Source organism: Streptomyces sp. NPDC055140 (genome assembly GCF_053607285.1).
Window position 1 is genome coordinate 109075 of the sequence record NZ_JBSGTG010000020.1, and the last position, 93489, is coordinate 202563.

Annotated in this window: 84 protein-coding genes, 1 tRNA gene and 5 pseudogenes (1 of these 90 only partly in view); 48 read left to right on the plus strand and 42 right to left on the minus strand. The window is 69.9% G+C overall.

The genetic code is table 11. The annotated features are described in order from the left end of the window. The 7 genes from ACWFR4_RS32225 to ACWFR4_RS32255 all read left to right on the plus strand — a co-directional run. A protein-coding gene (locus ACWFR4_RS32225; protein ID WP_453655675.1) for an ABC transporter substrate-binding protein crosses the window boundary here: on the plus strand, positions 1-254 show its 3' end. 1402 nt of this gene lie to the left of the window's left edge; only the last 254 of its 1656 coding nucleotides appear in the window; its start codon lies off the left edge, out of view; the stop codon is at positions 252-254. Then, a complete protein-coding gene (locus tag ACWFR4_RS32230) occupies positions 251-1210 on the plus strand; it encodes an ABC transporter permease (protein WP_453655676.1) in 960 nt (319 codons plus the stop codon). Before ACWFR4_RS32225 ends, ACWFR4_RS32230 begins: the two co-directional genes overlap by 4 nt. Further along, positions 1207-2061, plus strand: coding sequence for an ABC transporter permease (locus tag ACWFR4_RS32235; RefSeq protein WP_453655677.1), 855 nt, complete (start codon positions 1207-1209; stop codon positions 2059-2061). Before ACWFR4_RS32230 ends, ACWFR4_RS32235 begins: the two co-directional genes overlap by 4 nt. Beyond that, a complete protein-coding gene (locus ACWFR4_RS32240) occupies positions 2058-3056 on the plus strand; it encodes an ABC transporter ATP-binding protein (RefSeq protein ID WP_453655678.1) in 999 nt (332 codons plus the stop codon). Before ACWFR4_RS32235 ends, ACWFR4_RS32240 begins: the two co-directional genes overlap by 4 nt. After that, positions 3049-3846 carry an ABC transporter ATP-binding protein gene (locus ACWFR4_RS32245; RefSeq protein ID WP_453655679.1) on the plus strand — a complete coding sequence of 266 codons (798 nt, stop codon included), beginning with the start codon at positions 3049-3051 and terminating at the stop codon, positions 3844-3846. Before ACWFR4_RS32240 ends, ACWFR4_RS32245 begins: the two co-directional genes overlap by 8 nt. A gap of 58 nt (positions 3847-3904) precedes the next feature. Next, positions 3905-5062 carry an agmatine deiminase family protein gene (locus ACWFR4_RS32250; RefSeq protein ID WP_453655680.1) on the plus strand — a complete coding sequence of 386 codons (1158 nt, stop codon included), beginning with the start codon at positions 3905-3907 and terminating at the stop codon, positions 5060-5062. 174 nt (positions 5063-5236) lie between these two features. Then, positions 5237-6331 carry a hypothetical protein gene (locus tag ACWFR4_RS32255; protein ID WP_453655681.1) on the plus strand — a complete coding sequence of 365 codons (1095 nt, stop codon included), beginning with the start codon at positions 5237-5239 and terminating at the stop codon, positions 6329-6331. 34 nt (positions 6332-6365) lie between these two features. On the opposite strand, the gene ACWFR4_RS32260 is transcribed toward ACWFR4_RS32255, so the two are convergent. After that, on the minus strand, positions 6366-7004 hold the full coding sequence (locus ACWFR4_RS32260) for a hypothetical protein (protein ID WP_453655682.1): 639 nt from the start codon (positions 7002-7004) through the stop codon (positions 6366-6368). A gap of 140 nt (positions 7005-7144) precedes the next feature. Continuing rightward, a pseudogene (locus ACWFR4_RS32265) lies at positions 7145-8333 on the minus strand (RNA-guided endonuclease InsQ/TnpB family protein); the annotation flags it as partial. A 179-nt stretch (positions 8334-8512) separates the two neighbouring features. Between ACWFR4_RS32265 and ACWFR4_RS32270 the strand changes: the two are divergent. Beyond that, entirely contained in the window at positions 8513-9466 is a 954-nt protein-coding gene (locus tag ACWFR4_RS32270; RefSeq protein ID WP_453655683.1) for an endonuclease/exonuclease/phosphatase family protein, read from the plus strand. 40 nt (positions 9467-9506) lie between these two features. On the opposite strand, the gene ACWFR4_RS32275 is transcribed toward ACWFR4_RS32270, so the two are convergent. Then, positions 9507-9803, minus strand: coding sequence for a YciI family protein (locus ACWFR4_RS32275; protein ID WP_453655684.1), 297 nt, complete (start codon positions 9801-9803; stop codon positions 9507-9509). Positions 9804-10020: 217 nt separating this feature from the next. Here ACWFR4_RS32275 and ACWFR4_RS32280 point away from each other — a divergent pair, with 217 nt between their 5' ends. Continuing rightward, positions 10021-10359, plus strand: a complete 339-nt coding sequence (locus tag ACWFR4_RS32280) for a hypothetical protein (protein WP_453655685.1) — start codon at positions 10021-10023, stop codon at positions 10357-10359. A gap of 275 nt (positions 10360-10634) precedes the next feature. Here the strand turns inward: ACWFR4_RS32280 and ACWFR4_RS32285 are convergent, their stop codons facing one another. Together ACWFR4_RS32285 and ACWFR4_RS32290 are read right to left on the minus strand one after the other, a co-directional pair. Beyond that, positions 10635-11840, minus strand: a complete 1206-nt coding sequence (locus ACWFR4_RS32285; protein ID WP_453655686.1) for a cytochrome P450 family protein — start codon at positions 11838-11840, stop codon at positions 10635-10637. A 5-nt stretch (positions 11841-11845) separates the two neighbouring features. Beyond that, on the minus strand, positions 11846-12724 hold the full coding sequence (locus ACWFR4_RS32290; RefSeq protein ID WP_453655687.1) for a patatin-like phospholipase family protein: 879 nt from the start codon (positions 12722-12724) through the stop codon (positions 11846-11848). Between the two features lie 99 nt (positions 12725-12823). Between ACWFR4_RS32290 and ACWFR4_RS32295 the strand changes: the two genes are divergently transcribed. Both ACWFR4_RS32295 and ACWFR4_RS32300 read left to right on the plus strand, forming a co-directional pair. Next, a complete protein-coding gene (locus ACWFR4_RS32295) occupies positions 12824-13576 on the plus strand; it encodes a TetR/AcrR family transcriptional regulator (RefSeq protein ID WP_453655688.1) in 753 nt (250 codons plus the stop codon). A 274-nt stretch (positions 13577-13850) separates the two neighbouring features. Then, positions 13851-14666 (plus strand): SAM-dependent methyltransferase, encoded by an 816-nt coding sequence (locus ACWFR4_RS32300; protein ID WP_453655689.1) that lies wholly within the window; start codon positions 13851-13853, stop codon positions 14664-14666. Positions 14667-14753: 87 nt separating this feature from the next. Here the strand turns inward: ACWFR4_RS32300 and ACWFR4_RS32305 are convergent, their stop codons facing one another. Beyond that, positions 14754-14975: a hypothetical protein gene (locus ACWFR4_RS32305; protein WP_453655690.1), complete on the minus strand. Its 222-nt coding sequence runs from the start codon at positions 14973-14975 to the stop codon at positions 14754-14756. A gap of 30 nt (positions 14976-15005) precedes the next feature. Here ACWFR4_RS32305 and ACWFR4_RS32310 point away from each other — a divergent pair, with 30 nt between their 5' ends. From ACWFR4_RS32310 to ACWFR4_RS32325, 4 genes are all read left to right on the plus strand, one after another. Continuing rightward, positions 15006-15962, plus strand: a complete 957-nt coding sequence (locus ACWFR4_RS32310; RefSeq protein ID WP_453655741.1) for an RNA-guided endonuclease InsQ/TnpB family protein — start codon at positions 15006-15008, stop codon at positions 15960-15962. A 293-nt stretch (positions 15963-16255) separates the two neighbouring features. After that, a complete protein-coding gene (locus tag ACWFR4_RS32315) occupies positions 16256-17413 on the plus strand; it encodes a D-alanyl-D-alanine carboxypeptidase family protein (RefSeq protein WP_453468642.1) in 1158 nt (385 codons plus the stop codon). A gap of 142 nt (positions 17414-17555) precedes the next feature. Continuing rightward, positions 17556-19637 carry a SpoIIE family protein phosphatase gene (locus tag ACWFR4_RS32320; RefSeq protein WP_453655691.1) on the plus strand — a complete coding sequence of 694 codons (2082 nt, stop codon included), beginning with the start codon at positions 17556-17558 and terminating at the stop codon, positions 19635-19637. Between the two features lie 109 nt (positions 19638-19746). Next, positions 19747-19905: a hypothetical protein gene (locus tag ACWFR4_RS32325; protein ID WP_453655692.1), complete on the plus strand. Its 159-nt coding sequence runs from the start codon at positions 19747-19749 to the stop codon at positions 19903-19905. Between the two features lie 21 nt (positions 19906-19926). Here the strand turns inward: ACWFR4_RS32325 and ACWFR4_RS32330 are convergent, their stop codons facing one another. Further along, a complete protein-coding gene (locus tag ACWFR4_RS32330; protein ID WP_453655693.1) occupies positions 19927-20829 on the minus strand; it encodes a TetR family transcriptional regulator C-terminal domain-containing protein in 903 nt (300 codons plus the stop codon). 14 nt (positions 20830-20843) lie between these two features. Further along, positions 20844-22238 (minus strand): flavin monoamine oxidase family protein, encoded by a 1395-nt coding sequence (locus ACWFR4_RS32335; RefSeq protein WP_453468949.1) that lies wholly within the window; start codon positions 22236-22238, stop codon positions 20844-20846. Positions 22239-22386: 148 nt separating this feature from the next. Here ACWFR4_RS32335 and ACWFR4_RS32340 point away from each other — a divergent pair, with 148 nt between their 5' ends. From ACWFR4_RS32340 to ACWFR4_RS32370, 7 genes and pseudogenes are all read left to right on the plus strand, one after another. Further along, positions 22387-23970: an APC family permease gene (locus ACWFR4_RS32340; protein ID WP_453655694.1), complete on the plus strand. Its 1584-nt coding sequence runs from the start codon at positions 22387-22389 to the stop codon at positions 23968-23970. A 42-nt stretch (positions 23971-24012) separates the two neighbouring features. Further along, positions 24013-25179 (plus strand): acyl-CoA dehydrogenase family protein, encoded by a 1167-nt coding sequence (locus tag ACWFR4_RS32345; protein WP_453655695.1) that lies wholly within the window; start codon positions 24013-24015, stop codon positions 25177-25179. Beyond that, positions 25176-27230 (plus strand): acetate--CoA ligase family protein, encoded by a 2055-nt coding sequence (locus ACWFR4_RS32350; RefSeq protein ID WP_453655696.1) that lies wholly within the window; start codon positions 25176-25178, stop codon positions 27228-27230. The genes ACWFR4_RS32345 and ACWFR4_RS32350 overlap by 4 nt, the downstream gene beginning before the upstream one ends. Before the next feature lie 138 nt (positions 27231-27368). Continuing rightward, positions 27369-29381 (plus strand): phosphocholine-specific phospholipase C, encoded by a 2013-nt coding sequence (locus ACWFR4_RS32355; protein WP_453655697.1) that lies wholly within the window; start codon positions 27369-27371, stop codon positions 29379-29381. Between the two features lie 116 nt (positions 29382-29497). Continuing rightward, positions 29498-29794, plus strand: a pseudogene (locus tag ACWFR4_RS32360) (regulator); the annotation flags it as partial. A gap of 128 nt (positions 29795-29922) precedes the next feature. Beyond that, positions 29923-31959: an APC family permease gene (locus ACWFR4_RS32365; protein ID WP_453469426.1), complete on the plus strand. Its 2037-nt coding sequence runs from the start codon at positions 29923-29925 to the stop codon at positions 31957-31959. A gap of 126 nt (positions 31960-32085) precedes the next feature. Next, positions 32086-32547, plus strand: coding sequence for a F0F1 ATP synthase subunit B family protein (locus tag ACWFR4_RS32370; RefSeq protein WP_453655698.1), 462 nt, complete (start codon positions 32086-32088; stop codon positions 32545-32547). Positions 32548-32628: 81 nt separating this feature from the next. Here ACWFR4_RS32370 and ACWFR4_RS32375 read toward each other — a convergent pair. The 4 genes from ACWFR4_RS32375 to ACWFR4_RS32390 all read right to left on the minus strand — a co-directional run bounded on the left by ACWFR4_RS32375 (position 32629) and on the right by ACWFR4_RS32390 (position 35604). After that, positions 32629-32702, minus strand: a tRNA-Met gene (locus ACWFR4_RS32375). Between the two features lie 83 nt (positions 32703-32785). Beyond that, positions 32786-34150 (minus strand): FAD-dependent oxidoreductase, encoded by a 1365-nt coding sequence (locus ACWFR4_RS32380; protein ID WP_453655699.1) that lies wholly within the window; start codon positions 34148-34150, stop codon positions 32786-32788. A gap of 484 nt (positions 34151-34634) precedes the next feature. Then, positions 34635-35024: a hypothetical protein gene (locus tag ACWFR4_RS32385; protein ID WP_453655700.1), complete on the minus strand. Its 390-nt coding sequence runs from the start codon at positions 35022-35024 to the stop codon at positions 34635-34637. Between the two features lie 124 nt (positions 35025-35148). Further along, entirely contained in the window at positions 35149-35604 is a 456-nt protein-coding gene (locus tag ACWFR4_RS32390; protein WP_389482920.1) for a MarR family winged helix-turn-helix transcriptional regulator, read from the minus strand. Positions 35605-35860: 256 nt separating this feature from the next. On the opposite strand from ACWFR4_RS32390, the gene ACWFR4_RS32395 reads away from it, so the two are divergent. The 7 genes from ACWFR4_RS32395 to ACWFR4_RS32425 all read left to right on the plus strand — a co-directional run bounded on the left by ACWFR4_RS32395 (position 35861) and on the right by ACWFR4_RS32425 (position 41667). Continuing rightward, a complete protein-coding gene (locus ACWFR4_RS32395; RefSeq protein WP_453655701.1) occupies positions 35861-37309 on the plus strand; it encodes an MFS transporter in 1449 nt (482 codons plus the stop codon). 146 nt (positions 37310-37455) lie between these two features. Then, positions 37456-38226, plus strand: a complete 771-nt coding sequence (locus tag ACWFR4_RS32400; protein WP_453469019.1) for an SDR family NAD(P)-dependent oxidoreductase — start codon at positions 37456-37458, stop codon at positions 38224-38226. 132 nt (positions 38227-38358) lie between these two features. Then, on the plus strand, positions 38359-38985 hold the full coding sequence (locus tag ACWFR4_RS32405) for a pyridoxamine 5'-phosphate oxidase family protein (protein WP_453469021.1): 627 nt from the start codon (positions 38359-38361) through the stop codon (positions 38983-38985). A gap of 101 nt (positions 38986-39086) precedes the next feature. Then, positions 39087-39980, plus strand: coding sequence for an RNA polymerase sigma factor SigF (locus ACWFR4_RS32410; RefSeq protein ID WP_453655702.1), 894 nt, complete (start codon positions 39087-39089; stop codon positions 39978-39980). Between the two features lie 17 nt (positions 39981-39997). Next, complete coding sequence (locus tag ACWFR4_RS32415) at positions 39998-40354, plus strand: PRC-barrel domain-containing protein (RefSeq protein ID WP_453655703.1); 357 nt, start codon at positions 39998-40000, stop codon at positions 40352-40354. A gap of 105 nt (positions 40355-40459) precedes the next feature. Next, complete coding sequence (locus ACWFR4_RS32420) at positions 40460-41152, plus strand: alpha/beta hydrolase (protein ID WP_453655704.1); 693 nt, start codon at positions 40460-40462, stop codon at positions 41150-41152. A gap of 155 nt (positions 41153-41307) precedes the next feature. After that, entirely contained in the window at positions 41308-41667 is a 360-nt protein-coding gene (locus ACWFR4_RS32425) for a hypothetical protein (RefSeq protein WP_453469025.1), read from the plus strand. Positions 41668-41717: 50 nt separating this feature from the next. Here the strand turns inward: ACWFR4_RS32425 and ACWFR4_RS32430 are convergent. Next, positions 41718-41864, minus strand: a pseudogene (locus ACWFR4_RS32430) (substrate-binding domain-containing protein); the annotation flags it as partial. 411 nt (positions 41865-42275) lie between these two features. On the opposite strand from ACWFR4_RS32430, the gene ACWFR4_RS32435 reads away from it, so the two are divergent. Beyond that, entirely contained in the window at positions 42276-44090 is a 1815-nt protein-coding gene (locus ACWFR4_RS32435) for a coagulation factor 5/8 type domain-containing protein (protein ID WP_453655705.1), read from the plus strand. 49 nt (positions 44091-44139) lie between these two features. Here ACWFR4_RS32435 and ACWFR4_RS32440 read toward each other — a convergent pair whose 3' ends face one another. The 5 genes from ACWFR4_RS32440 to ACWFR4_RS32460 all read right to left on the minus strand — a co-directional run bounded on the left by ACWFR4_RS32440 (position 44140) and on the right by ACWFR4_RS32460 (position 50491). Further along, positions 44140-45804 carry a molybdopterin-dependent oxidoreductase gene (locus tag ACWFR4_RS32440; protein WP_453655706.1) on the minus strand — a complete coding sequence of 555 codons (1665 nt, stop codon included), beginning with the start codon at positions 45802-45804 and terminating at the stop codon, positions 44140-44142. Positions 45805-45875: 71 nt separating this feature from the next. After that, a complete protein-coding gene (locus ACWFR4_RS32445; protein ID WP_453655707.1) occupies positions 45876-47249 on the minus strand; it encodes a GH1 family beta-glucosidase in 1374 nt (457 codons plus the stop codon). A 47-nt stretch (positions 47250-47296) separates the two neighbouring features. Beyond that, a complete protein-coding gene (locus ACWFR4_RS32450) occupies positions 47297-48136 on the minus strand; it encodes a carbohydrate ABC transporter permease (protein WP_266569547.1) in 840 nt (279 codons plus the stop codon). A 34-nt stretch (positions 48137-48170) separates the two neighbouring features. Then, a complete protein-coding gene (locus ACWFR4_RS32455) occupies positions 48171-49166 on the minus strand; it encodes a carbohydrate ABC transporter permease (protein WP_453467948.1) in 996 nt (331 codons plus the stop codon). 11 nt (positions 49167-49177) lie between these two features. After that, a complete protein-coding gene (locus ACWFR4_RS32460) occupies positions 49178-50491 on the minus strand; it encodes an ABC transporter substrate-binding protein (protein ID WP_453655708.1) in 1314 nt (437 codons plus the stop codon). A 189-nt stretch (positions 50492-50680) separates the two neighbouring features. Here ACWFR4_RS32460 and ACWFR4_RS32465 point away from each other — a divergent pair, with 189 nt between their 5' ends. After that, complete coding sequence (locus ACWFR4_RS32465; RefSeq protein WP_453655709.1) at positions 50681-51964, plus strand: ROK family transcriptional regulator; 1284 nt, start codon at positions 50681-50683, stop codon at positions 51962-51964. Between the two features lie 16 nt (positions 51965-51980). Here ACWFR4_RS32465 and ACWFR4_RS32470 read toward each other — a convergent pair whose 3' ends face one another. Beyond that, entirely contained in the window at positions 51981-52385 is a 405-nt protein-coding gene (locus ACWFR4_RS32470) for an ACT domain-containing protein (RefSeq protein ID WP_453655710.1), read from the minus strand. A gap of 267 nt (positions 52386-52652) precedes the next feature. Between ACWFR4_RS32470 and ACWFR4_RS32475 the strand changes: the two genes are divergently transcribed. Further along, positions 52653-54929, plus strand: a complete 2277-nt coding sequence (locus tag ACWFR4_RS32475; protein WP_453655711.1) for a discoidin domain-containing protein — start codon at positions 52653-52655, stop codon at positions 54927-54929. A 37-nt stretch (positions 54930-54966) separates the two neighbouring features. Here ACWFR4_RS32475 and ACWFR4_RS32480 read toward each other — a convergent pair whose 3' ends face one another. Next, positions 54967-55854 carry an oxygenase MpaB family protein gene (locus tag ACWFR4_RS32480; protein WP_453467938.1) on the minus strand — a complete coding sequence of 296 codons (888 nt, stop codon included), beginning with the start codon at positions 55852-55854 and terminating at the stop codon, positions 54967-54969. A gap of 183 nt (positions 55855-56037) precedes the next feature. Between ACWFR4_RS32480 and ACWFR4_RS32485 the strand changes: the two genes are divergently transcribed. The 3 genes from ACWFR4_RS32485 (at position 56038) to ACWFR4_RS32495 (ending at position 58868) form a co-directional block, all read left to right on the plus strand. Beyond that, entirely contained in the window at positions 56038-56613 is a 576-nt protein-coding gene (locus ACWFR4_RS32485; protein WP_453655712.1) for an IS607 family transposase, read from the plus strand. Next, positions 56610-58064, plus strand: coding sequence for an IS607 family element RNA-guided endonuclease TnpB (tnpB, locus tag ACWFR4_RS32490; RefSeq protein WP_453655713.1), 1455 nt, complete (start codon positions 56610-56612; stop codon positions 58062-58064). Before ACWFR4_RS32485 ends, tnpB begins: the two co-directional genes overlap by 4 nt. Positions 58065-58166: 102 nt before the next feature. After that, positions 58167-58868 (plus strand): alpha/beta hydrolase, encoded by a 702-nt coding sequence (locus ACWFR4_RS32495; RefSeq protein ID WP_453655714.1) that lies wholly within the window; start codon positions 58167-58169, stop codon positions 58866-58868. A gap of 54 nt (positions 58869-58922) precedes the next feature. Here the strand turns inward: ACWFR4_RS32495 and lysA are convergent, their stop codons facing one another. After that, positions 58923-60197, minus strand: coding sequence for a diaminopimelate decarboxylase (lysA, locus tag ACWFR4_RS32500; RefSeq protein ID WP_453655715.1), 1275 nt, complete (start codon positions 60195-60197; stop codon positions 58923-58925). Positions 60198-60290: 93 nt separating this feature from the next. Here lysA and ACWFR4_RS32505 point away from each other — a divergent pair, with 93 nt between their 5' ends. Further along, positions 60291-61874 (plus strand): PucR family transcriptional regulator, encoded by a 1584-nt coding sequence (locus ACWFR4_RS32505; RefSeq protein ID WP_453469067.1) that lies wholly within the window; start codon positions 60291-60293, stop codon positions 61872-61874. On the opposite strand, the gene ACWFR4_RS32510 is transcribed toward ACWFR4_RS32505, so the two are convergent. Then, complete coding sequence (locus ACWFR4_RS32510) at positions 61855-63336, minus strand: APC family permease (protein WP_453655716.1); 1482 nt, start codon at positions 63334-63336, stop codon at positions 61855-61857. The two genes, ACWFR4_RS32505 and ACWFR4_RS32510, sit on opposite strands and share 20 nt — an antisense overlap. Before the next feature lie 356 nt (positions 63337-63692). Here ACWFR4_RS32510 and ACWFR4_RS32515 point away from each other — a divergent pair, with 356 nt between their 5' ends. Then, positions 63693-63983: a hypothetical protein gene (locus ACWFR4_RS32515; RefSeq protein WP_453655717.1), complete on the plus strand. Its 291-nt coding sequence runs from the start codon at positions 63693-63695 to the stop codon at positions 63981-63983. Between the two features lie 37 nt (positions 63984-64020). On the opposite strand, the gene ACWFR4_RS32520 is transcribed toward ACWFR4_RS32515, so the two are convergent. Continuing rightward, positions 64021-64164, minus strand: coding sequence for a hypothetical protein (locus ACWFR4_RS32520; protein ID WP_453655718.1), 144 nt, complete (start codon positions 64162-64164; stop codon positions 64021-64023). Between the two features lie 99 nt (positions 64165-64263). Here ACWFR4_RS32520 and ACWFR4_RS32525 point away from each other — a divergent pair, with 99 nt between their 5' ends. Beyond that, on the plus strand, positions 64264-64611 hold the full coding sequence (locus tag ACWFR4_RS32525; protein WP_453655719.1) for a hypothetical protein: 348 nt from the start codon (positions 64264-64266) through the stop codon (positions 64609-64611). Positions 64612-64686: 75 nt separating this feature from the next. On the opposite strand, the gene ACWFR4_RS32530 is transcribed toward ACWFR4_RS32525, so the two are convergent. After that, positions 64687-64869 (minus strand): hypothetical protein, encoded by a 183-nt coding sequence (locus ACWFR4_RS32530; protein WP_453468263.1) that lies wholly within the window; start codon positions 64867-64869, stop codon positions 64687-64689. A 130-nt stretch (positions 64870-64999) separates the two neighbouring features. Next, entirely contained in the window at positions 65000-65962 is a 963-nt protein-coding gene (locus ACWFR4_RS32535) for a class I SAM-dependent methyltransferase (protein WP_453655720.1), read from the minus strand. A 77-nt stretch (positions 65963-66039) separates the two neighbouring features. Between ACWFR4_RS32535 and ACWFR4_RS32540 the strand changes: the two genes are divergently transcribed. Beyond that, positions 66040-66651: a helix-turn-helix domain-containing protein gene (locus tag ACWFR4_RS32540; RefSeq protein ID WP_453655721.1), complete on the plus strand. Its 612-nt coding sequence runs from the start codon at positions 66040-66042 to the stop codon at positions 66649-66651. 49 nt (positions 66652-66700) lie between these two features. Further along, positions 66701-67099, plus strand: a complete 399-nt coding sequence (locus ACWFR4_RS32545; protein ID WP_355890729.1) for a TOBE domain-containing protein — start codon at positions 66701-66703, stop codon at positions 67097-67099. Here the strand turns inward: ACWFR4_RS32545 and ACWFR4_RS32550 are convergent. After that, positions 67053-68684, minus strand: a complete 1632-nt coding sequence (locus ACWFR4_RS32550) for a helix-turn-helix domain-containing protein (protein ID WP_453655722.1) — start codon at positions 68682-68684, stop codon at positions 67053-67055. The two genes, ACWFR4_RS32545 and ACWFR4_RS32550, sit on opposite strands and share 47 nt — an antisense overlap. 792 nt (positions 68685-69476) lie before the next feature. Between ACWFR4_RS32550 and ACWFR4_RS32555 the strand changes: the two genes are divergently transcribed. After that, positions 69477-70676 carry an acyl-CoA dehydrogenase family protein gene (locus tag ACWFR4_RS32555; protein ID WP_453468268.1) on the plus strand — a complete coding sequence of 400 codons (1200 nt, stop codon included), beginning with the start codon at positions 69477-69479 and terminating at the stop codon, positions 70674-70676. Positions 70677-70681: 5 nt separating this feature from the next. On the opposite strand, the gene ACWFR4_RS32560 is transcribed toward ACWFR4_RS32555, so the two are convergent. The 7 genes from ACWFR4_RS32560 to ACWFR4_RS32590 all read right to left on the minus strand — a co-directional run bounded on the left by ACWFR4_RS32560 (position 70682) and on the right by ACWFR4_RS32590 (position 76721). Then, positions 70682-71257 (minus strand): GAF domain-containing protein, encoded by a 576-nt coding sequence (locus ACWFR4_RS32560; protein ID WP_453468269.1) that lies wholly within the window; start codon positions 71255-71257, stop codon positions 70682-70684. Further along, a complete protein-coding gene (locus ACWFR4_RS32565; protein ID WP_453655723.1) occupies positions 71247-71933 on the minus strand; it encodes a GTP-binding protein in 687 nt (228 codons plus the stop codon). The genes ACWFR4_RS32560 and ACWFR4_RS32565 overlap by 11 nt, the downstream gene beginning before the upstream one ends. Then, positions 71911-72288, minus strand: coding sequence for a DUF742 domain-containing protein (locus tag ACWFR4_RS32570; protein ID WP_116500782.1), 378 nt, complete (start codon positions 72286-72288; stop codon positions 71911-71913). Before ACWFR4_RS32570 ends, ACWFR4_RS32565 begins: the two co-directional genes overlap by 23 nt. 2 nt (positions 72289-72290) lie before the next feature. Beyond that, positions 72291-72716, minus strand: a complete 426-nt coding sequence (locus tag ACWFR4_RS32575) for a roadblock/LC7 domain-containing protein (protein WP_266568696.1) — start codon at positions 72714-72716, stop codon at positions 72291-72293. Beyond that, positions 72713-74380, minus strand: a complete 1668-nt coding sequence (locus ACWFR4_RS32580) for a sensor histidine kinase (protein WP_453655724.1) — start codon at positions 74378-74380, stop codon at positions 72713-72715. The genes ACWFR4_RS32575 and ACWFR4_RS32580 overlap by 4 nt, the downstream gene beginning before the upstream one ends. 406 nt (positions 74381-74786) lie before the next feature. Beyond that, on the minus strand, positions 74787-76265 hold the full coding sequence (locus ACWFR4_RS32585; protein ID WP_453655725.1) for a hypothetical protein: 1479 nt from the start codon (positions 76263-76265) through the stop codon (positions 74787-74789). Positions 76266-76520: 255 nt separating this feature from the next. Beyond that, positions 76521-76721: a hypothetical protein gene (locus ACWFR4_RS32590; RefSeq protein ID WP_453470033.1), complete on the minus strand. Its 201-nt coding sequence runs from the start codon at positions 76719-76721 to the stop codon at positions 76521-76523. Positions 76722-76865: 144 nt separating this feature from the next. On the opposite strand from ACWFR4_RS32590, the gene ACWFR4_RS32595 reads away from it, so the two are divergent. Beyond that, positions 76866-77084 carry a hypothetical protein gene (locus ACWFR4_RS32595; protein ID WP_453655726.1) on the plus strand — a complete coding sequence of 73 codons (219 nt, stop codon included), beginning with the start codon at positions 76866-76868 and terminating at the stop codon, positions 77082-77084. Between the two features lie 29 nt (positions 77085-77113). On the opposite strand, the gene ACWFR4_RS32600 is transcribed toward ACWFR4_RS32595, so the two are convergent. Both ACWFR4_RS32600 and ACWFR4_RS32605 read right to left on the minus strand, forming a co-directional pair. Beyond that, entirely contained in the window at positions 77114-78307 is a 1194-nt protein-coding gene (locus ACWFR4_RS32600) for a GDSL-type esterase/lipase family protein (RefSeq protein WP_453655727.1), read from the minus strand. 85 nt (positions 78308-78392) lie between these two features. Continuing rightward, entirely contained in the window at positions 78393-78962 is a 570-nt protein-coding gene (locus tag ACWFR4_RS32605; protein ID WP_453469529.1) for a TetR/AcrR family transcriptional regulator, read from the minus strand. A 489-nt stretch (positions 78963-79451) separates the two neighbouring features. Here ACWFR4_RS32605 and ACWFR4_RS32610 point away from each other — a divergent pair, with 489 nt between their 5' ends. Then, complete coding sequence (locus tag ACWFR4_RS32610; protein WP_453655728.1) at positions 79452-79727, plus strand: hypothetical protein; 276 nt, start codon at positions 79452-79454, stop codon at positions 79725-79727. A gap of 5 nt (positions 79728-79732) precedes the next feature. Here ACWFR4_RS32610 and ACWFR4_RS32615 read toward each other — a convergent pair whose 3' ends face one another. Together ACWFR4_RS32615 and ACWFR4_RS32620 are read right to left on the minus strand one after the other, a co-directional pair. Next, complete coding sequence (locus tag ACWFR4_RS32615; protein ID WP_453467429.1) at positions 79733-80164, minus strand: VOC family protein; 432 nt, start codon at positions 80162-80164, stop codon at positions 79733-79735. 99 nt (positions 80165-80263) lie between these two features. After that, complete coding sequence (locus tag ACWFR4_RS32620; RefSeq protein ID WP_453655729.1) at positions 80264-81493, minus strand: MFS transporter; 1230 nt, start codon at positions 81491-81493, stop codon at positions 80264-80266. Positions 81494-81606: 113 nt separating this feature from the next. Here ACWFR4_RS32620 and ACWFR4_RS32625 point away from each other — a divergent pair, with 113 nt between their 5' ends. Beyond that, positions 81607-81939, plus strand: coding sequence for a DUF6233 domain-containing protein (locus ACWFR4_RS32625; RefSeq protein WP_453655730.1), 333 nt, complete (start codon positions 81607-81609; stop codon positions 81937-81939). A gap of 29 nt (positions 81940-81968) precedes the next feature. On the opposite strand, the pseudogene ACWFR4_RS32630 reads toward ACWFR4_RS32625, so the two are convergent. Both ACWFR4_RS32630 and ACWFR4_RS32635 read right to left on the minus strand, forming a co-directional pair. After that, a pseudogene (locus ACWFR4_RS32630) lies at positions 81969-82474 on the minus strand (helix-turn-helix domain-containing protein); the annotation flags it as partial. A gap of 26 nt (positions 82475-82500) precedes the next feature. After that, the gene (locus tag ACWFR4_RS32635) at positions 82501-83745 is read right to left on the minus strand and encodes an MFS transporter (protein ID WP_453655731.1); all 1245 of its coding nucleotides are present in this window, start codon (positions 83743-83745) and stop codon (positions 82501-82503) included. A 239-nt stretch (positions 83746-83984) separates the two neighbouring features. Between ACWFR4_RS32635 and ACWFR4_RS32640 the strand changes: the two genes are divergently transcribed. Beyond that, positions 83985-84197: a hypothetical protein gene (locus tag ACWFR4_RS32640; protein WP_453655732.1), complete on the plus strand. Its 213-nt coding sequence runs from the start codon at positions 83985-83987 to the stop codon at positions 84195-84197. A gap of 27 nt (positions 84198-84224) precedes the next feature. Here the strand turns inward: ACWFR4_RS32640 and ACWFR4_RS32645 are convergent, their stop codons facing one another. The 3 genes and pseudogenes from ACWFR4_RS32645 to ACWFR4_RS32655 form a co-directional block, all read right to left on the minus strand. Then, positions 84225-85268 (minus strand): hypothetical protein, encoded by a 1044-nt coding sequence (locus tag ACWFR4_RS32645; RefSeq protein ID WP_453655733.1) that lies wholly within the window; start codon positions 85266-85268, stop codon positions 84225-84227. A gap of 473 nt (positions 85269-85741) precedes the next feature. Next, positions 85742-86029: pseudogene (locus ACWFR4_RS32650) on the minus strand (hypothetical protein); the annotation flags it as partial. Between the two features lie 12 nt (positions 86030-86041). After that, positions 86042-86236 (minus strand): twin-arginine translocation signal domain-containing protein, encoded by a 195-nt coding sequence (locus ACWFR4_RS32655; RefSeq protein ID WP_453655734.1) that lies wholly within the window; start codon positions 86234-86236, stop codon positions 86042-86044. A 414-nt stretch (positions 86237-86650) separates the two neighbouring features. Between ACWFR4_RS32655 and ACWFR4_RS32660 the strand changes: the two genes are divergently transcribed. The 3 genes from ACWFR4_RS32660 to ACWFR4_RS32670 all read left to right on the plus strand — a co-directional run bounded on the left by ACWFR4_RS32660 (position 86651) and on the right by ACWFR4_RS32670 (position 93419). Beyond that, entirely contained in the window at positions 86651-88126 is a 1476-nt protein-coding gene (locus ACWFR4_RS32660) for a glycoside hydrolase family 47 protein (protein ID WP_453655735.1), read from the plus strand. 153 nt (positions 88127-88279) lie between these two features. After that, the gene (locus ACWFR4_RS32665) at positions 88280-90883 is read left to right on the plus strand and encodes a PA14 domain-containing protein (RefSeq protein ID WP_453655736.1); all 2604 of its coding nucleotides are present in this window, start codon (positions 88280-88282) and stop codon (positions 90881-90883) included. Between the two features lie 136 nt (positions 90884-91019). Further along, a complete protein-coding gene (locus ACWFR4_RS32670) occupies positions 91020-93419 on the plus strand; it encodes a beta-L-arabinofuranosidase domain-containing protein (protein WP_453655737.1) in 2400 nt (799 codons plus the stop codon). Positions 93420-93489 lie beyond the last annotated feature (70 nt).

The window sequence follows — 93489 nt, forward strand, 5'->3', positions numbered from 1 at the left end:
CCTACCAGAACTTCGCCGGCTACAGCGACCGCTCCTACGACCGCCTGGTCGACCGGGCCCGCGCCACCGACGACCCGGTCGAGCGGCTGACGAAGGAGGCCGAGCTCCAGCGCAAGGCCGCCGATCAGGTGCTGTGGATCCCGGTCGCCGAATGGCCCACCGCCCTGTTCCTCAACAAGCGGATCACCGGCGCCCCCACCACCATCTCCTACCTCTACTCCCCGTGGGCCGCCGGCATCGGGGCCGCACAATGAACTTCCTCAAATTCACGGTGCGCAGGCTGGCCGAGATGGCCGCCACCCTGCTCGGCGCCTCGTTCGTGATCTTCGGTGCGATGTATCTGGCGCCCGGCAGCCCGGCGAGCTTCCTCCTGTCGGGGCGGTCCGCCTCGCCGGACGCGCTGCGGGCGGTCAACGAGCAGTACCACCTCGACGACCCGTTCGCCGTGCGGTACTTCCGCTGGCTCGGCCAGCTGCTGCACGGCGACTTCGGCCGCTCGATCACGTACCGCACCGACGTGTCCCGGCTCCTGGCCGACCGGCTGCCGAGCACCCTGCTCCTGGTCACGATGGCCCTGGTCCTCGTCGTGGTCATCGGCCTGGCCCTCGGCCGGATCGGCGCGGTCCGCGGCGGCGCCACCGACGCCACGATCCTGGTCACCACCACCCTCGCCGTCGGCACTCCGTCCTTCGTCGCCGCGGTCGCGCTCCAAGGTGTGTTCGCGGTGCGGCTGCACTGGTTTCCCGCCGGAGGAACCGGCGAAGGGTTCGGGCAGCTGCTCTGGCATCTGACCCTCCCGGCCGTGGCCCTCTCCCTGTATCTGATCGGCATGCTGGCCCGCGTCACCCGCAGCGCCATGCTCGACGTCCTCGGCCAGGAGCACGTCACCGTGGCCCTCAGCCGGGGTATCCCGAAGCGACATGTGATCAGCAGGCATGTGTTCCGCAACGCGCTCGGCACCGTGCTCACCACCGGCGGGCTGATCGTCTCCACCCTGCTGGTGTGCACCGTCCTCGTGGAGTCCGCGTTCGGTGTCGGCGGCATCGGCCAGCTCCTCGAACTGTCCATCACCACCAAGGACTTCCCCACCGTGCAGGCCATCTCGCTGACCATGGTCGGGCTGTTCATGGCGGTCAACCTCGTCGTCGACCTCGTCCACCCCCTGGTCGACCCGCGCATTTCCCTCGGCCCGGGGAGGTCTGCCGCATGACTGTCGCCGTTCTGCGCCGCCCCTGCCTCGCCCGGCTCCGCACCAACCGTCCACTCCTCTACGTGCTCTGCCTCGGTTTCGTCTGTCTGGTCGTCCTGACGGCCGTGCTCGCCCCTTGGCTGGCCCCTGCCGACCCCAACGCGGCCGACCTCGGGAACGCGCTCGCGGGCACGTCCGCCGCCCACCCCTTCGGCGTCGACGCCTCGGGCCGCGACACGCTGTCCCGCCTGATAACAGGCGCCCGGACCTCCCTGCTCGGCCCGCTCGGCGTGGTCGCCTTCTCGACCGTCGCCGGAGTCGCCATCGGGATCGCGGCCGCCTGGCGGGGCGGCTGGCTCGACTCCGTGCTGTCCCGCAGCACCGAACTGGTCTTCGCGTTCCCCGGCATGCTCCTGGCGATCCTGGTCGTCTCCGTGTACGGCGAGGGCCTCTTCGCCCCGGTCATCGCGCTCGCCGTCGCCTACCTCCCGTACGTCAGCCGGCTCACCCGCTCCCTGGCGCTGACCGAGCGCGAACGCCCCTACGTCAGCGCCTATTCGGTACAGGGGCACTCCGGGCTCCAGGTCTGCCTGCGGCATGTCCTGCCCAATATCGCGCCCGTCGTCCTCGCCCAGTCCGCCATCAACTTCGGCTACGCCCTGATCGATCTCGCAGGCCTCTCCTTCCTCGGGCTCGGTGTGCCCGCGCTGACGCCCGACTGGGGCCGCATGGTCTTCGACGGCCAGACCGCCATCCAGCGCGGCTACCCCCTGTCGGCGTTCCTGCCGTGCGCCGCGATCGTGCTGACGGTCGTCGCGTTCAACGTGGTCGGCGAACGCTGGGCCGACCAGGTCGCCAGGAGGGACAAATGAACAACATCCCGCCCGCCCTCGACATCAAGGGGCTTCGGCTCCAACTCCCGGACACCGCACGGCCGGTACTCGACGGCGTCGACCTCACCATCGCCGCCGGGGAGACGGTCGCCCTGGTCGGCGAGTCCGGCTCCGGAAAGTCCCTCACCTCCCGCAGCATCCTGGGCCTGCTGCCGCCGGGGGCCACGACCGAGGGGACCGTACGGGTCTCCGGCGACGACGTCCTCACCATGACGCCCCCACGGCTGCGCGAGCTGCGCACCGGCACGGCCGCCATGATCTTCCAGGACCCCCGGGCCGCCATCAACCCGCTGCGCCGGATCGGCGACTTCCTCACCGAGAGCCTGCGCCTCAACACCGGGATGCGCACCGAGGAGGCCGGCCGGCGCGCCGCGGAGATGCTCGCCGCGGTCGGCCTCTCCCCCGACGTCCTGCGCCGCCATCCGGGCCAGCTGTCCGGCGGCATGCTCCAACGCGTCATGATCGCGGCCGCGTTGATGGGCGACCCGGCACTGCTCCTCGCCGACGAGGCCACCACGGCTCTCGACGTCACCACCCAGGCCGAGGTCGTCGCCCTCCTCGGTGACCTGCGCGAACAGTTCGACACCGGCCTGCTCTTCGTCACCCATGACCTGGGTCTCGCCGCGACCATCAGCGACCGGGTCTACGTGATGTACGCGGGCCGGATCGCCGAGACCGGGCCCGCCGACGCCCTGTTCGACCGGCCGAGGCACCCGTACACGGCCGCCCTTCTCGGGGCCACGCCGCGCCTCGACGCACCGCAGGGACGGCTGGCCGCGATCGACGGCCAACCGCCGGATCTGCGGCAGGAGTTGACGGGTTGCCCGTTCGCGCCCCGGTGTGCGTACGCCACCGACATCTGCCGGGACGAGGCGCCCGTCGACCGGCCGGTCGGCGACGAGGACGGGCAGCTGCGGCATCGCGTCTCGTGCCACCACAGTGAACGGCTCGAAGGGAAGTCCGGCCATGAGTGAGACCGTCCTCGAAGTGACCGGAGTGAGCCGCTCCTACCGCAGCGTCCAGGCGGCGGACGATGTCTCGTTCACGCTCGGCGTGGGCGGATCACTCGGCATCGTCGGCGAGTCCGGCTCCGGCAAGACGACCACCGCCCGCATCGTCGTGGGCCTGGAGCGCGCGGACGCGGGCGAGGTCCTGGTGCGCGGCGTTTCGCGGACGGTACGGGCGCGTGGCCGGGCGGCCCGGCTTGCGCGGGCCCGCGACGTCCAGATGGTGTTCCAGGACCCGTTCCTCTCCCTCGATCCGAGAATCACCGTCGACGCGGCGCTGCGCGAAACGCTGCGGCTCCACTTTCCCGACGGGGACCACTCGCGCCGTCTCGACAAACTCCTCGACCAGGTCGGGCTCGGCAGCCGGGCGGCCGGCGCCCTGCCCCGGCAGCTCTCCGGCGGACAGCGTCAGAGGGTGGCCATCGCGCGGGCACTGGCGGTCGAACCGGCCGTACTCGTACTCGACGAGGCCGTCGCCGCGCTGGACGTGTCGGTGCAGGCGCAGATCCTCAACCTGCTCGCCGACATCCGCGAGCAGACCGGCATCGCCTACCTCTTCATCACGCACGACCTCGGCGTGGTGCGCTGCGTCACGGACGACGTGATCGTCATGCGCCAGGGCCGGATCGTCGAGTCAGGACCCACCTCCCGAGTCCTCGACGGCCCCCAGCACCCGTACACACGCCTGCTGTTGGAGTCGATCCCCCGCCCCGGATGGAACCCGCAGGCCATCGCCCTGGCCCGCCGCGCGCTGTAGCCCCGGGCCCCCGAGACCACCGTCCAGAGATCCGTACACAACAGATCGGAGATCACAGATGAACGACCACCGCGCACCTCAGATCCCGTCCCACCGTCTTCTCAACAGAAGGAACTTCCTCGCCGCGACGGGGCTGGCGGCAGCCGGCGCCGCCTGGGCCGCGACCGGCGGCGGCAAGGCACTCGCCACCCCGGTTCCGGCCGCCGGCACTGGCTTCGCCGTGCCGCTCGACACCGTCCCGCACACCCGGACGTGGATGGCATGGCCCGACAGCACCGCCATCTGGGGCCGCAAGCTGGCCGGCGTCCAGGCGAACATCGCCCTCATCGCCAAGACGATCGCCAAGTACGAACCCGTCACCATGTGCGCCAACTCCGCCGGCGTCTCGCAGGCCCGGAGCGCCTGCGGATCGGCCGTCACCGTGATCGGTTCCATCCCGGTCGACGACTGCTGGATGCGTGACAGCGGGCCGGTCTTCCGCACCGACGGGGCCGGCGGCCTCGACGCCGTGGACCTGAACTTCAACGGCTGGGGCAACAAGCAGACCCACGCGAAGGACTCCCTGGTCGCCGAGCGGATCGCGGCCGAGGTCGGGGTGCGGCTCACCACCGCCGACTTCGTCGGCGAGGGCGGCGCGGTGGAGACGGACGGCAACGGCACGCTCATGGCCACCAAGAGCAGCCTCGTCAACAAGAACCGCAACCCGGGCATGACAACCACGCAGATCGAGGCCGCGATGTGCGACGCCTTCGGGGCATCGAAGGTGATCTGGTTCAACGGCGTGACCGGGCGGGACATCACCGACGACCACGTCGACGCCACCTCCCGCTTCCTCGCCGCCGGTGACGGCCTCGTCCAGATGCCCCTGGCCACCGACACCGACGCCTGGTCGAAGGACGCCCGCCAGCAGTACCAGATCCTTTCCACGTCCACCGACGCCGACGGCACCCCGATGGCGGTCACCAAGATCCAAGGCCCGGACTACTCCCGCATCCGGTCGAGTGACGTCAACTTCGTCGCCGCGTACGCCAATTACTACGTGTGCAACGGTGCGGTGATCTCGGCCCAGTTCGGTGACACCCGCGCGGACGCCGGGGCCAAGGCGGCACTCCAGCGGCTGTTCCCGGGCCGCACCGTCGAGCAGCTCAACATCGACAGCCTCGGAGCGGGCGGGGGCGGCATCCACTGCGTCACCCAGCAGCAGCCCCGCCCGTAGCGACCGGGTACCGGTGCCGGGCTACGGCTCGGCACCGGTACGTCGAGGCACCCCGCCCACGTGCACACGGTTTAAGATCAGCGACGCCGAGGCGGCAACCATGCCCTCGGCCGACTCGACGCAGTGAAGGTGGAGCACCGCGTCAAGTGCCGTGGAAGGGGCGGGGAGCAGATCGTGAGCAAGGGTGAGGCGTCCATATCGGACGAGGAGTGGGAGCGATTCCAGAGGGAGGCCGAGGCCGGAACTCAGGGTGCGCCCGAGGAACCGTCGGCCCGGGCCCGGATGGTGACGCGACGGCTACGGGAGGAGACCCGCCGGCCCGAGGGGTGGCGGACTCACCAGCCGGCCCGGCAGCGGCGCGGCAAGGGCTGGTACGTGGTCGCTCTGCTCCTCGCCGCGGGCATGCTGTTCGTGGCGCTGGATCCCGGGCGCGCGACCGATTGGTTCGGCGGTGGAGGCGGCGACAACCCGCTCGCCGCGGAGTCGGAACGTCCCGACCAGCCGCCCGCGACGGAGTCGGCGGCCCAACAACCCACCCTTCAGCAGCCGTTCAGGGGATCACCGGCGGCGCAATGGGGTGACGGAACGGCGGGGATCACCGTCCCCGAGGCCCGGGCGACCGGCTGGATGAGCGAGGCGCAGGTCTCGCAGGCGCTCGACAGCTCCCGGGACTTTCTCGCCGCGTCCAATCTGGATTCCGGTGTGCTGCTCGGACAGCAGCCCGAGAAGGCGATCGCGTTGATCAATCCGAAGCAGAAGGACGTCCAGGACTACCTGGCGACCGCGTTCCGCGCACCGAGCAAGGACTCCGATCCTCTGATGCTGTTCAGCCGCTTCGCGACGGAGAAGGTCCGTCTCGTCGGGGACGTGGTCAAAACGCGCGGGCGGATCACGTACCGGGAGGGCAAGCGCGGTGCGGTCGAGGTGACCACCGACGTCACGTACGTCTACCCGGTCGCGCACGCCACGGAGGAAAGGGACGAGGTCGCGCGCACGATCGTGCGCCGCGAGGTGGTGATGAGCTGGGACGACCCGGCGAAGGTGATCACCGAGCCGGGGACGTTCTCCCTCGTCTCGTACACGTCGGACACCGCCAACGGCGGCTGTGACAACGACACCGGTTTCTACGTCCCGGAGTTCCGCTCCGCGCGCACGACAACCGGCCCGGGAGCCGACCGCGAGGTCGACCCGTACGACCGGAGCACCTCGATGGACGCGCGCATGCAGGGCGCCGACGACACGGAGTGCGGAACCGCGACACGGTCGTGAGCGGCGCGGGGACGCGAGCGAGTCGGCGCGAGGACTACTCGCTCCGCGTCCCGTACCAGCGCCACTCGGTGAGCCGTGGGCGATCGGGCGGTGCGGTGCGCCCGGTTGCCCACAACAGGTTGTCCCAGGCGTCGCCGCAGATGGTGACGTGAGGAAAGAGCTTCCGCAGGACGCGCTCGCACACCTCCCTCGGCGGCGACCACTGTCGGTTCAGTCCCTGAGTGATGTCGTGGGTGTGCACGAGAGTCTCGACCACGGCCATCGCCGCAAAGCCTTCCGGGTCCGAGGGCCCGAAGACGTGGTAGGAAACGGTGGTCGACGGGGCCGTGCGCAGGACGGACGCCATCAGGCCACCGCACGCCTCCAGGACGATGAGGAGGCCGTCGGGGCCCGCGGCCCGGTCGACGAAGATGACGTTCGCCGGCCCACCACTTCGGTCACTGCTCGTCCGGAACGGCAGCAGCGTGTCCGTCGGCGGCTTCGCGAGCCCGAACCTCGCCGCGTAGGTGAACAGGTCGTCGGCCAGGTGCTCCAGCGTCTCCCAGCAGGTCCACTCGAGCGTTCCCGCCTTGGCCTCCCATGCCTGTGGATCGGCACCTTTCAGGACGTCGACGGCGAGAGTGACGACCCGGCGCACGTCCTCGCCGTCGACGGTGGTGTCTGCGCTGTCCATGCACAAGATCGTAACAACGAGCGGATGGGGAACCTGATCCGTCCGACGGCTCGTCCTGAGAGGCGATGCCGAGCAGATGGGAAGCCGTGTTGAAACCTCCCCCAGCTAAGGGGGATTCCTAGCTCACGTGGCCTGATCCCCGGCGGGGATACAGGTCTTACACGATCAGCACTAGCCGGGACAGAGACCAGCCCGGACGAGCATCACACGGGCTGAGTTTTTGTCCCGAGGTCGGGACACCCCGCACGTGGTGCACGTATACGTTCGTTCTGAGAGAGGCAGCGCGTGCTTGGTTCTCGCTCCGCAGTCTGCGCAGTCCATCGTGGTGTGCGCCGGGTGCACCAGGTGCACGGACCGGCCGTGCTTACGGCCCATCTCCACCAGGGCTGTCTTGGTCGCGCCGATCGCCGCGTCAGCGGCCTTCTTCGCCATGGTGGACTTCGCGAGGAACTTCGGCCGGAAGTCCTCCACGGCCAGGGCGTCATGGTCGCGGACGACCTTCTTGGCCCACTTGCGGGCGGTGTCCTGACGCTGCCGGGCCACCTTCTTGTGCAGCTTCGCCGTCTGCCGCTTCGCCTCGCGGTAGCCCTTCGATCCGGCGCATCCACGCTTCGGCTTGCGCCGGGACATCATCCGCTGATAGTGCGCCAAGCGCTGGGCGGCGTTCTTCCCGTGCTGCGGGTGAGCAAGGTCGTGGTCGTCGCTGGTGGTGGTCGCAATCTCCTTCACACCCCAGTCGATCCCGATCACCCGGCCGGTTCCCGGCAGTGTCTCGGTCATGCCCGGGACGACGAAAGACGCGTACCAAGTTTCGGTGCTGTCGCGGTAGACGCGGACGCTGGAGGGTGGCCTGGAAAGGGCACGCGACCACACGACCGTCACGGCAATACCGCCTGCCAGGTGCAGGCGGCCGTCCTTGAGCCGAAAACCCCTCTGGGTGTAGTTCAGCGACAAGTCGTCCTGGTGCTTCTTCTTGTACTTGGGCATCCCGGCCCGCTGCCGCATCGGCAAGGCGGCCTTGATGTCCTTCAGCGCCTTCGCCCGCGACTTCGCGAAATCGCGTATCACCTGCTGCTGAGGAACACTGGAGCCTTCGCGCAGCCAGCCCATACAGGCACGCGCCTCGGTCAGCATCTTGTCCAGCCGGGCCGGACCGCACTTCTCGTTCGCGGCGTGCGCCCTCTTCGAGCGGGCGCAGCACTCATTCCACAGCCACCGGCACCGCGCCCATTCCGCTTCGAGGGCGGCAGCTGCGGTGGGCGACACGCGAAGACGGAAGGTGTAACGGGCATGCCCGGCACCTGCCGTCTCCTGCGCCGCGATCGTCATGAACAACAACCTATCCGGGAGGACTGACAGTTGAGAGCACTGATCCAACGGGGGCTGCCTCACCACCACGACGGGAACACGCCGATCCACCCTGCCGGCGAATCAGCTTCCCCTGCCCCGCTCCGCAGGAGTCCGACTCCTCCCCGGCCCGAAGGCCGGAGCGTCCTCGGAGGAATCCGGTGAAGTGGGATCGGTCGCCCTGGGCACGGGGGCGCGTGCTCGCCGGGCTCGCCGCCGTGACGGCAGGACTGGAGGCCTTCCACCGGGCCGTGCCCAACTCCGTGGGGCACCTGGGCAGTTTGCTGGAGCAGTTCCTGCCGTGGCTCGGCCTGGTGGTCGTGGTGCTGCTCGTCCTGGCGCTGCTGCGCCGTTCGGCCATCGCACTGGTGACCCTGCTCCTGCCCGTGGCGGCATGGACGTACCTCTGCGGCGGGCTGCTGTTGCCGGGGGCGACACCCGGCGCACACGACCTGGTCGTGGTGCAGCACAACGTCAGTGACGAGAACGCCGACCCGGCGGGTACCGCGCGCTCCCTCGCAGACGCCGGGCCCGATCTCATCGCGCTGGAGGAACTGGTCCCGGCGGCGCTGCCGGTCTACGAGAAGACGCTCGCCCCGCAGTACCCGTACCACGCGGTCCGGGGCACGGTCGGACTCTGGTCGAAGCATCCGCTGACCGACTCCCGGAGGGTGGACATCAAACCCCGGGGGATTACGGAGAGTTGGGAACGTGGGCTGCGAGCGGTGGCCCATACTCCGCACGGCGAGATCGCGGTGTACGTCGCGCACCTGCCCTCGGTCCGCGTCGGAGCGAGCGGTCTCGGATCCGCGTGGCGCGACGAGAGCGCGGGCATGTTGGGCCGGGTTGTCGCCGCCGAGAAGCTGAGGCCGGTGATCCTCATGGGTGACCTCAACAGCACGGCCGACGACCGCGGGTTGGCCCCGCTGACCTCACGCATGAACACGGCGCAACGAGGCTTCGCGTTCAGTTTCCCCGCCACGTTCCCGGTGGTCCGGATCGACCAGGTGATGGCCCGCTCGGCGACCGTGACCCATATCCGTACGCTGCCCGAGACCGGCAGCGACCACTTGCCCGTCGTTGCCCGGATCGCGCTGGGCCGGCCGGTGGAGTGATGCGGCCGTCACCGCAGGTCGGTGGCGGCCGCACACGGCGTCAGGACAGCTGGTCGGCGAGCGGTCCGAGCACCGGGATCCACTCCCGGACCGAGACGTCACTGACGAGCCCGTTCAGGCGGAACGGATCCTTCTCCGTGGCAGCCAGCGCCGACTCCTTGTCGGCGGCGCGGAACAAGAGCAGCGCGCCGGGCGCCTCCGCCTCGGCGAAGGGACCCGAGACGAGGTTGATCCCCTGCTCGATGAGCACACCGAGGAACTCCCGGTGAGCGGAGCGAACGGCATCGCGGGCCGCGGAGTCATCCGTGTAGGTGTAGGTCACGGCGTAGATAGGCATCGTGGTGTCTTCTCCTGTCAGTCCGAATCCGCGGTAGGCCCGAGGTATGTCTGAGTCTGCGGCAGGTCGGGGCGATCGCTGTGCGATTATGCTGCCCGGCTTGTCGAAAAGATCAGTACCGCCGTCTGTGCAGTCTGCCTTCAGGGCATGCCACGCCGGTGGGACGGCTTGGGGGATTGCGGTGCGGGGACGGCAGGGCGGATCTCATTTTGGACGGATGGCGGCAGTAGCCGGGGCGGTGGCGTTCTGCTTGGGCCTGACCACCGGGTGCTCGTTCGGCGACAGCTCCGACCCCAAGAGGGCTGCGGCCCAACAGGAGCGGTTCTGCGCCCAGTTCGGCCAGTGGCAGCAGGATGTCGACACCCCTGACGCCGACTCCGTCGCAGGTCAGATGGTGATCGACGCGGCGAAGGTACTGGACCGGGAGCACCTGGACACGGGCGGCAGTCACATCCTGCGTGACACCGAGGCGGCCGTTGTGTACCGCATGCACGACAGCGGAGCCAGGGTGGCCGCCTACTGCGACCGGGCTGGTTTCGAAACGCTGGTCGGCTGACTCGAGAGCACTGACACACTGACCACCCCGGAGGGGCGCCTCCTCCGACCGGGTCACACGAGACCCTCCCGGAAGCCCTGCCGCCACGACGGATAGCGCGGCTCCCAGCCGAGCTCCCGCTTGGCCTTGGCATTGGGCGGTGCAGCCGGCCTGCGAGCGCGCGGCGTTCGCGCGAGGTGAATGCAGCAGCACCCGCTCTGGACGGACAGGGCGGATTGATCGTGACTCGATACGCGCCCCGGTGACGTGCGGGCAACGTTGGTGTCCTTGGTGGTTCAGCCCACCTGCAGGGGAAGTGCGGTCAGGCCTCTGAGCAGGGTGCTGGTGCGCCACGTAAGGGTGGTGGGGTCCGTGGCGAACTCGAGGGTGGGGCGGTCGTGGAGGAGCAGGCGGAGGGCGATGGCGGCTTCGGCGCGGGCCAGGGGCGCGCCCAGGCAGTGGTGGAGGCCGTGACCGAAGCCGAGGTGACTGTTGGGCGCGCGGCGTATGTCGAACCGGTCCGGGTCGGGGAAGTGCAGTGGGTCCCGGGAGGCGGCGGCGAGGGAGATGAGTACGGCGTCGCCCTCAGGGACGTGCGTTCCGGCGATGTCGAGCGGTTCGGCGGCGAAGCGGAACGCGCTTGCGTGTACGGGGGAGTTGTAGCGCAGCGATTCCTCGACGGCCGCGCCGGCCAGCTCAGGCTCGGCCCTGAGGAGGTCGAGTTGGTCGGGGTGGGTGAGCAGGGCGTGGAGTGTGCCGGAGATGAGGTTGACGGTGGTTTCGTGGCCCGCGACGAGGAGGAGGAAGGCCATGCCGAGGAGTTCGTCGCGGGTCAGAGGAGCGTCGTCGGTCGCGGTGTCGGCGGTGGCGAGAATGCCGAGCAGGGCGGGGTCCGGTGTGCGGCGTTTGTGTTCGATCAACTCGGCGAGATAGGTGGTCAGTTCGGTGGCCGCCGAGGTCGCGCGCTCTGGGTTCTCCGGCATGACCAGCGCGTTGGACCAGGTGTGGAAAGCAGCTCGGTCGGATGCGGGGATGCCCAGGAGTTCACAGATCACGGTGACCGGCAGGGGCAGCGCGTAGGCACTGACCAGGTCGACGGTCCCATGCTGCGGGAGTTCGGCGAGCAGGTCGGTGGCGAGGGCTTCGATCCGCGGACGGAGGGCGGTGATGCGCCCCGGGGTGAAGTGGCCTGCGACCAGGCGGCGGAGGCGGGTGTGCTGGGGCGGGTCGGTCTGGAGCATGTTGCGTCCGATGGCGTGTCCGCCGTCGTCACGCCAGGAGGAGGACTGCCGGATGTCATTGCGCAGGCGCGGATCGGTCAACGCGGCGCGCGCCGCGTCACGTGTGACGACCAGCCACGCTTCCCCGCTCTCGGGGACGAGGACGCGGTGCACGGGACCCTTGGCCCGTAGGGCCGTGTACACGGGGTAGGGGTCCGCGGCCACGTCGTGCCCGTCAGGGGCCAGGTCGGTGAGGGTGGGTGGCTGAGGGCGCTTTCCCATCTCCGTCACACCTTCCAGAGACGGGACACCGCGTCTGCGAGCGCCGTGGCCTGGGCATGGCCGGCGCGTGCGGCGCCGGGCCTGGGCGTGTCCGCGGCCATGTTGCGTCCCATGGCGCGGCGGGCGGTACGGTCCGGGGACACCAGCAGGATGTCGGCCCCCGCGGCCGCGAGTTCGGCCACCTGCCGCTGGGCGCTCGGGTGCGGGCCCGGCGCGGAGGTCAACGGAGCAATGGCCAGAACGCGGCGGTAGCCACGGGCGAGATGAATGTTGGCGGTGGCGCGGCTGCCGCCGTCGATCCAGCGACGCCCGGCCGCCGACGCCGGAGGCCAGACAATGGGGACGGCACAACTGGCCGCGACCGCCTCCGCGAGGGTGACCTGTCCGGCGGCATCGAACGCCTCCAGGGATCCGGTGTGCGCGTCGATCGCCGTGATCCGCAGATCGGTGTTCCCGGGCCAGGCGGTGGCGTCCCGCAGCAGAGTGGCGATGGTGTGACGGACGTCGGACTCGGCTGCTGTGCGAGCGGCAAGGGCGGCTCGTCCCAGCCGTTGCACGGACCGCTGCGAGTCAGGGGAGCCGAGTGCCGCCCAGAGAAAACGCAGAGTCTGGGTGGCGGTGACCGGCAGGTCGATGCGATCCGCTCGGGCAAGCTGCCGCTCGTACAACTCGCGAGCGGATTCGCCGCAGGCCAAACGGGCACCGAAGATCGCGCCTGCCGACGTGCCGATGACCACGTCGGCACTCAGGGGATCGATCCCCGCGTCGGCGAGACCGGCCAGCACTCCCGCCATCCAGGCCCCGCCCACGGGCCCGCCACCGCCCAACACCAGCGCCGTGCCGCCCCTGTCACCCTTGTCGCCGATCTCGCTCTTGTCGCTCATGTCGCAACCCCTCGAAACCATAAACGGGGAGCACTCCCCACTTCTCATGTCGACGTTAGCATCAGTACTGGGGAGCACTCCCCGGTATCGTGAAGGGCGATGAAGATGGCAGACAGCACGGACCGCCCGGACGGAACCGCGGACACCGGCAGCGGCAGCGGCAGCGGCAGCGGCAGCGGTAAAACTGGCGGCGGCAAGGACGGTTCGGGCGCCGGCACACCCGCCCGCCGCCGAGACGCACGGCGCAACAGGGACCTGCTGATCGAAGCCGCCCACGAGGTGTTCACCGAACTGGGCCTCAACGCGCCGCTGGACGTGATCGCCCGCCGCGCCGGCGTGGGAAACGCCACCCTGTACCGGCACTTCCCCCACCGCGCCGCACTCGTCGACGCGGTCTTCCGCGACCAGCTGACCGGCACGATGGACGCCGGCGACCGCGCCCGGGACATCGACGACGCCTGGACCGGGCTGACCGGCTACCTCCAGGCCGTCTTCACCGTCCTGGCCACCGACCGCGGGACGAACGACCTCATGACCACCCACCTCGAGGGCGTCGAGTCACTGGAGGCCGTACACGCCCACAACCACCGCACCGTGGAACTCCTCCTCGAACGCGGTCGCCACCAGGGCACCATCCGCCCCGACGTCACCACCGAGGACGTGCTCTTCGCCCTGGCCGCACTCGGCCGCGCGGTCCCCGCGCTCACCACGGCGACCACCCCCGACGCCTGGCGCCGACCCCTCGCACTCCTCTGCGACAGCCTCCGCGCCGCACCGACGTCGCCCCCGCTCCCCTCCCCCGCACTCACGCCCGAGCAACTCAACGACACGTTGCACCACTTCAACCGCTGACGGCCGAAGGCGTCCGCCACGACCGCCCGCGAAGGCGCTCCGCGTCCGCCGCCATAAGTCCCCCAGAAGCCCCAAAGGTGGCCGCGTGTCCGACGACTGCGAAAGCCATCAACTCCGCGAAGGGCACGCCGCGCCCACGCCCGACTGCGACGCCACGACGGTTCGAGCACCAGTTCCGTCCGATCACGTGAACTGGTGTGCGTACCGGGTTTGTTGGGACGTAGGTTATGCGGTGGAAACAGTTCACGCCTCGGTTGGAAGACGGACGGTAACCATGACGGACCACGCGACGACGCCCGGAGCTACGGCTCACCAGAAGATCGACACGTCGGTTCCGCACTCGGCCCGGATCTGGAACTACTGGCTGGGCGGTAAGGACAACTACCCCGTCGACGAGGAGGCGGGTGACGCGTACAGCGCACTGTTCCCCGGCATCTCCACCATCGCCCGCAGCAGCCGCGCCTTCCTCCGCCGCAACATCTCGTACCTGGTCACCCAGGCCGGCATCCGCCAGTTCCTCGACGTCGGCACCGGTTTGCCGACCGGGGACAACACCCACGAGGTCGCCCAGCGGATCGCCCCCGAGACCAAGATCGTGTACGTCGACCACGACCCGATGGTCCTCGCGCACGCCCGCGCGCTGCTCACCTCGACCCCCGAGGGTGCGACCGCCTACGTCGACGCGAACCTGGCCGACCCCGACCGCATCCTCGCGGCGGCCGCCGAGACGCTGGACTTCACCCGCCCCACGGCCCTGATCCTCAGCAACATCCTGGGCCACATGGGCGACTACGAGCAGGCGCGGACCATCGTCAAGCGGCTGATGGACGCACTGCCGTCGGGCAGCTACCTCTCCATCAACGACGGGTCGCGCGGCATCGACGCCGGCTTCGAACAGGCCCAGGACGGCTACAACAGCTCGGGCGCCGTCCCCTACTTCCTGCGCCCGGTCGACGAGATCACGGCGTTCTTCGACGGCCTCGAACTCCTGGAACCCGGCGTGGTCTCGGTGCCGTTCTGGCGCCCGGAATCCGACTCCCCGGCACCGCAGCTCATCGCCGAGCACGGCGGCCTGGCCCGCAAGCCGTGATGAGTAACTCCCCTTCCATGAAAGAGAGTTACTGACCAAGCACTTCCGGAAGCCGAGGCCGGCCGCCGTCGCCGGGGGCGGATCGGGCTACGCGTCCGGATCGTCGTTCCGCCACCACGGGCCGATTCCTAGTCTGCGCCGGCCGGAGTCCGTCAGCTCCGCATCGTCGGCGGAGGACGGCTCGGGGCCGACAGGCTGCGGGGCAGCACCTGCTCGCTCCGCGGCCGTGCGGCCTCGTGCGGCGCGCGCGGGCTCAGTGGCCTCGTCGAGGCTCGGTCCGGTGCCCAAGGGGCGGCGGGATTGGCTCACGCGGCAAAGTCTCGCAGGTCACCACGGCAGATTGCACCACGCACAGCGCCTCGTCACCTCCTTCTTCAGGCGAAGGCGCACAAGGACATCCGAGAACAGCTGCCCATGCACCGCCGGGCCGGGATGCCGGGGTGGAGGAAGAAGCGCGAGGCCGCGGCGAGCCTGAACTACACGAAGCGCGGGTTCCGGCTGAAGAACGGCCGTCTGCATCTGGCCGGGGACCTCGTCGTGACGCCTGTGTGGTCGAGGGACCTGCCCGCCGAACCCTCCTCGGTGCGCGTGTATCAGGACACGGTGGGGCACTGGTACTGCTCGTTCGTGGTCCCTGCCGATGTGCGGCCGCTGCCGGCGACCGGCCGGGTGATCGGTGTCGACTGGGGCGTGAAGGAGACCGCGACCACCACGTCCGACTCCCATGATCTCCCGCATGCCCAGCACGGGAAGAAGGCTCAGGGCAGACTGTCGCGGTATGACCGGATGATGGCCCGCCGCAAGCCGAAGAAGAGGAAGGCCGGATCGAAGGGCTACCGGCAGGCGAAGAAGTGGCGGGCGAAGACCTACGCGAAGATCGCCCGGCAGAGACAGGACACCGCCCGCAAATGGGCCAAGCGCATGGTCCGCGACCACGACGCCATCGCGGTGGAAGACTTCCGGCCCAAGTTCCTCGCGAAGTCGACAATGGCCCGCAAGGCCGCCGACGCGGCGATCGGCGCCACCAAACGGGCCCTGACCGAGATGGCCCGCAAGCACGGCCCAATCGTGCACCTGGTCCACCCGGCCCACACCACCATGGACTGCGCGCACTGCGGAGCGAGAGCCAAACACGCACTGCCACTGTCGGAACGAACATATACCTGCACCGCATGCAAAACCGTCTCCCCCAGAGACAAAAACTCCGCCCGCGTGATGCTCGTCCGGGCTGGTCTCAACCCGGCTGATGCCGACGGCGTAAGACCCCCAGGAGCGCTGCTCCCAGAGGCCGCCTGAGTCAGGAATCCCCCTCATCCATGAGGGGAGGATTCAAAACGCCCTCACGACAGCGCTGTCAAGGCGCATCAGATCCCGTACCGCGTACTCGAAGTGACGATGGTGCAGGGAGTGCAGCCGAGGCAGCGCATACCGGTGACCCTGACTGTGTACGCGCCTGACGGACCGCCCTTGCACCCACCGCAACCACCAGGTGAGGCGAGAATCTCGCAATGTGACGTGGAGTCATCCGGCCCCCGCCGAATGGCGTAGGTGCGATGGCAGGGGGATGGCAACGATTCTAAGTTGCCGTCATGGCGCGATTCGTAGGCTTTTACCCCTGTATTACCAAGTCAGTTGTCGCCTCCTTCGCCGGTGCGGCGATCGCGGTCGGCCCGGTCGGCGGCGTCGCGGCCGCGGTGCCCCGCTCCGACGATGTGAGCAGTCAGATCCAGACCGCGCCGGGGACGCCGGACGCACCGGAGGTGTCCGCCCTGTCCTGGACGGTCACCGACGTCGGCACCGGCAATCTGCTGGCCGCCAAGGCGCCGCACCTTCGCCTGGCGCCGGCCAGCACCCTCAAGACGCTGTTCGCGGTGGCTCTGTTGCCGCAGTTGCCCGCCGCCACAGAACACACGGCCGTCACCGCCGACATCAACGACGTAGCTCCCGGCAGCAGTCTCGTCGGCGTGCACGAAGGCACCAACTACACCGTCGGCGACCTGTGGCGCGGTGTCTTCCTCAGCTCCGGCAACGACGCGGTGCACACGCTCGCCAGACTGAACGGCGGAATGGATCTCACGCTCGCGCGGATGCAGGCCACCGCGAACCGGCTCGGCGCGCACGACACCTCGGTGCGCTCCGCCGACGGATACGACACTCCAGGGCAGTACTCATCCGCGTACGACCTGTCGCTGTTCGCGAAGGCCGGGTTGCAAAACCCGGACTTCCGTCGCTACTGCGGAACGAAGTCGGCCCAGTTCCCGGCCGCGGGCGGCCCCGACTCCTTCGGCATCCAGAACACCAACCGCCTCCTGGTCGGATCCCACGGCGTGGAGCCCTATCCGGGGCTGATCGGCGTGAAGAACGGATACACGTCCGAGGCCGGCAACACCCTCGTCGCCGCCGCGACCCGGCAAAACCGCACGATCCTGATCACCATCATGAATCCGCAGGACAAATCGGCAGCCAACGCCGTCTACGAAGAGAGCCGCGAACTCCTGGACTGGGGCTTCGACGCCGCTCCACAGGCCGTGGCGGCAGGGCAGCAGCGAGGGTCGGCATCGCACGCCGCGCCACGTCGCCCCGAGGCGGCCCACCACGGTGCTGTCGCCGCGCAGGCTTCCACGTCCGGGCACGCGTGGTCCGGCCTCACCCGCCATCTGGAAGCGGCCATTGCCCTTCTCGGTCTTGTCTGTGTGCCCTTCGTCCTCAAGGCTGTCCGGCGCAGGCGCAGCCGCCCCACCAAGTGACGGTCCGCGCGCGCACCGGGGCCCGGCGCCTGACAGGCGACCCTCCGCGATTCCGCGCAGAATGAGGAGGTGGGGCCACGCCCGGTGCAGCCGGGAACCGGCGCGCCCACGGTTACCGAGGGCGTACGGGCCAGGAGGTTTCATGGATCGCCCCTTCGAACCGAGCGGCGTGCCCGATACACAGAGTGATCCGGAGGCCGCCGCCCATGTCGCCCTGGCGGTCAACGGCATGGGCACCTTCTCGTGGGACGTGGACGCGGGACTGATGCACTACGACGACGGGGGCCTGGCCGTCATGGGGTTCCGGCCCGGTGAGTTCGACGGCCGCATGGCCACCCTCCGTGAGCGAATAGTGCCCAGTGAGGTGCCGGCCATCGACGATCTGGTGGACAGGGCGCTGCGGGAGCGCTCCGGATTCAGCCTCTACTTCCGTGTGCGGCACCCCGACGGGCGACTGCAATGGACACACACGCAAGGTCACATCGTCCGGGACGAGCACAACCGTCCGGTGCGGGTCATCGGGATCATCCGGGACGCGAGCCAGGAACTGCGGGCGGTGGACCAGACCGAGCTGCTGCGGCAGGCCCGGGAGGAGCGCCACCGTCCGTCCGACGTCGTCGTCCACGTCAGCGACGCCCTCGTGCCGACCGTGACCGTGGAGGACGTCGCGGAGGCCCTCACCGACTCGCGGCTGATGGAGCGGATCGGCGCCTCCAGTGTCCTCCTCGGCCTGATCGACAACGGCCGCATGGAGCTGGTGGGCTCCAACGGCGTCCACGAGGGCCTCATCCAGGACTTTCACCTGGCACGTCTGAGTGAGCCGCTGCCGCTGACGGAGGCGGCTCGCACCCGCGAGGCGGTGTTCGTGACGAACAGGCTGGACTTCATCGCCCGCTTTCCGGCGCTGACGCCGTACCTGTCACAGTTCCCGGACGCCGCGGCAGCGGTGTATCTGCCGCTGATCGCGCAGGACACCCCGATCGGTGCCGTCGGGCTCACGTACGAGGGGCGGGCCAGCTTCCCGCCGGACGAGCGGACCGTGCTGACGGCGCTCGGCAAGGTCATCGCGCAGTCGCTCCAGCGGGCGCTGCTCTACGACCAGGAGCACGAGCTCGCCGCGGGGCTTCAGACGGCGATGCTTCCCGGGATCCTGCCGCACCTGCCCGGTGTGCACCTCGCGACCCGTTACCGGCCCACGCGGGCCCGGGGCGGCATCGGTGGCGACTGGTACGACGCGCTGACGCTGCCCGACGGCCGGATCGCCGTCGTCGTCGGCGACGTGCAGGGTCACGATGTGACGGCCGCCGCCGTGATGGGGCAGTTGCGCATCGCTCTGCGCGCGTACGCCGCCGAGGGGCATCCGCCGTCCACGGCCATGGCGCGCGCGTCCGCCTTCCTCGCCGAACTCGACACCGACCGGTTCGCCACCTGTCTCATGGCCCTGGTCGATCCGCTCACGGGGATGACCTCGGTGGTGCGCGCGGGCCATCCGGAGCCCGTGCTGCGCAGCCCGGACGGAAACTGTGCCTGGCTCGACACCCCCGGTGGCCTCCCCCTCGGTCTCAACACGCCGGGTGGCCAGCCCGCGTACCCGGTATTCGAGACCATGGTGGAACCCGGCTCGACTCTGGTGCTGTGCACGGACGGGCTCATCGAGTCGCGCGCCGAGGACATCGACCAGGGGCGTGAGCGGCTCCTCGACGCGATGCGCGCCGGGCCGGGACCGCCCGACGCCCTCGCCGACCATCTGCTGGACACCATGGCCACCTACACCGGCGAGGAGGACGACGTGGCTCTCCTAGTGCTGCAACGGTCCCGGGGGAAGGCGACCCCGGCACCGCGCATGGAGGCCGTCATCTCCCCCAGCGATCCCGACGCCCTGCGCAACGCGCGGATCGCGTTGCGCAGGGCGCTGCACAGCTGGTCGCTGGAGGCCCTCAGCGACACGGCGGAACTCCTCGCCTGCGAACTCGCCACCAACGCCCTGGTGCACACCGACGGCAGCGCCACGCTGACGGCCAGACCGGTACGGCACAGTGGCCGGGGCCTGCGTCTGGCCGTCAGCGACACGTCGACGGCGTCGCCCCGGCGCCGGGCCGCCCCGGAAAGGGCCACCTCCGGCCGCGGCATGATGCTCGTCGAGGAGCTCGCCACCGCCTGGGGCATCGAACCCCGCGGCAACGGCAAGACAGTGTGGTGCGAGCTGTCCCTCGACCTGGTCTAGCCACGGACCTTACGAGCTTTCTCCCATGCTCAACTCCGGTGTGGGGCGGCTGAATCCACGGGTGAGCCAGAGCAGGTGGGCACCTCCCACGGCGAGCCGGCACAGTCCGTTGGCGTGGACGCGGGTCTACGCGCATCTGCCCGCCGATGAGTACCCGGCCACCCGGGCCCACATCGACCAGCTCAGGTCCGTCAGTCAGAAGGCCCTCTACGACACTGCGGTGGAAGCGGTCGTCGCCGCGATCGAGCGGGCCGCCGACGGCAGTTGACGCAACGCCCAAGGCCCTGCGTCAAGTACCGCTGGCGCGCAGCGTGATGTACGGCTCGAAGGCATCCAGCAGCAGCTCGCGCATCCGTGCCGCGTCCATGTCGCCCGTCCCCGCGAGGACCTGGATGGCCATGCCGTCGACCATGCTGGTGAAGCGGCTGGCCATGGCTTCCGCGTCCGCGCCCTGCGCCATCCCCTCCCGCTGGCAGGTCCGCAGCAGGTCGAGGACGATCTCGCGCCAGCGGACGTGGACGCCCTTCTGGCCTTCCCTGAGGGTCGGGTCAAGGATGGCCTCGTTCCACGACTGCACCCACACCGACCACTCGTCGGCGTCCTCGTCGGTCGTCGTCAGCTGCACCTCGATCAGCCGGCGCAGCTTCTCGACGGTGGTGTCGGCCGTCCTGAACTCCTCTTCGAGGCGCGTGTGGAAGCGGTCGGCGTAGAAGACCAGGGCGGCCCGCAGCGCGTCGTCCTTCGTGGGGAAGTGGTAGTGGACGGTGCCGGTGCTGGTCCCGCACGCGCGGGCGATGTCGGCGACCCGTACCTTGTGGAACCCGCGGCGGGCGATGAGGCGGGCGGTGGCTTCCAGAATCTGGGCGCGCCGGAGGTCGGCGTCCACGGCGTCGGCGCGGCGGCGGGCCGGCTGCCCGCCACCCGCTCCCCCGGGCGCAACGGGTGGCCTTCCCGCGCCGGTCCGCAGATACCGCTGCGACACCTTGCCGACCTGCGCGATCGCTGCGACCTCGTGGTCCTGGAGACGGCGGTTGCCGCGCAGGGCCTTGGACAGCGCGGTGGGATCCATGCCCACGCGGTCGGCGAACTCCCGCTGGCTGATGGGCGCCGAAAGCACCACGAGCCGCGCCCGGTCCGCCAGGGTCGCGGTGTCGCCCGCGATGTCCTCCGGCCCGCCTTGGATCGACGTCATTGCGCTGGGTCCGTTCAGCCTTCCGCTTGCGATGAGAGTGCCGACACGACCTCGTCGGCCGCTCGCAGGCCCGACGAAATGGCACCGTCGATGTAGCCGTTCCACACACTAGCCGTCTCGGTTCCGGCCCAGTGCACGGTCCCGGTGGGTTCCCGCCAGCCGCGACGGCCGTATCCCGTCCAGCCGCCAGGAGTTACGTACGCCTCGTAGCCGCCCCGCGCGAAGGTGTCCCGCGACCAGATCTTCTCCGTGTAGTCGAGCGGACGTGCCGCGCGCTCCCCGACGACGGTGGTGAAGCTCTTGAGTACGGCCGCGCGGCGGCGGGCGTCGTCGAGGTCGCTCCACTCGGTGACGCGGTCGCCGTACACGAAGCCGACGAGCACGCCCCGGGAGGCGTCGTCCGGCGAATTGTCGAACACGACGCCGACCGGCCCGTCGTCGTAGAGCGTGGCGACGCCCGAGAGTCCGGCGGCCCGCCAGAACGGGGCGTCGTACACCGCGTGGACCTTGGCGACGCGTCCCATCGGGCTGTGGGACAGCCAGCCGTCCCTGCTGGCGGGGAGCTCCGGGGTGAAGCGGATGGTGCGGACCGCCTGGGGCGGCAGCGCGACGATCGTCCTGCGGGCCTCGAACACGGTTGACGCGGTCCGGACCCGCACGCCGTCCTCGTCGTACTCGATCGACTGCACCTGCTCGCCGAGTCGGACGCGCCCGCCGAGCAGGTCGGCGACGGCGCGGGCCGGACCCGCCGCACCGGTGACGAAGCGGCTGTCCTGGGCGCAGTCCCGCGTCTCCATGAGCTGCTCGTACCCGCCGGCGGCTGCGATGTAGAACAGTACGTGGAACAGGGAGATCTCGTACGGCTCCGCGCACCACAGACCCTGCACGGCAAGTGCCAGGCGGCGCCGGGCGTCCGGGTCGGCGGTCTGCGCACGGAAGAACGACTCGGCCGTCTGGGCGTCCCACTCCGCGAATCGGGGTGTGCGCCAGGGCTGTTGGGTGTCCACGGTCCGGGCGAGCTCGTCGAGGACTTCGCTGACGCGGGTGTACTCCGCGATGCCGGGACCGTCGGCCGGTGCAGCGCCGAGGTAGGGGACGGTGCCGCCGTCGTGCCACACCTCGACGTGCTTGCCCGTCTCCCAGGTCGGGAAGGTGGCGCAGCCGAAGCGGTCCGCGAGGGCCAGCAGATGTGTCTGGGTCGGGCCGACCCACTGGCCGCCGTGATCGAGCGTCACGCCATCGGCCCGGATCTCGGTGAGCACGCGGCCGCCCACCCGGTCGGCGGCCTCGACGAGCGTGAAGTCGACGCCCGCGTCGTGGAGTCGAAGAGCTGCGGCCAGTCCCGCGTAGCCGCCACCCACGACGACCACCTCGGATTCGACCAGGTCCATTTCGGTCTGTTCCCACATGGCCGCAGAGCATGTCGCAAGACTGATCTGTCAGTCAATCGTTGCGATGAATCCATCCGGAAACCTTGACACGCCCTCCCCCGCCAGCATCATTGACCCACGCATCAATCTTGCGATTCGCCGCCCACCCCGGACAGGGGGTTCGCCCATGGCAACGTCACCTGACACCACTTCGGAAGCCGCACCCGACAGCTCGCAGGAAAAGGGCCTGCGCACCGGTGCCCTCGGCATGACCACGAGTTTGATCCTCTCGGTGGCGTCCGCCGCCCCCGCCTACAGCCTCGCCGCGACTCTCGCGTTCATCGTCGCCTTCGTCGGATTCCAGGCGCCGTCGATCGTCGTGCTCGCGTTCGTCCCGATCCTGTTCGTCTCCTTCGGCTACGCCGCCCTCAACCGCCAGGAGCCCGACTGCGGAACCATCTTCACCTGGGCCACGCGTGTCCTCGGCCCGCGCGTCGGCTTCATGGGCGGCTGGGCCATCATCACCTCGTTCACCCTGGTGATGGCCAGTCTGGCCCAGGTCGCCGGCCAGTACGTGTTCATCCTCTTCGGTGCGAAAGGCATCGGGTCCGACCCGTCCAGCCCCTGGGTCCTCCTGGTGGGACTCGGCTGGATCGCCCTGATGACGGCCGTCTGCTACCGCGGCATCGAGGTGGCCGCCGCCGTCCAACGCGCCCTGCTCTTCCTCGAGTTCGCCATGCTCGCTGTCTTCTCGGTGGTCGCCCTCGTACGTGTCTACACCGGGAACGCCGGTGCCGGCGCACGGCATCCGCACTGGTCATGGCTCAACCCGTTCGAGATCTCCTCACCCAGCGCATTCGTCAGCGGCCTCGTCCTGATGCTGTTCATCTACTGGGGCTGGGAGACCGCGCTCACCGTCAACGAAGAGACCACCGACCGGCACCGGACACCCGGCGTCGCCGCCGTCTCCTCCACGGTCATGCTGCTCGTGCTCTACCTCGTCGCGACCGTGGCGACCCTGGCCTTCGCCGGCATCGGCACGACCGGCGCGGGGCTCGGCAACCCCGACAACTTCGGTGACGTCTTCTCCGCCATCGGCAAGGCCGTCTTCGGCGACAGCGGCCTCGGCTCCTTCCTGTGGCATCTGCTCGTCCTGATGGTGCTGTCCTCCGCCGCCGCGTCCACCGAGACGACCGTGCTCTCCCTGGGGCGCACGCTCCTGGCCATGGGCGGCCGCGGAGCCGCGCCGCGCATGTTCGCGAAGGTCCACCCGCGCTACTCGATCCCGCAGTTCAGCACCATCGCCACCGGAGTCGCGGGAGCGGTCTGCTACGTCGTCATGAACTTCCTGAGCCACGGCCAGGTCATCGGCGACGCCGTCTCCTCCTGCGGGCTCATGATCGCGTTCTACTACGGCCTCACGGGCCTCACCTCGGCCTGGGCGCACCGCACCGAGTGGCGACGCAGTGCCGCCGACTTCTGGCTGCGCCTCACCCTGCCCGCGATCGGCGGCCTGACCCTCGTCGCGGCCGGGCTGTGGAGCCTGAAGAACGACTGGGACCCGGTGAACAGCTACACGTCCTGGACCCTCCCCTTCGCACCCCACTGGAGGATCGGCGGAGTCTTCGTCATCGGGGTCGGAACGCTCTTCCTCGGCTACCTGCTGATGCTGGCGTACGGGCGCATCGCACCACGGTTCTTCACCGGCACGCCCCAGGAGACCGCGGCCGTCGCCGAGCACCGGCTCCCGCACGAGCGCATCCCCCGATGAATGTCACAGCCCCTCAGTAACCCTCCCACCACGGAGTTCGCCATGCCCTACCCCGTACGTGACGCGCTCGGACTCTCCGCCGAGCAGCACGACTTCATCCGGCTCGCCCGCGATTTCGCCGCCGCCGAGATCCGTCCCCGCGCCCGCGCCGTCGACGACGCCCAGACCGAGTCGCCGCTGGACCTGTGGGACAAGGCCGCCAGGACGGGCCTGGCCGCTTTCATGATCCCCGCGGAGTTCGGCGGCGGCGGAGTGACCGACATGGTCACGCAAGTGCTCGTGCAGCAGGAGCTGTGCCACGGCGACATCGGCATCGGGAACCTGCTGACCTCCAGCGGCTTCTTCGCCGATCCCGTCCTCGAACTCGGCACGCAGGCGCAGAAGGAGCGGTGGCTGCGGCCGCTCACCACCGACACACCCCCGTTGACCGCGCTCGCCGTCACCGAACCCGACCACGGCTCGGACGCCGCCGGCATCCGCACCCGCGCCGTGCGCGACGGAGATCACTACGTGCTCAGCGGCCAGAAGGCGTGGATCTCCAACGCCCCTTACGCACAGCGGTTCGTCGTGTTCGCCACGGTCGACCCGTCGCTCCGCTCGCGCGGCGTGACTGCGTTCGTCATCGACCGGGACACGCCCGGACTGACCGTGGGCAAGCCGATGCGCAAGATGGGGCAGCGCGCCATCGTCAACGCCGAGGTGTTCCTCGACAACGTGCGCGTCCCCGCCGCAGACCGGCTCGGCGCCGAGGGCCAGGGCTTCTCCGGGCTGATGCGCACCTTCGACGCCTCCCGGATCCTGATCGGCGCGTCCTGCGCGGGCCTGTGCCGGGCCGCTCTCGACCTGGCCGTGGAGTACGCCCAGGAGCGCGTGCAGTTCGGCGTGCCCATCATCGAGCACCAGGCGGTCGCGTTCCGGCTCGCCGACATGGCAACCCGCGCCGACACCGCCCATCTGGTGACGATGCGCGCGGCACGCCTCTTCGACCAGGGCGAGAAGGTCACCGCCGAGTCGGCGATGGCGAAGCTGACCGGCTCGGAGAACGCCATGTTCAACACGTGGGCCGCCGTGCAGACGCTGGGCGGCTGGGGCTACTCGCAGGAGTTCCTCGCCGAGAAGTGGATGCGTGACGCGAAACTGGAGGAGATCGAGGAAGGCACCTCCGACATCCAGCGGCTGGTCATCTCCAGGGCGCTCGCGAAGTCATGACGACCCTCGACGTCTTCCGCGTGCCGGAGTCGGTCGCCGTCGTCGGCGCCACCGACAACCCGGCCAAGTGGGGCCACTGGCTCGCCCGCGGCGCCGTCGCGGGCGCGCACCGGCGCCGCGTGCACCTGGTCAACACGCGTGGCGGCCAGGTCCTCGGCCGCCCCACCCTCCCGGGCCTCGACGCGCTGCCCGAGGTTCCCGATCTGGTCGCCTTCGCCGTCCCTGCCTCCGCTCTCGCCGACGGTGTCTCCCGAGCTGTCGCGCTCGGCGTGCCCGGCCTGCTCGCGATCACCGCGGGCATCGAGGACGAGGCCGCGATCGGTGACGTGATCGCGGCGAGCGGGACCCGGCTGCTCGGTCCGAACTGCCTCGGCCTCTACGACGCGTCGAGCGAACTGGAGCTGGCCTGGGGCCGGTTCACGCCCGGCAGCCTCGCGATCGTGTCGCAGAGCGGACAGCTGGGCCTGGAGATCGCGGGGATGGCCGCGAGCGCCGGCATCGGTGTGTCCAGGTTCGTGTCCGTCGGCAGCCAGCTCGACGTGTGCGCCGCCGAACTGCTCGCCGACCTGGCCCACCACGAAGCCACCCGCATCGTCGCCGTCTATCTGGAGAACTTCGGCGACGGCGAGCGGCTACTGGACGCCCTGGACCGCCTGCGTGAGGCGGGCAAGCCGGTGCTCCTGCTGACGGTCGGCGCCAGCAGGGCCGCACAGCAGGCGGCCCGCTCGCACACCGGATCCATGACTTCGGGCATCGACGTCGTGGACGCCGCCTGCCGCACGGTCGGCGCCGTGCGCGTCGACACACCGGCCCAACTCGTCGACACGGCGCAGCTGTTGAGCCGATGCGCGCCGGTGCGGGGGCGTCGGGTCGCGATCGTGGCCGACAGTGGCGGACAGGGGGCCGTCGCCGCGGATACCGCGTCACGGCTCGGCCTGACCGTCGCCGAGTTTCCCCCGGCCCTCCAGGAGCGCCTCACGGACCGGCTGCCGCCCCACGCCGCGGTCGCGAACCCTGTCGACCTCGCCGGCGCGGGTGAGGAGGACATCTCCACGTACGCGTCGACACCGGCGGTCCTCGCCGACAGCTCGGTCACCGACGTCGTCGTGCTCAGTGGGTACTTCGGCAGCTACGGTCGCGACATCCCCGAACATCAGGCGGCAGAGTCGCAGGTCGCGCGGGCCATCGGCTCCCTGGCCGCCGAGCGGGCGATTCCGGTCGTGGTCCACTCGATGGCCGAACACACCGAAACGGTAAGGGAGTTGCACGCGGCAGGGGTGCCGACCTTCGCCGACGTCGAGGCGGCGCTGCGGGCGGTGGCTACGGCGCACCGCGTCACTCAGGCACCCCGTCCGCGCGTAGGCCGTGGGCTCGCGCATGAGTGTCAAGTGCCTCCAGGCAGTGGGTACCTGGCCGCCCGACGGCTGCTGGCCGATGCGGGAGTCCCGTTCCCGCCCGCGGTCGGTATTGCGCCGGGAGCGCCGGATCCCGGCGGCGCGATGCGGTCCCTCTCGGCACCGGTCGTACTCAAAGCCGACTGGCTGGAGCACAAGACGGAGCACGGCGGCGTCGCGACCGGGCTGGGCGATACCGCCGCGCTCGACGCCGCGTACGACGACATGGTGGCGCGGCTCGGGTCCCACGGGTACGTGGTCGAGGAGATGGACCGGCGCACCGACGTGGTCGAAGTGATCGTCGCCGCGCGGCGCGACCCGTCGTTCGGTCCGGTCGTCGTGGTCGGCGCCGGCGGCGTCCAGGCCGAGCTCACCCAGGACCTCGCCCTTGAACTCGCCCCCTGCTCCCACGACACCGCGCGCGAGATGATCCGCCGGCTCCGGTCCTGGCCACTGCTGGCCGGCTGGCGCGGCAGACGGCCGGTCGATGTCGACGCGCTGGCGGCGGTCGTCGTCGCCGTCTCCGAGCTGATCGCCGACCGTGGCGACATCGGCGAGATCGAGCTCAACCCGGTCCGCGTCTCACCGGAAGGAGCCCTCGCGGTCGACGCCCTCGTCGTAGCGGCACCGACGCCCGACAACCCTTCCACTGCCTGACCGCGTCCGGCCGGCAACCACCGGCCGGAACCCGGTGTTCACAAACTCGACCATGTAGAGGTCTAGCCACAGACCATTAAATGTCGGCACTCTTGCGCCCGTTGTGTCAGGACGTACGCGTGAGACAAGGGTGAACCGATGACACCGATCAGCCGCAGAGGTTTTGTCGCGCTGGGCGCCGGGATCGCGGCCGGCGCCGCGCTGCCCGCCACCAGAGCGGGCGCAGCCACCACGGGCACCGTCAAGGACGTCAAGCACGTGGTGATCCTCATGCAGGAGAACCGCAGTTTCGACCACTACTTCGGCCGCCTCAAGGGCGTCCGCGGGTTCGGCGACCGCAGCGGCATCACGCTCTCCGGCGGGCAGCCCGTCTTCAACCAGCCGAACGGGCTGGGCCGCCAGTACCCGTGGAAACTCAGCTCCACCCCGGCCGCGGGCGGCGTGGACGGCGAGACACTCGCCCAGTGCAACGGCGACCTGCCGCACAGCTGGTCCTCCCAGCACTCCGCGTGGAACAAGGGCCGGCTCGACCACTGGGTCGCCGGTGTCGGCAACGTGCGCAGCCTCGGCTACCTGGACCGCAGCGACATACCGTTCCACTACGCGCTGGCCGACAACTACACCGTCTGCGACGCCTACTTCAGCTCCACCCTCAGCGCCACCGGGCCCAACCGCACCTACCTGTGGAGCGGCAAGGTCGACGGCTCCAGCTACGACGGCGGTGACGAGTCGGGGCTGACCTGGGAGACGTACGCCGAGGCGCTCCAGCGGGCTGGTGTCAGCTGGAAGGTCTACCAGAATGCCAATGACAACTACGGCGACAACGGTCTCGCCTACTTCTCGAAGATCGCCGGCGCCGAGCCCGGTGACCCACTGCACGACCGCGGCATGGCCTCCGTCCCCGCGGTGACCGGTTCCACGCCCGACGACATCGCCGCCGCGATCAAGGCGGACGCGCTGGCCGGCAAGCTCCCCCAGGTCTCCTGGGTCGTCGCCAACCAGGCGTTCTCCGAGCACCCCTACGCCCCGCCCGGCGACGGAGCCCACTTCGTGGACCTCGTCCACCGCGCCCTGGCGGCATCCCCCGAGGTGTTCGACTCGACCGTCCTCTTCCTCAACTACGACGAGAACGACGGCTTCTTCGACCACGTACCCCCGCCGTCACCTCCCGCCGGTACGGCCGGCGAGTTCCTCGACGGAACCGCGTTCGGCCTCGGCTTCCGTGTCCCGATGGTCGTCATGTCCCCCTGGACCAGGGGTGGTTGGGTCTCCTCGGAGGTCTTCGACCACACGTCCGTCCTGCGGTTCATGGAGACCTGGACGACCGCCCTCGGCACCCCGGCGACCTGCCCCAACATCAGCGCGTGGCGCCGCAAGGTCACCGGCGACCTCACCGGCGTGTTCGACTTCGCCCGGCCCGTGTACGGAATGCCGTCCGGCCTGCCCGCCACCAAGGTCATCGGGTACGACACCTGCGGCCCGCTGCCCAACCCCGCGCCGCAGACGAACGCCCTGCCCGGCCAGGAGCCCGGCACCCGTCCCGCGCGCGCCCTGCCGTACCAGCCGAACGGCAACCTCGACCACTTCGAGATCGGCGCCGCCGGCAAGATCCTCGCCTGGTTCTCCATGGCGAACCAGGGCTCCCCGGCACGCAGCGCCGCCCACCTCTCCATCCACCCGAACGCCTACCGCGACACGACGCCGTGGCAGTACACGGTCGACGCGGGCGGCACGGCCACGGACTTCTTCAACATCGGCGCGGGCTCCGGGGCGGGCGCGTACGACATCACGATGGCAGGGCCGAACCGCTTCCTGCGCCGCTTCACGGGCGACGCCACGAAGGCGGGCAAGGCGATCGAGGTAGCCGCCCGGTACGCCGTGGAGTCCGGCACCGGCAAGCCGGCCATCTGGTTCAAGATGACCAACTCGGGCTCTGCGTCAGCCCAGTTCACCATCACGTCGAACAACTACCGTTCGGACGGCCCGTGGAACTACACGGTCCCCGCCGGCGGCTCGACGGAGGACTTCTTCAACGCCGTGGCGAACCAGAACGGCTGGTACGACTTCACGATCACGTCCAGCACGGACACGACGTGGTCCCGCCGCTACACAGGCCACATAGAGACCGGCGCGGCGTCCGTCAGCGGCTGAATCCCCCGGCCGCGCCCGTGGCGAGCGACCCGGCCGGTCAGCGGTCGGTCGGCCTGGAGCACCCAGCCCGGCCGACCCGGCACCGGCCCCTTCGCCGGCCGACCGGTCGCCGACTGAAAGTCAACGACAACCTGGGCATCGCCCTCGGCCTCGACCTGCTCACCGGCGCCAACGCGGCCCAGGGCAACGGCGTCGAAGCCGCCCGCACCTCCGGCACCGGCCACACCTACTGACGCATGCTCGGCCACCCGAACCGCGGCACCCCGGAACTCTCCGAGATCCGCGACCAGTGGGAGCAGCAGGCCCGCAAGGCGGCCGGTGACAACGCGTACGACGCGGCGTACCACCGCGCCCTGACGGACGACGCCGAACACGGCCTCGCGCACGCGCTCCAGGGGCACGCCGGTCCCTGACCCCGCCTCACGAGACACGGCTCGTCTCTCCCCTCGGACCGTAGGACCATTTGTGTACCCCGGCCCGCCGACACGTCCACAGGCTCGAACGGTGGCACGCTCCGCCATACGCTCACGCAGTGTTCAACATGCCCGCTCTGATCAAACGCCTGGTGATCGGCCGCGCCATGCGCAGCGAGGAGCTGGGCGAGACACTGCTGCCCAAGCGCCTCGCCCTGCCGATCTTCGCCTCCGACCCGCTCTCGTCGGTGGCCTACGCGACCCAGGAGATCCTGCTCGTCCTCACCCTGGGCGGACTCGCCTACCTGCACTTCACGCCGTGGATCGCCGCGGCCGTGGTGGCGCTGATGGCGGTGGTCGTTCTCTCGTACCGGCAGGTCGTGTACGCGTATCCGAGCGGCGGCGGCTCCTACGAGGTCGCGTCCACCAACCTGGGGTCCTCGGCCGGTCTTGTCGTCGCCGCCTCGCTGCTGGTCGACTACGTGATGACGGTGGCGGTTTCCGTCGCCTCCGGCGTCGACAACATCATCTCGGCGCTCCCGGCGCTGAACGACTACCGCGTCCTACTGGCCGTCGGTTTCGTCGCCCTCCTCACCGCGATCAATCTGCGGGGCGTACGCGAGTCGGGCAAAACCTTCGCCGCACCTACATACCTCTTCATCGGCGGCGTACTGATCATGGTGATCACCGGCCTGATCCGGTACGCCCTGGGGGACGCGCCGGTCTCCGAGACCGCCGCGTACGGCATCACGCCCCAGAAGTCCGACACACATCTCGCGGGCCTGGCCCTGGTGATGCTCGTGCTGCGCGCCTTCTCCTCGGGATGTACGGCGCTGACCGGCGTGGAGGCGATCTCCAACGGCGTACCGGCCTTCCGCAAGCCCAAGCCCAAGAACGCCGCAGCGACTTTGGTGGCCATGGGCGTCATCGCCGTCGTCATGTTCGTCGGTGTGACCACGCTCGCGCTGATCACCAAGGTGCACATCACGGACGACGCGTGCCGGCTGACGGGACTCGACGGGAACTGCGCAAGCTATACGCAGCGCACGGTCATCGCACAGGTGGCGGCCGCCGTGTTCGGCGGTGAGCACAGCGTCGGGTTCTTCTTCATCCAGGCCGCCACGGCACTGGTCCTGATCCTGGCCGCGAACACCGCTTTCAACGGATTCCCGATGCTGGCCTCGATCCTCGCCAAGGACCGTTTCCTGCCGCACCAGTTGCACAACCGGGGCGACCGGCTGGCGTTCTCCAACGGCATCCTCGCGCTGGCCGTCGTCGCCGCCGCGCTGCTCTGGGGCTTCAAGGCCAACGTCACCAGCCTCATCCACCTCTACATCCTGGGTGTGTTCACCTCGTTCACCCTGTCCCAGCTGGGCATGGTGCGGCACTGGAACCAGGAGCTGGCGACCGAGCACGATCCCGTGGTCCGCCGGCGCCACCACTCCGCCCGCGCCATCAACACCCTCGGCGCGTGCGTCACCGGCCTCGTCCTGCTGATCGTGCTCGTCACCAAGTTCACCGAGGGCGCCTGGCTGGCCGTTCTCGCGGCTACGGTGCTGTGGCTGATGATGCGCGGCATCCGCCGCCACTACGACACGACGTCCGCCGAGCTGGCCGTCGAGGACCCGCACGCCGAACTCGTTTCCCCCTCAAGGGTCTTGGCGATCGTCCTGGTCTCCAGGCTTCACAAGCCCACGATGCGCGCCCTGGCCTACGCGCGAGCCTCCCACCCCGACCGACTGGAAGCGCTGACCGTGTCGGTCGACCGCGACGAGGTCGCCACCCTGCGCGAGAGCTGGGACGAATACGGTATCGACGTGCCGCTGAAGGTCATCGACTCCCCGTACCGCGAGGTGACGCGACCCGTCGTCGAGTACGTGCGCGCCATCCGCCGGGACAGCCCCCGCGACATCGTCGCCGTCTTCATCCCGGAGTACGTGGTCGGTCGCTGGTGGGAGAACCTGCTCCACAACCAGTCGGCGCTCTGGCTCAAAAGCCGTCTTCTGTTCACGCCCGGAGTGATGGTGACAAGCGTTCCCTGGCAGCTCACCTCGTCCGCGCACGCCAACCACCCAGCCCGTCGGGCGCCCGGTTCCGTGCGCCGGGGCGAACCTCAGCGCCCGCCGGCCGGTGCGGGCCGGTCGCGCGGCACCAGGCACGACTGACGAACCGGGTACGACATCGATTCGGGTGCCGCACGGCCCAGGGACGGCATCCCGCCAAATCTGGCGCAAATGAGCGCTGGGTCGGCACGAATGAGCAGGTATGCAGGAGTCATGTACCTTCTGCCGATGAAATTTGGACCACTCAACGCAAACATCGAAGTCCTGGCAGTGGCCCTCATCCTCTTCGCCGTCGTCTTCCTCTGGTTCAAGCGCCTCCTGCCCCGCATCAACCAGGTGCTGGCCGAGCGCGCCGACCGCACCGAAGGCGCCCTGGAGCGCGCCGAGGCGATCCGGGCGAAGGCCTCCGCCGAACACGCCGGCGCCCAGGCGCTGCTCGCCGAGGCCCGTCGCGACGCCGCCAGGGTCACGCAGGCGGCGCGCGAGGAAGGCGCTGCGCTGATAGCCGCCGCCCGCGAGGACGGACTGCGCGAACGCGAGGCGCTCCTCACCGACGGCCAGGCCCTGATCGAGGCCGAACGGGCCGCGGCGGAGGCCGAACTGCGCCTCACCGTCCCCGAACTGGCCGCCGAACTGGCGAGCCGCATCATCGGGGAGCCCGTCCCGGCGGCAGCGCCCACGAATCCCTGAAACGCGCTCGTCGCATCGGCGCCGCACGGAGCCACAACGCACCAGGGCCCGGATCCATTGGATCCGGGCCCTGGTCGGCAGTAGCGGGGACAGGATTTGAACCTGCGACCTCTGGGTTATGAGCCCAGCGAGCTACCGAGCTGCTCCACCCCGCGTCGGTAGACACCACCGTACGCCATCGGAGCAGCTACTCCTGACCACCTCCTGCCAGGACGGCAGGCAATGCTGTCGCCAGGGGCTACGCGCCGCTCGCCTTGAGCATGTCCTCACGCTCTACGATCTTCACGCGCTCGCGGCCCTCCGGCTCGCCCAGCGCCTTCTCCGCGGCGTCCAGCCGGTACCAGCCGTCCCACGTCGTGTAGCGCACGTTCCGCTCGTCGAGGAACGCGTCCACGGCCTCCGGGTCGGGCGAGGAGGGCGTGCTCAGACGGCCGTTCTCGCGGTCGTCCAGGAGGCTGGCGACCGTCTCGTTGGCGTCGCCCTTGGTGTGACCGATCAGACCCACGGGACCGCGCCGGATCCAGCCGGTGACGTAGGTCGACTGCAGGTGCTCGCCGGACTCCTCCATCACCCGGCCGCCCTTGTCCGGAACGGTGCCCGACGCCAAGTCCCAAGGCAGCTTGGGGAGTTCGTCGGACAGGTAACCCACGGCGCGGTAGACGCCCTTGACATCCCAGTCCTTGAACTCGCCGGTTCCCTTGACGTTGCCGGTGCCGTCGAGGGCGGTCCGCTCGGTGCGCAGGCCGGTCACTTCGCCGTTCTCGCCGAGGATCTCGGTCGGGGACTCGAAGAAGTGCAGGAACAGCTTGTGCGGCCGGGTGCCGACGTCGCGGATGGCCCAGTTCTCGAGCGTCTTGGCGACCATGTCGGCCTGCTTGTTGCCGCGCCGGGTCGCGATCGAACCGTCGTCGTAGTCGATGTCCTCGGGGTCGACGATGACCTCGATGTTCGGGGAGTGGTCGAGCTCCCGCAGCTCCATCGGGCTGAACTTCGCCTGCGCCGGACCGCGGCGCCCGAAGACGTGGACCTCCAGAGCCTTGTTCGCCCTGAGGCCGTCGTAGACGTTCGACGGGATCTCGGTCGGCAGCAGCTCGTCCGCGGTCTTGGCCAGGATGCGGGCCACGTCGAGCGCGACATTGCCCACGCCCAGGACCGCGACCTTCTCCGCTTCGAGCGGCCAGGTCCGCGGCACATCGGGGTGACCGTCGTACCAGGAGACGAAGTCGGCAGCGCCGTACGAGCCGGCGAGGTCGATGCCCGGTATGTCGAGCGCGCGGTCGGCCGTCGCGCCCGTGGAGAAGATCACGGCGTCGTAGAACGAGCGCAGGTCGTCCAGGCTGATGTCGCCCGGGTAGTCGACATTGCCGAAGAGACGGATCTGCGGCTTGTCGAGGACCTGGTGCAGGGCCGTGATGATGCCCTTGATCCGCGGATGGTCCGGCGCGACGCCGTACCGGATCAGGCCGAACGGCGCCGGCATCCGCTCGAAGAGGTCGATGGACACACCAGGGTCTTCGGCCACCGCGGATTTCAGCAGCGCGTCAGCGGCGTAGATTCCGGCAGGGCCGGCTCCCACAACGGCTACCCGCAGAGGGCGAGGCATGATCAGGTTCCCTTCGTGGCATGGGCACTCAACGGGAATCCTAAACTAAGGCAAACCTTAGTTAGTAGTCGGGCTGGGTCTATGACCCCATAAGGTCGCCTTATGGGGTCCTGCGGGTGGCCCTTATGGGTCGCCCACCGGCCAAGGCGCCGACGGGACACGCGGCGAACCCGGCAGCGACTCCTTGTACGCCACGAAGGAAGAGGCCGCGGCTCACGCGGGCGACGCTGTATCAGGCTGGGCGCTCTCCTCCCGCACCGTGGAGCGGTTCACCTGACATAGGTGGCTCCGGGAGTGCCCACAGGCATCCCGAAAGGCCATGAGCCTATGCGACAGTTCCCCCTCGACACTTCCCGTGGCTCGACGACGCGGACTGGTTCGTGACGGCCACGGCAGGCTTCTTGGGGTAGATGGAGAGGCGCGTGCGGGGCGTCCGTGGTCCTGCGGCCTACGGGCGAGCGACGCGAACGCACCCCTCCGTAGGTCAGTGGTCGGAGTAGCTGAAGTCGCCCACGGTCCAGGCGCTCACGTCCTGGATCGCGACGCGGTACATGCCGCCCGTCTCGGGGATGCCGACGGCACCCTGAAGGATCCGGGCCACATGGAAGTGCAGATGGGTGGGTGCGAGGCCGTCATCGGTCTCGCCCTGCTTCCGTTCATCGGGCTTCTCGTGGGCGGTGAAGATCTCCGAGAAGGAGCCGAGGTGGTCCGAGTCCGTCAGGACCTCCGAGACGCGCCGCCTCCACACGGCCTCGGGGGCGAGGCGTCCGGTGATCACAGCACCGCTGGTCACCACAGTCAGGGACATCTGATTGCTCTGCTCGGACTCCACCATGCCGGCGATGTCGACGAGCAGTTCGTCAGGGTTCGACATGAGAGCGGATTCTAACGGCAGACGCCTCCCTGGAAGGCCCCGACGCCCCAACTTCCCCAGGGGTACGGCTTAAGCGGTTGGCGCACCTGCACCGCGTCACGCGCTCCGACTCACCGGCGCAACCTCACGGCCGAGGCCACGGCCGGCCGCCCAGTCGCTCGATGTCCATGTTGAAGCGCCTCAGGTAGGTGGTGAAGGCCGCGATGTCCTCGTCCGCCCAGTCGGTCATGACGCGGTCCAGGCTGCCCACGATGTGATCGCGTTCCTCGTCGAGGACGCGCGCACCCTTGTCCGTGATGCGGAACTTGCGGGCCATGCCGCCCTCGGGATCAGGGATGCGCTCCACCAGTCCGGCGCGCATCGCGGCGGCGGTCTGCCGGTTCAGGGTGGAGGCGTCGAGCCCGAACGCGTCGCTGAGCTCCCCGATGGACATGGGTCCCTGCACGCGAATGCGGCTCAGCAGGATGTAGGCGCTGCGCTCAAGGGTGCCGCTCTCGGGGCGCCCGCCTTTGTGGTGCACGAGTCCGTGCCGGCTGAGCAGCATCTGCTCGTACTCGAGCTCGTACGTGGGCCTGGCCATGCGTCTGCTGCCTCCTGCTGTCGCTCCGCGGCGTCGCACCGCGCGTTCGTGCACACCCCCGGGCCAATCGTCGCACAGCCAAATGCAGCCACCACACAATGTGCTCCATGCATTCGATGTGTACGATGCACATTGACCCTCCGGGTATTCCGACGGACATACCGACCCGGCATCCGACCGACCTCACCGTCGGCGCCCCGCAGAGACTCACACCCCGCAGACACCCGAATCCCGCAGACACGCAAGGAGCCCCTTGATGGACGCCCCCCAGCCGACGGCACGCGCCGGCGGCGTGGTCGCCACTCTGGCTTTCGCCGGCACCACTGCCGCGATCATGCAGACCCTGGTCACCCCGCTCATCGCGGAGCTGCCCAAGATCCTTCACACCACGTCGTCGAACGCCGCCTGGGTCATCACCGTGACCCTGCTGGTGGGAGCCGTGTGTGTGCCGGTCACCGGACGTCTCGGCGACCTGATCGGCAAGCGCCGCATGCTGCTCGCGTGCTCGGTCCCGCTCATGGCGGGCTCCGTGGTGTGTGCGCTGTCGTCGTCCGTCGTGCCGATGATCGTCGGACGCGGCCTGCAAGGCATGGGGATGGGCATGGTGCCGCTGGGCATCGCCCTCCTGCGCGACGTGGTGGCGAAGGAGAGGCTCAGCTCCTCGATCGCCCTGGTCAGCGCGTCCATGGGCATCGGCGGCGGCCTCGGCCTGCCCATCGCCGCCGCGGTGGCCCAGTACGCCAACTGGCGTGTGCTGTTCTGGGGTTCGGCCGTCCTTGCCGTACTGATCGCCGCCCTGATCTGGTTCCTCATTCCCGACGTCCCGGCAAGCGCCAAGGGTCAGCGCTTCGACGCACCCGGCGCGCTCGGTCTCGGTGTCGGCCTGGTCTGCCTCCTCCTCGCGGTCTCCAAGGGGGCCGAATGGGGCTGGGGCTCGGCGACGACACTCATACTCTTCGCCGCGGCCGTCCTCGTACTGCTGGGCTGGGGCTGGTGGGAGACACGCACCCGGGACCCGCTGGTCGACCTGCGCACCACCGCCCGGCCCCGTGTGCTGTTCACGAACGTCGCCTCGATCTTCGTCGGCTTCGGTATGTACGCGAGCATGCTCGTGATCCCGCAACTGCTGCAGTTCCCCGAGGCCACCGGCTACGGCCTGGGGCAATCGATGCTCGCGGCGGGTCTGTGGATGGCGCCCGGCGGCATCATGATGATGATCGTCTCCCCGTTCGGCGGGAAGCTCACCGATGCCCGAGGCCCGAAGTTCACGCTCATCTGCGGCGTCCTGGTGATCGCAGCCGGATATGGTCTGTCGCTCGTACTGATGGGCTCCGGCCTGGGTCTCATGGTGGTCTGCATGGTCATCAACAGCGGCGTCGGGCTCGCCTACGGTTCCATGCCCGCGCTCATCATGAGCTCGGTGCCGCTCTCGGAGACCGCCGCCGCCAACGGCTTCAACACGCTGATGCGCTCCCTCGGCACCTCGGTCGGCGCCGCGGTGATCGGCGTGGTTCTCTCCCAGATGACGACCACCATGGGCGGCTACAGCTTCAGCTCCGAGGCCGGTTTCCGTACGGCTCTCATGGTCGGCGGAGGCGTCGCGCTCGTCGCCGCGCTGATCGCTGCGGTCATCCCGGCCGTACGCGCCACCCCCGTCGATGCGGGCACCGCACCGGCTGCCGCACCGGCCGAGGCCAAGGCGTAGGTCGAGCCAGAAACTGGACTTGCGGGTCCAATTTCATCGGAGCACAGTCGGTCTCACGGTCCGGCTGAACGGACCGCCGGGCCGGTTCGGGCGGTGTTCCCGACCGGCTCGGTGAGCGGGAGAACCGAGACTGAGGAGAGTCGGCCATGAGTGGACGACTGCAGGACAAGACCGCACTCGTCACTGGGTCAACCAGCAACATCGGAAAGGCGATCGCCGAGGCGTTCGCCGCCGAGGGGGCCCACGTCGTCGTATCGGGGCGCAATCGGGCACGCGGCGAGCACGTCGTCGAGGACATCCGTGCGGCCGGAGGGCGGGCCGACTTCGTCGAGGCCGACCTCGACGGCAGCGCGGATGCCTCCCGCCGCCTCGCGGAGCAGGCCCGCGAGGTGCTGGGCGGGCGCCTCGACGTGCTGGTGAACAACGCGGGCATCTACCCGCCCGGGACCACCACCACGACGGACGAGAAGACCTTCGACCAGGTCTACGCGGTGAATGTGAAGGCGCCCTTCTTCCTGACCGCAGATGTCGCCCCGGAGATGGCACGGAACGGTGGCGGAGTCATCGTCAATCTCGGCTCCTGGATCGCCCGCCTGGGCGTCCCGCTGGGGTCGCTCTACAGCTCCACCAAGGGCGCCATGGAGACACTCACGCGCGCGTGGGCGGCGGAGTTCGGCCCGCAGGGGGTGCGGGTGAACGCGATCTCGCCCGGCGTGATCGTCCCCCGCGCGGCCGAGGGCGGCAAGCCGCATCCGGGCGAAATCATGATGAAGGGCACGCCGTTCGGCACGATCGGCACGCCCGATGCCATCGCGCACGCCGCGGTCTGGCTGGCCTCGGACGAGTCGGCGTTCGTCCACGCCACGGTGGTGGACGTCGACGGCGGCCGAGTCGGCGCCGCCGTGATCGCCGCGTAACGCCGGCCGGCGCCTGTTCCTGGCGGAACCGTAGCGTCCGTGGTTCGTCAATGGCCTAGCGTGGCCCCACAGTTCGAGTGGGCGCCACGCTCGCTCGTTGTCCACCCCCGGCGATTGAGACGTGATCACGGCATGCCCCTCCGCCCCCACACCCCCCACCCCGTGCCCTCCCAGGGTGAACGCGCCCTGCAGGCCCACATGGGTACGAGCGAGCGCGCCGATGACTTCTACGACCGTCAGGTCCAGCCTCGTCTGACGCCGGCGATGAGTGAGTTCGTCGGCCGGCAGACCATGGTGTTCCTGTCCACGGCGGACACACGTGGCCACTGCGACGCCAGTTTCCGCGCCGGGCCGCCCGGGTTCGTCGCCGTCGTCGACGACCTCCACCTGGCCTACCCGGAGTACCGGGGCAACGGAGTCATGGCCAGCGCGGGCAACATCACCGAGAACCCCCATATGGGCCTCCTCTTCATCGACTTCACCCATGACCACATAGGGCTGCATGTGAACGGATCTGCCCAACTGGTCGACGATCGTGAGCTACGGGCCATCTGCCCCACGCTGCCCAGGGATTCGGCCCCGGGGCGGCAGGCCGAGATGTGGATATACATCACCGTCCAGGAGGCATACGTCCACTGCTCCAAGCACATTCCCCACCTGGAACCCGCGCACCAGCCGAACCGAAGGGCCTCTGGACGCCCCAAGGACGGCGACTATTTCACCGAGCAGATATCCCACGCCTACCTGGGACAGAGATAGGTCAGGTCCCGGCCGGTCCACGCCGCTTCCCGCGACGGCAGGCATAACCCGAGCGGACGAGGGCACACGCTGTGGACGGGGCCGACACGAAAGGCAGGGACATGACGGCAACTTCGGTGCACGCTCATGAAGATGCGCGAGCGCAGGCCACGACGACGCACGACGCCGACGCGACCGTCGGCCCGGGTGAGCTTCCGTGGGTCGAAGACGCCGGCAAGGTCGCGCCCAGGGACGCTCGGGATCTCTCCAAGGTGTTCTTCGAGCAGCTCCAGGTACTCGAAGAAGGTACCGAGGACTACCAGTACGCCCGTAACACGCTGATCGAGATGAACCTGTCCCTCGTCCAGTTCGCGGCGTCCCGCTTCCGCCACCGTGGCAGTGGCGAGATGGAGGACATCGTGCAGGTCGGGACCATCGGCCTGATCAAGGCGATCGACCGGTTCGACCTGTCGCGCGAGGTCCAGTTCACCTCCTTCGCCGTCCCGTACATCGTCGGCGAGATCAAGCGCTTCTTCCGCGACACCAGCTGGGCCGTACATGTTCCGCGCCGACTCCAGGAGTTGCGCGTCGACCTGGCCAAGGGCAAGGACGAGCTGTCCACCGTCCTGGACCACGAGCCGACTCCCAAGGAGCTCGCCGAGCACCTGGAGCTCAGCGAGGACGAGGTCATCGAGGGCATGGTCGCCTCGAACGGTTACACCGCGGGGTCCATCGACATGCCGAGCGATCCCGGCGAGCACCCGACCGACGCCTCGAGGACGTTCGCCGACGTGCTCGGCGAGCCGGATCCGGCCATGGAGACGGTGGAGGACCTCCACACACTGGCGCCGCTCCTGGAACAGCTCGACGGCCGTGAGCGCCGCATCCTCGAGATGCGGTTCGGCCAGGAGATGACCCAGTCGGAGATCGGCGCCGAGATCGGCGTGTCACAGATGCACGTCTCGCGGCTCCTGACCCGCACCCTCACGAAGCTCAGAACGGGCATGTTCGCCTGACACAGAGGGGCTCCACCATGATCCAGGTCGCGGATGTCCGTGAGTGGCGCTCTTACGACGTCGTCGACCCGGACGGCCACAAGATCGGCACGCTCGAGGCGGTCTACGTGAACACCCGGACCGACGAACCGGCCATGGCCACTGTCCTGATCGGCCTCCCCATGCGTCACAGGCTCGTGTTCGTACCGCTGGACGGCGCGGTCGTCGGGCCGACCTACGTCAAGGTCGACCACGCGAAGGCGCTGGTGAAGGAGTGCCCGCCGATCGGCACGGACGACGTGTTGCCGGCCGAGGACGAGGAACCCCTGTTCCGGCACTACGGACTGCCGTACGAGCCCGGGACGAAAGGGGAGCGGCAGCTCGCCCGTCGCTGACGCGCGCCGCCTCGCACCCATCCGTTCGGCCCGCGGCCACGGATTCGTCATGATGGCCTCGCAGCGCCGAGCCGCGTGGCCGGGGCACGACGAAGGGGAGACAGCGTGCTCGTATGGGACGACGATCCGCGATCGGCACTCGTGGCACCCGTGGCCGTCGCACCGCCGCGGGCCGCGGTGCTCCTCCTGCACGGTGGCCGCTCGGAGGGGACGGAAGCGGTGACGCGGTTGAGTCTCGCGGGTGCGCGCATGCGTCCGTTCGCCCGTGCCATCGAGATGGCCTGCGCGGGACAGGGGCTGCTGCTGGGGAGCGTCCGCTATCGCTGCCGGGGCTGGAACGGTGACCGCGAGGATCCGCTCCGGGACGCTCTGCGGGCGCTGGACGAACTGGCCGTACGCGCCGGGGACGTGCCGACCGTGCTGGTCGGTCATTCCATGGGCGGACGTGCGGCACTGCGGGCCGGCGGGCATCGGCTCGTCCAAGGCGTGGTGGGACTCGCTCCGTGGTGTCCGGAGGGTGAGCCGGTGACGCAGTTGCGCGGCCGGCGCGTGGTGCTGCTCCACGGCGACCGGGACCGCACGACGGATCCCGCGGCCTCCGTCGACTACGCCGACCGGGCCTCTGCCGCGGGCGCCGAGGCCTGCACGCTGCTGATGCCGGGCGGCGACCACGCGATGCTGCGACAGGCCGGTTCCTGGCACCGCCGGACCGGCCGGATCGTGAGCGGCCTGCTGGGGTTCACGCCGCTCCCCACCGATGTCGCCGACCGTCTCGCCCTCAACGGCCGTACGCCGTAAGCGTTCTCACACGTATGACGTGGCAGGTGCACCTCGGGGCGTTCCGCCGAACGGGCGACAGTGAATCCTTTCGGCTTCTGTCGCCGGCGTGACGGGAGGGCCCATGGGCGAAGCTGCCATGGACCTTCTCCAAGCACCGAATGATGAGGCTGTCCATGCGCCGTCGCTCCACCGTTGCCGCTTCCCTCGCCGCGTTCGCTCTTGCGCTGACCCTTCCGGCCTCCGCCCACGCCGCCACCGGGGACTTCTCGTACAAGTTCGTCGGGCTCAACGGCCAGACGCAGTCGGTCACCCTCCACGAGCTGCCGAGCCGTCAGTGCGTCACCCTCCCCGAGGTCGCGGATCCGAACTCCTCCGAGCCCGCGTTCGCCCCGCACAACGACACGGACGAGTGGGCCATGGTCTTCACCGGGCCCGACTGCGAAGGCGACTCCTGGACACTGCGTCCGCACGGCAGGCCGGCCACCGACAACCTCAAGCTGCGCTCGGTGTTCCTCACCCCGCCACAGGACTGACCGGTCGAACGGGGGGAGAGGACGCCCTGCTGCCCCTCTCCCCCGCTGGTCTACGCCGACTGTCGGAGCACCAGTTCGGGCTCGAAGATCAGGGACGTGGGCTCGGTCCGCGTGCCCTCGATGTGTTCCTGGAGGAGACGTGCCATCGCTCCGGCCATCTCCTCCACCGGCTGGCGAACGGTGGTCAGTTGTGGCTTGGAGATGAACTTCTTCGCGATCGTCACCGTGCCTTCTGCCGGGAGAAGCCCTCGCGACGCTCCACGCCGCAGGCGAAGAACTGCGCTGTCCGGCGCCGCCGGACCTGAGTCTGCGACGCTCCGCGTCGCCACTGGAAGATTCGCTTCACCACCAGCCTGGCCGTCGGAGAGTTGCGGCAGTGACGCCAGACTGCCAATAGACGGCTAACACCTTTTCGTTCAAGGGGTGTTGGACCACCGAGAGCGGATGGGCGGCTCGACGCGAGCCTCAACAGCCTCACGCCCGCCACTAATTTCGATGATTCTGGATTTAAGTCTTGACGCATCGTTCACGCAGATGAAGCATTCGACCGCAAGAGAGCGCTCCCACCCCCCTCATTCGTTCATTTACTGAACCAGGAGAGTCGCCCTATGCTCACGCCCCCCACGAACTCCCCGTCCACGTCCAGTTCGCCCACAGGCGGCTCCGTCTCCCCCTCGCGCCGTACGGTTCTCGGCGTCATGGCGGCAACGGCGGCCACCGCCCCCGGCCTACTCGCACTCGGGTCGCCCGCCTCCGCGGCACCCGCCGCCGACCCGCTGCCCGGCGGCGGTGACCTGGGCCCGAACGTGATCGTCTTCGACCCGTCCACGCCGGGCATCCAGGCCAAGCTGGACGAGATCTTCAAGCAGCAGGAGTCCGCACAGTTCGGCTCCGGCCGCTACGCGTTCCTGTTCAAGCCCGGCACGTACAACGGCCTCAACGCCCAGCTCGGCTTCTACACCTCGATCGCCGGTCTCGGCCTGTCCCCCGACGACACCTCGATCAACGGCGATGTCACGGTCGACGCCGGCTGGTTCAACGGCAACGCCACCCAGAACTTCTGGCGCTCCGCCGAGAACCTCGCCCTCACCCCCGTCAACGGCACCAACCGCTGGGCCGTCGCCCAGGCCGCGCCGTTCCGCCGTATGCACGTGAGAGGCGGCCTCAACCTCGCCCCCGACGGCTACGGCTGGGCCAGCGGCGGCTACATAGCCGACAGCCGTGTCGACGGCACCGTCGGGCCGTACTCGCAGCAGCAGTGGTACACCCGCGACAGTTCCGTCGGCGGCTGGACCAACGCCGTCTGGAACATGGTGTTCTCCGGCGTCGAGGGCGCCCCCGCCCAGAGCTTCCCGGACCCGCCGTACACCACGCTCAACACGACGCCCGTGTCCCGTGAGAAGCCCTTCCTGTACCTCGACGGCGCCGACTACAAGGTCTTCCTGCCCGAGAAGCGCACCGACGCGCGCGGCACCACCTGGGGCAGCGGCACACCCCGGGGCACCTCGCTCGCGCTCACCCAGTTCTACGTGGCAAAGCCCGGCGTCACCGCCGCCACCCTCAACGCGGCCCTCGACCAGGGCCTCAACCTCCTTCTCACGCCCGGGATCTACCACCTCGACTCGGCCATTGAGGTGAAGCGCGCCAACGCCGTGGTCCTCGGCCTCGGTTACGCCACCCTCATCCCTGACAACGGCGTCACGGCGGTGAAGGCCGCCGACGTCGACGGAGTTCGCCTGGCCGGGTTCCTGATCGACGCCGGCGCGGTCAACTCGCAGACATTGCTGGAAGTCGGGCCTTCCGGAGCGTCCACCGACCACTCGGCCAACCCCATCACCGTCCAGGACGTCTTCGTGCGGATCGGCGGTGCGGGCCCCGGCAAGGCCACCACCAGCATCGTCGTCAACAGCCGGCACACGATCATCGACCACACCTGGGTCTGGCGCGCCGACCACGGTGACGGCGTCGGCTGGGAGACCAACCGCGCCGACTACGGTGTGCGCGTCAACGGCGACGACGTGCTGGCCACCGGCCTGTTCGTCGAGCACTTCAACAAGTACGACGTGTACTGGGCCGGCCAGCGCGGCCGCACGATCTTCTTCCAGAACGAGAAGGCGTACGACGCCCCGAACCAGGCCGCTGTCCAGGACGGCAACGTCAAGGGCTTCGCCGCGTACAAGGTCGCCGACTCCGTGACCACGCACGAAGGTTGGGGCCTGGGGAGCTACTGCAACTACACGGCGGACAACACCATCCGCCAGGACCACGGCTTCGCCGCGCCCAACACGTCGGGGGTGAAGTTCCACGACCTGCTCGTCGTGTCCCTGGGTGGCCAGGGCCAGTACGAGCACGTCATCAACGACATCGGCGCCGCCACGTCCGGCACGTCCACCGTGCCCTCGACCGTGGTCTCGTATCCCTGACTCCACCCGTGAAGGGCGACGGACCACGGCCCGTCGCCCTTCAACGGCGTCAGCCGATCTCCACCCGGATCGAGTGGTAGCCGCTCGCCCCGTCCGGTACGGGGTCGGCGCGCTTCGCCGTCTGCGTCCGGCCGGTGCCGTCGGTCGCGCGGACCGTGAGGCGGTGTCCTCCGGAGGTCGCCTGCCACGGGTAGGACCACTGGCGCCAGGTGTCGCGGGTGTCCTCCGCCGCGAGAGTGGCCCGTTCCCACGGCCCGTCGTCGACGCGGACCTCGACCTTTTCGATCCCGCGATGCTGCGCCCAGGCCACGCCCGCGACCATGACCGTGCCGGCCTTGCGGCTCACGAAGGGCTTGGGGGTGTCGATGCGGGACTCCGTCTTGATGGGCGCCTGCTGGGCCCAGTCCCGTTTCACCCAGTACGCGTCGTAGTCGGCGAAGGTGGTGAGCTCGATGTCCTCGATCCACTTGCAGGCCGATACGTAGCCGTAGAGGCCGGGCACGAGCATCCGCACGGGGAAGCCGTGGCTGAACGGCAGAGGCTGACCGTTCATCCCGAGCGCCAGCATCGAGTCACGCCCGTCCATGATGTCCTCGACGGGGCTGCCGATCGTCATGCCGTCGACGGAGCGCGCGACCAGCTGGTCCGCGGGGCCGCCCTTCGACGGGGGTGTGACGCCGCTCTCGGCGAGCACGTCCGCGAGGCGTACGCCGATCCAGCGGGCGTTGCCGATCAGGGGGCCGCCGACCTCGTTCGACACGCAGGTGAGGGTGATGGCGCGTTCGATGAGCGGCCTTCGCAGCAGGTCGTCGAAGGTCAGGGTGACGGGGCGGGTGACGCCCTTGCCGTGGATCCGCAGCCGCCATTTCATCGCGTCCACCATGGGTACCACCAGAGCGGTGTCGACCCGGTAGAAGTCCTTGTTCGACGTGGTGAACGCGCTGATGCCGGGGATCGCCAACTGGGCGCCCGCCGGAGTGGGTTTCCCCGGTGACGCCGGAGCGGGCAGTTTGACGCCGTTGCGTGAGGACTCGGCGTTCACGTCCTGCGTGCCGCGCGACGACCGGGCCAGCAGCCCGGCGCCGGTCGAGACGACCGCGGCGGCCGTCGCGAGCGTGATGAACCCGCGCCGGTCCCATCCGGGTTCGGTGCTGCCCTCGGGTGGCTCCTCGGTCGGCATGGAGCGCGCGCGTCCGCTGAGCGCGTACAGGAGCCAGGCGCCCACCAGCGCGCCGACCACGGACGGCACGGCGTCGACGATGCCCGTCGAGTCGGGGCGCGTGGTGGCCGCCAGTGCGCCGATCACGCCGAACAGCAGGACGCCTGCTGATCCGACGCGGCGGTGGCGGACGGCGACGAGGCCCAGGACAACCGCGAGGATGGCCAGCACGACGACGATGCCGAGCTGCAGAACGAGCTTGTCGTTCGTTCCGAAGTTCCGGATCGCCCAGTCCTTGAGCGCGGTCGGCGTGCGGTCGATGGCCGCGCCTCCCACGGCCACCACGGGGCTCGCCTGGGGACGGACGACAGCCGCCGCCAGCTCGGCGGCGGCCAGGGCCGCGTAACCGGCCAGCAGTCCGCTCAGCGCGCCGAGGCAGGCGCGCCGCCGCGCGCCGCGCCGCCCCCAGAAATTCCGGTTCTCGCCCGCTCCAGAAATGGGGAAACCTTCCTCGCGGCATGCCACCGCACCCTCGAGCTTCGTCAGCCCGACCATGCTGTAGGCGATCCCGCACGCATTCAAGCGGACATGCGCGAGCGTACGGGCACAAAAGCCGCGGAGACGCGTCAGGCGGCGTTGCCCCTGAGTCCCCTCCCCTGCCGGTGCCTGCGGACGATGTCCGCGTAGCGGTGGCCGCTGCCCTTGATGGTGCGGCGCTGCGTCTTGTAGTCGACGTGGACGAGGCCGAAGCGCTTGTCGTAGCCGTAGGCCCACTCGAAGTTGTCGAGGAGGGACCAGGCGTAGTACCCGGCGAGCGGTGCTCCCTTGCGGGCGGCGGAGGCGCAGGCCGCGAGGTGGTCTTCCAGGTACTCGATGCGCCCGGGGTCGTCGACGGATCCGTCGGGCCGTACGACGTCGGGGAAGGCGGAGCCGTTCTCGGTGACGTAGAGCTTGCGGGCGCCGTACTCGTGGGTGAGGCGCAGGAGCAGGGTCTCGATGCCGCTCGCGTCGATCTCCCAGTCCATGCCGGTGCGCGGGACGCCGAGGCGGCGCACCTCGCGGGCGTAGGGGGCGGGGCCCGTGGGGTCGTCGGCGACGACGGCCGGCATGTAGTAGTTCAGGCCGAGCCAGTCGAGCGGGGCGGCGATCGTCTCCAAGTCCCCTGCCTGTTCGGGGAGTTCGACCCCGTAGACGTCGCGCATGTCGGCGGGGAAGCCGCGGCCGTGGACGGGGTCGAGCCACCAGCGATTGGTGTGGCCGTCCATGCGGTGGGCCGCCGCGACGTCCTCGGGCCGGTCGGTGGCCGCCTGGACGGTGGAGAGGTTGTTGACAATGCCGATGCGTGCGTCGGGCGCCGCGGCGCGGATCGCCTGGGTGGCGAGGCCGTGGCCGAGGAGCAGGTGGTAGGAGGCGCGGACGGCGGCGGTGAGGTCGGTGATGCCGGGGGCCATGCGGCCCTCGAGGTGGCCGATCCAGGCCGAGCACAGAGGTTCGTTGAGGGTGGCCCACTGGGTGACGCGGTCGCCGAGGCGTTCGGCGACGACGGTGGCGTAGTCGGCGAAGTGCTTCGCCGTGTCGCGCTCGGGCCAGCCGCCGCGGTCCTGGAGGGTCTGCGGGAGGTCCCAGTGGTAGAGGGTGACGGACGGCTCGATGCCGGCTCCGAGGAGGCCGTCGATCAACTGGTCGTAGAAGTCGAGGCCCTTGGCGTTGACCGGGCCGTCGCCGCCGGGCACGATCCGCGGCCAGGCGAGCGAGAGCCGGTAGGCGTTGGTGCCGAGCTGCTTCATCAGCGCGATGTCCTCGCGCCAGCGGTGGTAGTGGTCGCAGGCAACGTCCCCGTGGCCGTCGCCTGTGACCTTGCCAGGGGTGTGCGAGAAGGTGTCCCAGATCGAGGGGGCGCGGCCGTCCTCGGCGACGGCTCCCTCGATCTGGTAGGCGGAGGTGGCCGTGCCCCAGGCGAAGTCCTTCGGGAGAGCGGCGAAGTCGATGGGCTTGGACACTGACGTCCTTTCGGGCGAGGGGTCGGCGGCACGGTCCGGGGTACTGCTCACTTCACGGCCCCGGCGGTCAGGCCGGCGACGAGGTAGCGCTGGAGCAGCAGGAATCCGGCGACCACGGGGATGCTCACGACGAGTGAGGCGGCCATGATCTGGTTCCAGTACACGTCGTTCTGGGTGGAGTAGTTCTGGAGGCCGACGGCGAGGGTGCGGGTGGCGTCGGTCGTCAGGACGGACGCGAAGAGCACTTCTCCCCACGCGGTCATGAAGGCGTACACGGCGACCGCGACGATGCCGGGGATCGCCGCCGGGACGACGACGCGGAACAGCGCCTTGAGCGGTCCGCAGCCGTCCACCATCGCGGCCTCGTCGAGGTCTCTGGGGACCGATTCGAAGTACCCGATGAGCATCCAGATCGAGAAGGGCAGGGAGAACGTGAGGTAGGTGAGGATCAGTCCGCCGCGTGAGCCGAACAGGGCGATTCCGGTGGACTGGCCGATGTTGACGTAGATGAGGAACAGCGGCAGCAGGAAGAGGATGCCGGGGAACATCTGGGTCGACAGGACCGTCACCGTGAAGACGCGCTTGCCGCGGAACTGGTAGCGGCTGACCGCGTAGGCGGCGAAGACGGCGATCACGACGGAGCAGACCGTCGCGGCGCCGGCCACGATCAGCGAGTTCCAGAAGTACTTCGCCAGCGGGACGGTCTTCCAGATGTCGAAGTAGGGCTGGATGGTGAGCCCGCTGGGCATCCAGCGGAACTTGCCCGACACGTCCTCCAGCGGTTTGAGTGAGCTGGAGATCATGACGTAGACGGGCAGCAGGACGAAGCCCGTGAGCAGGGTCAGGAAGATCCGGCGGGACCAGATGAAGGAGCGCGGGGACGCCATCGGCGAGCGCGGGGCGCCGCGGCGGACGGTGGGGCTAGCCACGGGAGACCTTCCTCCCTCGTGAGGTGAGCACCAGGTAGATCCCCGTCACCAGGAGCAGGAACAGCAGCAGGAGTACGGACATGGCCGCGCCGGTGCCGAAGTTCCAGGTGGCGAAGGACGACTGGTAGATGTGCACGGAGATGAGATCGGCCGCCTCGGGCGCCGCCCGCCCGAACAGCACGAACGGTGTGTTGAAGTCGTTGAACGTCCACAGGAACAGGACGAGTACGAGCACCTGGTTGACCGGGCGCAGCGAGGGAATGGTGATGCGCCGGGTCTGCTGCCAGATGCCCGCGCCGTCCATGGCGGCGGCCTCGTAGAGCTCCTTGGGGATGTTCTGGAGCCCGGCCATCACGATCAGGAAGGCGAACGGCCAGCCCTTCCACACCGAGACGGTCAGCAGCGCGAAGAAGCTGTTGTCGCCGATGAGCCAGAAGGGATGCCCGTCGGCGAGTCCGAGCTGGTCGTGGAGTACGTGGTTGACCAGGCCGTTGTCCCTTTGGAACATGAACGCCCAGGTGATCACGGCCGCGTAGACGGGCAGCGCGTACGGCACCAGGAACAGGGTCCGCAGGAAGCCGCGGCCGGTGAACGTCTCCTGCATGAAGACGGCCGCCGCCGTGCCGAGGAGCCAGCACAGGCCGACCGACATGAGCGTGAAGACGCAGGTGATCCAGAACGAGTGGAGCAGGGCCTTTCCGACGGGTTCGTTGAAGTCGACGGCCACGTCGAAGTTGCCGAGCCCGGCCCAGGGAGCGCCGCCCCAGTCCCGCAGGTAGAGCTGCGTCAGCTCCTTGAACGCCATGAAGAACCCGATGGCGATGGGCAGCAGGTGGACGAGGATCTCGAGCAGCAGCGCGGGGAGCAGCAGCAGGTACGGAAGTCCCAAGCGGCGGATGCGCCCGGGGCGGCGCGGCTTGCGCGTCGCCCCGGGGGTGTCCTCACGCACCGCCGGATCCCCCTTCGGGGAGTTCACGATGGTGGTCATGGGCACATCGCTCACTGACTGGCCATCTGCTGCTGAGCCTTGGTCAGCTCGGCCTTGACGTCAGCCGTGGAGAGCTTCTTGCCGTTCGCGGCCTGGGCGAAGAGGTTCTTGACGGCGGTACCGACCGAGGTCTCGAACTGGGACTCGTTCGACACCTGGGGCAGGGCGGTGGCGCTGGTCGCGAGGGTCTCGCGCAGCACCTTGAGCTCCGGACGGTCGAAGGCCGGGTCGCTCTGGGCGGCCTTGACCGGCGGGATGGAGCCGTAGGTCTTGCAGAGCAGCTTCTGCTCGGCGTCGCTCGTCATGAACTTCACGAACTTCAGGGAGCCGTCGATGTTCTTGGTGTTCTTGAAGACGGCGAGGTTGATGCCCGCCACCATCGAGTTCGTGGCCTTGCCCGCGCCGGGCGCACCCGACTGGACCGGCACCGGGGCGACGCCCCACTCGTCGTCCTGCATGCCCTGCGACTTGAACGTGGTGGCCGCGGCCTGCCACAGGACCATGGCGGTCTTGCCCTTGGAGAAGTCGCTGAGGGACTGGTTCTTCGCGTACTCGGCGTTGCCGGGCGCGATGATCTTGTTCGTGGCCATCATGTCGACGTACTGCTTCACGGCCGCGACCGCGGCGTCGTTGGTGAAGTCGGCCTTGCCGTCCGCGGTGAAGAAGTCGCCGCCGTGCTGCTTGGCGAGGACGAACACCTGGTGGATGTTGTTGGACAGGTTGGAGCCCTCGGCGCCGAGTCCCCACTTGCCGCCCTTGGATATCTTCGCGCCGTCCGCGGTGAGTTCGTCCCAGGTCTTCGGCGGCTCGGTGATGCCGGCTTCCTTGAACATCGCCTTGTTGTAGTAGAGCGCGTAGGCCATCGAGTAGAGCGGCACGGCGGCCGGGTCCTTGCCCTGCGCGCCCGTCGAGCCGAGCGCCGACTCGACGAAGCGGTCCTTGCCGCCGACCTTGTCGAAGTTCTTCTGGTCCCACGGGAGGAGGGCGCCGGTCGCCTGGAGCGAGGACGACCAGGTGTTGCCGATGTTGAGGACGTCGGGGCCCTCACCCGAGGTGGTCGCCGTGAGGATGCGGGTGAGCAGGTCCGACCAGGGGACGACCTCCAGCTTGACCTTGATGCCGGTCTGCTTCTCGAACTTGTCGAGTTCAGGCTGGAGGATCTTCTTGTCGGCCTCTACGTTCGGCCCCTGGTTGGACGCCCAGTACGTCAGGGTCTTGGGCGACTCGTTCGATCCCTCACTGGATGAACCCCCGCCGCAGGCGGTCGCCGCGGCCAGCAGGGAGACGACGACCGCGCTACTGGCGAGTGCTCGAATTCTTTGCATGGCTCCAGGTGTCCCTTCCTCAGGAGCGTCCAAGCCGGGGCGCGGGTCTGCAGGCCGAAGCGCTCGGCGTTCAGTTCCTGAAGTCACCCACGACTTAATTTAGGCTGTGAGTTAAACCGCGCGGAAAGGTCGCGTCAAGGGTTTCTGCAGGGGTACCTTGCGTCTGTCGCAGGTCAGGAAGGAGCCCAGATGGATCGGCGGAGCAGACGCACGGTGAGTGACCTGCGCAGAGCCAACCGAGCAGTGATACTGCAACAGTTGTATTTCGACGGCCCGACGAGCCGCCAGGCACTCGGCCCTCTCACGGGCCTGAGTTCAGGATCCGTCAGCAACGTCGTGGCCGAACTCGCCGCCGACGGGCTGGTGGAGGAGGCCGGCAGCCTGGACTCCGACGGCGGCCGGCCGCGCATTCTGCTCCGCGTCAGCCCGCGCAGCGGCAACCTGATCGGCATCGACGTCGGCGAGACCCGTGTCCGGGTGGAGGTCTTCGACGTGACCCTCACCGAACTCGCCCGCGCCGACATCCCGTTGACGGGCGACGGGTACGACGTCGCCGTCATCGTGGAACACATCCGCAGCGGCATCGAGCGGGTACTCGCCGAGGCCGGTGTGCCGGCGGACGACCTTCTCGGAATCGGGATAGGCGTTCCCGGCGTCGTCGAGCGGGTCCCCGAGTCCGGGGCCGTGGTCCACTGCCAGACCATCGGCTGGGACGCGGTCCCCCTGGAGGCACTGCTGCGAGAATCCTCCCAACTCCCCTCCACAGTCCCGTACTTCATCGACAACGGCGCGAAGACGCTCGGGCAGGCGGAGATGTGGTTCGGCGCCGGACGCGGAGCGCGTAGCGCCGCGATCGTCCTCTTCGGCACCGGGGTCGGCGCCTGCCTCTTCGCGGACGGCAAGGGGCGGGCACTGGAGTGGGGCCACCTGACGGTCCAGGCCGGCGGGCGGACGTGCCGCTGCGGCGCGCCGGGCTGCCTGGAGGCGTACGCCGGGGCCGAGTCCGTACTGGAGCGGTGGCGCGAGGCGGGTGGACAGCCGCCCCGACACGTCGACGAGGAGACCCAGTTGACGGCGCTGCTCGCCGCCGCGTGCCCGACGGACGGGACCGACCCCGACCCGGTGGCCTACGAGGTGATGGCCAAGACGGCCGAATACCTGGGCGCCGGGCTGTCCGACCTGATCAACCTCTTCCAGCCGGAGCGCATCCTGATCGGCGGCTGGGCCGGGCTCCAGTTCGGCTCCCGTTTCCTCGACGACGTCCGGAAGCACACCACGAAGTACGCCCTGTCCTACCCGGCCGGAAAGGCCACCATCGAACTGGGCAAGCTGGGCCCCGACGCGGTCACCGTCGGAGCGGCGACCCTTCCCCTGGAGGACTTCTTCGCCCGCGGCGGCCGCCGCGACACCCCGGCCCAGGAACCGACACCGCCCGCCTGGCGCACGGCACTTGAGGGCCGCGTGCTCGGGTGAGCCGTGCCCGGCTTCGTCACGCGACGGCCGAACGGTGCGCAAGGTCTTCCAGCAGCGCCACCGCCTCTTCCGCCCGCTCGTGCGGGACGAAGAGGTGGTCGTGGTGGAACCCCGCCACGACGTTGCAGCTCAGGCCCGCGGTGGCGAGCTCTTGGGCGACGGCTGCAGTCAGGCCCACGGCCTCCAGCGCCGAGTGGACGCGCAAGGTGATCCACCCCGCCACGTAGTCGTGGGCGAGACCTGCCGCGTCGGCCTCCTCCAGCGGGACCACCAGCGTCAGCCCCTCCCGCTCGGCGACGGTCACCACGGGGGTGACGCCGGGCGGAATCGCACCGTCGAGGGTGGTGAAGACGTAGCGCCCGGGGTTCAGCTCCGGCCGCATGCCGCTCAACAGTGCCCGTAGATCTCTCTCGCCACTCATGATCACCAGACTAGGCGGCACGCACGATCGCGCACGCCACGCGGCCACGGACGCCAGCGCCCCTCGCGCCTTCTTGCCAGTCGATGTCGCGGATTTTCATGTCCATATCAAAATCTTGCGCACACTTATGGCGATCAGCCCATCGTGCGCCCTAGCCTCTGAGCGTTCGCAGTGTTCCCACGAGCGACAAGGACCCCTTCCGTGGCGCACCCCCCAAGCCCTCCAAGAAGCCATCTGCTCAGACGTGGCATGCTCACGTCATTAATCATGGCGCTGACGGTGTCAGGAACGGCCACCGCCGTCGCGCTCACCACCGCCGCCCCCGCGGTCCGGGCCGAAGCGGTCCAGGCCCCCTCCCCGCTCGACGTCAAGGACCGCGGCGCGGCCGTGCCCTTCAAGGAGCAGGAGGCCGAGTACGCCTCCACCAACGGCTCGTCGATCGGCCCGGACCGCATCTACGGCACGCTGCCCTCGGAGGCGTCCGGCCGTCAGGCGGTGACGCTGGACGCCATCGGTGAGTACGTCGAGTTCACCCTCACCGCCCCGGCGAACGCGATGTCGTTCCGCTACTCGCTCCCGGACAACGCGGCGGGCACCGGACGGGACGCGTCGATCGACCTGAAGGTCAACGGCAACCAGCTCAAGAGCGTCCCCGTCACCTCCAAGTACAGCTGGTACTACGGGGGTTACCCCTTCAACAACAACCCGGGCGACACCAACCCGCACCACTTCTACGACGAGACCCGGACCCTCCTCGGCTCGACGCTGCCCGCCGGCACGAAGATCAGGCTCCAGGTCGCCTCGGTCGCGGACTCACCCTCGTTCACCGTCGACCTCGCGGACTTCGAGCAGGTCGCGGCCCCGGCCGGCAAACCGTCCGGAGCGCTGGACGTCGTAGGCGACTTCGGCGCGGACCCCACGGGCTCCGCGGACTCGACCGCCAGGATCCAGGCGGCCGTCGACGCGGGAAAGGCGCAGAACAAGGAGGTCTACATCCCCGAAGGCACCTTCCAGGTCCGCGACCACATCGTGGTGGACAAGGTGACTCTGAAGGGTGCGGGCCCCTGGTACAGCGTCCTCACCGGACGTGACCCCTCGGACCGCAGCAAGGCGGTCGGTGTCTACGGCAAGTACGCGGCGCAGGGCGGCAGCAGCGGCGTCACCCTCAAGGACTTCGCCATCATCGGAGACATCCGCGAGCGCGTCGACAACGACCAGGTCAACGCCATCGGCGGTGCACTGTCCGACTCCACCGTCGACAACGTCTGGATGCAGCACACCAAGTGCGGCGCCTGGATGGACGGCCCGATGGACGACCTCACCATCAAGAACAGCCGCATCCTCGACCAGACGGCCGACGGTGTGAACTTCCACCAAGGGGTCACGAACTCGACCGTCACCAACAGCTTCGTCCGCAACACGGGCGACGACGGGCTGGCGATGTGGGCGGAGGCGAAGCCCAACGTCGCGAACAAGTTCACGTTCAACACCGTGATCCTGCCGATCCTGGCGAACAACATCGTCACGTACGGCGGCACGGACATCGTCCTGTCGGACAACGTCATGTCCGACACCGTCACCAACGGCGGCGGCCTGCACATCGCCAACCGCTATCCGGGCGTCAACTCCGGTCAGGGCACCGCGGTTTCGGGCACGATCACCGCGGCGCGCAACACCCTGATCCGCGCCGGCAACAACGACTTCAACTGGCGCTTCGGCGTCGGCGCGATCTGGTTCAGCGGCCTCAACGAACCCGTCGACGCGACGCTGAACATCACCGACAGCGAAGTTCTCGACAGCTCGTACGCGGCGATCCACCTCATCGAGGGCGCGACCAACGGCCTGCACTTCAAGAACATCCGCATCGACGGGGCGGGCACGTACGCCCTGCAGATCCAGGCACCGGGCACCGCCACCTTCGAGAACGTGACGGCCACCCACATCGCCCAGAGCAACCCGATCCACAACTGTGTGGGCAGCGGCTTCCAGATCACCCGCACCGGCACCAACTCCGGCTGGTACGCGGACCCGCCCGCCTGCACCGGTACATGGCCAGACCCCGTGTGGACCAACGGCGGCGTGCCGCAGGGCGGCGGCGACCCGACCGACCCGCCGTCCGACCCCGGCAACCTCGCCAAGGGCCGCCCGGTCGCGGAATCCGGGCACGCCGACGTCTACAAGGCGTCGAACGCGGTGGACGGTGACGCGGGCTCGTACTGGGAGAGCACGAACCACGCCTTCCCGCAGACGATCACCGTCGATCTGGGATCCGCCAAAGAGGTCAAGCGCCTCGTCCTGAAGCTGCCGCCCGCGGCGGCGTGGGCGACCCGCACGCAGACGCTGAGTGTGTCGGGCAGCACCGACAACTCCGCGTTCACCACGCTCAAGGCGTCCGCCGACTACTCCTTCGACCCGAACGGCGACAACACGGCGGACGTCGCTCTGACCGGAGCACCGACCCGCTACCTACGGCTCACCTTCACCGCCAACACCGGGTGGCCCGCTGCGCAGCTCTCCGAACTGGAGGCGTATTCGGGTCAATGACGCGGGACGCCCCAGGAGCGGCCCCACCGAGGCGAAGTCAGCCCGCCGGTGGGGTCGGTAGGGGGCGATTGGGCGCCATGGCCCAGCGCACCAACGAAGTGACGCCGCGGCCGAGCGGACGGACGGCCATGGTGTCGACCAACGGCAGCCGCGGCAGGCGCAGTTCTGCCGCGGCCCAACTGGGCAGCAGGGAAACGGCGTTCGCGGCGAGAACCCCGTACGGGAGCCGGGCGACCAGCGGCACCGGTGGGTTGAGGAGGAGGAAGCGGGCGGCGCCGCGCGCCTGCGGTGTCGCACGCAGCTCACGCCGGTACGCCGTGAACCGCTCGGCGAGCTCCTCCCGGTTCGTGGGCGGGTCCGGGACACCGAGCGCGGTGGCCACGCGCGCCGCGTCGGCGACGTATCCGTCGTACTCGTCGTCGGTCAGCGGGTGGGCGCCGTACCGCTGATGAGCGCGTAGGAAGCTGTCGACCTCGGCGATGTGGACCCAGCCGAGGAGATGCGGGTCCCCTGCGTGGTAGGCGTCGCCGTCGGCGGTCACCCCGCGCACCCGCGCGTGGACAGCCCGCACCTGGTCGCAGGCCTCTTGGGCACCTTCGGCGGGGCCGTATGTCGTCATCGCCAGGAAGGTGCTCGTGCGCTGGAGCCTGCCCCAGGGGTCGCCGCGGAAGCCGGAGTGGGCGGACACGGCGGCCATGGCGAGGGGGTGGAGCGACTGGAGCAGCAGGGCCGAGATCCCGCCGATGAACATGGACGCGTCCCCGTGCACCGTGCGGATGGGGCGGTCCGGGCCGAACCAGCGCGGTCCGGGGGTCTGGTGGATACGGACGCGGTTCTTCGGCCCCTCGGGGCCCGCGACACGGGCGAAGAGGTTCTTTCCCAGCCGCTCCTGCACTCCGCGGCCGTCCGGTCCGGTCAGTCTCATGGTGACGTGACGTCCCTTCGGATTCGCGTATCCAGCCTACTTTGTCCCGTCGTGGCAGGTCGCGTGTGTACGTACCGGCCACCCGGGGAGACTTCGCGGCGGCGGTGCGGCAAGGATGGGGCTCACAACTGCTGCTGGCTAGATCAGTAGGTCTCAGTGTTTCTCGGCTGTTATTTTGATCGCGTGAGGCTTTCCGAATGGGCGGCACGCAATGGTGTCCACTACCAGACCGCGTGGACGTGGGCGAAAGAGGGCCGTATGCCGGTCCCTGTTCGCCAGACACCGTCCGGGACGTGGCTGGTCGACGGGCCTTCCGTGGAGGCATCTGGACGGGTGGTGGCGTACTGCCGCGTGTCCTTGGCTGACCAGAAGCCGGACCTTGACCGGCAGGTCGCGCGTGTGGTCCAAGGAGCTACCGGGCTTGGGCTGCCGGTTGCGGAGGTTGTGACCGAGGTGGGTTCGGGGCTCAACGGGCGGCGGCGCAAGCTGCACTGGGTCCTGTCCGATCCGGGCGCGGCCGTGATCGTGGTCGAGCACCGTGACCGGCTGGCCCGGTTCGGCGTCGAACACCTCGAAGCCGCGCTGTCGGCGTCCGGGCGGCGGCTGGTCGTCCTTGACCCCGCCGAGACCGCTGACGACCTGGTGCGGGACATCACCGAGGTGTTGACCTCGATGTGTGCCCGCTTGTACGGGGGCCGGGCAGCGAAGAACCGTGCCGCCCGCGCGGTGGCCGTCGCAACCGGCGAGGCCGCCGAGTGAAGAAGTTCCAGCCGCAGCCCGGGTTCATCGTGCAGGCATACCGCTTCGCCCTGGACCCGAACGCTGCCCAGGAGCGGGCACTGCACTCACACTGCGGTGCGGCACGGGCCGCCTACAACTGGGCGGTTGCCTGGATCGAGGCGTCGTGGTGGCAGCGCAAGGCCGAATCCACCTACGGCATCCCGAAGGAGCAGTTGACCCAGTGGCGGCCGTGGTCGCTGCCCGCGCTGCGCAAGGCGTTCAACGCGGTCAAGCACACCGACCCGAGGTTCGCCGTCTGGTGGCAGGACAACTCCAAGGAGGCGTACAACACCGGCCTGGCCAACGCCGCCGCTGCGTTCGACAACTATTCCAAGTCCAAGCAGGGCAAGCGCCACGGCCAAAAGATGGGTGCGCCGCGGTTCAAGTCGAAGCGGAAAGCGCGCCTGTCCTGCCGGTTCACCACCGGCACCATCCGTGCCGACGCCGACGGCCGGCACGTCACGCTGCCCCGGCTCGGCACACTGCGCACCCACGAGCCCACGGTGAAACTCCTCGCACGCGTTCAGGCCGGGACGGCCCGGATCCTGTCGGCGACCGTCCGGCACGAGCGCGGGCGCTGGTTCGTGTCGTTGCAGACCGAGGTGAAGCGCGACCTGGTGCGCGTCGCCCGGCCCGGCGTGGCGATCGGCATTGACCTCGGTGTGAAGAGCCTCGCGGTGATGGCCGACAGTGCCGGAGCGATCCGCGAAGTGGCCAATCCGAGGCACCTGGACACTGCGCTGAAGCAGTTGCGCCACGTCTCTCGCACGGTCTCCCGGCGCCAGGGACCCGACCGGCGTACCGGGCACAAGCCCTCGAAGCGGTGGGAGAAGGCCAACGCCGCCCGCAATCGGGTTCACCACCGGGTGGCGAACCTCCGCGCCGACGCCCTGCACAAGCTCACCACGAGCATTGCGGCCGAGTACCGCACCGTCGTCGTCGAAGACCTCAACGTCGCCGGGATGCTCCGCAACCGGCGCCTGGCCCGCCGGATCGCCGACGCCGGGTTCGGCGAGATCCGCCGCCAGCTCGAGTACAAGACCCGCCAGCGCCACGCCACGCGCCTCGTGGTCGCCGACCGCTGGTACCCATCCTCCAAGACCTGTTCCGGGTGCGGCGCGGCGAAAGCCAAGCTGCCGCTGCACGTTCGAACCTACGAATGCGACGCCTGCGGCCTGGTCATCGACCGGGACGACAATGCGGCCCGCAACCTCGCTGCCCTCGCGGCGGCCAGCACCACCGGTACCGGAGTGGCCGGAGACCGGGACACCACCCAGGTGTCGAAGCCTCGTGGAGCCGACCACAAGACCCGCGCCACCCGTCCCGGCCGCACGGCCGGGACGGGACGGGCAGGTGGCGCAACCCTGCCGCACCAGCGGCAGACGGAAACGAGAGACCGTCCTCAAGCCAAAGCCCTCACGCTTTGGTGACGTGACGGACCTTCCGGGCCGCAATGCCCGGAATGCTGACGGCCACTGAGGCTCTCAGCAACGGTCATGATGCAGCATTCCCGGCGGCCAGGAGGAACGGCCTTGAGCGCAACGATCCGCACCGTGTCCTATCCCACCGGCACGGAGCACAAGCCTCTCGACATCCACAACTCCCCCCAGACCGACGGCCCTTGTGTCCTTCTGTGGCACGGCATCGGGACCGACGAGCGCGATGTGATGGTCCCGCTGGCCCAGGACATCGCCGAACTGGGCCTCACCGTCCTCGTCCCCGACTGGCGTTCGGACACCTCCGACGAGGGCCGCGCGCATCTCACCGATTCGCTGCGGTTCGCCCGCGACTTCGCCGGCGACTCCCGCCAGTTGGTCGTCGCCGGCTGGTCGGCGGGTGCGGGCGCCGCTCTAGGAGTGGCCCTGGACCCGGAACTGCTCGATGGCCGGCCACCCGCCGCGGTCGTCGGCATCGCCGGCGGCTACCGGCGCCCGGCGCGCACCACCGGAGCCGTGCCCCTCCAGGCGCTCGGGCGCGCGACGGCACGTGTGCCCGTACGCCTCGTGCACGGCACGGAGGACGCCTCCGTCCCCGTCGAGTCCTCGCGGGAACTGCACGAAGCGCTGCGCGCGCAGGGCTGGGACTGCGCACTCAGCGAACAGGCCACCGATCACGCCGGGGTGCTCGGCTGCGTGTACGACCCGGCGGCGGACCGTTGCATTGCCGGTGCCTCCGTCCGCGCCTTCGGCCTGGTGACGGCCCAGGTGGTGGCGGCCGCAGCCCGGTCGGTATAGCCGGGGGATCCGGCAGCGGAGGCCGTCAGGCACCACTCCCCTACAGGGACACCGTCACTGGTCGCGGCGCAGCAGGTCCTCGTACGTCTCGCGGCGGACCACCGCGCGGGCCTCGCCGTCGTGGCAGAAGACGACCGGGGGGCGGCGGGCGCCGTTGTAGTTGTTGGAGATCGAGTAGCAGTACGCGCCGGTGACCGGTACCGCGATCAGGTCGCCGACGGCCGGGGCGCGCAGCGGTACGTCTCGGATGAGGGTGTCGCCCGACTCGCAGTGGCGGCCGACCAGGTCGCAGGGTTCGCCGCCGCCGACGCGGGAGGTGACGGTCGCCTCGAAGCGCTGGCCGTACAGCATCGGTTCGAGGTTGTCGCCCATGCCGCCGTCGACGGCGACGAGGGCGCGCGGACGGCCCCGCTTGACGGTGACGGCGCGGTAGAGGGTGAGCGCCGACTCGGCGACCAGGGACCGCCCGGGCTCGATGATCAGCCGGGCGTTCGCGGGGAGGTGGGCGCGGGCGGCGTCGGTCAGGGTCTGTACGTACTCGTCGACCGTCGGCGCCTGGTCCGCGTACGTGTAGCGGACGCCCAGGCCGCCGCCCAGGTCGTACACGGCGTGTTCGCCCAGCTCGCCGAGGGAGGCGATGGCCTCGACGGCGCGGGCGAACGGGGCGGTGTCGAGGAGCTGCGAGCCGACGTGGACGTGCACGCCGTCGAGGCGGAGCCGGTCACTGGCGCGCAGCCGGGCCGCGGCGCGCACGGCGTCGGGCACGGAGAGGCCGAACTTGGAACCGGCGTGGCCGGTGGCCATCGCCTCGTGGGTGTCGGCCTCGACGTCCGGGATGACACGGACCAGTACGCGCTGCTCGTCCGTGACGATCTTCTCCAGGCGGTCGATGTCGTCGAAGTTGTCGATGACGATCGTGCCGGCTCCGGCGCCGACCGCCATGGCGAGTTCCTCGTCGGTCTTGGCGTTGCCGTGGACGACGAGCCGGGCCGGGTCGGCGCCCGCGGCGAGTGCGGCCACGAGTTCCCCGCCTCCGGCGACGTCCACGCCGAGCCCCTCCTCGACCATCACCCGGACGACGGCGGTGCACGGGAAGGACTTCGAAGCGAAGACGACTTGTCCGTTCGGCCAATGGCGGCTCAAGGCGTCTACGTACTCCCGCGCCCGGGCCCTGAGAGCGCCCTCGTCGACGATCACAGCGGGGGTACCGAAGCGCTCGGCGAGGTCGTCGAGGCGGCACCCCCCGACGACGATCTCGCCGTCGGGGGCTAGGTTTGTCCCCTTGGGGAAGAGTCCGACGATATCCGAGGTGGCGGTCGTGGCGCTCATGGGCGATGGCTCCTGTCCCTGGTCGATGGGCCTATCCTGACGGCTTCTGCCGTCGCCTTCACCGGCGTCCCGCCCCAGGAATCGAGGCCCCCGTTGTCTGATCGGACAATCCCCGACGGGCGGGCGGCGGGTTCCTTGCGCTTCCTGGTCGGCTCCACCGGCCCCCTCCGGGTCCTCGCGGCACCCAGTGGCCTTGACGTCCCCGTGCGCGGCACAGTGATCCACGACCCGGGTGACCCGCTGCCCGCGGCCCCGTCGGCACTGCTGCTGCTCGTCGGCGCGGACGTGGCCGATCCGCGTACGGGCACCGTGCTGCGCCGCGCGGCGGCGGAGGGATACGCGGGGGTGGTCGTCAAGTGCCGTGGCCAGGAGGCGGATCGGCTGACGGCCGAGGCCGAGCGGTGCTCCCTGGCGGTGCTTGCCGCAGGCGACGCGGTGCCGTGGCGGTACGTCGACGCGGAGATCGGCTGCGCGCTCGCTGCGTACGGAGTGGGTGACCTGTCCCCGTCAGCTCCCGCCGGGACCGAGGAGCTGTTCTCGCTGGCCGACGCGGTGGCCGCGGTGGTGGGCGGCTCGGTGGCGGTCGAGGACCTCGACCAGCATGTCGTCGCCTACTCGAACGTCCCCGGTCAGCGCATCGACAGTCTGCGCGAGCGCGGCATCCTGGAGCGGCGGGTTCCTGACGACCCGGGACAGCGGCAGCAGTACCGCGATGTGCTGGCGGCCGACGGCGTGGTCCGGTTCCCCCGGGCGCGCGACGAGCTGGCGCGTGCGGCGGTCGCGGTGCGGGCGGGGACGCTGCCGCTCGGGACGCTGTGGGCGATCGAGCCGGAGGGCGGCCTGTCGGAGCCGGCCGAGTCGGCGTTGCGGGACGCGGCCCGGCTGGCGGCCCCGCATCTGCTGCGCGCGCTGAACGCGACCGAGGCCGAGCAGCGCATGCGCCGGGACACGCTGCGCGCGCTCCTGGAGGGGTACGGGCTGCCGGCCGACGAGGCAGCGGCGCGGCTCGGGCTCGGCCAGGGGGAGAAGGTGTGCCTGGCCGCGTTCGCCCCGGACGAGGGCAGCGCCCTCATCGCCCACCTGGAGTCGTCCCTGGTCCGGTACTGCGCTGCACATCTCCCGTCGGCGACGGTGACAGCGTCGGCACGTGCGGTGTACGTGCTGCTGACCTCGCTCTCGCCCGCCGCCGCGCGTAGGTTCGCGGACGGTGCGCTGGGGACCGTACGGGCTGCTCTCGGTACGCCGGTGCGGGCCGTGGTGACGCGGGCGTACCCGGATCTCCTGCGGTCCGGTGCGCTGCGGCGCGAGGCGGACGACATCCTCCGGGCCACCGACGGCGGCGGGGCCGGCGCGACCACGGCCACCGCGGAGGACGTACGCCACGTCGTCCTGCTGAACCGGCTTGCCGACGAACTGCGTCGGGAGCCGTGGTTGCGGCTGCCCGGGGTCGGCGCGCTTCTGGCACACGATGCGGAGCAGGGCACCGACTACGCGGCGACGGTCACAGCCTGGCTGGACGCGACCGGCGACGTCGCGAGCGCCGCCGCCGGTCTGCGGGTGCATCCCAACACCCTGCGCTACCGGCTGCGGCGCGTGCGCGAACTCTTCGGCCTGGACCTCGACGACCGCGAGGTTCGGCTTGCCGCCTGGCTCGAACTCAGGCTTGCGCAGCGGTAGTTGAGACGTCGGCCTCCGCGCGCTCGTGTGCGACGGCCCGCTCGCGCAGCGCGGAGTGGCGACGGCCGAACACCAGGTAGAGCGCCGCCGCGAGCACCAGCCACCCGCCGAAGAGCGCCCACGTGATGCCCGGCAGCAGCCACGCGAGGTAGAGGCAGGACGCCGCGGACACGATCGGCACGACTGGATACAGGGGCACCTTGTACGGCCGCGGCGCGTCGGGGGCGATGCGGCGCAGGACGACCACGGCCGCCGCCACGGCCACGAACGCGACGAGGGTTCCCATGCTGGTCAGGTCGGCCAGGTACTGGAGCGGCACGAACGCGGCCAGCGCTCCGACGCCGGCGCCCACGATCCATGTGTTGCCGACCGGCGTGTGCCGCTTGCGGTCGACACGGCGGAAGATCTCGGGGACGAGCCCGTCGCGGGCCATCGAGAAGAGGATGCGTGTCTGCCCGTACAGGGTCACCAGCACCACGCTGAAGATCGACACCACGGCACCGGCCGACAGCAGCACGACGGGCCAGCCCGCGCCCGTGACGTCGCGCAGGATCTCGGCCAGAACCGCCTCGCCCGCGTCGGCCTGCGCACCGAACCGGCCGGTGGGCTGTGCGCCGACCGCCGCGAGGGACACCAGGATGTACAGCACCGTGACCGCGCCGAGCGTCAGGAGCAGCGCGAGCGGGATGGTGCGCCGCGGATTGCGGACTTCCTCGCTCGCCGTGGCGACGGTGTCGAAGCCGACGTAGGAGAAGAAGACGGCGGAGGCGGCGACCCCGATGCCGGACGCTCCGTGCGGCGCGAAGTCGGCGAAGTGACCGGCCCGGAACGCGGTGAACGCCACGGCGACGAACAGTACGAGGACGCTCAGCTTGACGCACACCATCACGGCGTTGAGGCGTGCGGACTCGCGTGTGCCGCGCGCCAGCAGCAGGGAACAGAGCAGCACCACGACGAGCGCCGGGATGTTCACCACTCCCCTGGCCCCCGGCGGCTGGCTGATCGCGTCGGGCAGCGTGAACCCGAAGAGCGCGTCGGTGAGTTCGTTGAGGTACTGCCCCCAGCTCACGGCCACGGTGGACACCGCGACGCCGTACTCGAGGATCAGACACCAGGCGACCAGATACGCCGCCCCCTCGCCGAGGGAGGCGTAGGTGTACGAGTACGTACTGCCCGCCACCGGGATCGCGCCGGCCAGTTCGACGTAACAGAGTGCCGCGAGTCCCGCGACCGCCGCCGCGACGACGAAGGAGAGCACCACGCCCGGTCCCGCCTTGGGGACCGCGGTGCCGAGCACGAAGAAGATGCCGGTGCCCACGACGGAGCTGATCCCCAGCAGGGTCAGCTGCGTCAGCCCCATACTGCGCCGCAGACCGCCGGGCCCCGAGGCCTCGCCCTCCGCCTCGCCGATCATGCTCTCCAGCGGCTTACGGCGGCACAGTTGACGGGCCGTCACGCGCATGCGTCCTCCTGGATGTCCCACGCCCCGCGGTGGATCGCGAGGCGCTGCGGGGGATGCTGCGGCACCCGGACCGCGCGCTCAACGTCGGATCCGTACAAGAGCGGCAGGACGCTTTGGCCGATGCGACAGGTGCGCGCACTATGCGTCGTATCGCCGGAGGTGCGGGTGGCTACACAGGCGAATGCGCAGGTGAAAGCGCAGGTGAAAGCGCCTTCTCCGATAGGCAGTTGATGTCCGCCTTTGTGCGGTGATTACGGCGTTCGGGTGCTGTGTCCGGCAGGACGCAACCAACCGGTGGCCCGGCAGCCTCCTGACCGACACAGACCGACACGGTCCGACCGTCGTGAGGAAGTGCCATGAACTCTGCTGCCACCGTCCTGCCGACCCCCGACCTCGACGCGGGCGCCGACTTCCTGCTCCCGCTGCCCAACCCGGCGCAGCGCCTGGACCTGACTCCGCCGGCCCCCACGTGCCTGACCTCCTGTGACCGGCACCGCCTCAGCCTGAACGCCACGCTCACCACCGCCGGGATCCCGCCCCACCCCGACGACATGGAGGCCATCGACGCGCTCAGCGCCCTCGACGACACCGTCGCGCTCGCCGTCCAGAGGTGGCTCATGTCCCGCCCCGCCGCTCTGTTCGGGTGACGTGAGGCACCGGCGCCCTGTCCCCGCCGCGGACGCCTTACAACGGCTGGTCCATCCGCACCTGCATCGGCCGCAGCCCGATGGCCTCGTAGAACGGCCGTGCCGCGGCGTTGAACTCCCATACGCTCGCGACCAGGCGCCGGCATCCGGCTCGGCGTCCCACTTCACGGACGGCTTCCACCAGCGCCGCGCCGACCCCGCTCCGAGCGCCGGCGGGGTCCGCGGCCAGGTGCTCCGTGAGGCCCTGAGCGGCTCGGAAATCTGGGCCTCCGGTGCGGTGGTGGCCACGCCCAAGGACCTCACGTCGTTCGTCCGGGGCTACACGGTCGGCCGGCTCTTCCCAGAGGAGACGCGCCGCCGGCAACTGAGCTTCGTCACCGGCTCGTCCGAGCCCGCGGGCCCGGGCACCAATGCGGCCGGGCCCGCGATCTTCCGCTACAAGACGCGCTGCGGCACGGTGTGCGGCCACACCCCCGGCTACACGCAGCCGGCGGCCGCGACGTCGGACGGCAGGCGCTCCCCGACCGTCTTGATCAACACTCAGATCGGCAAGACGGTCAGGCCCGCGCTCCTGGCCAAGGTCCGCAGCGTCCAGGAGAACTCCTTCTGCGCCCTGCTCCGGCGCTGAACGCTCACGTGCCTCTGCGGGGCACGCCGCAACGCCCCCGCGCCGGATGGGCGGGGGCGTTGCGACATCGACGTGTCAACGCCTCAGGCTCGAATCGGCCACGCGGGCGGCGATGGCGTTCACCTCGTTCTGGGGCAGCCCCGCCTCGCACACGATGGTCACCACGCGACCGTCGTCCAGCGTGGCCCGCCGCACCCCGACACCCAACGGCACGGACGGTTCCCGCCGCGTCTCCACTTCAAGTTCCTGCTCGGGCATGCGCGCTCCAACCCTCGACGAGAGGCCACGTTAAGCACAGCCGGGAACGCGGATCACGCCAGCCACACAGGTACATCACACAAACGAGCCCTCACGTTCCACGCAGACGGAGCACCCCGCCCGCCGGCCGTCAGGACGCCCGGCGCACACCCGCGAAGACGGTGGTGGCCGAGAGCACGAACGCGTCGGTGCGTCGCAGGATGCCCTCCGGCGCCGTGTCGTCGAGCAGGACGTCGAGCGTCTTGCGGTCGTCGGCGTCCAGGGACTCGCTCATCACGTCGCGCAGCCGGGTCAGTTGGTTGTGCAGAAACGTGCGGGCCGTCTCACCCAGGGGCGCCGGCAGGTCGAGCAGGTACGTGAAGCTGCCGACGTCCGTGAGTCCTGCCTCTCCGAGCATCGCGGGCCAGTCCTCGACCGTGCTGGTGCTGTCCGGCAGCTCGGAGCGCATCCGCTCGAACCAGTACTCCTGCAGGGCGTCGAGCCGCGCCTGGAAACCCGGCTTGCCGATGCCGATGTCGCGGGGGAGGCAGCGCATCGGCAGCCCGCCCTCGGCGACCGCGAGCATGCCGCCGGGCCGCAGCGCGCCGGCGAGCGCGTCGAGTACCCCCTGCTGATCACCGATGTGGTGCACGGCCTTGCTGCTCCAGATCAGATCGGCCTCGCCGAGACCGCCGCCCGCGTGCCCGTCGCCGCCTTCCAGGTCTCCGGGCAGCTCCGCGTGCCGGATCGCCACCCTGTCGCCGAGTCCGAGCCGCTCGGCTCGGACCAGAGCGCGGTCGAGGAGTGCCGGCGCGCCGTCCACCGCGACGACTTCGGCGTCCGGGAAGGCCTCGGCGAGCGCACAGGTCATCACGCCCGGGCCGCTGCCGATGTCGAGGACGCGGCGGACCTCCTTGCCCGGACCGAGCAGTTCAGCGAGCCGGGCCGCCGTCTGCCGCAGGACAGGGAGGTGCAGATCGCCGTTGTTCTCCAGCGTGTCGGCCATGCCCTCCCAGTCGATCTCGGTGCTGTCGGAACCGTGGTCATGCCCGTGCCCGTGACCATGCCCGTTCTCGTGTCCGTGGCTCTGCGCGGGATTGCTGTGTGTGCTCATGGCCAGGAGCGTGCACCTGTCGCGCGTGAACGGCAATCTGTGTTGCCATTTCCGGGACAGCCGGGTGAGATGCCCGCATGGAGAATGTGGATGACGTGGATGACGTGGACAAACCAGTGCCCTATCAAGCGGTCCTCGACGAGGTGGCCCCGCGGCTGAGACGGCTGCGCGACCGGCGTGGTCTCACCCTGGCCGCGCTCTCGGAGGTCACCGGCATCTCCAAGAGCACCCTTTCCCGCCTTGAGTCCGGACAGCGGCGCCCGAGTCTTGAGCTGCTGCTGCCGCTGGCCGGTGCGTACGGCGTGCCCCTGGACGAGTTGGTCGGCGCTCCCGAGGTGGGGGATCCCCGGGTCCGGCTGACGCCACGCCCGATGCCGAGCGGCGGCACGTTCGTCCCCCTGACGCGGTCGCCCGGCCCTCTTCAGGCGTACAAGATGGTCATCGCCGACCGGGGCTGCGAGCCGGATCTCCGTACGCACGAGGGCTACGAGTGGCTGTATGTGCTGGACGGCCGGCTGCGGCTCGTGCTCGCCGAGCACGATCTGGTTCTCGGCCCTGGCGAGGCCGCCGAGTTCGACACCCGAGTCCCGCACTGGTTCAGCAGCGCGGACGGCCGGCCCGTCGAACTCCTCAGCCTCTTCGGGCGGCAGGGGGAACGGATGCACGTCCGCGCCAAGCCTCACCGGTGAGCCGCCTCCCCCAGGAGAGCCCGGCGCCCGGCACGGCTAAGGTTCCGATGTGTCGTCGTACAGCATTGGCCAGGCCGCGCGCCTGCTCGGGGTGAGTGGGGAGACCGTGCGTCGGTGGGCCGACAGCGGCCGGCTGGCCATGGGGCGGGACGGGACGGGGAACCGTGTGATCGACGGTGTCGGTCTCGCGCGGTTCGCCAAGAGCCGGGCCGCGGAAGCCGATCGCGGCGTGGCAGAGGCGCCGCGAACGTCGGTGCGCAACTCGTTCACCGGGATCGTGACGGCGCTCAAGGCCGACGACGTCGTGGCGCAGGTGGAGATCCAGGCCGGGCCGCACCGGATGGTGTCGATGGTGACGCGTGAGGCTGTCGAGGAGTTGGGCCTCGCCGTCGGGGTCACCGTCACCGCTCGTGTGAAGTCGACGAGCGTGCACGTTGACCGTTCGTAGCCGGGGTCTCGCGGCTCAGCAGCGCGGCCCAGAGGTCGGCGCGGTCGTAGAGCCGGGAGAGGTCACGGCCGGTGAAGTGCTCGATGCGCTGGATGCGGTAGTGGACGGTGTTGACGTGCAGGTGCAGTGCCTCCGCCGTACGCGCCCATGAGCCGTCGCAGGCGAGGAAGGTCTCCAGGGTCTGCAGCAGCGCGGACGCGGACGCGTTGGTCTCGTCGAGCAAGGGGCCCAGCACGGTGCGGCTGAACGCGGCGCGCACCTCGGCGGGTACGCCGGTGAGCAGCGTTTCCAGGCCGGTGAGCGAGGCCGCGTCGGTGAGTCGCGAGGCGCCGGGCGTGGTGGTGCGTGCCGATGTCAGGGCGTAACGGGCCTCGGACAGCGCGCCGTTCAGGTTCCGGGGCGCGGCGGCCGGGGAGGCGATGCCCGCGTGCAGCGGGTCCGACGGCTCGCCGGCCGCGAGCAACGGCCATACGTCGGCCAGCGCTTCGCTCACGGCGTCCGCCCCTGCGATGACGGCGAACGCGGTGCCGTCGGGGAGCCGGCCCGCGACGGCGCCGGCGTGCGGGACATGAGCGGCCGCCTCGGTCAGCGCGCCCTGCGCCGAGTCCTCACGCCCCGAGCCGACTTCGGCGACGACCACGCGGTACGGGCCCTCGGCGGGGAGCCCGCAGCCGCGCAGTCCGGCTTCGAGGACGGCCTTGTCGGTATCGGGCGCGGTGAGCAGCGTGCCGAGTTCGCGCACCGCACGGTCCCCGTCGGCCCGGTGGCGGGCCCGGACTTCCTGGCATCGGCCGAGGACCTCCGCGATCTCGTGCAGCATGCGCGGCGGGACGTCGTCGGCGTCGGGCACGTGCAGATGCCAGCGCTCGTAGGGCGAGACCGTTTCGCTGTCGGCCTGGACGGGCACGGTGACGGACGCCCGGCCGAGCGCCGGACCGGCTTTGATTCCTGAGGAGTTGTGGCTGTTCCTCTGCGCGGGGGCCGTGCCTGTCGCGATCAGGGCGGCTGCGTCCCGCGTCGGGAGATCGGCCGAGGCGGCGGTGGCGGCCACGGTGCGTCCCGTCGGTGTGAGGACGTAGGCGACCGGTCGGTCGAGGTGGGCGAACGCGGGGTCGACGATCGCGGCCGGGTCCGCCTCCTGGGCCAGGAGCCGGCTCAGCGTGGTGCGCACGTTCTCGGGCAGGGCGTGGTGGCGGCTGAGCTCGCCCCACTGCTGGAGGTACACCGTGTCCGTGATGGCGCGGAACATGATGTGCGCCGGGACCGCCGCGACGGGGAGTCCGTGGCGGCGGCACGCTTCGACGAGGTCGTCCGGGACGGTGCCGTGCGTCTCCTCCCCCGCGAGGAGGACGGCCGCGCCGGCCGTGCGCAGCGCGGAGACGAACCGGTCCGCCTTGGCCCGCCCGCTCCGCTGCGTCCACCACACCAGGCCGCTGAGCACGACCTCGGCCGGCCGCACGAAGCGGGCCGGGTCCTCGAGGTCGGTGACGGTCACGCCGCTGATCTCCTGCCGCAGGTGCGGTTCGTCGGCCCAGAGCAGGCGCAGGCCGAGCGACTCGTCTCTCAGGAGATGTTCGATGTGCATGTGCCCTGACTCCCTGTGTACCCGGGGACGCAGGAAAGCGGCACCCCGTTTCTCACATTCGCCAGGCGAGTGCGAGTCATCGCATCGTAAATGCCAGAGCGCGCGAGCGATATGGGTCTTGGTTGAACATCCAAGGACCCATCCCTCAGAGGTGGAGATTCCGTGCCGCGAACCAGCCGACCGGACAGCGGTACGTGCAGCCCGTCCGCTCCCGTCGACGCGGTCCGGAAGCGGCGTGTCCGCGTCCACTCGTAAAGAACGACCCTCAAACGACCCCGGGCATGTAGTGAAAACCGGCCGGTAGATCGTCACCGTAGAGACAGGTCCTCCTCTGAGGTGCAGCGACGCACTCAGGAGCGGGACCGTCCGACTGTTCCGGCAGCGGTCACACCGTGTGGCCGTCGAACGTGCTGGTCCGACCACGGGAGCGAAGTGAGGCGATACGTGATCCAGGTGCGCGCCGTCGACGCGAATGTCCGCGCCGAGCGCACAGGCACGCCCCCGCCCGCTCCCGCCCGGTCCCTCCTGTCGCGGAGGACCTCCGGATGAAGTGTCGGCGGCGGACGGCCGCGATCCGCCACCCATCAGCGAACGCGCGATTCACCTCCTGACCGGAGGGCCCCCGCAGTGCTTCGCCGCCTGGCGCGGCGGGCCGGACCGCGATCGAGCGCGCGCGAACACCACGTCTTCCTGTTCCTCGTTTTCGTATGTCCACCAGATGGCCGGCCCGGCCACGTGCCCATCGGGGCGGGACCGGGATCCAAGCGGCCTGCGTGTAAGGAAGGGTTACAGATGGACGGCTACTTCATGACGGAGCGTCACGAGATACTGCGGGCCGAGGTCCGCGCCTTCGCCGAGGCGAAGGTGGCTCCCCGGATAGCGGACATGGAGGCATCACGGGCCGTCGAGCACGAACTGTCCCGGCTCATCGCCAAGGAGGGCTGGCTCGGTGTCACCATCGACCAGGGCTACGGCGGCATGGGCATGGGCCATCTGGCGAAGACGATCATCATCGAGGAACTCTCGCGCGTCAGCGGCGCGATGGGCGCCATGGTGCAGGCCTCGCAGCTGGGCGTCGCCAAGATCGTCCACTTCGGCGACGAACGGCAGAAGCTGAAATGGCTGCCCGCGGTCGCGGCCGGCGACTGCCTTCCCACGATCGCGGTGACCGAGCCCCAGTCCGGCGGACATGTACTCGGCATGGAGTCGACGGCGCGGCGCGAGGGCGACGAGTACGTCCTCAACGGGCGCAAGGTCTTCGTCGGCAACAGCCACGTCGGCGACCTGCACGGTGTGGTGGTGCGCACCGGCGAGGGATCCACCGGCCTGTCCGCGTTCCTCGTGGAGTCCGACCGCCCCGGATTCTCGCTGGCTCCGCACCAGCCCGCGATGGGCCTGCACGGATTCAGCTTCGGCGAGATCCGTTACGACGAGTGCCGCGTCCCCGTCGAGAACCTGCTGGGCCACGAGGGCCAGGGCCTCGACGTGGCGTACTCCTCCAGCGTGCTCTACGGCCGGCCGAACCTGACCGCCGTGTCGCTCGGCATCCATCAGGCGCTCCTGGAGGAGACGACCCGCTACACGTCGGAGCAGCTGCGCTACGGCAAGCCGCTCAGCGCGCTGCCCACGATCCGTCAGAAGCTGGGCGAGATGCAGTCACGCCTGATGACCGCCCGCCTGGCCGCCTACCACGCCGTGCATCTGCTGGACTCGGGGATCGCCTGCGACGCGGAACTGATGAACGCCAAATACCTCAATGTGGAGTCCGCCATCGACTCGGCGCGGGCCGCCATGGAGATCCACGCCGCGTGCGGCCTGTTCCCCGACCGGCCCGTCGAGCGGCTCGCCCGGGACGCCTCGCACATGTACGCCCCGGCCGGCACGTCCGACATCCAGCTGTACCGGCTGGCGGAGGTCGCGCTCGGCACGTCCCTCAGCGACTGGTCGAGCCGGCTCGCCGCTCCGCGCGTTCCCGAAGCGGCGGCCGTGTAGCGACGTCAGAGGCGGGGCTGCCCGGCACGCTCGTAGATGCGCACCATGGCCTGGTCGCGGAACCTCTTGATCAGGTCGAGGGAGCCACGCGCCGTCGCCAGGGCGCGGGGTTCGGTGCCCACCGCGCAGACGGTGCCGAGCGCGATGCCGGTCTCCTCGTCGATGAGCGGCGCCCCGAGGTACACGCGGATGCCCAGTTCGTCGACCACCGGGTTGCCGGCGAACCGGGGCGCCGCGTACACGTCGGGCAGGACGAGCGGGATGCGACGGCTGATGACCTCGGGGCAGTAGCCGTGGTCGCGGGCCATCACGCGGCCGACCTCGGGCCCGCCCGCCGCGTCGTGCGGGCCAAGGGTGTTGGGCAGGCCCTGCGGCGTGTGCAGTCCGGCGAAGAACTGCTGGTCGGTGATGAGGTTGACCATCGCGTACGGCGTGCCCGCCGCCTCGGCGAGTTCCGAGGCGAGGGCGTCGAGGTCGGCGGCCGCGTCGCCCAGGCCGAGCTGGGCGAGGCGTCCGACGCGCGCGTCGAGTTCGGTGTCGGGGGCTGCGATGTGCAGCCCCGTCTCTGCGTCAAAGGGCACGGTGCGGGTTCCCGTCGAAGGAGGAGGCGGCGGAGGAGGGCAACGAAGGCGAAGGGGTGGGGGCGGGCGGCTCGAGTGCGGGCTCGGACGCCGGCGCGGAGCGCAGCGACAGCGTGAGCGCGTACTCGACGAGCCTGATCAGGACCTGCTGGGTGGAGAACGGGGCGCGCGCGTCGAACATGATGACGGGGACGTCGGGGTTCAGCTCGATCGCGGACTGCACCTCCTCCGCCGTGTAGCGGTGGGCGGTGTCGAACTCGTTCACGGCCACGACGAAGGGCACGCCGCGGTCCTCGAAGAACTCGACGGCGCTGAAGCAGTCGTCCAGGCGGCGGGTGTCGGCGAGGACGACCGCGCCGATGGAGCCGAGGGCGAGGTCGTCCCACATGAACCAGAAGCGGTCCTGACCGGGGGTACCGAACAGCAGGAGCTGCAACTGCTGGCGCCACAGGGTGATGCGGCCGAAGTCCATGCTCACGGTCGTGGTGGTCTTGTTCTCCACGCCGACCAGGCTGTCGGTGGCCGCGCTGGCCGTGGTGAGGATCTCCTCCGTGGTCAGCGGTTCGATCTCGCTGACCGTGGCGACCATGGTCGTCTTGCCCACGCCGAACCCGCCGGCGATGAGTATCTTCAGCGCGGTCAGTGGGATGTCGTCAGAGGCTTCGAAGGCCTTCAAGTGCCGCCTCCAGGAGGAGTGGGTCGCTTCCGTCCGCCTCTCGCGGGGGAAGCGCGGGAACGAGTACGTGGGAGTCGAGCAGATCGGACAGAAGGATCTTGGTGACCTGTACGGGGACCCCCAGCCGGCCGGCGATCTCGGCGACCGACCGCGGTTCCCGGCCGCACAGTTCGAGCACCTGGGCGCTCTCGGGGCCGAGCCTGTCCACGGTCGAGGGGGCGAGGCCGGGGGCAGCCCGTACCCGGGACACGAGTCCCAGGGCACGGGCCGGGCGGGTGCGGCCGCCGGTCAGCGCGTAGAGCCGCAGCTGAGCGGTGTCCTCGGCCAGCCAGGGCTCGTCGGTGAAGTCCGGCACCGTTAGTCGACCAGAGCGCCGGAGGGCCCCGGTGCGGTGCGCGCGGGCGTGCCGAGGTGGCCTCTGACGCTCTTCACGAGCATCGCGATCTCGTAGCCGACCACTCCGACGTCCGCGCTCTTGTCGGTCAGCACACCGAGTACGCCGTTGACGCCGGCCCGGGAGACGAACAGATAGCCGCCCTCGCCCTGCACGATGACCTGCTCGACCCCGCCGAAGGCGCGCTGGATGGTGCCGAGACCGCCACCGAGCGAGCACATGCCGGTGGTGATCGCGCTCAGCCGGTCCGCGTCGTCGTAGCCGAGACCGTGGCTGTGCCGCATCACGCCGTCGCTGGAGGCCAGGACCGCGCCCGTCACGGCGGGCACCCTGGCGGCGAGGTCGGCGAGCAGCCAGTCCAGGTCCTGGTCGAATGATGGCTGGGTCATCGGTACTCCTGGGAGTCATAGCGCTGAGTGGGTGCCACCGGGGATCCGGAGGTGGCCCCGTCGTCCTGCTCGGCCCGCTGCAGTCCCGCGGTGAAGCGGGCGAGCAGGCCTGCGTCGATCGACTCGCCGTCGCCGTGGTCGGCGGCCGGCCCCTGCTCGCGCAGTTGGGGGGAGATGTGTGAGCGGCGTTCCTTGTTCCGCTGGGCCAGCACCGGTCGCCCTGTGGGGTCCTCGGTCGGCGCGGCGGCGGCGGGGGCGGCGGGCACCTGCCGCTGGGGAAGGGGCGGCTGCGTGGTCACGGCCGTGGCCTCCCGGGGTGCGTGCGGCCGTGCGGGGTCCACGGCTGCGGGCAGCGGCTGCGCCCGGCGGCTCGCGACCGGGGCGGGCGCGCGGGCCGGCTCCGGCTCGGCGGGGGCCGTCGGAGCCGCGGGCTTGTGCGCCGCCGTCTTCTGCCCGGCGCGGGACTCGTTGAGCACCGAGTGCGACAGGATCAGGACCGCCTGGACACCTCCGTAGAGGTTCTCCTGGAGCTGTACGGCGAGCCCGCGCCGCCTGGCTATCTTCGCGACCACGAACAGACCGGTGCGGCCGTCCTGCAACTGCTGGTCGACGTCGAAGAGTTCGGGCTGGGCGAGGAGGCGGTTCATCTCGTCCCGCACCTCGGCGGGCATGCCTAGGCCGCGGTCCTCGATCTCCACGACCATGCCGGACGCGGCCATCTGGGCGCGGATCATCACCTGCGTGTGGGGCGGCGAGAACTTGGTGGCGTTCTCGGCGAGTTCGGCGATGAGGTGGATGATCTCGACGGCGGAGTGGCCGAGGACCTCGTAGCCGGACGGCGGCGGCAGCACGCGGACGCGGGGGTAGTGCTCGATCTCCGCGACGGCCTGGCGCAGCACCGTGGCGAGCGGGACCGGGGAGCTGAAGTGGCGGGGCACGGCTCCGCCGAGGACCGCGAGGCTCTCCACCGCGCGGTGCACACGGGTGACGAGGTGGTCGATGGTGTAGAGCCGGTCGAGGTGCTCGGGGTCCTCGACGACCCGCTCGGCGTCGTCGAGTTGCTTCAGCGCGCGCGTCACGAGGAGCTGCAGCCGCCGGGCGATGTTGACGAAGGCGTCCACCTGCTGGCGCGTGCCCGCGTGGATCACAGCGCTCTGCGCCGTGTGCTGGAAGTGCCGCAGGTGCTGCTCCAGCGCGCCGAACGCGTGTGTCGCGGCCGTCTCGGGGACGGGCGCGGGGGCGTCGGGGCGGTCGCCGCTGCGCAGTTGCTCCGCGGTCCGGGCGACGCTCTGGTGCCCTTCGGCCGCGAGCGACGTCAGATGCTTGATCCACTCGCCGACCGCCGCGTCGTTCTCGGCACGCTGCCGGGTGAGCGTGTCAGCGGTGCTGTGCGCGGCCCGCCGTGCGACGGCGAGGACCGCCGCACAGCACACCCCGGCCGAGACCCCCGCGCCCCACACCAGCGGTCCGGAGGCCCCCGCCGCGGAGACGGCGAACGCTCCGCCCGCGAGGACGGCCACTGTTCCGGCGGGGGCCATGCCGAGCATCGTCGTGCGTCGGCGCAGGCCACGCTCGGTCCTCAGGTCGGCCGGAGCGGCCTTGCCGGCTCTCCGGCCGCTGCGGTGGGCGCCGGATGCGGTGGCGTCCGACGAGTAGTGAGACATAGGCGTCCTCAAGACGAGCGGGGGGCAGCGCCGGCGCGCCGACGTCCTTGTACGTGTCGGCCGCGCCCGCGGTCGTCCGAACCTCCTTGTGGTGGAGGCTCGTTGTGACTCGCGTGCATCTTGTCCAGGGTGGCTGTCGCGTGGCAAAACGGCCTTCGCGACGAACATCAACTCTGTCGGTCCGGCCCGGGCGGAGCTACGGGAAACCAGGGTCGTTCCGGGGTCGTTTCCCTCTTCCAGGTGTGAGATCGGCGCCCGCCCGGCGCCCCTACCGCCGGGTAGCCGGGTGCGGCGCCACTCCCCCAGGCCCGGGTCACACCCCCCAACGACCCGCAAACGACCCTGCCTGCCCCGGCGGCCAGACCGGGCCCGATCGCGGGCCCGGTCCCCGACCTCACCGTCACCCTCAGTCGTCGAACTCGCCCGCGAAGCGCAGTACTCGTTCGAGTTCCTCGACGGAGATGAGGCGGCTGCGCGGGCGCAGCATCCCCGCGATGCCGTACGCGCCCAGCTCGCGGCAGCGCCGCACCAGCCAGCTCCAGTCGAGGTCGAGATGGTGGGCGAGCGACCGCAGCCGCTCCTCCGAGCTGTCGCCCTTGGTGACGCTCTGGCTGCGGGCGTGGTCGACGACCTGGGCGTAGGCGCTGACATCGGCCAGGCTGTCGGTGGTGTCGACGTGCCAGATGCCTTCGGAGCCGAGCCAGTTGGCGGAGATGACACGGCGTCCGGGCACGAGTACGAAGCCGTCGATGCGCTTGTACTCCGGCTCGGCGCACACCGAGATCGTCTGCCCGTCGCGTTCCATCATGGCCACGGCCAGCCACAGCAGGATCCGCTCGTAGCGCTGGCTCGCCCCGGCGTCCGTCGCCGGGATGCAGAACACCCGCTCCGGCGCGGCTCCACCGTCGGCGAGGCGCTCCTGGAGCGCATGACGGAACTGCGTCCACGACGCGAAGAACAGCCACACCGCGGCTTCCTCCCCCGTCCGCACCGGGCTCCAGAAGACCGGCGGCGAGCTGCCCTCGTCGAGGCGCCGGATGATGTGCTCGGCACAGAAGTACATGCCGAGCCAGGCGCTGCCGACATTGGTGAGATCCGGCACGGCGGACCGCGCGACCGCCGAACGCCGCTGCGCCCACAGGGGTTCCAGGGTCTGCTGTTCGGCGTGCAGCACATGGTCGTTGGCCAGCAGGCTGTCGTCCAGGTTCAGCATCGCCCACAGCAACCCGTAGGTGAGGTCGTCGATCTTGTACGGGGTCGAGATCGGCAGCGTGTCGGCGGTGACCGCTAATTGACGGCGGGCGTGGGCGGCGTCGATGGCGTACAGGCCGTCGTCGCCGAGTGTGCCGAGGAGCAGCGCGCGGCGGGTGGCCCGCGTGAAGGCCCGTACGTGCGCGTGGTGGTGGGCTTCGATGACCACGCGGCCGTCCTGCTCGGCGGCCTCGTAGAGCTGGACGGCGACGGAGGTTCCGTCGAAGAACCGCTGGCCGTCCAGGTGCCACACGCCCTCCATGCCGGAGGCCCGGCCCATGGGGTCCAGGTAGGACGTGTCGAACATGGCGTTCAGGAGCCGCGCCGCGTCCCGCGCGGCGCTGGGTGCGATCTGCGGCAGTACGACGCCGCGCTCCACCGCGGGCCGCAGCAGCGTCTCGACATCGACGCCGAGCATGAACTCGAGGACGGCGCCGGCGTCACTGCGGGGTATCTGGTCGCCGGAGAGCCAGCGCTTCCAGGTGGCCTGGGAGGCGGTCACCGTCGCCAGGTCGGGGCGGTTCAGCTTCGCGGCTGCGAGCTGGGCGGACCGGGTGAACTCTTCTTCGAACGTAGCGAAGTGGCCGCAGCCCCGCTCGGTCAGCAAGGCCCGCAACAGCGTCCGGGGGCGCATCGATTAACTGTCTCCACGTCTAAGAGAGTCGCGAGCCCCCCGTGGCTCGCCGATTGTCCGGCCAGATTCGGTCAGCCCCTGGTCAGGGGTCCGGGTACGGACACGGACGCGTCCGAGCCGACCGGGCCCGGGCCGCGGAGATCAACTTCTTCATGCCGAGCATTATGCATACGGACCGTCAAACCATGGGCATGGGTTGTGGAATTGCTGTATCAACCGCCCGCCGACGCGATGGCTGAAATGTCGCCGGCCCGGTCAGCCGTGCCTGATCCACTTCCACTTCAGGAAGACCGTGATCACGGGTCCGAACAGCATGGCGAGCATCCACAGGCCGACGCTCGCAGGCGAGTAGATGTAGTACTGCCACGAGGCCGGAAGCGCCGACGGTGCCAGGAACAGCACCGTCAGAACAACCCAGGTCACCGCGACCACAATGATCATTCGTGCAGCTGTCACATCGCCCCCTCAGCGAGTGCCCAGCTTAGTCACAGGCCGCAGGCCCTCTCGCCGCCGCCTACAGCAGTCGCTCCACATGCTGAAGCAGCGCTTCCAGCGCCGCGCTCGGCCGACGGGCGTGGCCGTGGCGACGGCGCCCTCGCGGTGCCCGCGTCACGGGCGGGCGTTCTCGCCGTCTTCTTCACGATCGCCTATCTGGGCATGGGACTGCCCGCGATCCTGCTCAGCGTGATCATCCGGCACACGAGCGTCGAGGCGACGATGACGGGGTTCGCCGTCGCCCTGTCCGCCGGCGCGGTCGCGGCGGTGCGCGTCGCGATGCGCCTGGCGGAACAGAGGCTCGGCTCCGCGCGCCAGGGGTGACGCCACTCCCCCGTCGGCAGGGGTGAGACTCAGGGACGGTCGCCCGCCGGGAAGGCGAGCGGCCCGTCCGCGCCGAAGGCCAGGGCGTTGAAGCGGTCGCCCATGCGCCGGTGGGTGGCGGCGTCCGGGTGGAGCTGGTCGGGCAGCGGCAGCTCGGCGAAGTCCGCCTCGCCGTAGAGGTCGCGGCCGTCGAGGTAGTACAGGTTCGGATCCTCCGCCGCCCGCTGCTTCACGACGCGCGCCAGCTCGTCCCGGATGACGTTGAGCGTCAGCTTCCCCGCCGTCCGCTCCGCCGGGTCGCCGGCGGCCATGAACTGGAGCCTGCCCGCACTGAGGTTGCTGAAGTCCGGGACACTGGGGCCAGGAGTGTCCTCGTGGATGGCGCAGTAGATCGGCGACACGACCAGCAGCGGTGCGGTCGGGTGTCCCTCACGGATCGTGTCGAGGAAGCCGTGCACCGCCGGAGTGAACGCGCGCAGGCGCATCAGGTCGGCATTGACGATGTTGATGCCGATCTTGACGCTGATCAAGTCCGCGGGGGTGTCCCGCAGGGCACGCGCGGTGAACGGGTCGAGCAGGGCGCTGCCGCCCAGACCGAGATTCATCAGCTCCACGCCACCGAGGGCGGCGGCCAGCGCCGGCCAGGTCGTGCTGGGGCTCGCGGCATCCGAGCCGTGACTGATCGAACTGCCGTGATGCAGCCACACCTTGCGCCCGCTGTCAGGCGCGGACTCGACCGGGGCGTCGGCTCGCAGGGCGACCAGCTCGGTGATCTCGTTGTACGGCAGCCAGATCTCGACGTTCTTGATGCGGTCGGGCAGCCCGGTGAACCGCACGGTACCGGCGGGGCCGGGACGGGTCTCCCTGGTGCCGGTGGTCATGTCCATCATCTGGACGTTGCCGCCGGTGACACCGGCCTGCGCGGCCAGGCGGCCGTCGACCAGCAGGTCGTACACGCCGTCGGGGCGGGGCGGAGCGCCCTTGTAGGCCATCTTGGTGCGGAGCGCGTCCAGTTCGATGACGGTGGCCCGGGTGCGGAACACCAGCCGTACGCCGGAGGCCTGGGCCTCCGCCATGGCCAGTTGCGCGTCGGAGTACTGTGCGCGGGCCCGCGCGGGCAGCCGGTGCGGGAGCACACCGTGCTCGGTCCGCTCCAACTCGTACGCGCCACGCACGAGGTCCGTGGTGATGGGAGCAGTGGTCCAGTTGTCGTTCATGTGCATTGCCTCAACCTGTTGATCAATATGTCTGAGTGGCTGGAGCCGTTCCACCGTCGCCGATGCGTCCGCGGTCGGCGCGGGGCCGCGGTCAGGATGCGGGCCAGTTCCGCAGCGTGGCGTCGAGGGAGTCGAGGATCCGCGACCAGCTCTCCTGCGAGTCGGGTGCGCTGTGGCTGAACCCTCCCTGCATCTCCAGACTGACGTAGCCGTGGAAGACGCTGCCCAGGAGTCGGACCGCGTGGGTCTGGTCCGGCTCCGTGAGGTCGTAGCCTCGCAGGATCGCCCGCGTCATCTGCGCATGCCTGACGCCGGCGCTGGCGGCCGCTGTCTCCGGGTCGAGCCGCAACTGGGCTGCTGCGTAGCGCCCGGGGTGTTCCCTGGCGTAGTCGCGGTAGACGTTCGCGAAGGCGGCGAGGGCGTCTTTGCCCGCGCGCCCGGCGAGCGCCGCCGCTCCCCGGTCGGCCAGTTCCTCCAGGGCGAGCAGCGCGATCCCGGTCTTGAGTTCCTGGGAGTTCTTCAGGTGCGAGTACAGGCTCGCGACCTTGACGTCGAACTGCCTCGCGAGCGCCGAGACGGTCACCTTGTCGAACCCGACCTCGTCGGCCAGCTCGGCGCCCGCCCGGATCAGGCGTTCCCTGCTCAGCCCTACTCGCGCCATTACCTTCACCCCAATCAACGAAAGTGATTATGCAGTTGCCTAATACCTTTAGGCAAATCCATACGCACCTTAGGGAACACCTGCGGGGAAGAGGAGAGGGCAGCCGGCAGCGCGGATCGCCGCAGCGGCGCGCCGCCCGGCTGATCGGGGGCCCGAGTGGTGGCATGGGCCACGTCATTACCGGTCGCGCCCTTGGGTAGGCGGCCGGATGATCGTCTGGGTGGGCCCGCTCATCCAGGCAGGACCGAAGAACAGCGACACCCGGAGGTAGCAATGTCCTCGAAGCGACGCCGCAAGAAGAAGGCCCGCCGCAAGCACGCCGCGAACCACGGCAAGCGCCCCCAGTCCTGAGGGTCCTCGCCGGATGTGTCAGGGGCGGCGCCGGACGGCGCCGCCCCTGACCCGTTTCGCTCACACCCCTCCGGCATTCGTGTCACCCGCGCGAGCGCTGACCCGGATTCGCCCTGACTGCGACCTAGGATCCGCTGCGTGGCACACACCTTCGACGAACTCGTCGAGAGACAGCAGGCCGCGAACGCGGCACACCACGAGGTCCTGAGACTGCGGGACGGCTACGGACCACCAGGGCTCGAGCCGCGGAGCGAGTCCCAGACCCAGACGTACGAGACGGCCTGGCGTGCGTGGCGCGACCTGGCCCGCGATGTCCAGGAGGCCGTCACCGAGTACGCCAAGGACGAGGGCCTCGCCAGGAACGACGTCGAAGCGGACGTGAAGGCGAAGGCGGGTGACGGCCCAGACGCATAGCGCTCTCAGGTGGCGAAGACCTGCGAGTCGTCGGCGAACGCCTTGAACTCCAGAGCATTGCCCGCCGGGTCGAGCAGGAACATCGTCCACTGCTCGCCGGGCTCGCCCGCGAAGCGTACGTAGGGCTCGATGACGAACTTCGTGTCCGCGGCACGGAGCCGCTCGGCGAACTCCTGAAACGCGGGGATCGCGAGGATCAGGCCGAAGTGCGGTACGGGCACGTCGTGTCCGTCGACAGGGTTGTGGACGTGCTGGGCGCGGGTGGGCGCGAGGTGGGTGACGAACTGGTGGCCGTGGAGATTCCAGTCCACCCATGTGTCGGCGCTGCGGCCCTGCTCAAGGCCGAGCACCTCGCCGTAGAAGTGCCGGGCGGCGGACAGGTCGTCCACGGGCACGGCCAGGTGGAACCGCGGGATCGGCGAGTCGAGTTCGGTCATGGTGGGCCGGTCTCCTTTCGGGAGGCTGTTCGGTGACGGAGCGCCGGTCACGCTTGGCCACGTCGGACGACGTGGGCCTACCCGTGGGCAGCATCGAGGTCACACCGTCGAGGCCGCGATCCGTGCGGGCGCCGGATCTTGGCGCGTTTTCGCCGCCCACCGCGCCACCGGCCCCAGCGCGTACGACGCCGCCAGTACCAGGCCGCCGAGCAGCAGCCATCCGGTCGTGCCCATCCCCAGCAGCAGCGCGGTGAGCAGCAGCGGGCCCAGTGTGCGGGCCACAGTGACGCCCGTACCGAAGAAGCCCTGGTACTCGCCGATGCGTCCGGCCGGGGCGAGGTCGAAGCCGAGCTGCCAGGATCCGGCCGACTGGAGCATCTCGGCGGCGACCAGGAGCACCGACCCACCGACCAGGGCGGCGACCGCCACCCAGACCGAGCCGGCGGCCGAGGCGGCGAAGACACCGCAGGCCAGCAGCATGAGCACGCCCGACCGCCGGATGGCGCGGGCCGCCGTGGAGAGGCCGGAGACCGAGCGGGCCGTGCGGACCTGGAAGAGCATCACGGCGCCGGTGTTGAGGATGAAGAGCGCGGAGACGAGCCATGTGGGGGCGTCGGTACGCTCGTTGATCCACAGCGGGAGCCCGAGGCTGAGCAGCGGCATCCGAAGGAGAAGGACGGTGTTGAGGAGCGTCACGGCGGCATAGGGCCGGTCCCTCAGCACTTCGAGCTTTGCTCCCCGGACGGCTGGTGCCGGTGCGACGGCTGGGAGCCGCAGCAGGACGAGCGCGCAGAGGACGAAGCTCAGGGCGTCGATCGCGAAGACCGTGAGATACGCCGACCTCGTCCCGGCGGACAGTGCGAGGCCGCCGAGCGCCGCGCCCACCGCCAGACCCGCGTTGAGTGTCGACTGCAGGTGGGCGAGCGCGCCTGTGCGGTCCTCCTTGGCCACGAGACCGGCGAGCAGCGCCTGGCGTGCGGCCGCGAGTCCCGACTGAGCGCTCGCGTAGAGGCAGGCGGCCACGAGGAAGGGGAGGAAATCGCGTACAGCCAGGAAGGAGCCGACCGCGGCGCCGGTCGCGAGGGCGAGCAGGACCGCCGTTCCGCGCGGGCCCCGGCGGTCCGCGATCCTGCCGAGCGGCACCCCGACGACCGAGCCGACCGCCCAGGCGACGGTGAGGCCGAGGCCGATCCTGGCGGGCGCGAGGCCGACGACGTGAGTGAAGTAGAGCGCCGAGGTGACGTAGTAGGCGCCGTCACCGAGCGAGTTGCTCAACTGGGCCAGGGCGAGGGTGCGTTGAGGGCCGGCGGGCGGCAGCAGGTTCGGCATGTCATGGACGGTACGCGCATTGCGGCCCATCCCCGTGGGGCAATTCATGGCCTTGCGCTTGGGCCATTTGACGAGCGCACCGCCTGGCCGGAAAGCGTCGTAGACTCGAACACATGTCCGAACTGCCGCCCGACCTGCCAAGGCTCCGCACACTGGAGACATGGCTCGTGCTGTCCCTGGGCAGAGTGCGCCGCAAGATCGCGGAGGCGGAGCGGCAGGAAGCCGAGAAGCAGCGCGGCGAACGGGACCGGCCACCGGCCCCCGACTGGCTGATCGAGATGGGGCTCGGCGGACGCGCCCCTGTGTACGTGCACGTCGGCGGCTGCCACATGGCGGGCAAACGGTCGCGAGGCGTCACGGACGACCAAGCGCGCCGCGCGCTGTGGGAACAGGTGCCGGCCTGCCCGCACTGCAAACCCGACGGGGTGCTCGGAGTGCTGGACTGACCCGGTGGCGGGCGCCCGTCAGCGCGCCGGTTCCGAGGCGACAGTTCACCGACCAGAGCCGTCAGCCGCGGATCGTCGGGATACTTGGCGGCTTCCGTGCGCAGCCGGGCAACACTGGTACGCGCGACCGTCTCCCAGTCCGCGTACCAGGCCCTCATGGCCGGGTCGGTGAAAATGATCCGGACGTAATTGCGCTGCTTTCCGGGATCCGGCCGAAATCCGTGACCAGCGCTTCTGCCTCGTGGCGCTTCCGGGACCGACCGGGGCTCTTCCCCGCCGGCCCGAACAGGTAGTCGCGCTGATCGTCGTCGAAGTGCAGGACGCGCGCCAGCGTGCCGAGGACGGGCGCCGACGCCTGAATGCGCCCCTGCTCAAGGCGGGTGTAGTAGTCGGTGCTGATCGAGGCCAGCTGCGCGACCTCTTCCCTGCGCAGTCCCGCCACGCGCCGCGGCCCACCGCTGTCGGGCAGCCCGACCGTGCGGGGGCTGAGCTCTGCGCGTCAGGCCTTGAGGAACTCACCCTTACTCGGTCGCAATTCAGACGAGGCGGCCCGGTCGCATTTCAGACCTGAGAAACAGGCCGCACCGCCTCGAGAGACATCTCCCGTGCGGGCACAGGCCGTTGAGCCCAGCGGACGGCGAAGGGGGCCGCCAGGCCGGTGACGGCGAACAAGGCGCCGACGACGTACCAGCCGGGCCGGCCCCACGTGATGCAGAGCGCGATCAGCAGACTGGGACCGAGCGCGTCCGCCAGGCCCGCACCGAGACCGAACACGCCGAGGTACTGGCCGGTGGCCCGTTCGGGGGCGAGGGCGAAGGACACCTCGAACCCCGCGGCGGAGTGCCACAGTTCGCCGACCGTGTGGACCACCACCGCGGCCATGAGGAGCGTCACGGCGGCCCATGCCGGGACGCCCGCGGACAGCGAGATCAGCGAACAGGAGACGAGGAAGACCACGCCTGCCCGCCGGTACGCGCCGCCACCCGCCGCCGGGGAGTTGATGGTGCGGCCGGCCCGCACCTGAAGGGCGATGACGATGACGGTGTTGACGAGCATCGTGCCCGAGATGAGCCAGTGCGGTGCGCTCGTGGCGACGACCAGCCACAGAGGAATGGCCACGGTGAGCACCTTGAACTGGATCGCCATGATGCCGTCCAGTGCCGTGAGGAGGAGGTAGGGCCGGTCCCGCAGCGCGATCCAGCGAGGGCCGGCGGCCGCGGGTTCCGGAGCGACCGGCGGCAGGAAGAGCAGGATGGCCGCGGAGGCACCGAAGGCGACCGCGTTGCCGATGACCAGGAGCTGGTACGCGGTGTGGGTACCCACCTGGAGGGCCCAGCCCGCCAGCAGTGCGCCGAGGGAGATGCCGATGTTGGTGACGGCCCGGAGGTAGGCGCGGAACTCTTGCGGCCGGTCCCCGCCGAAGTGCCTGATGAGAGGGCTGCGCGCGGCCCGTCCCGCCGCTTGTGCCCCGGTCGCGGCACAGACCGCCAGGACGAACGGCCAGAAGCTGCCCACCAGGGCGAAGCCCCCCGTCGCCAGCGCCTGCACGACGATGGTCGCCGCGTAGACGCCGCGCGCCCCGCGCCTGTCCGCGAGGTGGCCCGCGGCTATGCCCGTGGCGAGCGAGGCGAAGCCGGCGACACCGAGTCCGAGTCCCACCTGCGTCGCGGGGAGGCGGACGTCCTGGGTGAAGTACAGGACTCCGGCGGTCAGGTAGAGGCCGCTGCCGACCGTGTTGACGAAGTTCGATGCGGCGATGACGCGTCGGGGTCCCGCTTCGGGCATCAGCTGGGGCATGACGGGCATGTCGTGGCTCCGCGTCCTGGGGCAGGCAGTAAGGACCGGAACAGCTTGTTGCACATTACTTGCAATAGCAAGAGGGGTGCGTGATGCCGTCGGCGAAGAACCACTGGGGGAGCCTGCACACACAGAGCGAGCCCCGCCCGGCCGGGGGGGGTGGGCCGAGCGGGGCTCTGTCTCTATCTTCCAGCAAAAACGCCTGGCCACCGGATGCACGCGCCCAGCATTCGGATGACCCTGTACTTGTGGACGTCGCGCCGATAGTCGTGTACCGCCCCTCGCCCACGAGTGGGCGCAGGGTGACGGCGCGCGGACAGATACTCGGCCTCGCGCACTCCGACATGGAAGTCGTCGAGTTCCTGCACCGGGCCGGACTGCCGGACGCGGAGATGCTGCTCGACGACGCGGCGTGGGTGAAGTGGCGCGGCGGCAGGGCCCACCGCTACGAGGCGGCGTAGCCGGCCCGCCGAGGAGCTCCCAACCGCTCAGCCCTCCCGGCTTCCGGCACGGTTCAGCAGGTCGAAGAAGGTGTCACCACGGACGAACTCGAACGGGTCCCCCAGCAGTTCGCCGAGCTCCGCGACATCGCTCGGGGTCCAGCTCCAGGCGTTCACGGCACCCGCGACGAACAGCGGTGAGCCGCCGTCCCAGTCCTTGATGTGCTTCAGCAGCCCGTTCCGGTACTCGGCCGCCTTTCCCTGCGGGAAGAAGTTGCCGATCACCGGCAGCCCCGCGGGCCTGATCTGGAGATCCCCCGTCTCCCAGGACTGGATGATGCCGCGCAACTGCGTGTGGTCCCGGTAGGAGCGGACGACACGCTCGTCGAACGGGACCCATCCGTCGCCAGCCGCGTTGCGGGGGTTGTACGCGTAGACGAGATCCAGGCCGGTGCGGCGCAGGAAGCGTCCGGTGAGTGCCGTGTACGCGTCGAGGGCCTTCTCGGGCCAGGACCCGGCATAGGTGTAGCCCGCGCCCGAGGGGCCCGCGATCAGCAGGTCGTTGCCGGTGGCGGTCTTCTGGTAGTACGCAAGGAGCGCGGGTCCGATGTCGGCGAGCAGGGGGCTGACCGTCCAGTTGACGGGGACGGCGCCACGCTTCGGGTCGTCCCAGATATCACGCATGTGGCGCTGGCAGTACTGGACGTTGTCGCCCTCCCCGAACGTGAGGGAGAGGTAGACGCGGTTGCGGAGGGTGGACTTCTGCCGGGGACGGATCTTGGCGGAGACCTTCGCCGGGACGCCGGCGTGCACGGTGCCGTTCATGTAGAAGTCGGCGGGCACCACCTCGATGCCGTGCTGCGAGGCCCGGTCGACGCCACCCCACTCCCCCACCACGTCGTTGGAGAACCAGCCGGCGTACGGGGTGGTGGGCTCGACGCGGCTGAAGATCTCGTCGAGGAGCTCGCCCGTCCCGCCGGACGGCGGCAGCCATACGACCATGGCGCGGCTCGCGACCGCGTAGTCCCGTAGGGGAACGGTTCGACGCGCGTGGGTGCCGTCGTCGTCGCGGTGACCAAGTACTGGTTCCACACGTCGACCTCGGCTACGAGTTCCCGGGTGCCTGCCGGCGCGGTGAACCGATAGATGAAGTAACCGCCGCCGTCGCAGAACCGGTTGGCGTCCCCGCCCATCGCGGAGTTGACGCCGTCGAAGAGGTACGGGGTCTCGGCGTCCGTGCCGGGCGCGAAGGAGGCGACCACCTGCCCGTCCGCCTTCACCTTGACCGAGCCGACCGACGCGCCCCAGCCGTCGTCTCCGTAGGAGTCCTGGAAGCGGAGGTAGACGCCGTCCTTGCCGGTGAGTTCCGTGCTCAGGTCGAAGGTGCGCACCTGCCGGTTCGACGAGTCGCGCACGCGCTCGGCCTCGCGGGCGAGCTCGCGCCACTGCACGCCGTCGGCACGTACGGTCCTCGTCGGCGGCAGCCCGGCCAGAAGTGTGTGGGTGCAGCGCGGGAACAGATGATCCAACTGCCAGCGGTACGTGGCGAGTACGTCATCGGCGTCGAACCGGCCGCGCAGGTCGGCCACGGTGGCGAGGCCGTGGTCGCGGGCCCGGTCCGCCGTGGCGGCGACGGCGTTCTCCAGGCCCGCGAGGGTCGTGGCGACGTTCACCGAGTCGGGGACGCCCGGTCGTAGAGGACGCTCCGCGCACGTCGTCGCGGTAGCGGCGCACGAGGCTGGTCGCGTGGTCGTGGCGGGTAACGGTGGCGCCGGTGCCAGGCAGCCACCGCAGGTCCACGTCGCCGCTGTCGAAGTTGAAGCACAGGCGCGGGCGACGGCGGTTGACGACACCTTGAAGGGTCGTCAGGAGCAGCTGGTCGTGGCCGTCCAGAGTGCTGACATCCGCGACGTCGAGGTGGGTGGGGCGGCCGAAGGACGGCAGGAGGGGGCGGGCGCAGCAGATTCGGCGGCACCGGCCGGATTCGGCAGGCCCATACCCAGCCCTCCCGCCGCGAGGGCCGCACCGCTTGCCTGGAGAAGGCTTCTTCGGGACACCATCGGCGATCACTGCTCCTTGGGAGAGTAGAGATGACATCGTTGTCACGCGACCGGTTGCACTCGATCAGAAGATTGCGGCGCCGTGGAGCATGACAACACGGGTGCGGCACCGTGTCCACCCATCCGTCAGAGCCTCGCAGGGCAGGCGGAATTGGGCACGACCGCACTCTTGCCTCCGGACCATCCAGCTCATATAACGTTGTAAAGAACACGTGGTGAAGCACCGCCTCCGCACCGCGGTCCGCGCGGCTGCGAGTCGAGGCCGTGAACAAGAGCGCCGAGCGCTACCTTCTCTGACGACCCGTCAGCACTCTGAGACCCCTCCGCATTCGGCAACCGCGCCCCCGTGAAGGATGACAACGTTATCAATTGCCCTGCAGCTGTGGGCTGTCGGGCAGAAGGCGAGATCCCCGCATGACTTCGACCTTCCCCTCCCCCTCTCCCTCCGCCTCCGGCAGGAGAAGCCTCAGCCGCCGCGGTGTCCTGCGCGGCTCCGCCCTGCTCGGCGCCACCGCCGCGGCCTCCGGGCTGCTCGGCTCCCCGCTCGCCGGGGCCGCCACGAGGCCCGCCGCAAGTCCGGGCGGCCGCCATCTGCCTCCGGCGGACCGCGCGAAGGCGGCCCAGGTGCGCGCCGAGTTCCTCCATGGCTGGAACGGCTACAAGAAGGCCGCCTGGGGGCACGACGAGGTCAAGCCGGTGTCCGGCACGAGCAGCGAGTTCTTCGTCCCGGGCCGTCCCGTCGCGCTGTCGGTGATCGAGGCGCTGGACACGCTCTACGTGATGGAGCTCGACGACGAGCTGAAGTTGAGCTGCGACTACCTGGAGAAGCATCTCGACCTGGACATCGACGGCGACTTCCATGTCTTCGAGGCGATCATCCGCGTGGTCGGCGGCCTGCTGTCCGGCTATCTGGTGACCCGCAGGCCGAGGCTCCTGGAGCTGACCCGCGAGGCGGCGGACCGACTGCTCCCGGCGTTCACGAAGTCACCGACCGGCATCCCGTACACGCAGGTCAACATGCGTACCGGTGCCGTCTCGGGGAAGACGCCGCCGCTGGCCGAAGTGGGCACGAACATCCTTGAGTTCGGGGTGCTGTCCCAGCTGACGGGCGACCAGAAGTACTACCAGGCAGCGAAGAAGGCCTATCGCGAGACGATGCGTCGGATCTCTCCGCTCGGCCTGCTCGGTACGTCGCTCGACGTCGAGACCGGGAAGTGGGCCGACGGGACCGACACAGCTCCGAACCCGCCGGTGGACTCGTTCTACGAGTACCTGTGGGGCGGCTGGGAGCTGTTCGGTGACCGGGACCTGCTCAACTGGTACCGCGAGACCACGCGCGCGATCCTGCGGCGCCAGTCGGTGACCGTCGACGGTCATCTGTGGTTCCGCCAGGCCGACATGAACACCGGAAAGACCACGGGGACCCGCGCCTCGGAGCTCGCCTCGTTCTACGGCGGCCTCCTCGCGATGAGCGGCGACCTGCCGCAGGGTGAGGCCTACTACCGGTCCTGGTCTGCGGTCATGCAGCGCTATCCCGTCCTGCCGGAGGAGATCGACTACACCGACTTCTCGGCGACGCAGAAGGGCAATCAGCTCAGGCCGGAGTACGTGAACTCCGCGTTCAACCTCTTCCAGCTGAACGGCCGGCAGGAGTGGCGCGATACCGCGTGGACGTACTTCCAGGGGATGAAGAACCTGCGCGTCGACGGCGGTTACACCATCGCGTCGGACGTGACCGTCTCGCCGATGGCGCTCGGAGACCTGACTCCCGCGTACTGGTTCGCCGAGAACATGAAGTACCTCTACCTCATCTTCGCCGCCGCCCCGCGCTACGACTACCAAACCGGCTATCTCTCGACCGAGGGCAAGCTGCTGCGCGGCGTGCGCTGATCCCGGCCGGCCCCCGGCGGCAACCGGGGGTCGTCTTGTCATGACCCTGGACAGCGCACCTGAGGGCGTGCTGTCATGCCAACTGCCCGTTCCTTCCAACGTTGTACAGACGCAGATGACGAGCCGCCCCCCTTCCTCAGTCAAGGAGGATTCGTGCGCACCAAACGACTCAGAGGCCGACTGGCCATGCTGCTGGCCGCGGGACTGGGCCTCGCGGCACTCACCGTGTCGCCGTCGGCGACAGCGGCCGACGACCCGGTCGAACCCCACGGCCTGAAGGGCGAGTACTACACACAGTCCGCCTCCGGAGCCTTCGACTTCCACGAACTCAAGGCCACCGGCTTCGACCCGAAACTCGACTTCGACACCCTCGAGCCGCGGCTGCGGACGGCCACCGGCCAGGCCGACGACGCCAGTGTGCGCTGGACGGGCAAGGTCGTACCGGAGAAGACCGGCGCGACAACGTTTTCCATCACCGGCGACAACGGCTTCCGGCTCTGGGTCGACGGCAAGCTCGCCATCGACCACTGGGTCGACGACTGGGACAAGGAACAGACCTCCCAGCCCGTCGAGTTGACGGCCGGCAAGGCGTACGACATCAAGGTCGAGTACTTCGAGCACTTCGGCGGCTCGAACCTCCATCTGCGCTGGACCGAGCCGGGCGAGAGCAAGGAAGCGATTCCCTCCTCCGCCTTCCGACTGCCCGACGGCTGGGACTACGACGGGGCGATATCCACGACCGTCCTCAAGGACGGCCGTACCCTCAAGCTCGACTTCGCGCAGTCCCTCGCGACCCCGCCGGCCGGCCTCGCGGATCACCTCCAGGCCGTGATCGGCGGCGCCCAGTGGCCGCTCTCCACGATCAAGGCCGACCCGGCCGATCCCCGCACCCTGCTCGTCGGGCTCAAGGAGCCGGTCGTGGGCAAGAAGGGCGGCGGCGCGTCCGGCCAGGCCGATGTCACGTACGACGGCAAGGGCGGGCTGACCAGCACCGGTGACAAGGCCGTCGGCCAGTTCTGGAGCAGCGGCCCGAACGACTCCGAGTACGAGCTGCGTACCAAGTGGGCCGACGAGGTGGGGCCTAAGAACGCCCACCCCGAATACCCGCGCCCGCAGCTCACCCGGGACGCCTGGCAGAACCTCAACGGCGAGTGGCAGTTCGCCGCGGCGAAGTCCGGTGACAAGCCGCCGGTCGGCCAGCAGCTCGGCGAGAAGATCCTCGTGCCCTACCCGGTCGAGTCGCAGCTCTCCGGCATCGAGCGCCACGAGGACCGCATGTGGTACCGCCGCACCTTCAAGGTCCCCGCGGGCTGGAAGGTCGGTGACGGCAAGCGCCTCCAGCTGAACTTCGGCGCCGTCGACTGGCAGTCCGAGGTGTACGTCAACGGCACCAAGGTAGCCGAACACAAGGGCGGCTACGACAAGTTCAGCGCCGACATCACGGACGCGCTGAAGCCGGGGCGCACCCAGGAGCTGATCGTCGGCGTCTACGACCCGACGGACGCGCAGGGCGGCGAGAACCCGCCGGTCGGCAAGCAGCGCCTCGACCCGAGCGGCATCTGGTACACCCCCTCCTCCGGCATCTGGCAGACCGTGTGGATGGAGCCGGTCGCGGCCGATCACGCCGCCGACCTCAAGATCACACCGGACGTCAAGGCAGGCAGGGCCACCGTCGAGGCCAAGGGCGTACGGGACGGCGTGCCGGTCACGGCGACGGCGTACGACGGCAAGCGCAGGGTCGCCACGGCGAGCGGGGTCACCGGCGCGCCGCTGACCCTGAAGATCGACAAGGCGCATCTGTGGTCGCCCGACGACCCGTTCCTCTACAACCTCAAGGTGAACGTCGGCAAGGACAGCGTCGGCAGCTACTTCGGGATGCGTTCCATCTCCGTCGAGAAGGTGAACGGCACGCCGCGCACCCTCCTCAACGGCAAGCCCGTCTTCATGATGGCCACGCTCGACCAGGGCTTCTGGCCCGACGGGCTGCACACCGCGCCGACGGACGAGGCGCTGGCCTACGACCTGAAGATGCACAAGCAGATGGGCTTCAACTCGGTCCGCAAGCACATCAAGGTCGAGCCAGACCGCTGGTTCTACTGGGCGGACAAGCTGGGTCTGATGGTGTGGCAGGACATGCCGGCCATGAGCGCGGCGCCGGACGCGGCCGCGCGCGCCGAGTACGAGCGCGAGATGAAGACGATGATCGACCAGCACAGCAGCCACCCCTCGGTGGTCATGTGGGTCACCTTCAACGAGGGCTGGGGCCAGTACGACGTGGGCCGCATCGCCGAGCAGGCGAAGGCCTGGGACCCGACGCGCCTGGTCAACAACATGTCGGGCCTCAACCTCGGGGCGGACGGCGGGACCGGCGACATCATGGACGAGCACGGCTACCCGAGCCCGGCCCTGCCGCCGCATCCCGACGGCAAGCGCGCCCTGGTCAGCGGCGAGTACGGCGGCCTCGGCCTCGCGGTGCCCGGTCACGCGTGGGCGGTGCAGCAGTCGTACGTGGACGTCGACCCGGCGAAGTACACGGACGACTACCTCGCGCGGCTCGCCGAGGTGCACAAGCTGGCCTGCCAGGGCAGCAACGGCGCCGTGTACACGCAGATCTCGGACGTCGAGGGTGAGCTCAACGGCCTGGTGACGTACGACCGCAAGATCGTCAAGCCGGATGTGAAGCGGGTGAAGGCGGCGCAGGACGCGCTGATCCGTGACGCCTCGCAGGCGACCGTGGCCGGCTGCTCCGGCAGCTGAGCACGGTCTGACATGTGCCTGGTCCCCCTTCCGCGCTCCGTCGGGGCGGAGGGGGGACCGGGCGCGGCTCGCCCTTCTTGCACGAGCACGGCCCTTCGCATCCCCTCCCCCGTACCCCCCGAACAGGAGCACCCGCATGCCTGTCAGCAGACGCGCTCTTCTCGGTGCCGGCGCCCTGGGCCTGGGCGCCGCGGCGCTCGGCGGCCCGTTCGCCACGTCCGCGGCGGCGGCTTCACGCCCGTCGGCCGGCACGCTGCTCCCGGACGCGTTCCGGAAACTGCCTTCCGGCAGTGTCACAGCCCGTGGCTGGCTCGCAGGGCAGCTGAAGCTCCAGCTCGACGGGCTGTGCGGCCGGTACGAGGACCTCTCCCACTTCCTGGACTTCGACAACACCGGCTGGGTGCACCCCGAGCGAGGCGCATGGGAGGAACTGCCGTACTGGCTGCGCGGCTACGTCCCGCTCGCCGTCGCCACCGGTGACGAGCACGCCCTGGCCCGTTCGCGCGAGTGGATCGACGCGATCCTCGCCACGCAGGAGAGCGACGGCTTCTTCGGCCCGCGCGCGCTGCGCACCTCGCTCAACGGCGGTCCGGACTTCTGGCCGTTCCTACCGCTGCTGATGGCATTGCGGACCTACGAGGAGTACACGCGCGACCGGCGCGTGGTCCCGTTCGTCACGCGCTTCCTGCGTTTCATGAACGCCCAGGGGGCAGGAGCCTTCAACTCCAGCTGGGTTTCGTACCGTTGGGGTGACGGGCTCGACATCGCGGTGTGGCTGTACCGCCGTACCGGGGAGAAGTTCCTCCTCGATCTGGCAGGCAAGATGCACACCCTCGGGGCGGACTGGACAGGCGGCACGCCCTCGCGCCACAACGTGAACATCGCCCAGGGATTCCGTGAGCCGGCCCAGTACGCACAGCTCACCGGCTCGGCCGAGCTGACCCGGGCCACCTACCGCGGTTACGACGCCGTGATGGGTGCGTACGGCCAGTTCCCCGGCGGTGGCATGGCGGGCGACGAGAACTACCGGCCCGGCTTCGGCGACCCCCGTCAGGGCTTCGAGACCTGCGGCATCGTCGAGTTCATGGCCAGCCATGAACTGCTCACCCGCATCACCGGTGACCCGGTGTGGGCAGACCGCTGCGAGGAACTCGCGTTCAACATGCTGCCCGCCGCACTCGACCCGCAGGGCAAGTCCCTGCACTACGTCACCAGCGCCAACAGCGTCGACCTGGACAACACCCCGAAGACACAAGGGCAGTTCCAGAACGGCTTCGCCATGCAGTCCTTGCAGCCCGGCGTCGACCAGTACCGCTGCTGCCCGCACAACTACGGCATGGGCTGGCCCTACTTCAACGAGGAGCTGTGGCTCGCGACGCCCGGCGACGGGCTCGCCGCCGCCATGTACGCCCCCTGCACGGTCCGTACGCGGGTCGCCGGCGGCACCGAGGTGACCATCGTCGAGGAGACCGGTTACCCCTTCACCGAGACCGTCGAGTTCAGGCTCTCCACCCCGAAGCCGGTGCGTTTCCCGCTCCAGTTGCGAATCCCGGGGTGGTGCCGCGGGCCCGAGCTCCTCGTCAACGGCAAGCGCCTGGCGGCCGGGGACGGACCGGTCTGGGCCGAGGTGGAGCGCACCTGGCACGACGGGGACGTGGTGACGCTGCGCCTGCCGCAGCGCACTTCCGTACGCCACTGGCCCGACAACCATGACGCCGTCAGCGTCGACCACGGACCGCTCGCCTACTCCCTGAAGATCGGCGAGCAGTACGAGCGCTACGCGGGCGACGACACGTTCCCCCACTACGAGGTGCACGCGACCTCCGCCTGGAACTACGGCCTGTCGCCCGACGCCGGGCTCTCGTTCCGGCGCGACGACGGGCCGGTCGGGGACAACCCGTTCACCCACGGAACGACGCCGGTGCACATCACCGCGCGCGCCCGTCGCATCGAGGAGTGGGTCGCGGACGACGAGCACGTCGTCGCGCCCCTGCAAAGCGGACCGGCCCGCAGCGACGCACCCGTCGAGACCGTGACACTCGTACCCATGGGCGCGGCCCGGCTGCGGATCACGGCGTTTCCCCAGGCCTCGCCCGACGGCAGGGCATGGACGCCTGAGCCCGTGTTCCGGCGCATCGCCAACAAGCACAGCGGGAAGGTCCTGGCGGTCGACGGCATGTCGACGGAGAACAGCGCCCGCGTCGTCCAGTTCGCCAACTCCGGTACGGGCGATCACGCGTGGCAGCTCGTCGACAAGGGCGACGGCCGGCATCTGATCCGTAACGGCCAGAGCGGCAAGGTCCTCGGGGTCGACGGGATGTCCACGGCGGACAGCGCACACGTCGTCCAGTACGAGGACAACGGCACCGCCGACCACCTGTGGACGCTCGTCGACAGCGGGGACGGGTGGTACCGGATCCGCAACAAGAACAGCGGCAAGGTCCTCGGAGTGGACGGGATGTCGACGGCGGACAGCGCGCAAGTCGTCCAGTTCGATGACAACGGGACGGACGACCACTTGTGGCGGCTGCTCTGACGTCGTGACCGATCGTGGCGGGGGGGGGGGGTGGCGCGGCGGGGCGGGGGGGGGGGGGGCCGGGGGGGGG

Excerpts from the sequence above, each read along its gene's own strand:
- ACWFR4_RS32655 (WP_453655734.1), bottom strand. The coding sequence starts at position 86,236 with ATGGTGTCCCGAAGAAGCCTTCTCCAGGCAAGCGGTGCGGCCCTCGCG.
- ACWFR4_RS32275 (WP_453655684.1), bottom strand. The coding sequence starts at position 9,803 with ATGCCTATCTACGCCGTGACCTACACCTACACGGATGACTCCGCGGCC.
- ACWFR4_RS32605 (WP_453469529.1), bottom strand. The coding sequence starts at position 78,962 with ATGGCGCGAGTAGGGCTGAGCAGGGAACGCCTGATCCGGGCGGGCGCC.
- ACWFR4_RS32395 (WP_453655701.1), top strand. The coding sequence starts at position 35,861 with ATGGACGCCCCCCAGCCGACGGCACGCGCCGGCGGCGTGGTCGCCACT.
- ACWFR4_RS32380 (WP_453655699.1), bottom strand. The coding sequence starts at position 34,150 with ATGCCTCGCCCTCTGCGGGTAGCCGTTGTGGGAGCCGGCCCTGCCGGA.
- ACWFR4_RS32635 (WP_453655731.1), bottom strand. The coding sequence starts at position 83,745 with ATGCCCGTCATGCCCCAGCTGATGCCCGAAGCGGGACCCCGACGCGTC.
- ACWFR4_RS32460 (WP_453655708.1), bottom strand. The coding sequence starts at position 50,491 with ATGCAAAGAATTCGAGCACTCGCCAGTAGCGCGGTCGTCGTCTCCCTG.
- ACWFR4_RS32290 (WP_453655687.1), bottom strand. The coding sequence starts at position 12,724 with ATGAGCGACAAGAGCGAGATCGGCGACAAGGGTGACAGGGGCGGCACG.
- ACWFR4_RS32355 (WP_453655697.1), top strand. The coding sequence starts at position 27,369 with ATGACACCGATCAGCCGCAGAGGTTTTGTCGCGCTGGGCGCCGGGATC.
- ACWFR4_RS32530 (WP_453468263.1), bottom strand. The coding sequence starts at position 64,869 with ATGCCCGAGCAGGAACTTGAAGTGGAGACGCGGCGGGAACCGTCCGTG.
- ACWFR4_RS32600 (WP_453655727.1), bottom strand. The coding sequence starts at position 78,307 with ATGCACATGAACGACAACTGGACCACTGCTCCCATCACCACGGACCTC.
- ACWFR4_RS32440 (WP_453655706.1), bottom strand. The coding sequence starts at position 45,804 with ATGGTCGGGCTGACGAAGCTCGAGGGTGCGGTGGCATGCCGCGAGGAA.
- ACWFR4_RS32300 (WP_453655689.1), top strand. The coding sequence starts at position 13,851 with ATGACGGACCACGCGACGACGCCCGGAGCTACGGCTCACCAGAAGATC.
- ACWFR4_RS32580 (WP_453655724.1), bottom strand. The coding sequence starts at position 74,380 with ATGTCTCACTACTCGTCGGACGCCACCGCATCCGGCGCCCACCGCAGC.
- ACWFR4_RS32250 (WP_453655680.1), top strand. The coding sequence starts at position 3,905 with ATGAACGACCACCGCGCACCTCAGATCCCGTCCCACCGTCTTCTCAAC.
- ACWFR4_RS32315 (WP_453468642.1), top strand. The coding sequence starts at position 16,256 with ATGGCGCGATTCGTAGGCTTTTACCCCTGTATTACCAAGTCAGTTGTC.
- ACWFR4_RS32455 (WP_453467948.1), bottom strand. The coding sequence starts at position 49,166 with ATGACCACCATCGTGAACTCCCCGAAGGGGGATCCGGCGGTGCGTGAG.
- ACWFR4_RS32620 (WP_453655729.1), bottom strand. The coding sequence starts at position 81,493 with ATGCCGAACCTGCTGCCGCCCGCCGGCCCTCAACGCACCCTCGCCCTG.
- ACWFR4_RS32670 (WP_453655737.1), top strand. The coding sequence starts at position 91,020 with ATGCCTGTCAGCAGACGCGCTCTTCTCGGTGCCGGCGCCCTGGGCCTG.
- ACWFR4_RS32540 (WP_453655721.1), top strand. The coding sequence starts at position 66,040 with ATGGAGAATGTGGATGACGTGGATGACGTGGACAAACCAGTGCCCTAT.
- ACWFR4_RS32555 (WP_453468268.1), top strand. The coding sequence starts at position 69,477 with ATGGACGGCTACTTCATGACGGAGCGTCACGAGATACTGCGGGCCGAG.
- ACWFR4_RS32660 (WP_453655735.1), top strand. The coding sequence starts at position 86,651 with ATGACTTCGACCTTCCCCTCCCCCTCTCCCTCCGCCTCCGGCAGGAGA.
- ACWFR4_RS32585 (WP_453655725.1), bottom strand. The coding sequence starts at position 76,265 with ATGCGCCCCCGGACGCTGTTGCGGGCCTTGCTGACCGAGCGGGGCTGC.
- ACWFR4_RS32335 (WP_453468949.1), bottom strand. The coding sequence starts at position 22,238 with ATGTGGGAACAGACCGAAATGGACCTGGTCGAATCCGAGGTGGTCGTC.
- ACWFR4_RS32285 (WP_453655686.1), bottom strand. The coding sequence starts at position 11,840 with ATGGGAAAGCGCCCTCAGCCACCCACCCTCACCGACCTGGCCCCTGAC.
- ACWFR4_RS32260 (WP_453655682.1), bottom strand. The coding sequence starts at position 7,004 with ATGGACAGCGCAGACACCACCGTCGACGGCGAGGACGTGCGCCGGGTC.
- ACWFR4_RS32330 (WP_453655693.1), bottom strand. The coding sequence starts at position 20,829 with ATGACGTCGATCCAAGGCGGGCCGGAGGACATCGCGGGCGACACCGCG.
- ACWFR4_RS32370 (WP_453655698.1), top strand. The coding sequence starts at position 32,086 with ATGAAATTTGGACCACTCAACGCAAACATCGAAGTCCTGGCAGTGGCC.
- ACWFR4_RS32450 (WP_266569547.1), bottom strand. The coding sequence starts at position 48,136 with ATGGCGTCCCCGCGCTCCTTCATCTGGTCCCGCCGGATCTTCCTGACC.
- ACWFR4_RS32245 (WP_453655679.1), top strand. The coding sequence starts at position 3,049 with ATGAGTGAGACCGTCCTCGAAGTGACCGGAGTGAGCCGCTCCTACCGC.
- ACWFR4_RS32340 (WP_453655694.1), top strand. The coding sequence starts at position 22,387 with ATGGCAACGTCACCTGACACCACTTCGGAAGCCGCACCCGACAGCTCG.
- ACWFR4_RS32235 (WP_453655677.1), top strand. The coding sequence starts at position 1,207 with ATGACTGTCGCCGTTCTGCGCCGCCCCTGCCTCGCCCGGCTCCGCACC.
- ACWFR4_RS32320 (WP_453655691.1), top strand. The coding sequence starts at position 17,556 with ATGGATCGCCCCTTCGAACCGAGCGGCGTGCCCGATACACAGAGTGAT.
- ACWFR4_RS32230 (WP_453655676.1), top strand. The coding sequence starts at position 251 with ATGAACTTCCTCAAATTCACGGTGCGCAGGCTGGCCGAGATGGCCGCC.
- ACWFR4_RS32295 (WP_453655688.1), top strand. The coding sequence starts at position 12,824 with ATGAAGATGGCAGACAGCACGGACCGCCCGGACGGAACCGCGGACACC.
- ACWFR4_RS32385 (WP_453655700.1), bottom strand. The coding sequence starts at position 35,024 with ATGTCGAACCCTGACGAACTGCTCGTCGACATCGCCGGCATGGTGGAG.
- ACWFR4_RS32415 (WP_453655703.1), top strand. The coding sequence starts at position 39,998 with ATGATCCAGGTCGCGGATGTCCGTGAGTGGCGCTCTTACGACGTCGTC.
- ACWFR4_RS32475 (WP_453655711.1), top strand. The coding sequence starts at position 52,653 with ATGGCGCTGACGGTGTCAGGAACGGCCACCGCCGTCGCGCTCACCACC.
- ACWFR4_RS32400 (WP_453469019.1), top strand. The coding sequence starts at position 37,456 with ATGAGTGGACGACTGCAGGACAAGACCGCACTCGTCACTGGGTCAACC.
- ACWFR4_RS32615 (WP_453467429.1), bottom strand. The coding sequence starts at position 80,164 with ATGACCGAACTCGACTCGCCGATCCCGCGGTTCCACCTGGCCGTGCCC.
- ACWFR4_RS32345 (WP_453655695.1), top strand. The coding sequence starts at position 24,013 with ATGCCCTACCCCGTACGTGACGCGCTCGGACTCTCCGCCGAGCAGCAC.
- ACWFR4_RS32510 (WP_453655716.1), bottom strand. The coding sequence starts at position 63,336 with ATGCGCGTGACGGCCCGTCAACTGTGCCGCCGTAAGCCGCTGGAGAGC.
- ACWFR4_RS32465 (WP_453655709.1), top strand. The coding sequence starts at position 50,681 with ATGGATCGGCGGAGCAGACGCACGGTGAGTGACCTGCGCAGAGCCAAC.
- ACWFR4_RS32470 (WP_453655710.1), bottom strand. The coding sequence starts at position 52,385 with ATGAGTGGCGAGAGAGATCTACGGGCACTGTTGAGCGGCATGCGGCCG.
- ACWFR4_RS32405 (WP_453469021.1), top strand. The coding sequence starts at position 38,359 with ATGCCCCTCCGCCCCCACACCCCCCACCCCGTGCCCTCCCAGGGTGAA.
- ACWFR4_RS32365 (WP_453469426.1), top strand. The coding sequence starts at position 29,923 with ATGCCCGCTCTGATCAAACGCCTGGTGATCGGCCGCGCCATGCGCAGC.
- lysA (WP_453655715.1), bottom strand. The coding sequence starts at position 60,197 with ATGAGCGCCACGACCGCCACCTCGGATATCGTCGGACTCTTCCCCAAG.
- ACWFR4_RS32550 (WP_453655722.1), bottom strand. The coding sequence starts at position 68,684 with ATGCACATCGAACATCTCCTGAGAGACGAGTCGCTCGGCCTGCGCCTG.
- ACWFR4_RS32625 (WP_453655730.1), top strand. The coding sequence starts at position 81,607 with ATGTCCGAACTGCCGCCCGACCTGCCAAGGCTCCGCACACTGGAGACA.
- ACWFR4_RS32515 (WP_453655717.1), top strand. The coding sequence starts at position 63,693 with ATGAACTCTGCTGCCACCGTCCTGCCGACCCCCGACCTCGACGCGGGC.
- ACWFR4_RS32575 (WP_266568696.1), bottom strand. The coding sequence starts at position 72,716 with ATGACCCAGCCATCATTCGACCAGGACCTGGACTGGCTGCTCGCCGAC.
- ACWFR4_RS32390 (WP_389482920.1), bottom strand. The coding sequence starts at position 35,604 with ATGGCCAGGCCCACGTACGAGCTCGAGTACGAGCAGATGCTGCTCAGC.
- ACWFR4_RS32435 (WP_453655705.1), top strand. The coding sequence starts at position 42,276 with ATGCTCACGCCCCCCACGAACTCCCCGTCCACGTCCAGTTCGCCCACA.
- ACWFR4_RS32480 (WP_453467938.1), bottom strand. The coding sequence starts at position 55,854 with ATGAGACTGACCGGACCGGACGGCCGCGGAGTGCAGGAGCGGCTGGGA.
- ACWFR4_RS32350 (WP_453655696.1), top strand. The coding sequence starts at position 25,176 with ATGACGACCCTCGACGTCTTCCGCGTGCCGGAGTCGGTCGCCGTCGTC.
- ACWFR4_RS32280 (WP_453655685.1), top strand. The coding sequence starts at position 10,021 with ATGGCGGCAGTAGCCGGGGCGGTGGCGTTCTGCTTGGGCCTGACCACC.
- ACWFR4_RS32240 (WP_453655678.1), top strand. The coding sequence starts at position 2,058 with ATGAACAACATCCCGCCCGCCCTCGACATCAAGGGGCTTCGGCTCCAA.
- ACWFR4_RS32410 (WP_453655702.1), top strand. The coding sequence starts at position 39,087 with ATGACGGCAACTTCGGTGCACGCTCATGAAGATGCGCGAGCGCAGGCC.
- ACWFR4_RS32425 (WP_453469025.1), top strand. The coding sequence starts at position 41,308 with ATGCGCCGTCGCTCCACCGTTGCCGCTTCCCTCGCCGCGTTCGCTCTT.
- ACWFR4_RS32535 (WP_453655720.1), bottom strand. The coding sequence starts at position 65,962 with ATGAGCACACACAGCAATCCCGCGCAGAGCCACGGACACGAGAACGGG.